The 115343-nt window shown below is 67.8% G+C and carries 101 protein-coding genes and 4 tRNA genes (2 of these 105 running past the window's edge); 72 read left to right on the top strand and 33 right to left on the bottom strand.

Annotated elements, in window-relative coordinates; all coding sequences use genetic code 11:
• A protein-coding gene (locus tag FHY09_RS04940) for an Hsp70 family protein (protein ID WP_166924778.1) crosses the window boundary here: on the bottom strand, positions 1-891 show its 5' portion. 471 nt of this gene lie to the left of the window's left edge; only the first 891 of its 1362 coding nucleotides appear in the window; its start codon is at positions 889-891; its stop codon lies beyond the left edge, outside the window.
• A 136-nt stretch (positions 892-1027) separates the two neighbouring features.
• On the opposite strand from FHY09_RS04940, the gene FHY09_RS04935 reads away from it, so the two are divergent.
• The 5 genes from FHY09_RS04935 to FHY09_RS04915 all read left to right on the top strand — a co-directional run bounded on the left by FHY09_RS04935 (position 1028) and on the right by FHY09_RS04915 (position 4429).
• Complete coding sequence (locus FHY09_RS04935; protein WP_166924777.1) at positions 1028-1363, top strand: zinc ribbon domain-containing protein YjdM; 336 nt, start codon at positions 1028-1030, stop codon at positions 1361-1363.
• A 146-nt stretch (positions 1364-1509) separates the two neighbouring features.
• A complete protein-coding gene (locus FHY09_RS04930; protein ID WP_166924775.1) occupies positions 1510-2112 on the top strand; it encodes an HD domain-containing protein in 603 nt (200 codons plus the stop codon).
• Between the two features lie 81 nt (positions 2113-2193).
• Positions 2194-2367: an oxidoreductase-like domain-containing protein gene (locus FHY09_RS04925; protein WP_166925501.1), complete on the top strand. Its 174-nt coding sequence runs from the start codon at positions 2194-2196 to the stop codon at positions 2365-2367.
• Positions 2368-2375: 8 nt separating this feature from the next.
• Complete coding sequence (locus tag FHY09_RS04920) at positions 2376-2981, top strand: DUF998 domain-containing protein (protein ID WP_456362711.1); 606 nt, start codon at positions 2376-2378, stop codon at positions 2979-2981.
• Between the two features lie 80 nt (positions 2982-3061).
• A complete protein-coding gene (locus FHY09_RS04915) occupies positions 3062-4429 on the top strand; it encodes an AcvB/VirJ family lysyl-phosphatidylglycerol hydrolase (protein ID WP_456362710.1) in 1368 nt (455 codons plus the stop codon).
• A gap of 20 nt (positions 4430-4449) precedes the next feature.
• Here FHY09_RS04915 and mprF read toward each other — a convergent pair whose 3' ends face one another.
• The gene (gene mprF / locus FHY09_RS04910) at positions 4450-7014 is read right to left on the bottom strand and encodes a bifunctional lysylphosphatidylglycerol flippase/synthetase MprF (protein ID WP_166924771.1); all 2565 of its coding nucleotides are present in this window, start codon (positions 7012-7014) and stop codon (positions 4450-4452) included.
• A gap of 166 nt (positions 7015-7180) precedes the next feature.
• Here mprF and FHY09_RS04905 point away from each other — a divergent pair, with 166 nt between their 5' ends.
• A complete protein-coding gene (locus tag FHY09_RS04905; RefSeq protein WP_166924769.1) occupies positions 7181-7528 on the top strand; it encodes a RidA family protein in 348 nt (115 codons plus the stop codon).
• 49 nt (positions 7529-7577) lie between these two features.
• Here the strand turns inward: FHY09_RS04905 and rnfB are convergent, their stop codons facing one another.
• From rnfB to gloA2, 5 genes are all read right to left on the bottom strand, one after another.
• On the bottom strand, positions 7578-8006 hold the full coding sequence (rnfB, locus tag FHY09_RS04900; RefSeq protein ID WP_166924767.1) for an Rnf electron transport complex subunit RnfB: 429 nt from the start codon (positions 8004-8006) through the stop codon (positions 7578-7580).
• Positions 8003-8632, bottom strand: a complete 630-nt coding sequence (locus tag FHY09_RS04895) for an HAD-IB family hydrolase (RefSeq protein ID WP_166924765.1) — start codon at positions 8630-8632, stop codon at positions 8003-8005. The genes rnfB and FHY09_RS04895 overlap by 4 nt, the downstream gene beginning before the upstream one ends.
• Before the next feature lie 59 nt (positions 8633-8691).
• Complete coding sequence (gene metG, locus FHY09_RS04890) at positions 8692-10788, bottom strand: methionine--tRNA ligase (protein ID WP_166924763.1); 2097 nt, start codon at positions 10786-10788, stop codon at positions 8692-8694.
• Positions 10789-10925: 137 nt separating this feature from the next.
• Positions 10926-11369, bottom strand: a complete 444-nt coding sequence (locus FHY09_RS04885) for a DUF2147 domain-containing protein (protein WP_166924761.1) — start codon at positions 11367-11369, stop codon at positions 10926-10928.
• 102 nt (positions 11370-11471) lie between these two features.
• Positions 11472-11867 carry an SMU1112c/YaeR family gloxylase I-like metalloprotein gene (gloA2, locus tag FHY09_RS04880; protein WP_166924759.1) on the bottom strand — a complete coding sequence of 132 codons (396 nt, stop codon included), beginning with the start codon at positions 11865-11867 and terminating at the stop codon, positions 11472-11474.
• A gap of 409 nt (positions 11868-12276) precedes the next feature.
• On the opposite strand from gloA2, the gene FHY09_RS04875 reads away from it, so the two are divergent.
• Entirely contained in the window at positions 12277-13674 is a 1398-nt protein-coding gene (locus FHY09_RS04875; protein ID WP_166924757.1) for a hypothetical protein, read from the top strand.
• A gap of 60 nt (positions 13675-13734) precedes the next feature.
• Here FHY09_RS04875 and FHY09_RS04870 read toward each other — a convergent pair whose 3' ends face one another.
• From FHY09_RS04870 to trxA, 5 genes are all read right to left on the bottom strand, one after another.
• Positions 13735-15633 (bottom strand): DUF885 family protein, encoded by a 1899-nt coding sequence (locus FHY09_RS04870; RefSeq protein ID WP_166924755.1) that lies wholly within the window; start codon positions 15631-15633, stop codon positions 13735-13737.
• 123 nt (positions 15634-15756) lie between these two features.
• Positions 15757-16440: a DUF502 domain-containing protein gene (locus tag FHY09_RS04865; protein ID WP_166924753.1), complete on the bottom strand. Its 684-nt coding sequence runs from the start codon at positions 16438-16440 to the stop codon at positions 15757-15759.
• A gap of 70 nt (positions 16441-16510) precedes the next feature.
• Positions 16511-17194, bottom strand: coding sequence for a protocatechuate 3,4-dioxygenase (locus tag FHY09_RS04860; protein WP_166924751.1), 684 nt, complete (start codon positions 17192-17194; stop codon positions 16511-16513).
• A gap of 122 nt (positions 17195-17316) precedes the next feature.
• The gene (locus tag FHY09_RS04855; RefSeq protein ID WP_166924749.1) at positions 17317-17802 is read right to left on the bottom strand and encodes a DUF4442 domain-containing protein; all 486 of its coding nucleotides are present in this window, start codon (positions 17800-17802) and stop codon (positions 17317-17319) included.
• A 103-nt stretch (positions 17803-17905) separates the two neighbouring features.
• Positions 17906-18763 carry a thioredoxin gene (trxA, locus tag FHY09_RS04850; protein ID WP_166924747.1) on the bottom strand — a complete coding sequence of 286 codons (858 nt, stop codon included), beginning with the start codon at positions 18761-18763 and terminating at the stop codon, positions 17906-17908.
• A 116-nt stretch (positions 18764-18879) separates the two neighbouring features.
• Between trxA and FHY09_RS04845 the strand changes: the two genes are divergently transcribed.
• The 9 genes from FHY09_RS04845 (at position 18880) to FHY09_RS04805 (ending at position 26218) form a co-directional block, all read left to right on the top strand.
• Entirely contained in the window at positions 18880-19512 is a 633-nt protein-coding gene (locus tag FHY09_RS04845) for a DUF998 domain-containing protein (RefSeq protein WP_166924745.1), read from the top strand.
• Between the two features lie 149 nt (positions 19513-19661).
• Positions 19662-22304 carry a leucine--tRNA ligase gene (gene leuS / locus FHY09_RS04840; protein ID WP_166924743.1) on the top strand — a complete coding sequence of 881 codons (2643 nt, stop codon included), beginning with the start codon at positions 19662-19664 and terminating at the stop codon, positions 22302-22304.
• 108 nt (positions 22305-22412) lie between these two features.
• Positions 22413-23006, top strand: coding sequence for an LPS assembly lipoprotein LptE (locus tag FHY09_RS04835; RefSeq protein WP_166924741.1), 594 nt, complete (start codon positions 22413-22415; stop codon positions 23004-23006).
• Positions 23007-23016: 10 nt separating this feature from the next.
• Positions 23017-24057 (top strand): DNA polymerase III subunit delta, encoded by a 1041-nt coding sequence (gene holA / locus FHY09_RS04830; protein ID WP_166924739.1) that lies wholly within the window; start codon positions 23017-23019, stop codon positions 24055-24057.
• A gap of 9 nt (positions 24058-24066) precedes the next feature.
• The gene (gene nadD / locus FHY09_RS04825) at positions 24067-24732 is read left to right on the top strand and encodes a nicotinate-nucleotide adenylyltransferase (RefSeq protein ID WP_166924737.1); all 666 of its coding nucleotides are present in this window, start codon (positions 24067-24069) and stop codon (positions 24730-24732) included.
• A 58-nt stretch (positions 24733-24790) separates the two neighbouring features.
• A complete protein-coding gene (gene rsfS / locus FHY09_RS04820; protein WP_166924735.1) occupies positions 24791-25210 on the top strand; it encodes a ribosome silencing factor in 420 nt (139 codons plus the stop codon).
• Positions 25211-25281: 71 nt separating this feature from the next.
• A complete protein-coding gene (rlmH, locus tag FHY09_RS04815; RefSeq protein ID WP_166924733.1) occupies positions 25282-25752 on the top strand; it encodes a 23S rRNA (pseudouridine(1915)-N(3))-methyltransferase RlmH in 471 nt (156 codons plus the stop codon).
• A 22-nt stretch (positions 25753-25774) separates the two neighbouring features.
• Positions 25775-25851: transfer RNA gene (locus tag FHY09_RS04810), tRNA-Asn, on the top strand.
• A gap of 109 nt (positions 25852-25960) precedes the next feature.
• Positions 25961-26218, top strand: coding sequence for a hypothetical protein (locus FHY09_RS04805; RefSeq protein WP_166924731.1), 258 nt, complete (start codon positions 25961-25963; stop codon positions 26216-26218).
• A gap of 77 nt (positions 26219-26295) precedes the next feature.
• Here the strand turns inward: FHY09_RS04805 and FHY09_RS04800 are convergent, their stop codons facing one another.
• The 3 genes from FHY09_RS04800 to FHY09_RS04790 all read right to left on the bottom strand — a co-directional run bounded on the left by FHY09_RS04800 (position 26296) and on the right by FHY09_RS04790 (position 30826).
• Positions 26296-28986 (bottom strand): TonB-dependent receptor, encoded by a 2691-nt coding sequence (locus tag FHY09_RS04800; RefSeq protein ID WP_456362709.1) that lies wholly within the window; start codon positions 28984-28986, stop codon positions 26296-26298.
• A gap of 278 nt (positions 28987-29264) precedes the next feature.
• A complete protein-coding gene (locus tag FHY09_RS04795) occupies positions 29265-29927 on the bottom strand; it encodes an energy transducer TonB (protein WP_166925497.1) in 663 nt (220 codons plus the stop codon).
• Positions 29928-30094: 167 nt separating this feature from the next.
• Complete coding sequence (locus tag FHY09_RS04790; RefSeq protein WP_166924727.1) at positions 30095-30826, bottom strand: SIMPL domain-containing protein; 732 nt, start codon at positions 30824-30826, stop codon at positions 30095-30097.
• Between the two features lie 129 nt (positions 30827-30955).
• Between FHY09_RS04790 and FHY09_RS04785 the strand changes: the two genes are divergently transcribed.
• The 4 genes from FHY09_RS04785 to tldD all read left to right on the top strand — a co-directional run bounded on the left by FHY09_RS04785 (position 30956) and on the right by tldD (position 38459).
• Positions 30956-31564 (top strand): Maf family nucleotide pyrophosphatase, encoded by a 609-nt coding sequence (locus FHY09_RS04785; protein WP_166924725.1) that lies wholly within the window; start codon positions 30956-30958, stop codon positions 31562-31564.
• A complete protein-coding gene (gene rng, locus FHY09_RS04780) occupies positions 31557-33044 on the top strand; it encodes a ribonuclease G (protein WP_166924723.1) in 1488 nt (495 codons plus the stop codon). Before FHY09_RS04785 ends, rng begins: the two co-directional genes overlap by 8 nt.
• A gap of 30 nt (positions 33045-33074) precedes the next feature.
• Complete coding sequence (locus tag FHY09_RS04775) at positions 33075-36941, top strand: YhdP family protein (protein WP_166924721.1); 3867 nt, start codon at positions 33075-33077, stop codon at positions 36939-36941.
• 72 nt (positions 36942-37013) lie between these two features.
• Positions 37014-38459, top strand: coding sequence for a metalloprotease TldD (tldD, locus tag FHY09_RS04770; protein ID WP_166924719.1), 1446 nt, complete (start codon positions 37014-37016; stop codon positions 38457-38459).
• 121 nt (positions 38460-38580) lie between these two features.
• Here the strand turns inward: tldD and yjgA are convergent, their stop codons facing one another.
• Positions 38581-39177, bottom strand: a complete 597-nt coding sequence (gene yjgA, locus FHY09_RS04765) for a ribosome biogenesis factor YjgA (protein ID WP_166924717.1) — start codon at positions 39175-39177, stop codon at positions 38581-38583.
• A 68-nt stretch (positions 39178-39245) separates the two neighbouring features.
• Here yjgA and pmbA point away from each other — a divergent pair, with 68 nt between their 5' ends.
• A complete protein-coding gene (pmbA, locus tag FHY09_RS04760; RefSeq protein WP_166924715.1) occupies positions 39246-40619 on the top strand; it encodes a metalloprotease PmbA in 1374 nt (457 codons plus the stop codon).
• 94 nt (positions 40620-40713) lie between these two features.
• Entirely contained in the window at positions 40714-41139 is a 426-nt protein-coding gene (locus tag FHY09_RS04755; protein ID WP_166924713.1) for a DUF4870 domain-containing protein, read from the top strand.
• A gap of 88 nt (positions 41140-41227) precedes the next feature.
• On the opposite strand, the gene FHY09_RS04750 is transcribed toward FHY09_RS04755, so the two are convergent.
• The 4 genes from FHY09_RS04750 to FHY09_RS04735 form a co-directional block, all read right to left on the bottom strand.
• Positions 41228-42106 (bottom strand): farnesyl diphosphate synthase, encoded by an 879-nt coding sequence (locus FHY09_RS04750; RefSeq protein WP_166924711.1) that lies wholly within the window; start codon positions 42104-42106, stop codon positions 41228-41230.
• Complete coding sequence (locus tag FHY09_RS04745) at positions 42096-42356, bottom strand: exodeoxyribonuclease VII small subunit (RefSeq protein ID WP_166924709.1); 261 nt, start codon at positions 42354-42356, stop codon at positions 42096-42098. Before FHY09_RS04745 ends, FHY09_RS04750 begins: the two co-directional genes overlap by 11 nt.
• Positions 42357-42392: 36 nt before the next feature.
• Positions 42393-43679, bottom strand: coding sequence for a tRNA lysidine(34) synthetase TilS (gene tilS, locus FHY09_RS04740; RefSeq protein WP_166924707.1), 1287 nt, complete (start codon positions 43677-43679; stop codon positions 42393-42395).
• A 67-nt stretch (positions 43680-43746) separates the two neighbouring features.
• On the bottom strand, positions 43747-45453 hold the full coding sequence (locus tag FHY09_RS04735; RefSeq protein ID WP_166924704.1) for an alkaline phosphatase: 1707 nt from the start codon (positions 45451-45453) through the stop codon (positions 43747-43749).
• A 151-nt stretch (positions 45454-45604) separates the two neighbouring features.
• On the opposite strand from FHY09_RS04735, the gene FHY09_RS04730 reads away from it, so the two are divergent.
• On the top strand, positions 45605-46933 hold the full coding sequence (locus FHY09_RS04730) for a dicarboxylate/amino acid:cation symporter (RefSeq protein WP_166924702.1): 1329 nt from the start codon (positions 45605-45607) through the stop codon (positions 46931-46933).
• A 178-nt stretch (positions 46934-47111) separates the two neighbouring features.
• Here the strand turns inward: FHY09_RS04730 and FHY09_RS04725 are convergent, their stop codons facing one another.
• On the bottom strand, positions 47112-47846 hold the full coding sequence (locus tag FHY09_RS04725) for a C40 family peptidase (protein ID WP_166924701.1): 735 nt from the start codon (positions 47844-47846) through the stop codon (positions 47112-47114).
• Positions 47847-48023: 177 nt separating this feature from the next.
• Entirely contained in the window at positions 48024-48587 is a 564-nt protein-coding gene (locus FHY09_RS04720; RefSeq protein ID WP_166924700.1) for a C40 family peptidase, read from the bottom strand.
• Between the two features lie 110 nt (positions 48588-48697).
• Between FHY09_RS04720 and FHY09_RS04715 the strand changes: the two genes are divergently transcribed.
• The 7 genes from FHY09_RS04715 to FHY09_RS04685 all read left to right on the top strand — a co-directional run bounded on the left by FHY09_RS04715 (position 48698) and on the right by FHY09_RS04685 (position 57404).
• On the top strand, positions 48698-49180 hold the full coding sequence (locus FHY09_RS04715) for an FKBP-type peptidyl-prolyl cis-trans isomerase (RefSeq protein ID WP_166924699.1): 483 nt from the start codon (positions 48698-48700) through the stop codon (positions 49178-49180).
• Positions 49181-49288: 108 nt separating this feature from the next.
• The gene (locus FHY09_RS04710) at positions 49289-50548 is read left to right on the top strand and encodes a DUF418 domain-containing protein (protein ID WP_166924698.1); all 1260 of its coding nucleotides are present in this window, start codon (positions 49289-49291) and stop codon (positions 50546-50548) included.
• 12 nt (positions 50549-50560) lie between these two features.
• The gene (gorA, locus tag FHY09_RS04705) at positions 50561-51928 is read left to right on the top strand and encodes a glutathione-disulfide reductase (RefSeq protein ID WP_166924697.1); all 1368 of its coding nucleotides are present in this window, start codon (positions 50561-50563) and stop codon (positions 51926-51928) included.
• Positions 51929-51972: 44 nt separating this feature from the next.
• Positions 51973-52893 (top strand): DMT family transporter, encoded by a 921-nt coding sequence (locus tag FHY09_RS04700; RefSeq protein WP_166924696.1) that lies wholly within the window; start codon positions 51973-51975, stop codon positions 52891-52893.
• Positions 52800-53228, top strand: a complete 429-nt coding sequence (locus FHY09_RS04695; protein WP_166924695.1) for an MGMT family protein — start codon at positions 52800-52802, stop codon at positions 53226-53228. Before FHY09_RS04700 ends, FHY09_RS04695 begins: the two co-directional genes overlap by 94 nt.
• 76 nt (positions 53229-53304) lie before the next feature.
• Positions 53305-53979, top strand: a complete 675-nt coding sequence (locus FHY09_RS04690; RefSeq protein ID WP_166924694.1) for a rhomboid family intramembrane serine protease — start codon at positions 53305-53307, stop codon at positions 53977-53979.
• A 383-nt stretch (positions 53980-54362) separates the two neighbouring features.
• The gene (locus FHY09_RS04685) at positions 54363-57404 is read left to right on the top strand and encodes a TonB-dependent receptor domain-containing protein (protein WP_166924693.1); all 3042 of its coding nucleotides are present in this window, start codon (positions 54363-54365) and stop codon (positions 57402-57404) included.
• A gap of 137 nt (positions 57405-57541) precedes the next feature.
• On the opposite strand, the gene FHY09_RS04680 is transcribed toward FHY09_RS04685, so the two are convergent.
• Positions 57542-59551: a M13 family metallopeptidase gene (locus FHY09_RS04680; RefSeq protein WP_166924692.1), complete on the bottom strand. Its 2010-nt coding sequence runs from the start codon at positions 59549-59551 to the stop codon at positions 57542-57544.
• Between the two features lie 127 nt (positions 59552-59678).
• Positions 59679-61787, bottom strand: a complete 2109-nt coding sequence (locus FHY09_RS04675; protein ID WP_166924690.1) for a M13-type metalloendopeptidase — start codon at positions 61785-61787, stop codon at positions 59679-59681.
• A gap of 314 nt (positions 61788-62101) precedes the next feature.
• On the opposite strand from FHY09_RS04675, the gene FHY09_RS04670 reads away from it, so the two are divergent.
• The 3 genes from FHY09_RS04670 to dcd all read left to right on the top strand — a co-directional run bounded on the left by FHY09_RS04670 (position 62102) and on the right by dcd (position 66825).
• Positions 62102-65209: a TonB-dependent receptor domain-containing protein gene (locus tag FHY09_RS04670; RefSeq protein ID WP_166924688.1), complete on the top strand. Its 3108-nt coding sequence runs from the start codon at positions 62102-62104 to the stop codon at positions 65207-65209.
• A gap of 105 nt (positions 65210-65314) precedes the next feature.
• Complete coding sequence (gene apbC, locus FHY09_RS04665) at positions 65315-66169, top strand: iron-sulfur cluster carrier protein ApbC (RefSeq protein WP_166924686.1); 855 nt, start codon at positions 65315-65317, stop codon at positions 66167-66169.
• A gap of 83 nt (positions 66170-66252) precedes the next feature.
• Positions 66253-66825, top strand: a complete 573-nt coding sequence (gene dcd, locus FHY09_RS04660; protein WP_166924684.1) for a dCTP deaminase — start codon at positions 66253-66255, stop codon at positions 66823-66825.
• 64 nt (positions 66826-66889) lie between these two features.
• On the opposite strand, the gene FHY09_RS04655 is transcribed toward dcd, so the two are convergent.
• The 3 genes from FHY09_RS04655 to FHY09_RS04645 are packed head-to-tail and all read right to left on the bottom strand — an operon-like array spanning position 66890 to position 68164.
• Complete coding sequence (locus FHY09_RS04655) at positions 66890-67057, bottom strand: LiaI-LiaF-like domain-containing protein (protein ID WP_166924683.1); 168 nt, start codon at positions 67055-67057, stop codon at positions 66890-66892.
• 16 nt (positions 67058-67073) lie between these two features.
• Positions 67074-67496 carry an HIT family protein gene (locus FHY09_RS04650; protein WP_166924682.1) on the bottom strand — a complete coding sequence of 141 codons (423 nt, stop codon included), beginning with the start codon at positions 67494-67496 and terminating at the stop codon, positions 67074-67076.
• Positions 67493-68164 (bottom strand): dienelactone hydrolase family protein, encoded by a 672-nt coding sequence (locus FHY09_RS04645; RefSeq protein WP_166924681.1) that lies wholly within the window; start codon positions 68162-68164, stop codon positions 67493-67495. Before FHY09_RS04645 ends, FHY09_RS04650 begins: the two co-directional genes overlap by 4 nt.
• Positions 68165-68376: 212 nt before the next feature.
• Between FHY09_RS04645 and rimO the strand changes: the two genes are divergently transcribed.
• Complete coding sequence (gene rimO / locus FHY09_RS04640; RefSeq protein WP_166924680.1) at positions 68377-69744, top strand: 30S ribosomal protein S12 methylthiotransferase RimO; 1368 nt, start codon at positions 68377-68379, stop codon at positions 69742-69744.
• The gene (locus tag FHY09_RS04635) at positions 69741-70550 is read left to right on the top strand and encodes a DUF3025 domain-containing protein (protein WP_166924679.1); all 810 of its coding nucleotides are present in this window, start codon (positions 69741-69743) and stop codon (positions 70548-70550) included. Before rimO ends, FHY09_RS04635 begins: the two co-directional genes overlap by 4 nt.
• Before the next feature lie 30 nt (positions 70551-70580).
• Here the strand turns inward: FHY09_RS04635 and greB are convergent, their stop codons facing one another.
• Together greB and FHY09_RS04625 are read right to left on the bottom strand one after the other, a co-directional pair.
• A complete protein-coding gene (gene greB / locus FHY09_RS04630) occupies positions 70581-71081 on the bottom strand; it encodes a transcription elongation factor GreB (RefSeq protein WP_166924678.1) in 501 nt (166 codons plus the stop codon).
• 69 nt (positions 71082-71150) lie between these two features.
• Positions 71151-72656, bottom strand: a complete 1506-nt coding sequence (locus FHY09_RS04625) for a helicase HerA-like domain-containing protein (protein WP_166924677.1) — start codon at positions 72654-72656, stop codon at positions 71151-71153.
• A gap of 123 nt (positions 72657-72779) precedes the next feature.
• Between FHY09_RS04625 and FHY09_RS04620 the strand changes: the two genes are divergently transcribed.
• Positions 72780-74393 (top strand): transglycosylase SLT domain-containing protein, encoded by a 1614-nt coding sequence (locus tag FHY09_RS04620; RefSeq protein WP_166924676.1) that lies wholly within the window; start codon positions 72780-72782, stop codon positions 74391-74393.
• A 45-nt stretch (positions 74394-74438) separates the two neighbouring features.
• Here FHY09_RS04620 and asd read toward each other — a convergent pair whose 3' ends face one another.
• Both asd and FHY09_RS04610 read right to left on the bottom strand, forming a co-directional pair.
• Positions 74439-75281, bottom strand: a complete 843-nt coding sequence (asd, locus tag FHY09_RS04615) for an archaetidylserine decarboxylase (RefSeq protein ID WP_166924674.1) — start codon at positions 75279-75281, stop codon at positions 74439-74441.
• Positions 75278-75928, bottom strand: coding sequence for an SCO family protein (locus tag FHY09_RS04610; RefSeq protein WP_166924672.1), 651 nt, complete (start codon positions 75926-75928; stop codon positions 75278-75280). Before FHY09_RS04610 ends, asd begins: the two co-directional genes overlap by 4 nt.
• Before the next feature lie 125 nt (positions 75929-76053).
• Here FHY09_RS04610 and prmB point away from each other — a divergent pair, with 125 nt between their 5' ends.
• The 8 genes from prmB to FHY09_RS04570 all read left to right on the top strand — a co-directional run bounded on the left by prmB (position 76054) and on the right by FHY09_RS04570 (position 84229).
• A complete protein-coding gene (gene prmB, locus FHY09_RS04605) occupies positions 76054-76983 on the top strand; it encodes a 50S ribosomal protein L3 N(5)-glutamine methyltransferase (RefSeq protein WP_166924670.1) in 930 nt (309 codons plus the stop codon).
• Positions 76980-78083, top strand: coding sequence for a chorismate synthase (gene aroC, locus FHY09_RS04600; RefSeq protein ID WP_166924668.1), 1104 nt, complete (start codon positions 76980-76982; stop codon positions 78081-78083). The genes prmB and aroC overlap by 4 nt, the downstream gene beginning before the upstream one ends.
• Entirely contained in the window at positions 78076-79116 is a 1041-nt protein-coding gene (locus tag FHY09_RS04595; RefSeq protein WP_166924666.1) for a 2-hydroxyacid dehydrogenase, read from the top strand. The genes aroC and FHY09_RS04595 overlap by 8 nt, the downstream gene beginning before the upstream one ends.
• Before the next feature lie 82 nt (positions 79117-79198).
• Positions 79199-80227, top strand: coding sequence for an aspartate-semialdehyde dehydrogenase (locus FHY09_RS04590; RefSeq protein WP_166924664.1), 1029 nt, complete (start codon positions 79199-79201; stop codon positions 80225-80227).
• An 82-nt stretch (positions 80228-80309) separates the two neighbouring features.
• Positions 80310-82373 carry a FimV/HubP family polar landmark protein gene (locus FHY09_RS04585; RefSeq protein WP_166924654.1) on the top strand — a complete coding sequence of 688 codons (2064 nt, stop codon included), beginning with the start codon at positions 80310-80312 and terminating at the stop codon, positions 82371-82373.
• A gap of 16 nt (positions 82374-82389) precedes the next feature.
• Positions 82390-82752 carry a VOC family protein gene (locus FHY09_RS04580; RefSeq protein WP_166924652.1) on the top strand — a complete coding sequence of 121 codons (363 nt, stop codon included), beginning with the start codon at positions 82390-82392 and terminating at the stop codon, positions 82750-82752.
• A 53-nt stretch (positions 82753-82805) separates the two neighbouring features.
• Complete coding sequence (gene truA / locus FHY09_RS04575; RefSeq protein WP_166924650.1) at positions 82806-83576, top strand: tRNA pseudouridine(38-40) synthase TruA; 771 nt, start codon at positions 82806-82808, stop codon at positions 83574-83576.
• A complete protein-coding gene (locus tag FHY09_RS04570) occupies positions 83573-84229 on the top strand; it encodes a phosphoribosylanthranilate isomerase (protein WP_166924648.1) in 657 nt (218 codons plus the stop codon). The genes truA and FHY09_RS04570 overlap by 4 nt, the downstream gene beginning before the upstream one ends.
• Here FHY09_RS04570 and FHY09_RS04565 read toward each other — a convergent pair.
• Positions 84169-85146 (bottom strand): LysR family transcriptional regulator, encoded by a 978-nt coding sequence (locus FHY09_RS04565; RefSeq protein WP_166924646.1) that lies wholly within the window; start codon positions 85144-85146, stop codon positions 84169-84171. The two genes, FHY09_RS04570 and FHY09_RS04565, sit on opposite strands and share 61 nt — an antisense overlap.
• Positions 85147-85241: 95 nt before the next feature.
• Here FHY09_RS04565 and trpB point away from each other — a divergent pair, with 95 nt between their 5' ends.
• The 5 genes from trpB (at position 85242) to glmM (ending at position 90334) form a co-directional block, all read left to right on the top strand.
• The gene (gene trpB / locus FHY09_RS04560; RefSeq protein ID WP_166924644.1) at positions 85242-86459 is read left to right on the top strand and encodes a tryptophan synthase subunit beta; all 1218 of its coding nucleotides are present in this window, start codon (positions 85242-85244) and stop codon (positions 86457-86459) included.
• Positions 86456-87109 carry a hypothetical protein gene (locus FHY09_RS04555; protein WP_166924642.1) on the top strand — a complete coding sequence of 218 codons (654 nt, stop codon included), beginning with the start codon at positions 86456-86458 and terminating at the stop codon, positions 87107-87109. The genes trpB and FHY09_RS04555 overlap by 4 nt, the downstream gene beginning before the upstream one ends.
• Before the next feature lie 2 nt (positions 87110-87111).
• Positions 87112-87915, top strand: coding sequence for a tryptophan synthase subunit alpha (gene trpA / locus FHY09_RS04550; protein WP_456362721.1), 804 nt, complete (start codon positions 87112-87114; stop codon positions 87913-87915).
• A 176-nt stretch (positions 87916-88091) separates the two neighbouring features.
• Positions 88092-88973 carry an acetyl-CoA carboxylase, carboxyltransferase subunit beta gene (gene accD / locus FHY09_RS04545; RefSeq protein ID WP_166924637.1) on the top strand — a complete coding sequence of 294 codons (882 nt, stop codon included), beginning with the start codon at positions 88092-88094 and terminating at the stop codon, positions 88971-88973.
• Positions 88973-90334: a phosphoglucosamine mutase gene (gene glmM / locus FHY09_RS04540; protein WP_166924636.1), complete on the top strand. Its 1362-nt coding sequence runs from the start codon at positions 88973-88975 to the stop codon at positions 90332-90334. The genes accD and glmM overlap by 1 nt, the downstream gene beginning before the upstream one ends.
• Positions 90335-90389: 55 nt before the next feature.
• On the opposite strand, the gene FHY09_RS04535 is transcribed toward glmM, so the two are convergent.
• Entirely contained in the window at positions 90390-92255 is a 1866-nt protein-coding gene (locus FHY09_RS04535) for a sulfatase-like hydrolase/transferase (protein WP_166924634.1), read from the bottom strand.
• 105 nt (positions 92256-92360) lie between these two features.
• Here FHY09_RS04535 and FHY09_RS04530 point away from each other — a divergent pair, with 105 nt between their 5' ends.
• The 23 genes from FHY09_RS04530 to infB all read left to right on the top strand — a co-directional run.
• Positions 92361-93353, top strand: a complete 993-nt coding sequence (locus FHY09_RS04530) for an isopenicillin N synthase family oxygenase (protein ID WP_166924632.1) — start codon at positions 92361-92363, stop codon at positions 93351-93353.
• Positions 93354-93508: 155 nt separating this feature from the next.
• Positions 93509-94264 carry a triose-phosphate isomerase gene (tpiA, locus tag FHY09_RS04525; RefSeq protein ID WP_166924629.1) on the top strand — a complete coding sequence of 252 codons (756 nt, stop codon included), beginning with the start codon at positions 93509-93511 and terminating at the stop codon, positions 94262-94264.
• A 33-nt stretch (positions 94265-94297) separates the two neighbouring features.
• Positions 94298-94738 carry a preprotein translocase subunit SecG gene (gene secG, locus FHY09_RS04520; protein WP_166924626.1) on the top strand — a complete coding sequence of 147 codons (441 nt, stop codon included), beginning with the start codon at positions 94298-94300 and terminating at the stop codon, positions 94736-94738.
• A 49-nt stretch (positions 94739-94787) separates the two neighbouring features.
• Positions 94788-94872 (top strand) — tRNA-Leu (locus tag FHY09_RS04515).
• Between the two features lie 114 nt (positions 94873-94986).
• Positions 94987-95343 (top strand): NADH-quinone oxidoreductase subunit A, encoded by a 357-nt coding sequence (locus tag FHY09_RS04510; protein ID WP_166925495.1) that lies wholly within the window; start codon positions 94987-94989, stop codon positions 95341-95343.
• The gene (locus FHY09_RS04505; protein ID WP_042614961.1) at positions 95334-95888 is read left to right on the top strand and encodes a NuoB/complex I 20 kDa subunit family protein; all 555 of its coding nucleotides are present in this window, start codon (positions 95334-95336) and stop codon (positions 95886-95888) included. The genes FHY09_RS04510 and FHY09_RS04505 overlap by 10 nt, the downstream gene beginning before the upstream one ends.
• A gap of 33 nt (positions 95889-95921) precedes the next feature.
• Positions 95922-96668, top strand: coding sequence for an NADH-quinone oxidoreductase subunit C (locus FHY09_RS04500; RefSeq protein ID WP_166924624.1), 747 nt, complete (start codon positions 95922-95924; stop codon positions 96666-96668).
• Entirely contained in the window at positions 96665-97972 is a 1308-nt protein-coding gene (locus tag FHY09_RS04495) for an NADH-quinone oxidoreductase subunit D (protein ID WP_166924621.1), read from the top strand. Before FHY09_RS04500 ends, FHY09_RS04495 begins: the two co-directional genes overlap by 4 nt.
• A gap of 97 nt (positions 97973-98069) precedes the next feature.
• On the top strand, positions 98070-98597 hold the full coding sequence (gene nuoE, locus FHY09_RS04490; protein WP_166924619.1) for an NADH-quinone oxidoreductase subunit NuoE: 528 nt from the start codon (positions 98070-98072) through the stop codon (positions 98595-98597).
• Positions 98598-98600: 3 nt separating this feature from the next.
• A complete protein-coding gene (nuoF, locus tag FHY09_RS04485; RefSeq protein ID WP_166924615.1) occupies positions 98601-99941 on the top strand; it encodes an NADH-quinone oxidoreductase subunit NuoF in 1341 nt (446 codons plus the stop codon).
• Positions 99938-102187: an NADH-quinone oxidoreductase subunit NuoG gene (gene nuoG, locus FHY09_RS04480; protein ID WP_166924594.1), complete on the top strand. Its 2250-nt coding sequence runs from the start codon at positions 99938-99940 to the stop codon at positions 102185-102187. Before nuoF ends, nuoG begins: the two co-directional genes overlap by 4 nt.
• On the top strand, positions 102184-103278 hold the full coding sequence (nuoH, locus tag FHY09_RS04475; protein ID WP_166924592.1) for an NADH-quinone oxidoreductase subunit NuoH: 1095 nt from the start codon (positions 102184-102186) through the stop codon (positions 103276-103278). The genes nuoG and nuoH overlap by 4 nt, the downstream gene beginning before the upstream one ends.
• 4 nt (positions 103279-103282) lie before the next feature.
• Positions 103283-103771: an NADH-quinone oxidoreductase subunit NuoI gene (gene nuoI / locus FHY09_RS04470; protein ID WP_166924590.1), complete on the top strand. Its 489-nt coding sequence runs from the start codon at positions 103283-103285 to the stop codon at positions 103769-103771.
• Between the two features lie 9 nt (positions 103772-103780).
• Positions 103781-104452 (top strand): NADH-quinone oxidoreductase subunit J, encoded by a 672-nt coding sequence (locus FHY09_RS04465; protein WP_166924588.1) that lies wholly within the window; start codon positions 103781-103783, stop codon positions 104450-104452.
• Positions 104449-104754 (top strand): NADH-quinone oxidoreductase subunit NuoK, encoded by a 306-nt coding sequence (gene nuoK, locus FHY09_RS04460; protein ID WP_042614969.1) that lies wholly within the window; start codon positions 104449-104451, stop codon positions 104752-104754. Before FHY09_RS04465 ends, nuoK begins: the two co-directional genes overlap by 4 nt.
• Before the next feature lie 7 nt (positions 104755-104761).
• A complete protein-coding gene (nuoL, locus tag FHY09_RS04455) occupies positions 104762-106975 on the top strand; it encodes an NADH-quinone oxidoreductase subunit L (RefSeq protein ID WP_166924586.1) in 2214 nt (737 codons plus the stop codon).
• Positions 106976-106996: 21 nt separating this feature from the next.
• Positions 106997-108505 (top strand): NADH-quinone oxidoreductase subunit M, encoded by a 1509-nt coding sequence (locus FHY09_RS04450; protein ID WP_166924584.1) that lies wholly within the window; start codon positions 106997-106999, stop codon positions 108503-108505.
• Between the two features lie 36 nt (positions 108506-108541).
• Positions 108542-110002 carry an NADH-quinone oxidoreductase subunit NuoN gene (gene nuoN / locus FHY09_RS04445; RefSeq protein ID WP_166924582.1) on the top strand — a complete coding sequence of 487 codons (1461 nt, stop codon included), beginning with the start codon at positions 108542-108544 and terminating at the stop codon, positions 110000-110002.
• A gap of 122 nt (positions 110003-110124) precedes the next feature.
• Positions 110125-110201: transfer RNA gene (locus FHY09_RS04440), tRNA-Met, on the top strand.
• A 330-nt stretch (positions 110202-110531) separates the two neighbouring features.
• Positions 110532-110608: transfer RNA gene (locus FHY09_RS04435), tRNA-Met, on the top strand.
• A gap of 358 nt (positions 110609-110966) precedes the next feature.
• A complete protein-coding gene (rimP, locus tag FHY09_RS04430) occupies positions 110967-111551 on the top strand; it encodes a ribosome maturation factor RimP (RefSeq protein WP_166924580.1) in 585 nt (194 codons plus the stop codon).
• Positions 111552-111555: 4 nt separating this feature from the next.
• Positions 111556-113067, top strand: a complete 1512-nt coding sequence (gene nusA, locus FHY09_RS04425) for a transcription termination factor NusA (RefSeq protein WP_166924578.1) — start codon at positions 111556-111558, stop codon at positions 113065-113067.
• A gap of 92 nt (positions 113068-113159) precedes the next feature.
• Positions 113160-115343, top strand: the 5' portion of a protein-coding gene (gene infB / locus FHY09_RS04420; protein ID WP_166924576.1) for a translation initiation factor IF-2. It continues 456 nt past the right edge of the window; the window shows 2184 of its 2640 coding nt (coding positions 1-2184); its start codon is at positions 113160-113162; its stop codon lies beyond the right edge, outside the window.

Here is a 115343-nt window from a genome sequence, read left to right as displayed (position 1 = left end):
ATGGTGCGTGGGCACGCGGGTGATGCCACGGCCGAGCAGCGGCATGAAGCTGGCCAGGCTCAGTGCCAGATCGATGTCGGTGCCACCGCGTGCGATGCCCCAGGCGCGGTGGATGCGCGGTGCGCTCGTGCCGCCCACGTGGGCGTGGGCCACGTCCGTGGTGCCGCCGCCGATGTCCACGATCACCGCATCGTGCATCTCGGCGCTGGTGGCGTGGTAGTGCATGGCCGCGGCCGCCGGCTCTTCCATGAACGCCACGGCATCGAAGCCGGCCGCGATCGCCGCTTCTCGCAGGATCGCCAGTGCCTGGTCATTGCCGGCCTCGCCGATCGAGCTGCGGAACTGCACCGGGCGCCCGAGCAGGGCGTCACGCACCGGCTCACCGAGCTGCGCGCTGGCGGTGAGGCGGATGTGTTCGAGGATGTGCGTGGCGATGCCGGTGATGGTCTGCCGCGCGCGGGGGTGCAGGTTGAAGCCCAGCATGGACTTGGGGCTCTGCACCAGGTTGCCCTCGTCTTCCTCGAAATAGGCTTCCAGCGCAGCATCGCCGTAGACGGCGTTCTGCAGCAGCTGCGAGGAACTGCGGGGTTCGCGCATGCGCGTTTCCATCCACTGCCGCCGCAGCACGCGCAGCGCGTCGCGGCGCAGGGCCTCGGGTGCGCGCTGCTGGCCGGCGGCCCGCGCCTGACGGGCCAGGCTGTCCTCCAGCTGCTGCAGTTCGTGCTCCTGGCCCGGGTCCGGCTGGAAATCGCCGGGATCCTGCATCACGCCGGGGAAATACACCGTCGTGCGGAACTGCTCGGCATCGCCGAAGCGGATCGGCTCCACGCGGCCCTCGCGGACCACCGCAGCGGCCGAGTTGCTGGTACCGAAATCGATGCCCAGGCGCATGGAGGCGTATCCGCTTGATTCGAGGGCCGCGCACTGTACCGCGCCAGCCGGCCGCGCGGTAGGCCTGCCGGTGGGCCGTGCCGCCGCGTGCCGGCGGTTAAACTAGGGCTTGTCTCCCACGTTTCCAGGTTTTCCCATGTCCGCTGCCCCCGCCTGCCCGCAATGCACGCTCGAAAACACCTATCCCGATGGCGCGCTGTGGATGTGCCCGGACTGCGGTTACGAGTGGACGGCCGAGGAGGGTGACGCCTCCGGCGTGGTGGTCCGGGACAGCAACGGCAACGTGCTGCAGGCCGGCGACACGGTGACGGTGATCAAGGACCTCAAGGTCAAGGGTTCATCCATTGCGTTGAAGCAGGGCACGGTGATCCGCAACATCCGGCTGGTCGAGGATGACGCCGAGCACATCGAAGGCAACTCGGAGAAGATCAAGGGTCTGGTGCTGAAGACCTGCTTCCTCAAGAAGGCCTGAGCCGGTCCATCCACACGCGGTGTGGACCATCGTCCGGCAAAGCTGTGCATAAGTGGCGGGCAGCCCCGCGTGATGGGCGCCCGCAGCCCGTGATCAAAAAATGACCAGGACTTGTCGCCGTGGTGCCCAGCGGCGATGCTGGGCCGATGGATTTCCAGCCGCTCACCCTGCCTCCGCCGCAATGGCTTGCCCTGCAGGCGGCGTACGCAACGCCACCGCGCAGCTACCACCACTTCGGCCACGTCCGCGCCCTGCTGCAGCACTGCCAGTGGGTGCAGCAGGTGTCGGGCTGGCGGCAGCCGGCTGAGATCCAGCTGGCGGTGCTGTACCACGATGCCGTGTATGAGAGCGGGCGCAAGGACAATGAGGTGCGCTCGGCCGAGCTTGCCGCCGACAGCATCGCGCGCTGGCTGCCCGATGCCGGCCTCGACGTGGCGCGCGTGCGTGAGCTGATCCTGCTCACGGCGCGCCACGGCACGCTGGAGCCCGCCGACGTGGATGCCGAAGCGGCGCTTTTCCTGGACTGCGACATGGCCATCCTCGGCGCACCGCCGGCGGTGTTCGATGCCTACGACCGCGGTGTGGCCGAGGAGTACGCCGGCACGGTACCGGCACTGCTGTACCGCATGGGCAGGCGACGGTTCCTGAAAGGGCTGCTGGCCCGCCCGCGGATCTATCTGAGCGAGCTGTTCCATGCGCGCCTGGACGCCCCGGCGCGGGCTAACCTCCGACGGGTGCTGGCAGGCTGAATCCGGGCCGCTACACTGCCACCGTCCCCGCTGCGGCCAGAGCCCGTGTCTGTTTACGAATCGAATCCTCCCGCATCCGGGCTGCCCGGCCACGCGGATGATCCACGCCCGCTGCCGCCGGAGGAACCCGGCCCCAACGAGTGCTGCGGCAGCGGCTGCCCGCTGTGCGTGCTGGATCTGTACAGCGAAGAGCTGCAGCGCTATCGCCAGGCGCTCGCCGCCTGGCGCCTGCGCCATCCGGAGCAGGCGCCCTGAACAGGCCGTTGCTGCGCGCGGCGTATGCCACGGTGATGGCGGGCGGGTTGTGTTTCCTGGCGGTGGCTGCGTTCACCCAGTTCGCCCGGAGTGACCTCGATATCAGCCGTGACACGCTCAGCCTTTACCTGCACGGACCCTGGGGCCTGACGCTGCGCTGCATGTATGGCCTGTTGGCCGGTTCGGTGATCGTGCTCGGCGCTGCGCTTTACCGCCACGCCAACGGGCCCCGGCGCAGTGCGGCCGCGCCACTGCTGTGGGGCGTGGCCGCGCTGGGCCTGCTGGGCGTGGCCGTGGGCGACAGCTGGCTGCCCGGTTACGCGCCGCTGGTGTGGCCGTTGGTGCACGGTGTGTCCGCGATGACGGCGTTCCTCTGTGCCGCGGTCGGCCTGTTGCTGCAGGCCTGGTACCTGCGCGTGGCCCCGGGGTGGGAACGCTGCGGTCGCGTGCTGTGGGGATGGGCGTGGCTGGCCTTCGTACTGCTGTGGGGCCATGTCCTGCTGCGCGAGGCGCCCCGCGGCGCGGGCCAGAAACTGGTGATCGTGGTGATCGTCGGTTGGCTGCTCTGGGCGGCGTGGACCGGTTGGCGCACGGCACGCCGCACGCCGGGCTGAGCACGCGTCGGCCTGTGCGCGCCGTCGCGGTGCGGCAGGCGTATCGTGTGCCCACTGCACCAGGAAAGAGCGTGATGGGGATGATCGGGAGAACGTGGACGACCGCTGTGGTGCTGATGCTGGCCGGCGTGCTGGCGTCGCCTGCGGTGTGCGCGGCGACTCCGGGCGAGGGCGCGCAGACGGTCTCGCACGGGCGATTCGTGGACGCACGCGTGCTGGCGCCTTCGCAGCCGCAGCGGGTGGTGATCTGGTTCCGCGGCAGCGACGGCGCGCGGCACGATGACACGCTGCTCCAGGGCCTGCGGCGCGAGGGCGCGCTGGTCGCCGTCGTGGACACCGGTGACGTGCGCGCGGCGCTGGCCCGCGAAGGGGCGGGGGGCTGTGCATTCGGAATCGGGGATGTCGAGAATTTCTCGCGCTGGCTGCAGGCGTGGCGGCATCTGCCGGACTACCGCCTGCCGCTGCTGGGCGGGGATGGCGAAGGCGCCGCGCTGGCCTACGCGCTGGCCGCGCAGGCCGACGCGGGCAGGATCGCCGGGCTGCTTACGCTGGGCTTCCGGCCCGGCCCGGCGCCGGCGCTGCCCGTCTGTGGCCCGGCCATCGCCGCCGGTGCGCTGCGTGCGGTACCGCTTGCGCGGCCGTGGCTTGCCGCCGCCAGGGGCCCGGGCGGCGCTGCAGACAACGACCCGGCACTGGGCGCCTTCCAGCAGGCGATTGCGCTGGCGCGCCCGATCCGGGCCACGCGCCGCGGCGATGCCGCCCCCGGCCTGCTCGCGGCAGCGCGTGTGCTGGGCGCCGCGCACGGCGTGGGCACGGCGCCGCCGCCGGCCGCACTGCAGGGACTTCCGGTGGTGGAAGTGCCGGCGCAGCAAGCGGGCGACACCCTGGCGGTTTTCCTGTCCGGTGACGGCGGCTGGGCCGGGCTGGACAAGGACGTGGCGGCGGCCCTGGCGGCGCAGGGCGTCTCCGTGGTCGGGCTGGATTCGCTGCGCTATTTCTGGACCGCGCGTACGCCGGCCGGCGTGGCCGCCGACCTCGAGCGCATCGCGCGCCACTACCGCGCGCAGTGGCGGCGCCCGCGCGTGCTGCTGATCGGCTTCTCGCAGGGCGCCGACGTCCTGCCGGCGAGCATCAACCGCATGGATCCCGCCCTGCGCGCGGACGTGGCGCGCATCGTGCTGCTGTCCGTCGGGCGCCGTGCGGCGTTCGAGTTCCATGTCAGCAACTGGCTCGGCGGCGGCGACGATGGCCTGCCCATCGCGCCGGAACTGCAACGGCTGCCGGCAGATCGCACCTGGTGCGTGTACGGCGCCGAAGATGCCGATGCGCTCTGCCCGGACCTGCCGGCCGACACGGTACAGCGGCTGCGCCTGCCCGGCGATCACCACTTCAACGGCGACCATGCGCGGCTGGCCGAGGTGATCCTGCAGGGCCTGCCGCCGCGCTGACGGTGGCGGCGCGGGTGGGTTCAGTCCGGCCGGCGTGGTTCCAGCGAAATCAGGCGGGTGGCATCGAGCAGCGCCGCCGGGAGGTGCACGCCCCCCGGAGCGGCCAGGTAGCGCGGCCGCCAATGGGGCGCGAATTTGGATTTGAAACGGCGCAACCCGGTGAACCCGTAGAAGCGCTCGCCGTGGCGTGCGAGCAGGCCGGCGAACCGGTTCCAGCGGCCCGCCAGCCGGTGCTCGGCAAGGCCGGACAGCGGCGCCATGCCCAGTGAGAAGCGCTCGTGGCCATGCGCCTGTCCCCACAGGAACAGCTCGATGAAAAGGAAATCCATCGTGCCCTTCGGGGCATCCGGCAGATGGCGCATCAGGTCCACCGACAGTTCGCGTCCGGCGGGCGCCTCCCACAGGTTGGCGAAGGCCACGATGCGTCCTTCGGCCTCCACCAGTGCCATCGGGAAACGCTGCAGGTAGCGCGCGTCGAAGCTGCCGAGCGAGAAGCCCTTTTCCTCGCCGGCCTTGTCTTCCAGCCAGGCCGCGGAGACCTCGGACAGGGCGGGCAGCAGCGTGGCAACGTCCGCCGCCGTCACCACGCGGAAGCTCAGTCCGGCGCGTTTGCCACGATTCCACGCCTGCCGCAGATCGGCGCGGTCGCGTCCTTCCAGGGTGAAGCCGGTCAGCGGCACGATGGCCTCCTCCCCCAGCTTGACCAGGCTCAGGCCCATATCAAGGTAGGTCTGCCAATAGGCTTCGCCGGCCTGGTAGAACACCGGCCGCAGTCCGAGCCGGTCGGCTTCCTCGCGGAAGCGCCAGATCAGCGCACGGGCCACCTCCGGTGGTCCCACCGGGTCGCCCATGGCGATCAGCGAGCCGCCATGCCGCTGCATCATCACGAAGCCGCGCCGGTCAGGGTCGTGCAGCACGGCCTTGTCCGCGGTGAGCACCAGCAGCGCCTGGGTGTCATGCGCAGCGGCGAGCACGGGCAGGAGCGACTGCAGCGTGGCCTCGTCCGCCGGCGGCAGTGGACTGCGCGCGCTGCGCAGCAGCCGTGCCATGCCGAACACGCTCACCGCAATGGCCACCAGCAGCAACGCGCGCAGTGCGCGCGGCGCATTGCCGGAGAGCGCGAACTGCCACCACAGCTCGTGCTGGTACTCCACATGGCTGTAGACGAAGAACAGCAGCCACACCACGGCCACCAGCACCACCGCGACATTGCGCAGCCACGTCCAGGTCCAGGCCTGGTCGAGCAGTTGCCCCTGCCGGTAGAACTCACGCCGCGCCGCCCACAAGGCAGCGGCCACCAGCAGCGCGGCCACTGCGAGCACCGGTGCGCCGCCGCGGATCCAGATTGGCAGCGGCGCGAGCACGCACACCGCCAGGGCAAGCAGCCAGGCGGCGTGGCTGCGACGGGCCAGTCCCTGGCCGATGAGCAGCAGCATGACCCCGCCGAGGCTGCCGAGCAGGTGCGAGGTTTCCAGCAAGGGCAGCGAGGCATCGATCAGCTGGCGGTGCGGCGTTGGCAGCGTGCCTTCGACCAGCAGTGCGGCGCCCATGCCGAACACCGCCAGCGCGGTGATCTGCGGCAGCCACGGCCGCAGCGCGTTCCAGCCCGCACGCGAGGCCTGCGCGCCACCGCGCAGCGGCGTACGCAGTCCGGCGGCCAGTGCAAGCACCGTGGCCGCCAGCAACGGCAGCACGTAGTAGGTCACCCGGTAGACCAGGGCGGCGGCGAGCACGGCGGCCGGCGCGGTCTGCGGCAGGAGTTTGAGCAGGCTCCATTCGAACACGCCGAGCCCGGCCGGGACGGTGGAGACAAGCCCGGCGACCACCGCCACCAGATACAGCCCGATGAATCCCGGCAGGCCGGCCGGCGTGGAGTCCGGCAGCAGCACGTAGAGCGCGGCACCGGCAAGGACCAGCTCCACCACGCTCAGCGCGGTGACGCCGAGCATCGTGCGCCGGCCCGGCAGCCACAGCGCATGGCCGCGCAGGGCGAAGGTACGCCCCGCGCGGCCGACCCGCAGCAGCGTGACCCCGAACGCCAGCAAGGCCAGGACGCCGATGCAGCGAATGGACAACGCACTCAGCGGCAGCGCGAGCGCGGCGGCGGTCGGCTCCATCACGAACGCGGCAGCAAGCAGCAGCCACGCACCGAACACGAAGCCGAGCGTGCTCATCAGCACCACCTGGCCGATCTGCGCCAGGTCCAGGCCGGCACTGCGGTAGCCACGCAGCCGCACCGCACCGCCGGTCAACGCGGCAAAGCCCACGGTCTGCCCGACAGCATGGGCAAGGAAGGCCGTGATGCCGATGCGCAGGGGCGCCACGCGCACGCCACTGCGGTGCAGGCCGATGGCATCGAAACCGATCAGGCAACCGTAGCTGGCCAGCCCAAGCAGCACGGCAAGCAACAGCTGCCCGTTGCCGAAGCCCTGCAGCGCCTGGCGCACGGCACGGTAACCATGGAGGTCGAACTGGCTGGCCAGGCCGTGCAGGGCAAGGGCAAGGATGGCCAGCGAGGCCAGGACGGGCGCGCTGCAGCGCAGGCGCAGTACGAAGGAGGAGGCCGGCGCGGTGGGAACGGTCATCGTGTGGTGCGGAGGAGCGAGGGAGTATCGCGGTGCAAAGGGTGCGCCTGTGCGCGGTGCTTGGCTAGGGGGCCGTGCATGGCTGTTGCCGCGGGTTCGGGAGGCGGTGGGCAGGCGCTTCGCGTTGGGAGAGAATGGGACGCCATCCATAGAGAGGAAGATGCCCATGCTGGAACGTATCGATGTGGGTCCGCGCATGTCCGAGATGACGGTGCACAACAAGGTGGCCTACCTGTCTGGCCAGATCCCGGAGGACACCAGCCAGGACATCACCGGCCAGACCCGGCAGGTGCTGGAAGAGATCGACAAGCTGCTGGTGCAGGCGGCCAGTGACAAGCAGCACGTGCTGCGCGCGGAGATCTTCCTGGCCGACATGGCCGATTTCGAAGGCATGAACAAGGCGTGGGACGAGTGGGTGGTACCGGGCATGACGCCGGCCCGCGCCACGGTCGAGGCGCGGCTTGCGCACGCCGAATGGAAGGTGGAGATCGTGGTGACCGCTGCGGTCCCCTGAGCCACCTCACCGACCGGCGCAGCCCGGCGACCACCGGGCAATGCCGGTGTTACGGGCGGCCGCCGGCCGCGCGCAGGTCGATGCAGTCCACCGGGCACGGTGGCAGGCACAGTCCGCAGCCGGTGCACAGATCGGCGATGACGGTATGCATGTACTTCGCGCCGCCGACGATGGCATCCACCGGGCACGCCTGGATGCACTTGGTGCACCCGATGCAGTCCGCTTCGATGATCACCGCCACCTGCGGCGGCACGTGCACGCCACGTTGGCGATCATAGGGAACGGCCGGCTGGCCCAGCACCTGCGCAAGCGCGCGGGCTCCCGCATCGCCGCCGGGCGGGCAGCGCTCCGTTCCGGCTTGGCGACGGGCCATCGCTTCGGCATACGGGCGGCAGCCGTCGAAACCACATTGGCCGCACTGCGTCTGCGGCAGCAACCGGTCCAGCCGTTCCACCAGCGGGGGCAGCAGGGCACTCATCGCTTCACCGGCTTGCCGCGATACCAGCGTTCGTGTGCCAGGGCCAGCATCGGACGATCTTCCGCGCTGTCCCCGTAAGCGTGGATGCACGCGTAGCCGGTGAGGTCGAAGTGCCTGCGGACGGCGTCGGCCTTGCGCGGCGCGATATCCCGGTCGAGATAACGCCCAGTGGACCGTCCGTCGACGATCTCCAGCTGGTTGCAGAGCACCTGCAGCCCCAGCGCCTGGCACCACGGCCGCAGGTACAGATCGAGCGAGCCGGAGACCACCGCCACGGTATGTCCCTGTGCACGGTGCCACTGGATCTGTTCGAGCATCTCCGGGCGTACCCTGCCAGGCAGCACATCGCGGGCGTAGGTGCCGGCCATCCGCGCGATGTCATCGGCGTGGCGGCCCGTGAACACCAGCCGCGTCGCGCGCGCGCGGACCCGTGCGGCGGAGATCAGCCGCAGGCGCAGGGCCAGCAGCCAGGGGCCCATCAGCCACCAGGCGCGGGCGCGTTGTTCCGGCGTGGCGACCAGGCGCAGGAAGCGCGCGTAGGTATCGCCACGGGTGATTGTGTGGTCGAAGTCGAACAGGGCCAGCTCCGTGCCCGTGCCCGTGGGTTCCCGTCCGGTTGTCCCCATCACGTTGCGGTCCGTCAAGCTGGCTGGCGACGGGCGCGGGCGTGCCGCGCCCTTGACGGTCAACGGACCGGCATGCCCGGCTGTGCGGTGCTGTCGGCGTCCAGCAGCGCAAGCGCGCCGCCATCAAAGCCAGCCGACAGGATCATGCCCTCGCTCAGGCCGAAGCGCATCTTGCGCGGTGCCAGGTTGGCGATGAACACCACGCTGCGGCCGACCAGCGCGTCCGGTTCGCCGTAGCTGGCACGGATGCCGGAGAAGATCTGGCGGGTGCCCAGCTCACCGGCATCAAGCTCGAAGCGCAGCAGCTTGTCCGAACCTTCGACGAAGCTGCAGGCGAGGACTTTGCCGATGCGCAGATCGAGCTTGGCGAAATCGTCGATGCCGATGTAGGCCGGCGCGGCCGTTTCCGTGGCCGCGGGGGGCGCGGCCGCAGGGATTGCCGGGACGGCGGGGGCCGTGGGCGCGGCAGCCTTCTGCGAGGCGGCGGGGGCCGCAGCGGTCGGCTGCAGGGTGTCCTTGGAGGCGTCGGTCATGGCGTCGATTTTCTTCGGGTCGATACGGGTGAAGAGCGGAACATACGCGTTGATGCGGTGGCCCCGCAGCGGCTGCGCCAGTGCGGTCCAGTCGGTCGCCGGCGCGGCGAGGAAGGCCTCGGCCTGGGCCGCGGTGGCCGGCAGCACCGGCTTGAGCGCGGTGACCAGCACGCGGAACAGGTTCAGGCCCTGGCTGCACACGGACTGCAGCTGCGCATCGGCGCCTTCCTGCTTGGCGATCACCCACGGTTTGACGTCGTCGATGTAGCGGTTGGCTTCGTCGGCCAGCGCCATCGTCAGGCGGATGGCCGCGGCGGCGTCATTGCGTTCATAGGCTTCGCGCACGGGGGCCAGCGCATCCACGAAACGGTCGTACTGGGCGGGATCGGGCAGCGCTGCGGACAGCTGGCCCTGGAAGCGCTTGCTGATGAAGCCGGCGCAGCGGCTGGCGAGGTTGACGAACTTGCCGACCAGGTCGGCGTTGACGCGCGCCACGAAGTCGCCGAGGTTGAGGTCCAGATCGTCCACGCCGCCGGAGGATTTCGCCGCGTAGTAATAGCGCAGCGCTTCCGGCTCCAGGCCGGCATCGAGGAACGTGCGCGCCTTGACGAAGGTACCGCGCGACTTGCTCATCTTGGCGCCGTCCACGGTCAGGTAACCGTTGACGTGCAGCCGCGTGGGCGCGCGATGGCCGGTGCCGTGCAGCACCGCCGGCCAGAACAGGCCGTGGAAGTTGACGATGTCCTTGCCGATGAAATGGTGCAGTTCGGTGCTGCTGCCTTCGCGCAGGTGCGCCTGGAAATCTTCGCCGGTCTTCGCGCACAGGGTCTGGAAGCTGGACAGGTAACCGATCGGGGCATCGAGCCAGACGTAGAAATACTTCCCCGGGTGGCCGGGAATCTGGAAGCCGAAATACGGCGCGTCGCGGGAGATGTCCCACGCGCGCAGGCCGCCCTCGGCATCGAGCCACTCCATCAGCTTGGCCTTGACCCCTGGCAGCGCGACATCGCCGTCCAGCCAGCCGCGCAGGAAGGCTTCGAAACGGCCCACATCGAAGAAGAAATGTTCTGAATCACGGATTTCCGGCGTGGCACCGGAGATCACCGACTTCGGCTCCTTCAGTTCGGTCGGGCTGTAGGTGGCGCCGCAGACTTCGCAGTTGTCGCCGTACTGGTCGGCGCTGCCGCAATTGGGGCAGATGCCCTTGATGTACCGGTCCGGCAGGAACATGCCCTTGGCCGGGTCATAGAACTGCGCCACAGAACGGCGGCTGATGTGGCCGGCCGCTTCGAGCTTCAGGTAGAACGCTTCGGTCAGCGCCTTGTTGGCCGCCGAATTGGTGGAATCGTAATGATCGAAATCCACGCCGAAGGCGGCGAAGTCGCGTTCGTGGCCCGCCTGGATCTCGGCGATGAAGGCTTCCGGGGTGATCCCGGCCTTTTCCGCAGCAAGCATGATCGGCGTGCCATGCGTATCGTCGGCACAGACGAACCAGGTGGTACCGCCGCTCATTCGACGCGCGCGCACCCAGATGTCAGCCTGGATGTAGCCCACCAGATGGCCGAGGTGCAGCGGGCCATTGGCGTAGGGCAGGGCGGTGGTGACAAGCGCGGTACGGGTCATGGTCACGGCGGTGCAGCGAGGGGATCGGGGATTATCGCATGGCCCCGTCGAATCGCCGCAGCCCGGAATGGAGAAGGGCCAGGGACCGCGCTGCGCAGAGCGGTCCCTGGCCCGTCAGGGCGCGCGCGGCGGCGCGGTTACTCGCGCACCCAGGTCTGCGTGCGGCAGATGAAGGAAATGCATCCGGCGACGTCGAGCTTGGCGCCGCCGGACTGCAGCGATGCCTTGGATTTGTAGGTCTTGCCGTTGGCCGGATCCAGGATCGTGCCGTCGGACCAGCTGCTGGCGCCGTCCGGCTTGAGGTTCCAGAGGATGGTCAGGCCCTTGATGGGCTTGTCCTTGTTCGCGCCGGTGCAGTCGCTGCAGACCGGATTGGGGCCCTTGTCGGACTGCAGGATGTCGACGACGCGGCCGGAGAGCGTGCCGTTGGCGGCCTGGCTGATCTCCACGACGGACTTCACCTTGCCGGTCTTGTCATCGATGGTCTTCCAGCGGCCCACGGCCGAGTCATTGGCCTGCACGGTCAGAGCGGTCAGGCACAGCGGCAGCGCCAGCAGCAGGGTCTTGAAGGTGTTGCGCATGGGTCCCCTCCCAGGGAATCAATGAGCGCCGACGCGGGTGTCGGCACAGGCCGACTGTATACCCATCCGGGGCGGTATGGTGCAAGTGCGGTGGCGCCGTGTTCAGTCGGTTTCGTACAGCTCGAGAGGCAGGTCGTCGGGATCGGCGAAGAAGGTGAAGCGCCGGCCGGTGTATTCGTCCACGCGGATCGGCTCACAGGCCACGCCGTCCGCCGCCAGGCGCGCCACCACCGGCTCCAGCGACGTCACCCGGAAGGCCAGGTGCCGCAGCCCCAGTGCCTCGGGGCGGCTGGGCCGGGGCGGCGGTGCCGGGAAGGAGAACAGCTCCAGCTGCGCGCCATCGGGCAGGGCCAGGTCCAGCTTCCAGGAGTCGCGAGCCGCACGGAAATGTTCGGCCAGCACCCGCAGACCCAGCACGCGCACGTAGAAATCGCGCGAGCGGGCGTAATCGCTGCAGATGATCGCGGCATGGTGGATGCCCAGCAGAGGCGTTGGCATGGGACAAGGGAGCGGGTGCGAGACCCGCATCATCGCAGAACAGGGGCAGGCGCCATAGACGGAAACTGAAAGCACGGCGACGGGCTGCGGCCTCAGGCTGGCGACTGGAATACATGAAGGAATAGTCGCCATGCCCACGCTACGGCCGATCGGCCATCACACCGTCGAGTCACTCAACGCCAGCAATGCCATCAGGCGCGCCATTCTTGCAGACGCCAGGAAACCCCACGGCGGCGCAACCGTGGACGTGGGCGCAGCGGTGCACAAGGTCACCGTCCGCAATGCATCACGGGACGAGCCGCCGCTGCCGCGCAGGCCCCCTGATGTCATTGATGCTGCACCGCGCGTTGCGGCCCCCGCCCCTCGCTCCGTCAGCATGATCCCATGCACCCGCCTGCCGCGCCCGCCCTTGAGCGACGACAGCTGGCAGCGTTTCGTTCACCACCTGCAGAACGAAGGCCGCACGCCGGGTGCGATGCACGATGATCCAGCCACCGGCGTGGTGTACTCGACGAATGTGCGTCCGCGCGCGGTGACGTCGTTCCTCCGGCAGTCCAAGGCGCAGGCGGACCTGTCACCCCAGCCGCAGGCCGACACGCTGGCCTCGCGCCGCTCGACGCGTGCCCTGACGCTGGCGATCACTTCCGCCGCGCGCCTGTCGTCTGCGTCGGAGGATGAAGGGATCGGCCTGGGGCCGTCGCCGGGTGAGCCGTCATCGCCTGCCGCAACGGCTACACCGCGGACGCCGGTGGCGCGCCCGAATGGCGTCTGCCTGGCGCTGGGTGACTGGGATGTGCAGGCCGCTTCGGAAGACGATGGCCATGGGCCCTCGCGCTCATCGTCACCGGCCTCGCCGGACGAGGAGGGGTCGGTCTGGCGCGGGCACTGGGCCGGGCTGGACAGCTGGCGCCTGCCGCCGAGTGCGCGCAACGTCGACGTCATCCGTTATGGCGTGTCGCTCACGGAGAAGACGGCTCTCCCCGCGCCCGTTCCGGGCGCCTTCGTCGCGCCGTCCGGATCGGACGACGGGGACCTTGATGACGATATCCCGGACTCGTGGCTTGACGACAACGAGATCATCGACCATGCGGCGCTGGAAAACAGCGACGACGATGATTGGGCGCCAGGCGTGATCGAGTTCGCTGACCCTGTCAACGATATCCGTGACAGGCCTTGGCTGGACTTCAGTGAAGGCGAGGAAATCGACTACATGGCCCCGCCGGACGAGTCGCTGATGCCGTACGTTGTCGAAGAATGTGAAGAAGAGGACGTGCCACGCCGGCGACCGCTCTCGGTGGACGAATACAGGGAGTACCGCACGCTGTTCGAGGCGCGGTTGACGAAGGCCAACGAGCGTCTTTCCGCTACCTCTTGCGAGGACCTGGCGCTGATCGATGGTGAGTACGCGAAGCAGCCTTCGAGGCTGACGTTCGTCGGCATGGATCTGGCCGTCCACACCGACAGCAACGAGAGTCTGGATGAGGCCGAGACTCGCCTGGCCTACATCCGTACCAAACCTGGTCCGGGCAGGCGAGCCGATCTCGGGCCGGAGTACACGGTGGAACTCGCCAGTACGTCCCCCTGGGTGCCGTCCGGGAGAAAGGGAATACTGCGCACGTCTTCGCCGCTTGTCTCCAGCATCTTGCCACCTCCCGCGCTGGCCGATACCCCAGCGATCGAGGGAGACCGTCATGATGGGTCGTTGCGCTTCAGCGACGATGCAATGTTGGCGAGCGGCGCGTCCCCGCTGCCGCCGCTCGCGAGCTGGGTTGACGATTCTTCGGATGAAGAAGTGATCTACGTCTGAGGGGCGGGCGGTGGGTGCCGGCAGGTCATGGCATGGGCCAGGACCTGCCGCTGGCCTTGGTCAGGGCGTTGCCGGCTGCTGCAGCCACCGTGTCATCTTGGCTTCGAGGATATCCAGCGGCATCGAACCATCCTTGAGCAGTTCGGCGTGGAAGCGGCGGGGGTCGAACGCCGGGCCCTGCACCTGGCGCGCGCGATCGCGCAACTGCACGATCCGGGCTTCGCCGAGCACGTTGGACAACGCCTGGCCCGGCTGCGCCATCATCCGTTCCACTTCGGCCACGGCATCGGCCGGGGTCATCCCGGCGGTGTCCTGCAGGTAGGTCACCGCGCGCTGTTTGCTCCAGTTGTCGGCGTGCAGGCCGGTGTCAGCCACTACGCGGGCGGCGCGCGCCAGTGCGGCATGGAGGTAGCCGATGCGATCATAGGGGTCGGTGTAAACCCCCAGTTCGTCACCGAGCGATTCGGCATACAGGCCCCAGCCTTCCACGAACGCGGCATCGCCGCCCTGGCGGCGGAACCGGGGCAGGCTTTCCAGTGCCTGCTGCAGGCCCAGCTGCACATGGTGGCCGGGCACGCCTTCGTGCAGGTACTGCATCGGCACGCTCCAGCGACGGCGCGAAGGCAGATCGTTGGTGTTGACCGCCAGTACCGCAGGGCGACCGGCAGCGGGAGCGGTCTGGTAGCTCACCGCCGGCGCGTTCAGTGCGCGCTCGGCGTCCACCGGCTGGATCGCCAGCGGTGCGGCAGGCAACGTGTCGAGCACGGCCGGCAGCCTGGCGGCCACCTGCTGCTGCACCTGGCGATAACGTGCCAGCAACGCGTTGGCATCGCTGAACTGGTGGCGGCGGTCCTCGCGCAGGCTGCGCAGCAGCTTGGCCTGGTTGCCGCGGATACGTTGTTCCTTCATCACCGTGGCGATCTGCGCATCAAGGCCTTGCACCCGCTGCGCCGCCCAGGCGTGCAGGCGCATCGGCGGCAGGTCGGTGGCGGTGGACTGCGCGAGCACCTGGGCGTACCACGCCTGGCCGTCAGGCAGGGCGCCCATGCCCGCCGTGGTGCGCGTGGCGGGCAGGTACTCGGTGGCGATGAAGCCGCGCAGTGCGCGGTAGGCCGGCATGATGCGCAGCTCGATCATGCGCTTGTATTCGGCGCTCAGCCGGGTGCGGTCGGCTTCGCCGATGGACGCCGGCAGGGTGCGGATCGGCGACCAGAAGATGCTCTCCTCGGCCGTCGGCTTGATCACCGCATCCAGCTGCGGCAGCACCTTCTCCATCAGGTCGCGCGGCTGGACCACGCCGGCCTTCATGCCTTCGCGCATGTTGGCGATGGCCTGCTCGAACAGCGGCGGGATGCCCAGCGAGCGACGCGACCAGTTGTCGTAGTCCTGCACGGTGTTGAACGGCTGCGCGCCCGCACCGGACCCGAGGATGGCCATGATGCTGCCGAGGTTGTAGTACTGGCTGATCGGCTGCATCCACGAAGGGTGTTTTTCCGCCGCCAGCGAGGCGCGGGCATCGCGCACGAACATTTCATAGCTCAGCAGGTCCTGGCCCTGCAGGCCCTCGCTGCCGATCTTTTCCACCTTGCCCAGCCATTCCACCGTGAACGCGTGCGACTGCGTGCGCCAGGCCGCGGAGAGAAAGTTGGGGAGCTGGTCGTTGTAGCGTGGATCGCCCTGGAACGTGGCCTGCAGCGGATTGAGCTGCATCGAGGCATTCCAGTAATCGGCGTACAGGCGCTCGAGCTGGGCCGCACGCGTGGCCGGTGCCGCCGGCGCACGCGCCTGGCGCGCGGCGGGACGGGCACGGGGCCGGCTCGCGGGGCGGCTGCCCTGGCGGGCCTGCGCGGCCTGCGCCGTGGCGGTCTTCTTCTTCGGTGCGGCATCCGCCGGCGGCGGGACGCTGAGGGCCATCAGGCTGGCGATGGCGAGCGCCAGGGCGCGTGCGGGCTGGGGCATCGTTTACTTCCGTGGAACACAGACCCGCGAGCTTGCACGATCCTGCCGCGAACGGCCAGTTGCGCCTGGGACAACGGCGGCGCCGGTTGCCGTTGAGTCAGCGTGGCCAACCGGGGCCTGGATCTACAGGCCGCGGTCGCCGGCCCGGGTGAACGGCACGCTGTCCGGGGCCACGGCACCGCCGGAGATGATGAAACTCATCGCTTGATCGACCGTCCAGTCGGTGGGGGTGAGCAGCTCCACCGGCACGATCTCCAGATAGCCGGACGTCGGGTTGGGCGTGGTCGGCACATACACGGCGGCCAGCTCGCGCCCGGTGCCCTGTTCCTTGATGACGCGGGTGACCAGGCCCACCGATTTCATGTCACGGTGCGGGAAGTCGATCAGGACCACGCGCTGGGTGGTGCCAGGCTCGGTCTGCAGCATGTCCAGCAGCTTCTTCGCACTGTCATAGATGATGCTCGCCAGCGGAATGCGCCTGATCACCGCACCCACCCAGCGCAGCAGGCGCTGGCCGACCACGCGCCGGCTCAGCACGCCCACCGCCAGGATCACCAGCACGGTGGCCAGCAGCGCGATGGTGTTCTGGATCCACTCGGCCTGTACCCAGCCCAGGTAGTGGGGGAAGGAGGTGGCGATGCGTTGCGACAGCGGCACCACCAGGGGACTGGAGATGCCCGACAGCAGCACGAAGACGAACTTCACCACGACCCATGACAGCCAGATCGGCAGCAGGGTGAGCAGGCCGGTGATGAACAGCCGCTGCAGGGAGGGGCGCGGTGCGAGTGTGGGGGATTGGAGAGACATCCGCGCATTGTAGCGGGCGCTGGACCTGGGCAGCAGCCGGTCCGGCGCCCTGTGCGCGGCGCGCGGATCGTCAGCCGCTGGCGAGCACCACCAGCCAGTCTGCCCGCTCGGCGCGACCGGTCTCCAGCGCCGTCGGGGTGAGCGTCAGCGTGACGGTTTCACGCTCCTTCGGTGACAGGGCCTGGTACAAGCGATCGGTCGCATTCAACGGCTGGTCGCTGAAATAGATCTGGGTGACCAGGCGGTCATGCACGCCCCGGATGTCGAAGTGGATATGCGGCGTGCGCGTCCACGCGTCCGTGCCATCGACGACCGGGTAGGGGCCCGGCACGATGGTCAGGAACCGGAAGGCGCCCTGGGCGTCGGTCAGCTGGCGTCCAAAGCCCTGGAACGCCGTATCGAGGGGCGCGGACGTGTTGGGGTCGCTCTTGTGCGCGTAACGACCATGCGTGTTGGCCTGCCACATCTCGATGATGGCGTTGCGGACCGGGTGTCCGTCCGTGCCGACCACGCGTCCATGCAGGTCGATCACCCGTCCCTGCGCGCGCTGCGTTGAACCGCGCAGGAGCGTGAGGTCATTGTCCTCATCGAGGGGGCGTTGGATGGGATAGAACGGGCCAGTGATCTCGGCAGCTGTTGGCGGCAGGCCCGCCGGACGGCGCGCCCCGTGGGCCAGCAGGGGTGCGGCCATCAGCGCGGCACCGCTGCAGGTGACGGTTCGAAGGAAGGTACGGCGACTGGATGCATCGGACATGTCGGGTTTGACTCGATCGGCGCCACGAAGGTGTGGCCCGGCCGATGGTTCGGCATGGCCCCCGCGTGCAGGAGCACCCCGGTCACAACGAGCGATGAAGACCCCGTTATTTACAGTTTTTCTCAGGCGGCATCCGGTGTGCTGGAGGAACCGGCGACCCGCGCTGTCGGCTTGAGCCGGATGTAGACCTGCTTGCGCACGCGCGCGACCACCTCGCCGCGGTCATCCACGACGTCATTGCTGAACCAGTGCAGCACTTTCTCTCCGCCCGCCGCTGCTTTGCGCAACGTCGCCAGCAGCGCGTCATCGATCTCGAACGTGGCGCGCACGGTGCCGCGACCGGGTTTGAGGAACGCGATCTCCGCCGCACGATCCCAGACGTAGTAGTCGCGGCCCAGCGTATGCATCAGGCCCAGCATCCAGAACGGATCGGTCATTGCAAACAGGCTGCCGCCGAAATGGGTGCCTACATAGTTGCGGTTCCACGGCCGCAGCCGGAGTTCGACCTCCGTGTGCCGGTAGTCAGCGCTCAGCCGGGTGACATGGATGCCGCTGAGCAGGAAGGGCGGCCACAGATTCATGCCGAAGCGGAAGAGTCGGGCGTTCATGGGCATCCTGCGCGGTGGGGACCGCCAGTCTATCCATGCGGCAGCGTATGGAAAAGGGCGCGCCGGTTCCGGGTGAGGCCCGGCGCACCCTGCCTGGCAACGGTCAGAACAGCAGGGCCGCCATGCGGCGGCGGTAGCCGCTCACCAGTACCGGATCGTTGATCACGTTGAATGCATCGATGAGTGCCTTGCGCGGCAGCCCCTCGCGCCAATTGCGGTCCACGCGCAGCATCTCCAGGAACTGGGCCAGCGCCGCCTCGTCCTCACCCGCCAGCAGCTGCTGCACGCCGCGCAGATGACGGGCCTCCAGATCGGCGCCGTCGGAGGCGATACGGGCCTCCAGCGCTTCGGCAGGGGGAGCGTCCTGGAGCGCTGCGGCGAAGGCCAGCCGGGCACTGGCGCGCACCGCCCGGTCATCGGTGGACAGGTTGGCGGGCAGCCCTTCGATCAGGCGCCGCGCCTCGTCCACACCGCCCACCTGCAGCAGCGCCAGCGCCAGATCCAGGCGCAGTTCGTCCTTGCCCGGTTCGGCGGCAATCTGCGCGCGCAGCACATCCACCTGCGCCTGGGGGTCCAGCGGTGCCGGCTCGGCCGCCTCGTCGGCCACCGCCTCGGCCGGCGTGATGCCGTGCTGGGTCAGGAACTCGCGCAGCTGGCCTTCGGTGACCGCGCCGGGGAAGCCGTCAACGGGTTGACCGTCCTTGAGCAGGATGACCGTGGGCACCGAGCGGATCTGGAAGGCCGCGGCGATCTGCTGTTCCTTGTCCACGTCCACCTTGCCGAGCACGAAGGCCCCGTTGTAGTCCCCGGCCAGCTTCTCCAGCAGCGGCCCCAGGGTCTGGCACGGCCCGCACCAGGTTGCCCAGAAATCCAGCAGTACGGGGACCTGCAGGGACTTCTGCAGGACGTCGGTTTCGAAGGAGGCGGTGGCAGCGTCGAAGACGTTCGGCAGTTCACTCATGGAAGTTGGTCGTCTCACAGCGGGAAACCTCTTCTATGGAGGCGTGCGGGCAGGGACTCAACCCATGCCTGCGTGCAGGCCGCACAATGGGCACTGCTCATTGCCAAGGCGCCGCCATGTCTCCGCTCAGCCCCTCTCCAACCGCCGCCGGCTGGCCGCGCCTGCGCCGTGCCGGGCCCCTCGCCGGACTGCTGTTCGTGCTTGCCACGCTGGGGTTCGGGGCCCTGCTCGAAGGCTACTCGCAGGGGGTGCACCCGGTTGCGCTGCTGGGCGCCAACGGCGTGCCGCGCGCCATGGGCTTCAACATACTGGGATGGATCGTCCCCGGGGTGCTGGCCGCGATGGCCGTGCTCGACCTCCAGCGCAGGCTGCCGCCGGATGCCGGGTGGCTGGCCCGTATCGGCGGGCAGCTGCTGCTGCTGGCCACGCTCGCCTTCGCGGCCATGGGCCTGCTGCCGTTGGATATCGAAGACCTGGACGGGGTGGCCAGTCAGCGCCACGCCAGCGCGTGGATGATCTGGGTGCTGGGGTTCGTCGCCGGGGCGCTGCTGCTGGGCCTGGGCAGCCTGCGCCGCGCCCGGCCCCTGGCGGGGCTCACGCTGGCCTGCGGCGGGCTGGCTGCGGTCATGGCCTTCGCCCTGCAGGGGGTACTGCCGGCGCCGGTGGCGCAGCGCGGTGCGTTCGCCGCCTGGGTGCTCTGGCTGGCCGCCGCGCCCTGGCTCACCGGGCGGCGCACCCGCCGCCGCTGAGATGCCGGCGGTGTGGGCCCGCGGCGTCCGGGGACATCCTCCGGGCCCTCGCCCCGCGGTGGCCCCCGTCCTGCGCGGCGGTCGGTCATTGGAGCCTTTTGCCGCACTGCGGTACCCTGTGCCGCTTTGCCGCCGCATACGCGTGTTCCATGACCAGCGCCGAACCCATCGCCTACGACCCGCAGCAGGTTGAGACCGCCGCCCAGCAGTACTGGGACGGCATCCGCGCCTTCGAGGTCAACGAAACCTCCGACAAGCCGAAGTACTACTGCCTGTCGATGCTGCCGTACCCGTCCGGTGCGCTGCACATGGGTCACGTGCGCAACTACACCATCGGCGATGTGATCAGCCGCTACAAGCGGATGACCGGCCACAACGTGTTGCAGCCGATGGGCTGGGATGCCTTCGGGCTGCCGGCCGAGAATGCGGCGATCAAGAACAGGACCGCGCCGGCGAAGTGGACCTACAAGAACATCGACCACATGCGTGCGCAGCTGAAATCGCTGGGCTACGCCATTGACTGGTCACGCGAGTTCGCCACCTGCACGCCCGAGTACTACGTGCATGAACAGCGCATGTTCACCCGCCTGATGCGCAAGGGCCTGGCGTACCGCCGCAACGCGGTGGTGAACTGGGATCCGATCGACCAGACCGTGCTGGCCAACGAGCAGGTCATCGACGGCCGCGGCTGGCGCTCCGGCGCGCTGGTGGAAAAGCGCGAGATCCCGCAATGGTTCCTGCGCATCACCGATTACGCCCAGGAACTGCTGGACGGCCTGGACGAGCTCGATGGCTGGCCGGAATCGGTCAAGACCATGCAGCGCAACTGGATCGGCCGCTCCGAAGGGCTGGAGATCCAGTTCGCCGTGCGCGACGTGGACGGTGCGCCGCTGGACCCGCTGCGCGTGTTCACCACCCGCCCGGACACCGTGATGGGCGTGACCTTCGTGTCGATCGCCGCCGAACATCCGCTGGCGTTGCACGCCGCCAGGAACAACCTCCAGTTGGCCGCGCTGCTGGCCGAGATGAAGCAGGGCGGGGTATCCGAAGCGGAGCTGGAAACCCAGGAAAAGCGGGGCATGGATACCGGCCTGCGCGCCATCCATCCGGTGACCGGCGATGAAGTGCCGGTGTGGGTCGCCAACTTCGTGCTGATGGGCTACGGCACCGGCGCGGTGATGGCCGTCCCGGGCCACGACCAGCGCGACAACGAGTTCGCCAACAAGTACGCGCTGCCGATCCGCCAGGTCATCGCCCTGAAGGAGCCGCGCAACGACGATGAACGCAGCTGGGACGCCGCGCGCTGGCAGGACTGGTACAGCGACAAGACCCGCGCGACCGAGCTGGTGAACTCCGCCGAGTTCGACGGCCTGGATTTCCAGGGCGCCTTCGAAGCGCTGGCCGAACGGTTCGAACGCAAGGCCCAGGGGCAGCGTCGCGTCAACTACCGCCTGCGCGACTGGGGCGTGAGCCGCCAGCGCTACTGGGGCTGCCCGATCCCGGTCATCTACTGCGGCAAGTGCGGCGCCGTGCCGGTGCCGGAAGACCAGCTGCCGGTCGTGCTGCCCGAGGACGTGGCGTTCTCCGGCACCGGCTCGCCGATCAAGACCGACCTGTCCTGGCGCCAGACAACCTGCCCGGACTGCGGTGGCGCGGCCGAACGCGAGACCGACACCTTCGATACCTTCATGGAATCGAGCTGGTACTACGCCCGCTACACCTCGCCGGGTGCACGCGATGCGGTGGACAAGCGGGGCAACTACTGGCTGCCCGTCGACCAGTACATCGGCGGCATCGAGCACGCCATCCTGCACCTGATGTATTTCCGTTTCTTCCACAAGCTGCTGCGCGATGCGCGGATGGTGGACAGCAACGAGCCGGCCCGCAACCTGCTGTGCCAGGGCATGGTCATCGCCGAAACCTACTACCGCGCCAACCCGGACGGCTCCAAGGACTGGATCAACCCGGCGGACGTGGACGTGCAGCGTGATGAGCGCGGGCGCATCACCGGCGCGACGCTGATCGCCGACGGCCAGCCGGTGGTGGTGGGTGGCACGGAGAAGATGTCCAAGTCGAAGAACAACGGCGTGGACCCGCAGGTGATGGTCGGCAAGTACGGCGCCGACACCGTGCGCCTGTTCTCCATGTTCGCCGCACCGCCGGAGCAGTCACTGGAATGGAACGAGGCGGGCGTGGACGGCATGGCGCGTTTCCTGCGCCGCCTGTGGACCCAGGTCCACCGGCACGCCGCCGAGGGCGCCGCGCCGGCGCTGGATATCGGTGCGCTTGACGCCGGACAGAAGGCCCTGCGGCGCAAGACCCACGAGACCATCGCCAAGGTCGGCGACGATTACGGTCGCCGCCACAGTTTCAACACGGCCATCGCGGCGGTGATGGAACTGATGAACGCGCTGGCCAAGTTCGACGATGCCAGCACGCAGGGACGTGCCGTCCGCCACGAAGCCCTGCAGGCCATCGTGCTGATGCTCAACCCGATCACGCCGCACGTCAGCCATGCCCTTTGGCAGGTGCTCGGCCACGGGCAGACGCTGCTGGAAGACCAGGCCTTCCCGCAGGCCGACAGCGCCGCGCTCGTGCGTGATGCGGTCACGCTGGCGGTGCAGGTCAACGGCAAGCTGCGCGGCACCCTCGAGGTGGCTGCCGACGCCCCGCGCGAGCAGGTCGAGGCGCTGGCGCTGGCCGAACCCAACGCGGCCAAGTTCCTGGAGGGCCTGGCGGTGCGCAAGATCATCATCGTCCCCGGCAAGATCGTGAACATCGTCGCTGCCTGATCCGCAGGGGACGGGATGCGCCGCCGGCGCCCCGTCCCCATCCTGTATTCACGTCCCCTCGGGCAGGCTATGTTTGCCGCAACCGCCCGGCTCCTACAGACTGTGTCCATGACCCGAATCCTGCTTGCTCTCCTCATCGCTGTCGGCCTGGCCGGTTGTGGTTTCCACCTGCGCAACAAGCTCATGCTGCCGGCCGATACGGCGGCGGTGAGCGTGGTCTCCACCGCCCCCTACAGTGAGCTGGTCAAGTCGCTGCGCCGCTCGCTGCAGGCGTCCGGCGCCACGCTGGCCGACGAGGACGACACCACCGGCAGTGCGCAGCTGCAGATCCAGTCCGAACGCTGGGGCGACCTGCCCATCGCCATCGACGGCCAGGGCCGCGCGCAGGAGTTCAGCCTGCGCTATGCGGTGGTATTCATCTTCCGCCGCGCCGATGGCAGCGAGCTGGTCCCGCAGCAGGTGATCGAGCTGTCGCGTGACTACGTTTCGCCGCCGACCGACGCCACCGGTACCACCACCGAGCGCGAGATCCTGTCCGATGAACTGCGCCGCGAAATGTCCGCCTCCATCATCCGGCGCATCGACAGCGTGGTGCGCAATGAAATCCGCGCCGGCCGCAACCCGTCGGCACCGGCCGTGACGCCGGCCGGCGCAGCGCCCGCGGGCGTGCCGGCCATCCAGCCGCCGCCGGTCAAGGACTGAGCCGGCCGCGATGGAAGTGCGCCCGGAGCAGTTGAGCACCAGCGCCGGCGGGCAGCCGCTGGCGCCGGTGTACCTCATCGCCGGGCCGGAAACCCTGCGCGTGCTCGAGGCCGCCGATGCGGTGCGGGCGCGGGCGCGCAGCGAGGGAATCAGCGAACGCGAGGTGTTCGAGGCGGACGGGCGTGACTTCGACTGGCGGCAGCTGCAGGGCGGTTTCAACGCGCCCAGCCTGTTCAGTGCACGCCGTCTGATCGAAGTGCGGATGCCCAACGGCAAACCCGGCAAGGAGGGCGCCGAGGTCATCAGCGACTTCTGCGCCGCACCGCCGCCGGACGTGGTCCTGCTGATCACCGCCAACGAATGGAGCAAATCCCACCAGGGCAAGTGGGCCGATGCAGTGAACCGCGCCGGCGTAATGTCCGTGGCGTGGGCGATCAAGCCGCATGAACTGTCGGACTGGATCGAGCGGCGCCTGCGCGCCAAGGGCGTGCGTGCCGCGCCTGCAGCCGTGCAGCGCCTGGCCGAGCGCGTGGAAGGCAATCTGCTGGCCGCCGCGCAGGAGATCGACAAACTCGCGCTGCTGGTGGAGCCGGGCGAAACGCTGGATGTGGAGCGCATGGAATCGCTGGTGGCCGACGCCGCCCGCTACGACGTGTTCCGCCTGGTTGAAAGCACGTTTTCCGGGCAACCGGTGGCCGTGCTGCGCATGCTCGCCGGCCTGCGCGCCGAAGGCGAAGCGGTTGCCGCGCTGACGCCGATCATCATCCGCGAGCTGCTGGCCGGCGCAGGACTGGCGCGCGTGCAGGCAAAGGGCGGCAACCTGGCGGCCGAGATGAAATCGCGCGGAATCTGGGAATCGCGCCAGGCCCCTTACAAGCGCGCGCTGACCCGGCACCCGGATACGCGGCGCTGGGAACGGTTCGTCGCCGAGGCCGGCCTGGTGGACCGCATTGCCAAGGGCCGCGCCGACGGTGACGCCTGGCTCGCGCTGGAGCGCCTGCTGGTGGCCATCGCCGAGGCGCGCGCGGTGCGCCTGCTGGCCCGTGCCTGAGCGCCGGCGGTGAGCCTGCGCATCTATTACGGCGGTACCTTCGACCCGGTCCATCTGGGCCATATCGCGATCGCGCGTGCGGCCCGCGATGAACTGCAGGTTGCGGTCCGCCTGCTGCCGGCGGCGGACCCGCCACACCGTGCCACGCCCGGCGCCGATGCCGAGCAGCGCTGCGAGATGCTGCGCCTGGCGCTGGGTGACGAGCCCGGGCTGCTGCTGGACCGGCGCGAGCTGGAGCGTGCCCGGCGCGACCCGGGTGTGCCGTCCTACACCGTCGACACCCTGGCCGAGCTGCGTGCCGAACTGGGGCCGACGCGCCCGCTGGCCTGGCTGGTCGGGGCCGACAGCCTGCTTTCGCTGACCTCCTGGCATCGCTGGGAACACCTGCTGGGGCTGGCCCATTTCATCGTGGCCGAGCGTCCGGGCGTCCCCCTGCGCGATGCGGTGGACGGGGCACTGGGCGAGGCCCTGCAGGGGCGCTGGACCGACGATGTGCAGCGGCTCTTCGCCTCGGCGGCTGGCGGCGTCCTGCGTCTCCAGCAGCCGCTGCGCAGCGAGTCGGCGAGCGAAGTGCGTGCCCGCATCGCCGCCGGCGGCGCGTGGCGTGCGCTGCTGCCCCCGCCCGTGGCCGACTACGTGGCGACCCACCAGCTGTATGCCCGGCCGCAGGCGTGAATGCCGAGCGGGCGGCGGCACCGTATAATCTCCTTCACGTTTATCGAGTCGACCCGCTTTGAGCAACCAGCCCGAACCCCAGACCATCAAGGTCCAACTGCCGAACCCGCCGCCCTCCGTCGAGCAGCTGCTGGCCTGCGTCATGGACGCCACCGCCGAACTGAAGGCGCACGATGTGGTCAGCATCGATGTGCGCGGCAAGTCCAGCGTCGCGGACTACTTCGTGATCGCCTCGGGCACGTCCTCGCGCCACGTCAAGTCGATCGCCGAAGAAGTCGTGCGCTTCGCCAAGAAGCTCGACATGATGCCGCTGGGCATGGAAGGCGAGCGCGAGGCGGAATGGGTCCTGGTGGACCTGGGCGATGTCGTGGTCCACGTCATGCTGCCGCGCATGCGCGAGCTCTATGCGCTTGAGCGCCTGTGGACGGTGGGCGACCAGCCGCCTTCGCGCGATGGTGACGACGAAGAAGCCGTCTGAGCCGTCGCTGCGCTGCACCGCTGCATCCCCGACGGCGCCGATGGCGCCGTCGGCCGTTATGAGGAGTCACGATGAAAGCCCGCCTGATCGCCACTGGCGAACGTGCACCCAGCTGGGTCGCACAGGGATTTGCCGAGTACCAGAAGCGACTCTCGCACTGGTTGCCGTTCGACCTGGTGGAGATCGAGCCGGGGCTGCGCGGGAAGGGCCGCGATGCGCGCCGCGCCACCGAGGACGAGGGCCGGCGGGTGATCGCCGCGCTGCCGAAGAATGCCCATGTGGTGGCGCTCGACGTGCCCGGGCGGCCGCTCAGTTCGGAGCAGCTCGCGCAGCGGCTCGAGCATTGGCGCGGGCAGGGCAGGGACCTTGCGTTCCTGATCGGTGGACCGGAAGGTCATTCGGCCGAGGTGTCCGCGCTGGCTGATGAGACGTGGTCCATCGGACCGCTGACGCTGCCCCACATGCTGGTGCGCCTGGTGGTGGCCGAGCAGCTCTACCGCGCGGCGGCGATGCTCGCCAACCACCCCTACCATCGTGCGTGAAGAGTCGTTATACTGAGCGTCTGCCCGAATAGCTCAGCCGGTTAGAGCACTTGACTGTTAATCAGGGGGTCGTTGGTTCGAGTCCAACTTCGGGCGCCATTTTCAAACCCGCATCGCGAGATGCGGGTTTTTTTATGGCTCGGCCGCCTGCCGCGATTATGATGAACAACTAGTCCACGGACGGAGAAGCCGCATCGACGCGAAATCCATGGAGGCCGTCATAGCAGCGGCGCTTCACCGCGATCCCGCACACCGCCTTGCGATTGAACAGCGCAACGCACGCTTGGCTGCGCAGCACGCGCGCAAGCGCCTCATCGCCATCGCCACCCTCACCGGGCTCGTCATCGGTACCTGTGTCGCGGCTGCTGCAGGGCAGCGCTGGCTCGACGGTGCACTGGCCGGGAGCTTCAGCGCCATGGGCATCGGCGTGGCCGTAGGCGCGCTGAAGCGACGCACGCAGTGCTAGCGCCGGAGTATCGGCCTACATGACTCCTTGGCGCCGACGCTGGGTCGACGCCAAGGGATGCAGGTCCTTCCGGGGGATCAGTTGAAGGTGTACTTCGCTCCCACCGTGAAATACCGGCCGATCGCACCGCTGAAGTGCAGCGGGTTGTAGTTCACCGCACCGTAGGTCGAAGGATCCAGCGGCGCCACGCGGTCGAACACGTTCTGGGCCGAAGCACTCAGCTCGAACGCGTCGGTCACGCTCCAGCGTGCGGACAGATCGAAGGTGGTGAACGAAGCGATCTTCTCCACCGGCGAACCGTCGGCGTAGAAGGCCAGGTAATCGCCACCGCGGCGATCCTTGTTCTCCATGCTGTCGATGTAGTTCACCACCCCGCTCACGCTCCACGGCCCCTGGTTCCAGGTGGTGCCGAAGTTGATGCGGTCCTGCGGCGTGCCGATGCAGTTGGTGACATCGCAGTTGCCGTGCGTGCCCACGTAATCCACGGTGGCATCGCCTTCGGTCCGCTCGAACTTCAGCAGGTGGCTCCACTGCAGGTCCATTTCCAGCTGGCCAGGGCCGATCTCGAAGGTCTGCCGGATGTCCGTGTCGATGCCGCGCACCCGCGAGGACGCGGCGTTGACGTAGGACGTGTTCACCGCAAGGATCGAGCCGCTGTTGGCCACGCCGCCGATGTTGTTGCTGTCGCGCAGCACGTTCCCGGCAGCGATGGCATCGGCCGTGCTGCCCTGGGCGATCTCGTCGCTGCGCTTGATTTCCCAGCCATCGATGGTGAGCGAGGTGGTGGCGGTCGGCTGCAGCACCAGGCCGATGGAGTAGCTCTTGGATTCTTCGGGCTTCAGATCGGCATTGGGCCGGGTGATGATCGCCACCGAGCGAGCGGTGCACTCGCTGTCGGGGGCGATCGCGCAGCGCACCGGATCGCGCGCGTTGGAGAACGCCGCCAGTCCACCATCCCCGTTCTCGGCGGGGTTGGGCGCGCGGAACCCTTCGGCGTAGCTGGCACGCAGGGCCAGCCATTCCGACGGGGTCCACTTCAGGCCCACCTTGGGCTTGGTCGCACTGTCGCCGCTTTCATACTTGTCATAGCGCACGGCCGCCGACAGTTCGAGCTGCTCCAGCACCGGTGCCGAAAGTTCGGCGTACCCGGCGTAGACGTTCTGCGTGCCATCGTAGGCCGAGTAACCCAGTCCGATGATGTCGCCGGTATCGGTGAACGTCTGCGGCGTCAGGCTGTTGCTGGTGCGCCGCCACTCGGTGCCGAAGGCCAGTCCCAGCGGACCGCCGGGCAGGTCGGCGAGGCTGCGCGAGACGCGTGCATCGAACATGTCCAGGCTGGACTTGGCCCGTGCGCTGATCGTCGGCGAGATCGCATCGTAGACCGACTGCGGTGTGAGGCCTGCATCGTCACCGATGCGCCAGGTGCCGAAGGCGCAGTCGGGGTTGCCCAGCACGCACTGCACGGCGCTGTAGCGCAGGAAGCCGGTCCGCGTATTGACCAGATCGGTCCCTGAGTGCAGGTAGGCGGTGTCATAGCTCCAGTCACCCCAGTTGCCCTTCACGCCAACCAGGAAGCGATTGAACTCGTTGGTGTTCTCGGTCACGCGCGGGCCCACGTCCCAGGCGCTGTAGCGCAGGCGCGAGGCCTGGCCTGGAATGGGATTGTCCGGGTGGGTAGGGCCGAGCACGGTGGCCCCGGCGCCACTGTTGGCGTTGACCGGGCCTCCCGGGTAACCCCATCCGCCGGAAACGCCGGAAGGCGTGTTGCTGAAGGTTGTGTCCTTCTTGGAGTACCCGATTTCCGTATAGATCTCGCCGCCCTCGCCAAAGGCGAAGCTGGCGCGGCCGAACACATTCACGTATTTCTCTTCGGGGCTCAGGTCGCGATAGAGCTGGGCCGGATCCCACAGGCATCCCTGCGCCTGCGCGGTGGCATCGCTCTGTCCTGGAATGGTGGTCAGCCCGGCACAGCCGGGCAGTGCGACCAGCTGCGAGGGCGCGGTACGGTCATCGAACACCGACCCATTCGGGCCCACGCCACCGGCGGTGCCGCCGGAAAGAAACGCACCGCCCAGGAACTGGGCATCGGCCGCATCATAGCCATAGCGGCGGATGTCGCCGGTTCCGATCCATTTGCGGTCGCGGCGGTCACTGATCTTGATGGCGTCGGTCTTGCCGACGTCGAGGCTGAAGAAGGCATTCCAGCCGTCGGTGGACAGATCGCCGGTACCGGCGGTCAGAGTGGCCTTTTTCGCATCGCCGTCGCTGTCGCCGGACAGACCATACGAGCCGCGCAGGATCACACCGTCGAAGTCGCTGCGCAGGATGATGTTGACCACGCCGGCAATCGCATCCGATCCATAGATCGCCGAGGCGCCATCCTTGAGCACTTCGATGCGCTGCACGGCGTCGAGCGGGATGGTGCTGAGGTCGGTGAAGACCTTCTGGCCATCATCGGCCAGGCCATAGGTGGCCATGCGGCGGCCGTTGAGCAGCACCAGCGTCGAGCCGGCGCCCAGGCCGCGCAGCGAGATGCCTGCACCGCCGCCGGCAAAGCCATTGCCAAAGGTCTTGGGAATGGAACCGGAACCGTCGGAGGTGAGGGTCTGCAGATATTCGGCGACCGTGGTCTTGCCGGTACGGTCGATCTCCTGCCGGGTCACCACCTGCACGGGTGAGGGCGTTTCGGTGTCGGTGCGGGGAATGTTCGAGCCGGTGACCGTGATGCGGTCCATGGTGGTCGCATTCTGCGCAGACGCGGTGGTCATTCCGGCGCCCGCGAGCAGCAGGGCGCCGCCAGTGAGTATGGAGGCAATGGAGCGGGACAACGGGCGACGACGGGCGGGGCAGTGGATCCGGTGATTCACGGTGCTCTCCTGACTGGAATGCCGATGGTGGTGGCGTCACGTTCCCCCGACGTAACGGCGCCAACATAGGTTTCAATCAAGTGACGCCGTAGTGAAAAATTGCTTAATCGGCGACAGAGCGTGTCGCTTTTGGCAATTACCGGGCGGCGCCGGGCCATCGTCGCCCGGAGGGTGACCTGTCAATCCGGCAGCGAGAAACTCACCGGCACCAGGCCGATGGCCGGCACGGCCTGGCCGCCGTCCTGTGCCGGAACGAACTGCCAGCGTCGCAGCACCTGCTGGCGCGCGGCCTGGTCCAGGGTGCGCGAGCCGCTGCTGCGTTCCACGCTGGCTGCCGTCGGTCGGCCTTCGGCATTCACCTCTACCCGCAGCAGGACCGTGCCCTGCTCGCCGTTGCGCAGGGCGGCGATCGGGTAGGCGGGCGGCGGCGCGCTGCGGTACTGCAGGTGCGCGCCGCTCGCTGCCGGTGGCGATTCGACGCCAGGTCCTTCCATCGTCGCGGCGGGCGCGGCCGCCGGCTCCACACGTGCGGTGCTTTCGGCAACCTCAGCGGTGGCCGTTGGCAGGGTTGGCGTCGATGGCATGACAGGCACAGCGCGCGGCACGATGGGCGCCGGCACAGGCGACGGTGCGGAAACCGCCGGCGGAACGGGCGGCACAGGATCCGGCAGTGCGGGGATCAACCGCACCTGGACCTTGTCGCGCGGCAGCGGCACGGCCTGGTAAGCCGCCGGAATGAGCAGCAGCATCAACGCGAGCAGGTGCAGCGCCAGGGCGGTGCTCCATGCGAGCACGCGGGCAGGCTGGAGGGAGGGCGCAGCGACCGGATACGTACGAACAATGGTCCATCTCCTTGGGCAGGGGAACGCTGTCGTACCGGCGCCTTTTCAACGCAGGCGGGGCCGGCGCTGCAGGCATAACGCGGAACGCCGCGGCTGCACAGGGTGCAGGCTCGCGGCGTTCGGGTTGCAGTCAGGAACCGGGGCAGCCCCGAGGGCCACCCGCGCACTCAGCGGCCGAGTTCGAACACCACGTCGAGGCTGATCGACACGGTGGTCTCACCGGCGGCGACCGGCGTGTCCATTTCCATGGAGGCTGCGCGGGCGGACATCATCATCGGACGCATGCCACCGCCGCCCCCGTTCTCGGAGATGCTCACGATGCGGCGCACCTGCATGCCCAGCGACTTCGCATATGTCTGCGCGCGCTCCTGCGCCTGCTTCAGCGCCGCCATGCGGGCCTCGTCACGTACCGGTTCGGGCTGGTCGATCTCGAAGCTGGGGCCATTGATCTGGTTGGCGCCCTGGGCCGCCAGCGCGTCGAGCACCTTGCCCAGCCGGGTGACGTCCCGGACCTTCAAACTGACCGTGTTGCTGGCCTGGTAGCCGGTGATTTTCGGCGGCTGGTTCTCGGTGTACTGGTAGCGAGGGCCCAGGTTGATGCCGCTGGTCTGCACGTCGCGCTCGGCGATGCCGGCCGCACGGATCGCGGCCAGTACCTTGTCCATCTGCTGGGCGTTCTGACGCATCGCGCTGTTGCCATCGGCCGCTTCAGTGACGACCCCGGCCGACAGCGTGGCCACGTCCGGCACGCGCCGCGCTTCGGCCGTGGCCGAAATGTTGAGCAGGGTGCCTGCGGCAGGTGCGACGGCCGGCGGCGGCGGGGCGGCATGTGCGGTCATGGAAGCTCCCAGAGCAAGCGACAGGGCAATCAGCAGCGGGGAAAGGACGGGGCGGCGCATGGAGGTCTCCTGGTGGGCCATCGAGGGTGCTGGCAGGGGAATGAACGCGTTGTGAGCCGTAACGGGGTTACAGCGGCCAAGGCGGTGCAGGCGGCGGTTCAGGCCATGCGCGCGAGGTATGCTGTGTGCATGCTCTATCTTGCCTCCCGCTCCCCCCGCCGCAGTGAACTGTTGTCGCGTCTCGGCCGCCCGTTCGGCACCGTGGCCCTGGAGGTCCCCGAGCGCCGCAGCGCCACCGAATCCCCGCGCGACTACGTGCTGCGCGTGGCCACGGACAAGGCACGCGCCGGCCTGGACCAGGTGGTGGGGCAGGACCCCGGTGCCTGGGTGCTGGGATCGGATACCGAAGTGGTGCTCGGCGACCGTGTGTTCGGCAAGCCTGCCGATGCCAGCGATGCGCGCGCGATGCTGCGCGCGTTGTCCGGTGCCACGCATGAGGTGATCACCGCTGTGGTGCTGGTCAGTGCCACCGCCGTGGACAGCGTGCTGGTGGTGTCGCAGGTCAGCTTCGCGGCGCTGGACGAGGCCCGTATCGCCGCCTACGTCGCCAGCGGCGAGCCGCTCGACAAGGCCGGCGCATACGCCATCCAGGGCGGCGCCGAACAATTCGTCACCCACCTCGCCGGCAGCTACTCGGGCGTGATGGGTCTTCCGCTGTACCAGACCGACCTGCTGCTCACGCGGTGCGGGCTGCTTTGTCCCCCTGCTGCCGCCATGGAGGCTGCCGTCGATGTCTGAGGAAATCCTGGTCAACGTGACCCCGCGCGAGACGCGGGTCGCGGTCATAGAAAACGGCATGCTGCAGGAGCTGCACATCGAGCGGGGCTGGCGGCGGGGCGTGGTCGGCAACATCTACCGCGGCAAGGTGCAGCGGGTGATGCCCGGCATGCAGGCGGCCTTCGTGGAAGTCGGCCTGGACCGGGCTGCCTTCCTGCACGCCAACGATGTCGTGCGGCCTGCTCCGGTGGCGAGCCTGGATACCGAGAACACCACCCTGCCACCGCCGTCCTCGGTGCCGATCGTCGAGCTGCTGCGCGACGGCCAGGACATCGTGGTGCAGGTGGTGAAGGACCCCATCGGCACCAAGGGCGCGCGCCTGACCACGCAGATCAGCATCCCGTCGCGCTACATGGTGCTGCTGCCGCAGTCCAAGGTGGTGGGCGTGTCGGCGCGCATCGAGGACGAGGCCGAGCGTGCACGGCTGAAGGCGCTGGTCACCGAGCTTTCCGCCCAGCACGGCGGCTACGGCTACATTGTGCGTACCAACGCCGAAGGACAGCCTGCCGAGGCCATCGCCGAGGACGTGGCCTACCTCTCGCGCGTGTGGAACGTGGTGGAGCGGCGTGGCCGCGAAGCGCCGCCGTGCAGTGTGATCTACGAAGACCTGAGCCTGCCGCTGCGCTCGGTGCGCGACCTCATCCGCAAGGATGTGGACAAGGTCAAGGTGGACTCGAAGGAAACGTTCGCGCAGCTGCAGGCGTTCGTGGCCAAGTACATGCCGGTGCTGGCCGAGAAACTGGAGCTGTACAACGGCGACCGTCCCATCTTCGACATGTTCGGGGTGGAGGACGAGATCGGCCGTGCGCTGGACAAGCAGGTGCCGCTGAAATCCGGCGGCTACCTGGTGATCGACCAGACCGAAGCGATGACCACCATCGACGTGAACACCGGCTCGTTCGTCGGCCAGCGCAACCTCGAGGAAACGGTGTTCCGCACCAACCTTGAAGCCGCCCAGTCGGTGGCGCGGCAGCTGCGGCTGCGCAACCTGGGCGGCATCATCATCATCGATTTCATCGACATGGATGACCCCGAGCATCGCCGCCAGGTGCTGCGCACGTTGGAAAAGGCCCTGGCGCGCGACCATGCGAAGACCACGGTCTATGAGTTCTCGCCGCTGGGGCTGGTGGAGATGACCCGCAAGCGCACGGTGGAAAGCCTGGAGCGCCAGCTGTCCGAGACGTGTCCGCAGTGCAGTGGCCGGGGCTCGATCAAGACCGCTGAAACAGTCACCTACGAGATCTTCCGCGAGATCACCCGCGCGGTGCGCCAGTTCGATGCCGCACGCCTGCTGGTGATCGCCTCGAGCAAGGTGGTCGCGCGCATCACCGACGAGGAATCCACCGCCGTGGCCGAACTGGAAGAGTTCCTCGGCAAGAGCATCCGCTTCCAGGCGGACGAGCAGTACCTGCAGGAACAATACGATGTGGTCCTGCTCTGAGTCCTGCCGGCGCATGACCGGCTGGAGCCGATGACCGCGCCGCTGCGGCTGCGACTGCGAAGGATCCGCCGTCTGGCCCTGTATGGCGCTGCGGTCGCTCTGGTCGCGCTGGCCCTGCTGGTGGGCTCGCTCAGCCAGCTGTTGCCGCTGGTGGAACGCCATCCGGACCGGGTGGCGGCGTGGCTCAGTGCGCGTGCGGGACAGCCGGTGCGCTTCGAACAGCTGCAGGCCGAGTGGACCCGCCGCGGTCCGCTGCTGCGCCTTGAGGGCCTGCAGCTGGGCGCGGGACAGGGGCTGCATATCGGCCAGGCGCAGGTGCAGGTGGCAATGTATTCGGGGCTGCTGCCCGGGCATTCGCTGACCGAGCTGCGGCTCAGCGGACTGGCGCTGACCCTGCAGCGCGGCGATGACGGTCGCTGGTATGTGCAGGGCATGCCCTCCGCGCCGGCGGGTGATCCACTCGATGCCTTGCGCCGGCTGGGTGAGCTGCAGGTTGACGGCGGGCGGTTGACCATCGACGCGCCGGCGCTTGGCGTGCAGACCACGCTGCCACGGGTGGACCTGCGGCTGCAGGTGCACGGCGACCGTCTCCGCGTGGGCGCGCGTGCATGGGCCGCGGCCGGCGGCACGCCGCTTGCCGCGGTGCTCGATATCGACCGCCGCCACGGCGATGGCGAGGCCTGGCTGGGAGGGGATCGGATCGACCTGCGGCCGTGGTCGCACCTGCTCGCTGCCGCCGGCATGCGGGCCCTGCAAGGGCAGGGCGAACTGGATGCCTGGGTGGCCGTACGCGGGTTCCGTCCGGTGATGGTCACCGCCGACGCCGATCTCGCGCGCCTGCAGCTCGCCGGTGCCCCGACCACGCAGGTGGCCGCGCCGCAGGTGCTGTTCGAACGGGTCCAGCTGCGCGCGCGTTGGCGTTACAGCGCCGGTGGCTGGCGCCTGGCCGCGCCGCGCCTGCGGGTCACGCTGGACCGGCGCGAGCAGGTGCTGGATGGCCTGCTGATCGGCGGCGGACAGCACGTAGCGCTGGTCGGAGACGCGGTGGATGGCAGTGCGCTGCTGCGCGTGCTCGCCCTGACCGATCAACTCGATGCGGGCACGCGCGACTGGCTCTACCGCGCCCGTCCGCAGGTGCGCCTGCACCAGCTGCAGCTGCGCAGCGAACGTGGCGGCGCGTTGTGGGCGCAGGCTGAGCTTGAAGAACTTGGCTTCGGCAGCGTGGACGGTTCGCCCGGGCTGCGTGGTGTGGCCGGCCATGTGGAAGCGGATGCGGACGGGTTCCAGCTGCGCCTGCAGCCGACGCAGCAGCTGCGGTTTGACTGGCCCAAGGGCTTCGGGGTGCGCCACGACGTACGGCTGGCCGGCGATCTGGTCGGCTGGCGCGACGAGGCCGGTGGCTGGCGCGTGGGCACCTCCGCGCTGCGGGTGCAGGGCACCGATTACGCCGCCGACGTGCGCGGCGGCCTGTGGTTCCAGAGCAGCGGACGCCCCTGGCTGCAGCTGGCCGCGAAGATCGATGACGTGCCGATGGTCGCCGCCAAGCGCTTCTGGATCCACTCGAAGATGAGTCCCGCGGCCGTGGACTGGCTGGACACCGCGCTGGTGTCCGGTCAGGTGCGCGATGGCATCGGCCTGGTCACCGGTGACCTGGACGACTGGCCGTTCGACAACAACGATGGGCGTTTCGAGGCACGTGGACGGATCGATGACGGCACCATCCGCTTCCAGAAAACCTGGCCGGAGATGACCGCCGTTGACGGCGACATCGCCTTCATCGGACCTGGTTTCTCGCTGAAGGGGCGGGGGGCGCTGGGCGGCGTCCAGGTGGAGCAGATCGAGGCCGGCATCGACAGCTTCGCGCGCTCGCCGCTGTACGTGCGTGCGCGCACCCGCAGCACCACCGAGGCGCTGCTGGCCATGCTCAAGCACAGCCCGTTGCAGCAGGACTATGGCGATACGCTGGATGCCTTGACGGTGAGCGGACCGGCCAGCGTGGATTTCGATCTGCTGCAGCCGCTGCATGCCGGGCAGCCGGGCCATCTGCAGGGCAGCGTGGCATTGGAGGGGGTGAAGCTGGCTGACCGGCGCTATGACCTGGCGTTCGACAACGTGCACGGTACCGCGCGTTACGGCAGTGCCGGCTTCGCGGCCGACGCCCTTTCGGTGCGCCATCTGGGCAGCGATGGCACGCTGGGCCTGCGCGCAGGCGGCTTCGTGCGGGATCCGCAGCATGCGTTCGAATCACAGCTGCAGGCGCGCCTGGCCGCCGGTACGCTGCTCGACCGCGCGCCGGAACTGGCGTGGCTCAAACCCTATATCGACGGCACCTCGCAATGGAACATCGGCGTGGACCTGCCGAAGGTGGCCGCAGGCAGCTCCGCCGCACCGGCGCGCCTGCGCCTGACCTCCGATCTGGTCGGCACCCGGCTGGACCTGCCCGCCCCGCTGCAGAAGCCCGCCGGTGAAGCGCTCGCCACCACCGTCGGTGCCACCCTGCCGATGGGCGATGGGCGGATCGAAGTGGCCTTCGGTGAGCGCGTGGCCCTGGCGGCGCGCACGCAGCAGGGGCGCACGGGCGTCCAGGTCACGCTGGGGCGCTCCCAGGTGGATCGCGAGCCGCCGTCCAGTGGCCTGGCGGTCAATGGCCACAGCGGCTCGCTCGATGCGCTGGAATGGATCTCGCTGGCGCGGGGCTCGGCGGGCGAGGGCGGTGACAGCCTGCCGCTGCGCTCGGTGGACGTGCAGGTCGCGCAGCTGCTGTTGATCGGCGGCGTGTTCGAACAGACGCGGCTGCAGCTCAGGCCGTCGGCGGACGCCTTGCAGGTGCAGCTGGACGGCCCTTCGCTGGCGGGCCGTCTGCAGGTGTCCACCGCCGCGGGTGGCGCAGTTGCGGGCAGCCTGCAGCGCGTGTACTGGAAATCGCTGCCGCCGAAGGTGCAGGCGCCACGGGATGGCGCGCAGATCATCCTGCCCGATGGCGAGGTGATGACCGCACGCGTGCAGGCCAGCGCCAACGATGCCGATCCGACCGCCGTGCCGCCGCTGTCGCTGGACATCGCCGATCTGCAGTTCGGCAAGGTCAAGCTCGGCCAGGCCACGCTGCGCACGCGTCCGCTGGCGCAGGGGCTGAGCGTGGAGCGGCTGGAGTTCCGGTCACCGCGGCAGGCGATCGATGTACGCGGCCAGTGGGTGGGCAAGGGCGCCGACGCCCGCACCCGGGTCACCGCACAGGTACGCAGCGAAGACCTCGGCGGGCTGACCCAGAACTTCGACCTCGCCGGCCAGGTCCGCAGCGGCCAGGGCCGGATCGACCTGCAGGCGGCGTGGCCGGGCGGGCCGTCCGATTTCGCGCTTGGCAACCTACAGGGCAGCATGGTGGTGGATGCGCGCAACGGACAGTTGCTCGAGCTGGAGCCCGGCGCCGGCCGCGTGCTCGGGCTGCTGAGCGTGACCCAGCTGCCACGCCGCCTGATGTTCGATTTCCGCGACTTCTTCTCCAAGGGCCTGGCCTTCAACCAGATCGAGGGCACCGTGCGGTTCGGCGATGGCCTGGCCACCACCGAGCGGGTGACCATCGAGAGCCCTGCGGCGGACATCCGCATCCGCGGCCGTACCGATCTGCGTGCCCAGCAGTTCGATCAGACCATCGACGTGAATCCGCGGGCCGGCAACCTGCTGGCCGTGGTCGGCGCCGTGGCCGGCGGACCGGTCGGCGCGGCACTGGGGGCGGCGACAAGCGCGGTGCTGTCCAAGCCTCTCGGGGAGATCGGTGCGAAGACCTATCACGTGACCGGGCCCTGGAGAGAACCGAAAGTGGACGTGGTGGAGCGCAACGCCACCCCGTCCGCTGCGCCGCCGGAGCCGCCCGCATCCGTCCCCGCGCCGACGCGCTGACCCCCGCCCGCCCATTGCCCACCGGTGGATCGCCTGCCTTGCAAGCCTCCGCCGTGCCCCCAGATCAGGACCATGACCGACAACGCACTCACCCTTGCCCATGACCGCCTGCTGCAGCCCGCCGGGCTCGACGCGGATAGCCTTGAACGTACCTTCGGACAGCTGCTCGGTCCGGGAATCGACTTCGGCGACTTGTACTTCCAGCACGCCCGCCGCGAAAGCTGGAGCGTGGAGGACGGCATCGTCAAGGACGGCGCCCACTCCATCGAGCAGGGCGTCGGCGTGCGCGCGATCGCCGGCGAAAAGACCGGATTCGCCTACTCCGATGACATCCACCGCGACGCGCTTGCCAACGCCGCGCAGTCGGCGCGCGCGATCTCGCGCGAAGGCGGTGCGCAGACCGGCCGCTCGCTGCTGCGGGGCGATGCGCGCGCGCTGTACCCCGCGCTGGACCCGGTCGACAGCCTTGGCAACGAGGCCAAGGTGCAGGTGCTCAAGCACGTGGACGCCTACCTGCGGGCCGCCGATCCACGCGTCAGGCAGGTGATGGTCAGCCTCTCCGGCGGCGTGGACACCGTGCTCATCGCGCGCAGCGACGGCGTGCTGGGTGCGGACATCCGGCCGCTGGTGCGCCTGAACGTGCAGGTGATCGTCGAGCAGAATGGTCGCCGCGAGTCCGGCTATGCCGGCGGCGGCGGTCGCTACGATTACGCCGAACTGTTCGCCAATGGCCGCCCTGAAGCGTTCGCGCGCGAAGCCCTGCGCCAGGCGCTGGTGAACCTCGAGGCGGTGCCCGCGCCGGCCGGCGTGATGCCGGTGGTGCTGGGCCCGGGCTGGCCCGGCGTGCTGCTGCACGAGGCGGTGGGGCATGGGCTGGAAGGTGACTTCAACCGCAAGGGCACCAGCGTCTATGCCGGCCGCATCGGTGAGCGGGTCGCCTCGCCGGGCGTGACCATCGTCGATGACGGCACGCTGGAAGGGCGCCGGGGCTCGTTGAACATCGACGATGAAGGGCAGCGCACCCAGTGCACGACACTCATCGAGGACGGCATCCTGGTCGGCTACATGCAGGATGCCCTCAATGCCCGCCTGATGGGCGTGGCACCGACCGGCAACGGGCGCCGTGAATCGTTCGCGCACCTCACCATGCCGCGCATGACCAATACCTACATGCGCGCCGGCCAGCACGATCCAGCGGAGATGATCCGCTCGGTGAAGAAGGGCCTGTACGCGGTCAACTTCGGCGGCGGCCAGGTCGATATCACCAGTGGCAAGTACGTGTTCTCGGCCACCGAGGCCTACCTGATCGAAGACGGCCGCATCACCGCGCCGGTGAAGGGGGCCACGATCATCGGCAATGGTCCGGAGACGATGCAGAAGGTGCGGATGATCGGCAATGATCTCGCGCTGGATGAAGGCGTCGGTATCTGCGGCAAGGATGGCCAGAGCGTGCCGGTCGGAGTCGGCCAGCCCTCGCTGCTGATCGACGGGCTCACCATCGGTGGCACACAGGCGTGATTCTGGGTACGCACGTTACTGCGTGCGTGCGCGCGTGGCCGGAACGGCGTGGCGTCCGGCCTGCGGCGCGGCGGCAGGGCGCCGGCCACCGGCGCCGTCCGTCAGGCCCGGTGCTGCGGCCTCAGTCCTGGGTGTCGTCGTCCACGTCTTCCTGGCCGGCATCGTCTTCGTCCGGGCTGCTGGCCACCAGGCCCAGGGCGGCGGGCAGCATGAGCGCACGCAGCACCTGGAAGATCTCGCGGTACGCGCGCGGCGGCTTGTTCTTCGCCCGCTCGGCCTGCGCATTGCGCACCAGCGTGCGCAGCTGCTGGCGGTCGGCCTGCGGATACTCGTCCAGCAGCTTGCCCAGCGCGGCATCGCCCTCGCTCATCAGCTTCTCGCGCCAGTCCTCGGCGCGGTGCATCATGGCGACCTCGCGGCGGCCGGTATCACTGTTGGCATCAAGGGCTTCGCGGATCGCGTCCAGCGTCGCCTCGTCTTCCCGCCGCATGTGCTTGGCCAGGAACGCCAGCTGCCGCTTGTGCGCGATGTGGGCGGTGATCCGCTTGCACTCGGCGATGTGCGGCAGCAGGTCTTCGGGCACGGGCAGGCGCGCGAGCTGCGCCGGGGTCAGCGAAGCCAGTTTTTCACCCAGCGCGAGCACGTCCAGCGCCTCGTTGCGCTTCTGCTTGCGGCTTTTATCGTGGAATTCGCCGGTTTCTTCGTCGCGTCCGCGCATCGTCCTTCCTACTTTCGTCAATACGTCGCCCAGCGCAGTGCCGGGCCCAACCTGTACAGGATAAAGCATTGAACGTCATCGCCCCTGAAGCGGCTTCCGCCGCTGGCCCCGAGGCCCGGCTCGAGCAGCTGGCCGACATCTCCCGGCAGCTGCTGGACCAGGCCCGTCGTCTGGGTGCCACCCAGGCCGAGGTGTCATGCAGCGAAGACCGCGGCCTGGATGTCAACGTCCGCCTGGGCGAAGTGGAAACGGTGGAATCCACCGCCGACCGCGGGATCGCGGTGACGGTGTACTTCGGCCAGCGCAAAGGCAGCGCAAGCACCGCCGATCTGCAGCCGGCAAGCCTGCTGGCCACGGTGGAGCAGGCCTGCGCGATCGCCCGCCATACCGAGGACGACGCGGCGGCCGGACTGGCCGAGGCGGCGCTGATGGCACGCGAGTTCCCTGACCTGGACAGCTGGCACCCGTGGGCGTTGCAGGCCGAGCAGGCCATCGACCTGGCACTGGCGTGCGAGGCCGCCGGCCGTGACAGCGATGCGCGCATCAGCAATTCCGATGGTGCCTCGGTGTCCACCGCGCAGAGCCTGTCGGTCTACGCGAACTCGCATGGCTTCATCGGGCGCGAACGTGGCACGCACCATTCAATGGGCCTGGCACTGATCGCCGGACAGGGCGATGGCATGCAGCGCGACGGCTGGTATACCAGTGCGCTGGCGCGCGAGGACCTGGAGGACGGCGCCACGGTCGGGCGCCGCGCGGCCGAACGAACGCTCGCGCGGTTGCAGCCGCGCTCGATGCGCACGGCCAGCATGCCCGTTCTGTTCGCACCGGACGTGGCGCGTGGCCTCATCGGTCACCTGCTGTCCGCGGTTTCCGGCGGTGCGCTGTACCGGCAGGCCAGCTTCCTGCTCGACAGCGTGGGCCAGCCGCTGTTCCCGGCGTGGATGCAGATCGACGAGCGTCCCCACCTGCGCCGCGGCCTGCGCTCGGCGGCGTTCGACGGTGACGGGGTGGCGACACGGGATTCGGCACTGGTGCGCGATGGCGTACTGCAGCGTTACGTGCTGGGCAGTTATTCGGCGCGCAAGCTGGGCCTGCAGACCACCGGCAATGCCGGCGGCGTGCACAACCTGCAGGTGGCCGCGAGTGCGCCGGGCCTGGACCTGGCAGCCCTCGCGCGGCAGATGGGCGAGGGCCTGCTGGTGACCGAACTGATGGGGCAGGGGGTCAACGGCGTGACCGGCGATTATTCGCGCGGCGCCGGTGGATTCCGGATCGAGAACGGCGAGATCCAATACCCGGTGGATGGGATCACCATCGCCGGCAACCTGCGCGACATGTTCCAGGCCATCGAGGCCGTGGGCGATGACGTGGATACCCGTTCGCACGTCCGGATCGGTTCGTTGCTGGTCGGCCGGATGACGGTGGCAGGTGATGAATGATGGCGTAATTGGCGTACCCTAGCCGGGCTGTGAGGGACCGCGGGGAGCGGGCCCCACCTTCCGTCATCCACGCCGTCATCAAAGGGAGTTTCTCGTGAGCGAATTCGACAACGTCACCGCACCACCGCCGCCGCCGGTTTCGGTGGGCCCAGGCGCGGAGGAAAAGCAATGGGCGATGTTCGCGCACTTCTCCATCCTGCTCGGCGGCCTGCTGTCGTCGGCCATCGGCGGCTGGGGCTTCTTCATCGGACCGCTGGTGATCTGGCTGATGAAGAAAGACACGATGCCCTTCGTGGCCGACCAGGCCAAGGAAGCGCTGAACTTCGCCATCACCATCTCCGGCATCTTCGTGCTGCTGTGGATCCTCACCGTGATCACGCTGGGCTTCGGTGGCCTGGTGACCGTGCCGCTCATGCTGCTGGTCGGCATCGCGACGCTGGTGCTGGCGATCATTGCCGGCATCAAGGCCAACGAGGGCGTCGCCTACCGTTACCCGTTCGCGATCCGCCTGGTGAAATGACCCGGCGGCGTCCGCGCCATGAAGAACGCCCGGCATTGCCGGGCGTTTTTTTATCCGCGAGAGGCCGGTGCGAGGCCAGCAGCACGAATCAGTGATCGCGCTCCACCGCCAGGCGGGCGAGCGCGCGCAGCGGCTCGGCTTCCTCGCCGTAGTGATCCAGCGCCTCGCCCATCACCTGCACCAGCGTCTGCAGGTGGGCCTTCGCACCGTCCATGCCGAGCAGCGCCGGGAAGGTGGATTTGTCCTGCGCCACGTCCTTCCCCGCGGTCTTGCCGAGCTGTTCGGAGCTGGCTTCCACGTCCAGGATGTCATCGCGCACCTGGAAGGCCAGCCCGAGGGCATCGGCGAAGCGGTCCAGCCGCTGCAGGTCGTCGGCCGGCGCATCCCCGCACAACGCCCCCATGCGCACCGCCGCGCGGATCAGCGCGCCGGTCTTCAGCGCATGCATGCGGGTGAGCGCTTCGAGCGTCTGCAGCTGCCCCGTCGCATCGATATCCAGGGCCTGGCCGCCGCACATGCCGGCCGCTCCGGCGGCCTGGGCCAGCGTCTGCAGGCATGCCACGCGCAGTTCGGCCGGCAGGGACGCCTCGGCCAGCAGGCTGAAGGCGCGGGCCTGCAGCGCGTCGCCGGCAAGGATGGCCGTGGCTTCGTCGAAGGCGATGTGCGTGGTGGGCTTGCCGCGGCGCAGGGCGTCGTCGTCCATTGCCGGCAGATCGTCATGCACCAGCGAATAGGCGTGGATCAGTTCGACCGCCATGGCCGGTGCATCCAGCCGCTGCGGATCAGCAGCGAAGACAGCTGCGGCGGCGTGCACGAGCAGCGGGCGCATGCGCTTGCCGCCGCCGAGCACGGCGTAACGCATGGCAGCGTGCAGGGCGTGCGGTCCTTCCGCAGGTGCCGGCAGTGCGGCGTCCAACTGGCTCTCGAGGCGCTCGCGCAGGGCCGCCACCCGCGCCTCAGCCGTCATGGCCGGGCGGGTCGAAAGGCTCTGCGGTTTCCGGGCGTGCCGGGTCGGTCAGCAGGCGCACGCGCAGTTCGGCCTGCTCCAGGGCCTGCTGGCACTGGCGGTACAGTCCGACACCGCGTTCGTAGGCGCTCAACGATGCTTCCAGGCTGAGTTCACCGGTTTCCATCTGCTCGACAAGCTGTTCCAGCGACTCGAGCGATTGCTCGAACTGCGCGACCGGGGAGGTGTTTTCAGGGGTTTTCTTGGCCATGCAGCAAGTGTGGACGGCCAGCGCACGGGGGTCAATTCACCAGCCGCCGGGCCGCCAGCGCAGGCGGGCACCCTGGGCGTGCAGCCACGCCTGCAGTGGCGCGGCGATGACCACGTCGGCGGCGGCAAGCAGCTCGTCGCCCGCGAACAGCAGGGGCAGCTGCGCGCGCCGCCAGGGCGCCAGGTGCTCGCGCTGCAGGCAGTCCTTCAGCGCATGCTGATGCCCGCGGCCCTGGAGCTGGATACGCTCGCCACCGCGGCGCGGCCGAACCTGCAGCGGCGTCTGGAAAGCCGGCGCACCGCACAGCTGGAGTTCGCCGCCATCCGGCAGGGCCAGTGGCGCGCGCCCATCCCAGTCCGTGTGCCAGGCCGCAGGCAGCGTGGGCAGGGTGGCCGGCAGCAGGTACCAGTGCCCGCGCCAGTGCCGGATGACGTGGGATTGCCAGCGTACCTGTGCATCGGAACCGTGCGTGGCCGGCAGCAGCGTGTGTTCAAGCTGCGCCACCACGGTCGCCGGCAGCGGCGCGGCACCCTGCAGGCGCACCCAGCGGCGCAGCACGCGGGCACGGCGCGCGGCCGACAGCGACTGCAGGCGCGCCACGTCGAGCACGCGCGGTGCGGCCTGCACATGCTGCAGCAGCGCGTCGTCTTCCTCGTCCAGCATGATCCGCACCTCGCCGCACCGTGCGGCGCTGCCTGCGAGTGCGGCGTCGGCATGCGGCCAGCGTTGCCGCAGCAGGGGCAGCACGTGCAGCCGCAGGAAATTGCGGTCCGGGCCGTCGTCGCCGTTGCTGGGGTCCTCGATCCAGCGCAGGCCGTGTGCCTGCGCATAGGCGAGCACCTCGGCGCGCGGCACCTGCAGCAGGGGCCGCCACACGCGGTGCGCCTGCAGGGTGGTGTCCGCTGCCATCGCCGCCAGCCCGTCCACGCCGGAGCCGCGCAGGGCACGTAACAGGAAGGTTTCCGCCTGGTCGTCACGGTGGTGTGCCAGGGCCAGCATTTCATCGTCGCGCAGCTCGTCGCGGAAGGCGGCGCGCCGGGCCTCGCGCGCCGCACCTTCCACCCCCAGGCCCTGCTGACGCGTGACCTGCACGTGCCGGACCGCCAGCGGCACGCCCAGCACCGCGCACTGCTGCCGGCAATGCTGCGCCCAGTCATCGGCCGCGGCCTGCAGGCCATGGTGCACGTGCACCGCGCGCACGCCGATGCCCGGTCCGACGGCCGACTGCCGCAGCCAGTGCAGCAGCACGGTCGAGTCGAGGCCGCCGCTGTAACCCACCAGCAGCGGCGTCTGGACAGCGGCGGGGGCGGGGAAGGGCGGCATGGGCGGCACGAAAAAAGGCGGCGACCAGTATGGTCGCCGCCTGCTGATTGCTCCAGTCCCCGGGCGCTTACTGCGCCTGGGCGTCGCGCTCGAAGCGGGTGGCTACCGGCAGTTCCACCGGCACGCCGTTGGCATCGCAGGTGCCGGCCTGGCACAGGCGCTCGCGCAGGCGCGGAGTCGCCTGCACGATCATGTGGTAGATCGCGTTCTGTTCCAGCGTGCCGCGGATCGCCCGGCTGCCCGGCCCCCGCGCCCAGATGCCCACATCCTCGCCACCATGCGATTCGCTCTTGCCCGGCACCAGCGCCTCCTGCATGTAATCGGGGTGCTCGGTGTCTACCTGTGCCAGGTCCGGACGCCCGTCGGCCGCCTCGAAACTGCTCGGGTTGTGCGGATACCGTTTCGGGCCCGCCGGCTGCTGGTTGGTGGCACCGGTGTAGCCGGGGCCATTGGCATAGGTCAGGGTGGTGTACGGCTGGCCCATGCCGTCGCGGGCGAGGTCCAGCTTGCCCAGGCCGTCTTCGCCGCCCTTGTCCTGCACCTTGCCGAGAATCGGATTGCCGCGCGCCGGGTAACCGACGAAGTTCAGCGTATGCGAGTGATCGGCGGTGACGATGATCAGCGTGTCATCGTCGCGGGTCATCTCGGTGGCCACGCGGACCGCATCGGACATCGCCACGGTATCGGTCAGCGCCCGGTAGGCGTTGCCACTGTGGTTGGCGTGGTCGATGCGCGCGCCCTCGATCATCAACACGTAGCCTTCCTTGTGCCGGGCGAGATTGGCGATGGCGGTGCGGGTCAGCTCGGCCAGGCTGGGCTCGCCGGCGGCATCGCGCGTGCGCTCGTGTTCGTACTGCATGTGGTCAGGTTCGAACAGGCCCAGGATGGCCGGCGCGCTGGCCGCCGCCTTCAGCTGCTCGGCGTTCCACACGTAAGCGCCCTGCGGGTGCGCCTGTTGCCACTCGCTGACCAGGCTGCGGCCATCCAGGCGCTGGCCGACCTTGTCGTCGTACTCGGGATCGCGTTCTTCCACCGTGGTGAACTCCCCGCGTCCGCCGCCGAGGGCCACCAGGGGGCCACGGCCGAAGCGGGCGGTGGACAGCAGCTGCTGGGCGATGTCCTTGCAGCCGGCGGCCTTGGCGTCCTCGCTGAGATCGGTGTCATTTTCCCAGTTGCGCTCCGGGGAGTGCGCGTAGGTGGCTGCTGGCGTGGCGTGGGTCAGCCGCGCGGTGGAGACGATGCCGGTGGCCATGCCGGCGCTGTCGGCCAGCTGCAGCCAGCTGAGCAGGCCCTTGTCGAGGCTGTCGGTGCAGTCCCAGCGCTTGCCCGCGCTCACCCCGATGGCGCCCATGTGGGTCTTCACGCCGGTGGTGATGGCGGTCATGGTGCCGGCCGAATCCGGCGTCTGCGAGTCCACGTTGTAGGTCTTGCTGAAGGCCGTCGCCGGGAAGCGCTCCCACGCCAGCAGGTTCTCTTCGCCTGCGCTGCCCTTGCGCTGGCCTTCGAAGATGCGCGCGGCGGCCACGGTGGTCAGGCTCATGCCGTCGCCGAGGAACAGGATCACGTTCCTGGCCTTCCCATTCATGGCGCCATTGCCTGCCGCCTGCGCGGCACCGCTGCGGTACCACCACTGCGGCGTTTCACCCGCGGGGTGGTCCACGCTCGGTACGGTGACCGTCAGGCCGGCGGGTGACGTGCCCGGCGGAGTGCTGGCGCAGGCGCCAAGCAGCAGCGTTGCCGCCACCGTGGCGAGCAGGGGGGTGGTACGGATCATGGACAGCAGTCCCTCACGAACTGAAACGGGGGGTCATTATGACGGTCCGGACAAGGCATGCCGATGACACGCTGATTTGCCCGCAGGCCGGTCGTACCCCGACCGCGCATGGGCTAAGGTGCGAACATCGATCTCTCCCCCTGGAATTCTCATGAAGCTGGTCTCTGCCTGGCTGCGCATCCCGTTCTGGCAACGCGTGGTGGGCGGCTTCGTCCTCGGCGCGCTGGCCGGCTGGCTGCTGGGCCCCGCCGCCGAAACGTGGTTCGGCCCGCTGGGCGATCTGTACGTCACGCTCATCAAGATGATCGCGGTACCGCTGGTGTTCTTCGCGGTCATCAATGCGATCTCCTCGCTGCACGGCCAGAAATCCATCGCCGCGCTGAGCGGACGGACCTTTATCTGGTTCGTGATCACCGCCGCGCTGGCCGTCGGCATCGGCCTGCTGGTGGGTACCGTGATGCAGCCAGGCAGCGGCGGCATGCAGCTTTCCATGGCGCACAACTACGTCCCCCGGGAAGTGCCCAGCGTGGTGCAGGTGCTGCTTGATGTGGTGCCTTCGAACGTGTTCTACGCGCTTTCGGGTATCGGCACGCGCGTGAACGAGGCGGGCGAGACGGTGCTGGCCGCGGGGCGGGGCTCGATCCTGCCGGTGATCTTCTTCGCCGGGCTGGTGGGGTTCGCCATCGTCAGGCTGGGCGAGAAGGTCGCCCAGGCACGCCAGCTGGTCGGGCAGATGAGCGAGATCATGATCCAGGTGACCCGCTTCGTCCTGGAGGTCACCCCGATCGGTACGTTCGGGCTGATCGCCGGGCTGGTGGGCAGCTACGGCTTCGAGAAGCTGCTGCCGCTGGGAAACTTCGTGCTGGCGCTGTACATCGCCTGCGCGCTGCACATCGTGGTGGTGTACGGCTCGCTGCTGCTGGCCCATGGCCTGAATCCGCTGAAGTTCTTCCGTGGCGCGGCGCCGGGCATGCAGGTGGCGTTCGTCAGCTCGTCAAGCTTTGCGGCGATGCCCGTGGCGCTGCGCTCGATCACCCACAACCTGGGTGTCAACAAGGATTACGGCGCGTTCGCGGTGCCGCTCGGGGCCAGCATCAAGATGGACGGGTGCGGGGCGATCTATCCGGCCCTGTGTGCGGTGTTCATTTCGCAGTACAGCGGGGTACCGATGTCGCCCGAGCAGTATGTGATCGTGCTGATCGCCTCGGTGCTGGGCAGCTTCGGGACGGCCGGTGTGCCGGGCACGGCGGTGGTGATGGCCACGGTGGTGCTCAGTGCGGCGGGATTGCCGCTGGAGACCATCGGCTATCTGTATGCCATTGATCGCGTGCTGGACATGATGCGTACGATGACCAACGTGACCGGGCAGATGCTGGTGCCGGTGCTGGTGGCCAAGGAGACGGGCCTTCTGGATCGGTCGATCTATGACAACCCGGATACCAACGTGGGCGTCGATGATCCGGACCCTGCGCTGAAGTGAGGGGGCGAGCCGGGGCCTGCAGGATGCAGCTCCTGCCGTCCCGCCGCCCGACCAGTCGTCACGTTCGACTGACGCCCGCATCTGCCCACGCGGGGCCCAGCCGCTTGCTTCCTCCAACAAGCGGCCAAAAAAAAACCGCTGCAGGGGCAGCGGTTCTTTTGGCAGGGCACACCAGAACTCACATGTCGACGCGGCGCGCCTGCAGGAACTTGTTGCCCCAGTAACCGGTCAGCAGCGTGTCCACCCGTACATCCTTGCCTGCGCTGGGCGCGTGCAGGAAGCGGCCTTCGCCGACATAGATGCCCACATGGTCCACGCGCCCCTTGCGACCGAAGAACACCAGGTCGCCCTCGGCCAGCGCATTGCGGTCGGCGATCAGCTGATTGCTGCGATCGCTCGCCATCTCGCGCGAAACGCGCGGAAGTTCAATGCCCAGCGCGGTGCGGAAGACGTAACCCACCAGGCCGCTGCAGTCGAATCCGCTGTCCGGCGTGTTGCCGCCCCAGCGGTACGGGGTGCCCAGCAGGGTCATCGCACGGCCCAGGACCGTCTGCACGCGGCTGGCGCTCTCCGTGCCACCGGGCAGCATGGACGCGGCGGCGCTGGCATCGTAATTCGCGAGGAGGCGGCTGAGGTCACCGGCGACCATCGCCGAACGATCCATCAGGGGAATGGTGTCGTTGGCCGCGAGGTGGGGGAGCAGGGCCGCCAGGGTCGCCGAGGCAGCGGCATCGGCACGGCTGCGGGCGGCGGGGGTCTCGGCCTTCGCGGCCGGACGGGGCGCGGTGGCCGCAGCGACAGCGTCGGGTGAAACGGTTGCGGTGGCCGGCGCGGACTGCGCCCAGGCGGGGCTGGCGAAGCAGGCCAGCAGAAGAAGCGGGGAGAGCACGGAGCGCGTGAAGCGCGGCGTCATGCGTGCGTCAAAACGGGTTGCCTGTTTTTCACACTTCGGGTCGTCGGTCGTCACGCGGCGGTCACAAGTCAAAAAGCGATGGGGCATCATGCCCTGCCTGCGCGTCGGAAACGTACAAATTCCGTTAATGTTTCGTTAGCCACGTTGTGACCTGAGTCTCACTTCTCGAGTGAGGGGCTATTCACGTCGGTGAAGAACGCGCTTCGCGCCGGAATAATGATCTTTCCAGTAATGCCCGGCAAGCGAATCCAGCCGCACCGTACCGCCTGAGCTGGGCGCATGGACGAACCGCCCCTCACCGACATAGATCCCGACATGCGTCACCGACCCGGCGCTGCCGAAAAACACCAGGTCGCCCGTGGCCAGACGCTGGGGATCGATCTTCGGCCCCTGTACGCCCGCCAGTTCGCGCGACGTGCGCGGCAGCCGCAGGTCCAGCATTTCCCGATAGACGTAGGCGACCAGTCCGCTGCAGTCGAAACCCGACTCGGGGGTGTTGCCACCGTAGCGGTACGGGGTGCCGACGAGCCCGATCGCCCGCATCAGCACGGCGTTGGCGGCCTGCGGATCGGCCGGTGTGACGCTGGGCCAGCTCTGCGCCGGAACCGGGCGCGGCGGTGGTGGCGCAGCGGAGCGGGTGGCCTTGCCGCCACCACAGGCGGACAGCAGCACCGCCGCTGCGGCAAGGAGAATGGCCGTAGACAGGCGGCGCGCGGGGTGGGGAACTGGCGTGAGCTGCATGTTGTCCGGATAATGCGCCGTCTTGAATGGCCGTCATGATGGCCGCGTCCCCGCCGGGCGACAACCCGGTCAACCCCGCTGCCGCGTGCAGATACCAGACAGAGTTGCGCATGAAGATCGAAAAAGACCGCGTTGTCCGTTTCCACTACACCGTTTCCGAAGCCGGCCAGGCGCCGATCGAGTCCTCCAAGGACCGTGGTGAGCCGCTGGCGATCCTGATCGGCCACGGCAACATCATCCCGGGCCTGGAAAAGGCGATGATGGACAAGGAAGCCGGCGAGAACTTCAGCGTCGACGTGGCCTCCACCGAAGCGTATGGCGAACGTCGCGACGGCCTGACCCAGCGCGTGCCGAAGAAGCATTTCGGCAAGGAGAAGCTGGTCCCGGGCGCGCAGGTCGTGCTGCAGACCAACTTCGGCCCGCGTGCGGTCACCGTGCAGAAGGTGGGCATGAGCGTGGTCGACGTCGACCTCAACCACCCGATGGCCGGCAAGGACCTGCACTTCGATGTCGAGATCGTCGATGTGCGCGAAGCCGGCAAGGAGGAGCTCGAGCACGGCCACGTGCACGGCGACGGTGGTCACCACCACTGAGTCGACGCCAGCACTGACATGAGACAGCCCGCGCAAGCGGGCTGTTTCGTTTCCGCGGGCAGGGGCGTGCGCATACTCGGATGCCCGTCGCGCACGCGGGGTCGCATAATGGCGGTCCCTGTCGCAGGATCGTCCGTGAATACCACTGCCCCGAGGCTGCAGCCACTGCATGCCACCGACCGCATCGTCGTGATGGACATCCTGCGCGGCGTGGCTTTGCTCGGCATCCTGCTGATGAACATCGAGGCCTTCGCCGGCCCGCTGGACCTGTCCTTCACCGGCATCGATCCACGCTGGCACGGCCTTGATTACGCCGCCGATGCACTGGTCTACGTGCTGGTGCAGGGCAAGTTCTTCCTGCTTTTCTCGCTGCTGTTCGGGGCGGGCTTCGCGGTCATGGCCGAACGCGCGGACCAGGCCGGGCGCCCCTTCACCGCGCTGTACGTGCGCCGCAGCATCGGCCTGCTGATCATCGGCGTCTGCCACGCCGTACTGGTGTGGTCGGGCGACATCCTCATGCTGTACGCGGTGCTGTCGTTGCTGCTGCTGGCCTGTCGGGGGCTGCCGGTGGCCTGGCTGCCGGTCATGGGGCTGCTCTGCTTCGCCGCGTCGGTGCTGTTGAGCCTGGTGTTCGCCCTGCTGGTCTGGGTTGCCGCGACGTCCGGCAGCAGTGCGCTGGACAGCGCCACGCCGATGCAGATGGCGCAGCAGGCCGTGGAGGCACAACGCGCGGCCTACGGCAGCGGCAGCTGGCACGAGGCGACAGGGCAGCGGCTGGAGGACATCGGCCGCATGCTGGGCGGCGTGCTCATCACCGGTCCGGAAGTGTTCGGGATGTTCCTGATCGGGGCGTGGTTCGCACGCAGCGGGGCGCTGGCGCGTCCGGAAACGTTCCACAGGATGTATGCGCGGCTGCGCTGGATCGCGCTGCCCTCCGGACTGGTCCTGATGGGCATCAGTGCCCTGTGGCTGCCGTACATGGCACCTGGCCGTTTCACCACCACCACGGGCCTGGCGTATGCGCTTGCGGCCGTGGCGAGCCTGCTGATGTGCCTGGGCTACCTGGCCTGGATCGTGCACCTCAGGCGCAGGCTGACGGCACTGGCCGCCCCCGGGCGCATGGCGCTGACCAATTACCTGCTGCAGTCGGTGGTGTGCACCGGCATCTTCTACGGGTATGGGCTGGGCTTCTTCGAGGCGCTGCCACGGGTGTGGCAGCTGCCGTTCGCACTGGGCCTGTTCGCGCTGCAGGCCGTGCTGAGCCAGCGATGGCTGGCGCACTTCCACTTCGGTCCGGTGGAGTGGGTCTGGCGTGCGCTGACCTACCTGCGGTGGCCGCCGCTCCGTCGCGCTCACAGGTGCGGCTGATACAGTGGCGGCATGACGACCTCCCATGACTACGATCTGATTGTCCTCGGCGGCGGCTCCGGTGGACTGGCCGCTGCGTTCCGTGCCACCCAGCACGGTCGCCGCGTGCTGCTGATGGAGCCGGACGAGCTCGGCGGTACCTGCGTGAACGTCGGCTGCGTTCCGAAGAAGGCGATGTGGCTGGCGGCCGACCTGGCAGGCCGCATCGGCCTGGCCCGCGCGATGGGCTTCGACGTACCACTGGTGCCGGCACTGTCGTGGAAGGAACTGATCGTCCACCGCCAGGCCTACATCGCCAACATCCACGCCAGTTACCGGCGGCGCCTGGACGAGACCGGGGTGGTACGCGTGCCGCGCCGCGGCCGCCTGGTGGATGCGCATACCGTGGAGTGCAGTGACGGCGTGCGCTACAGCGCCGCGCACATCCTGCTGGCCACCGGCGCGCATCCCTCCCGGCCAGAGATTCCCGGGCAGGAACTGGGGGGTGTGTCGGACGATTTCTTCAACCTGTGCGAGGCCCCTGCGCAGGTGGCCATCGTCGGCGGCGGGTACATCGCCGTCGAACTGGCGGGACTGCTGCAGGCGCTCGGCAGCCGGGTCACGCTGCTGGTGCGCGGCAAACGCCTGCTGGACCGCTTCGATGGCGAACTGGCCGCGCAGCTGGCCGAGAACCTGGTCCACCAGGGGGTGCACCTGCACTTCGATTATCGCCTGCGCGCGTTGCAGCGCGACGGCGAGGGCGAAGCGGCCTGCGTGCGGGTGCTTGGGCACGATGGCCCGCTGGAAAGCGTGTTCGACACCGTGTTCTTCGCGATCGGACGGCGTGGCAACACCCATGATCTCGGACTGGAAGAGGTCGGCGTGGAGATCGGCGACCGCGGCGAAGTGGTGGTCGATGAACGCCAGACCACGGCAGTGCCCAGCATCCACGCGGTGGGTGATGTGGCCGGCAAGGTCGGCCTGACGCCGGTGGCGATCGCCGCAGCGCGGTTGCTGATGGACCGTCTCTTCGGTGGCCAACCGGACGCCCGGATGGACTATGACACCGTGCCGAGCGTGGTGTTCTCGCACCCGCCGCTGGGGATGGTCGGGCTGGGCGAGGAGGAGGCCCGCCGCCAATTCGGCGAGGTGAAGATCTACCACAGCAATTTCCGCCCGATGCTGCAGGCCCTGGCCGACGGCACCCAGCGCAGCCTGTTCAAGCTGGTCTGTGCCGGCTCCGAGGAGCGCGTGGTCGGTGTGCACCTGTTGGGTGAGTCGGCGGACGAGATCCTGCAGGGGTTCGCCGTTGCGGTGAAGATGGGCGCCACCAAGGCGCAGTTCGACGCTACCGTCGCCATCCATCCGACCTCCGCCGAGGAAGTGGTGCTGATGCGCTGACGCCGGGTGCGGCGGCGGGGTACGTGCGAAACTAGGCGGCTGTCATGGCCTCTCCCGCATCCCGCCTCGCCACCGCCTCGCCCCGCATCGCGCTGGGTGGCATCGCGCTGGCCGCCCTCGGCGCAGTCGCCGCCTCGGGCAAGGCGATCATCGTCAAGCTGGGCCTGCGCCACGGCGTGGACCCGACCACGCTGCTGGCGCTGCGCATGGCCATGGCGTTTCCGTTGTTCGTGCTGGTGGCAGGGTGGTCCTCGCGCGGCAAGGCGCCGCTGGCCTGGGCTGACCGCGCGCGCATCGCCTGGCTGGGCTTCACCGGCTACTACCTGTCCAGCTGGCTGGATTTCCAGGGCCTGCAGTACATCAGTGTCACGCTCGAACGGCTGATCCTCTACCTCAATCCCACGCTGGTGCTGCTGATCAACGTGGTGCTCGCGCGTCAGCGCCCGGGCCGCTGGCAGGTGCTGGCGCTGGGGATCAGTTACCTCGGCGTGCTGGTGGCCTTCGGCCACGACCTGCAGCGCGAAGGTGGTCGGATCGTGCTGGGCAGCGTGCTGGTGCTGGGCAGCGCGCTCAGCTACGCCCTGTACCTGTTCGGCAGCGGGCAGGTGGTGGCGCGCATCGGTGCAATCCGGTTGACCGCGCAGGCCAGCTGCGTGGCCTGTGTACTGGTCCTGCTGCATTTCGGATCGACCCACCCGTGGGCCTCCCTGCTGCAGGCCCCGGCGCCCGTGCAGGGTCTGTCGCTGGTCAACGCAACGGTGTGCACGCTGCTGCCGGTCTTCGCGATCATGCTGGCGGTCAAGCGCATCGGATCGTCGCTGGCCGCGCAGGTGGGTATGCTCGGGCCTGTCTCCACGATCGTGATGAGCCTATGGCTGCTCGACGAACCGATGGGCCCGGCGCAGGTCAGCGGCACCGTACTGGTGCTGGTGGGCGTGCTGCTGGTGACCCGCCTGAAGCGCTGAGCGCCGCCGAGGCGCGCGCGCGGATCCTTGCGGTGATCCATGCGATCCCGGCCGGCCAGGTCATGGGGTATGGCGAGGTGGCCGCCCACGCAGGACTGCCTGGGCGCGCGCGGCTGACTGCCCGCGTGCTCGGCAGCCACGATGACCCGGCACTGCCGTGGCACCGGGTGCTGCGGGCCGACGGGCGCATCGCCATGCCCGAGGGTTCGCGCGGCTGGCTCGAGCAGAGCCGGCGCCTGCGCATCGAGGGCGTGGCGGTGGAGAATGGGCGCGTGCGACGTGCGCCAGTGGACCCTGCCACGGCACTGGACGCGGCACTGTGGGGGCCGCGCTGAACGCACCGGTGCCTGGTCGATCCTCGAGCGCGGTCGCCGGTACGGCTATGATGGAGGCCTTCAAAAGGGTGCCCCCATGTTCCCGCGACTGCCCACTGTCACCAAGGCGCTGTTGATCGCCAATGCGCTGCTGTTCCTGCTGCAGCAACCCTTCCTGCTCGGCGATGCCACCTTCGCCCCCTTCATGCTGCAGCCGTTGCAGCCCGGCTTCGATGCGTATTCGCCCGGCGGCAATTTCCAGCCGTGGCAGCTGCTCACCTACGGTTTCCTGCATGGAAGCTTCGGCCATCTGTTCTTCAACATGTTGGCCGTTTTCATGTTCGGCGCACCGCTGGAGCAGACCTGGGGCGAGAAGCGCTTCCTGATCTATTACCTGGTCTGCGTGGCCGGCGCCGGCCTGTGCCAGCTGCTGGTGGGGACGATGCTGGACGACCCGGCGACGGTGCTGGGCGCTTCCGGCGGCGTGTTCGGCCTGCTGCTCGCCTTCGGCATGCTGTTCCCGAACCAGCGCGTGATGCTGCTGTTCCCGCCGATCCCGATGAAGGCGCGTACCTTCGTGATCCTGTTCGGTATCGGCGAGCTGGTGTTGGGCGCCACCGGCTGGCAGCCCGGCGTCGCGCATTTCGCGCACCTGGGCGGCATGCTGTTTGGTTGGCTGCTGATCCGCTACTGGCGCGGGCAGCCGCCGTTCGGCACGCGCCGTCCGCCGGGGCCCCCCAAGCGTCCCAATCATCTGCGCAGCGTCAAGTAGCCGCGCGTCCTGCGAACCGCGCAGGCCAGTGCGCCGTGGGCCCGGACCCGGGTTGCCGTGCACGACGGCCCGGTTCGTTCATCTTTGGTCGTGAGCGGCTCGCCCCCCTCGCAGCGGATGAACTGAAAACGTGGATGCCGTCACATAAATGGATAAACAAGTGATACGTATTATCTCTGTTTGCCTCAGATGGTGGTCGCAAATGGCTTGTTAATGGGGCGTTGCTTAATAAGAATGCAGTTTAATCAATGAGTTGGGTTGGTATTTAGCTGGAGTTGCGATTTTCGAAAAGTTGAAATTAAGATCGGGTTCAGTTGCGAATGTGTCACGCCCTCGCAATGCTGCTGACATTTCGGTATGCACCCCCGACTCAAGGACTTACGATGATTCGACGCCTCCCGGCAACCCGACTGAAGCGCACGGCCCTGGCCGTCATCCTTACCGCCGTCGTGGGCGCCGCTGCCGCGCAGAGCACCACCGGCTCCGTCTACGGCAACGTCCCATCCGCGGCGGGCGCCACCGTCGTGGTGCAGAGCGATACCGGGCTGCGCCGCAGCGCCACGGTCGATGCCAATGGCCGCTACGCCCTGGGCTCGCTGCCGGTCGGTCGGTATACCGTGACCCTGCAGCGCGATGGACAGGTCGTGGAGAAGCGCGACAACGTGCAGTTGATTGTCGGTGCCGGCACCGAGGTTTCGTTCGGAAGCAGCGCCGTCGCCGGCGGCGGTGATGCGACCAACCTCGGCACGGTCAATGTGACCGCAGCGAATGTGCCGCAGATCGACGTCTCGAACACCATCTCGCGTTCGGTGATCACCTCCGAGCAGTTGGACGTGCTGCCGTTGGGTCGCAGTGCCGAAGCGATCGCGCTGCTGGCCCCGGGCGTGGTGAGTGGCAGTGGCGCCTTCAGCAACGGGTCGCGCTCGGCCCTGTCCTTCGGCGGGTCCAGCGTCAGCGAGAACTCGTATTACATCAACGGTTACAACGCCACCAATCCGCTCAACAACCTGGGTGGCGTCAGCCTGCCATATGGTTCCATCGACCAGCAGGAAACCTTCACCGGCGGTTACGGTGCCAGCTATGGCCGCTCCACGGGCGGTGTGATCAACCAGCTCGGCAAGCGCGGCACCAACGAATGGCATTTCGGCGTCCAGACCACCTGGGCGCCGGATTCGCTGGCCGAATCCCCGCGCGACATCAAGTACCCGGACCACGCGCTGCCGGAAGGGTACGAGCTCAGCGATCCCACGCTGCCGGGCACCCTGTACCGCTCGCGTCGTGGTGACAAGGCCACGCGCACCACCTACAGCGCCTATGTCAGCGGACCGCTGATCGAAGACCGGCTGTTCATCCACCTCGCGGGTGAGCAGGACAAGAGCGACGGTGTGTCCACCGCCAGCATCGAGTCGGCGCAGCAGTCGCGCAGCCACTACACCATTGATACGCCGAAGTTCTACGGCAAGGTCGACTGGAACATCAACGACAGCAACACGCTGGAATACACGCGCATCCAGAACACGGACCGCTACGACGCCTATTACCGCGATTTCGATTACGAAACGCGCACCGAGGGTGAACGCACCGGAACCTTCGCCAACACGACCAAGCTGAAGGACACCTACGATGTCTTCAAGTTCACCAGCTACCTGACGGATGATCTGACCCTCAGTGCCCTGTGGGGCCGCAGCAAGCAGGACAACCTGGACTCCAATCCGCTGAGCTCGGGCAACCCGTACATCAGTGGCGCCAACAGCCAGGACCCGTCGATCACCGGCGGCACGCCGATCCGCAACGATCAGCCGGCCATCAATGACAAGGCCGCCAACGCGGGCAGCACCACGCGCGGCCTGCGCGTGGACCTGCAGTACCGCATCGGCGATCACGAGATCACCGGCGGCATCGACAACATGACCTTCCAGGGCAACAACGAAGGCGAGGCGATGACCGGTCCCGGTTATGCCTGGATCTACTCGCGCATCGCGCCGGACTCCTCGCCGTCGCCCGGGTTCAACATCGCGCCGCCGGGAGGGGAGGGCTACTTCGTGCAGAAGTACATCTACTCCACCACCACCAGCATGTCGCTGAAGCAGAAGGCGTACTACCTGGAGGACCGCTGGCAGGTCACGCCCAACTGGTTGCTGACCCTGGGCGTGCGCAACGACAAGTTCACCAACTACAACAGCGCCGCCGTGGCGTATGTGGAGAGCGGTGACCAGTGGGCGCCACGACTGGGCGCGGCGTGGGATGTCTTCGGCGACTCCTCGCTGAAGGTGTTCGCCAACCTGGGCCGCTATTACCTGGCACTGCCCAACAGCGTGGCGGTGCGTGGGGCGTCGGCCTCGACCTATACCCGCGAGTACTTCACCTATACCGGCATCGACGCCAACGGCAACCCGACCGGCCTGACCGAGCTGGGGCCGGGCCCGGTATCGTCCAACAACGAATATGGCCAGACCCCGGACCCGCGCGGCGTGGCGCCGAGCGATCTGAAATCGCAGTACCAGGACGAGCTGATCCTCGGCTTCGAGAAGACACTCGGCGCGTCGTGGAACAGCGGCGCGAAGGTCACCTACCGCCGCCTGCAGACCGCGATCGACGATACCTGCGATTCGGACCGCATCTACGACAAGCTCGACGCCATGGGCGTGGACTCCAGCACGCTGGAAGTGCCCGGCTGCGTGATCTTCAACCCGGGCAAGACCAACACCTTCCTGGTCAAGAACAACGACGGCTCCGGCTACGTGCCGGTCAGCATGAGTGCGGCCGACTGGGGCCTGGGCAGCAACAAGGCCAAGCGTGACTACGTGGCCGTGGATCTGTTCATCGAGCACCCGATGACCAACAACTGGTACGGCCGCGTGGATTACACCTGGTCGCGCAACTTCGGCAACACCGAAGGCCAGGTCAAGTCGGACATCGGCCAGGACGACATCTCCAAGACCCAGGACTGGGATTCGTCCTACCTGATGGAGTACGCCGGCGGTTACCTGGCCAACGATCGCCGTCACCAGCTCAAGGGCTACGGTGCCTATCAGTTCAATCCGGAGTGGACCGCCTCGGCCACGCTGCGGGTGATGTCCGGCGCGCCGAAGAGCTGCCTGGGCTATTACGGCGCCGACCAGAGCGATCCGATCACCTATGGCTCGGCGTACCACTACTGCAACGGCAGCCCCTCGCGTCCGGGTGACGCCGGCCGCCAGCCGTGGACCACGCGGGTGGACCTGGGCGTGGTGTATCGCCCGGCCTTTGCCGAGCACCGCCTGGGCTTCGGGCTGGACGTGTTCAACGTCTTCAACCAGCGCCGCCAGCTGCAGTCGGATGCGACCTACCAGGAAGGGCCGAACACCATCGCCAATCTGTATGGCATCGGCACCTACTTCACCGCCCCGCGCTCGGTACGGCTGACGGCGTCGTACGACTTCTAACGTCTTTGCGTCACTCTCCACGGATTGGTCCTTGACCCCGGCGCCTGCCGGGGTCTTTTTTTGCGCAGAAGAAAGGCGCCCCGGAGGGCGCCTTTCATCGTTGCAGCGGACTGCTCAGGCTGAGGCGGGCAGCGGACTCAGCGCCACACCTTGATCTGCTCGGCATCGGTGCGCTGCATCGGCTGGCCCGGCTTGCAGCTGAAGCTGGCGCCGAAGGCCGGCAGGTTGGCCAGCGGACCGTTGGTGCGCCACTTGCCCGGCGCGCGGATGTCCGACGCCACGCGCGCGGCGGCCTCGTTCGGCGACAGCTGCTGCGGCCACAGCGCGGCCCAGGCGCGGAAGAACCCCTGCTGATCGGCCGGCTGGGCCTGCGGCTCCTGCGAGCGGTAGGCCGCCCACGCCAGCTCGACGCCGGCCAGATCGGCCAGATTCTCTTCCTGGGTCAGCGTGCCGTTGACCTTTGCGTCCTTGACGCCGGGGAAGGCGTAACCGTTGTACTGCGCCGCCACGCGGCTGCCCAGCAGGGTCCAGGCGGTCTTGTCGGCCGGCGTCCACCAGCTGCGCAGCTCGCCCTTGGCATCCACCAGCGAGCCCTTGGCGTCGATGGCGCGGGTCAGTTCGTGGCCGACCAGCGCGCCGTAGCTGCCGAACTTCTCCGCGGCGGTGCCCTGGCCGTTGAAGATCGGCGGCTGCAGGGCGGCAGCGGTGACGATCAGGCGGTTCTGCGCCAGGTCATAGCCTACCGACGGCTGCTGCGGCAGCACGTCCCAGCGACGGTCGGCGTTGCCCTTGCCGATGCGCTTCATTTCCTCGCGGTGACGCCAGGTGGAAGCGATCAGCATGTTGCCGCCGAAGCTGCCGCGGCCCATCGGCTGCACGCTGTAGTCCAGGTCACGCAGCGGCGCGCCGATCTCGATCTTCAGCGCGGCCAGCTTGGCCTGCGCTTCGGCCTTGGCCGGCTCGCTCAGCCAGGTGCTCTGCTTGACCGATTCGATCTGCGCTTCACGCAGCTTGTCGATGATCCACGCCGCCTGGCGCCGGTTCTCGGCGGAGAGGTGGCGGGCGGTGTATTCACGACCGAGCATTGGACCGGCGGCCACGTTGATGGCATCCAGCGTCTGCTCCCAGCGCGCCGGTGCCAGCGTCTGACCCCGCAGCAGGCGGCCGCGGAAGTCGAACTCGGCGTCGCGGTAGGCCTTGGACAGGTAAGGTGCCATGGCATCGCCCACGCGCCAGCGCAGGTAGGCCTTCCACTGCTCCGGCCGGACGCGGGTCACCATGCCGTCGAGAGCGGTGAACAGGGCCTGGTCGGACAGCGAGACCAGGTCGTCATTGACGCCCTGGGCCTTGAGGAAGGCATCCAGCTGCAGATTGCGGAAGCGCTTGCTGAGGTCGCGGGTGGGCACCGGTGCGTAGTTGCGGAACGGGTTGTTGAGATCGGTCAGCGACAGCGCGTTGCGAGCCAGCTCGGTCTCCAGCGCGATCACCGCCTGCGCTTCGGCATCGAGCTGGGCCGGCGCCGTCCCGGTCAGGGCAAGGATCTGTTTGACGTAGGCGCGGTAGCGCGTCATCAGCGCGGTGGTGTCCGGGTCGGTACGGGTATAGAACGCCGGATCCGGCAGGCCCATGCCACCCTGCATGAAGTAACCGATGTGGCGGTCCAGCGCCTTCAGGTCCACATCCGGACTGAAGTTGAACGCCACCGGGATGCCCACCTGGTGCAGCGCGGCGATGGAGGCCGGCACGTCCTTGGCGCGCTTGATCGCGTTGATGCGCGTCAGCAGCGGGGCGATCGGATTGGAACCATCCGCCTCCACGGCGGCTTCGTCCATGCCGCTGGCCCAGAAGTCGCCGAGCAGCTTCTGCACGTTGCCCTGCGGGCTGGCCATCGCCGCTTCGAGCAGCTCGCGCTGCTGCAGTCGGCTGCGCTCGACCAGCGCACCCAGCGCGGTGGTCGCGCCGGTCTGCGGCACCGGATTGGCCTTCAGCCAGTCTGCGTTGCTGGCGTCATAGAAATCGGTGCACTGCGCGGACACCGCCGGCGCACGTGCGGCGGCGCGCTTCTTGGCGGCCTGGGCATCGTGCAGGGGGACCAGCATGGCCAGGCTGACACCCAGCGAGAGGGCAAGCGGACGAAGATTGGACATGGAAGAGACGAATCCGTCGAGGATTGAGGGCGCGCAGACTATAGCAAGCCGCGCATCGACGCGGGATGCATGAAAAAAAGGCCCGGGTTTCCCCGGGCCTTCGTCAGACACGACAGTCAGCGCTGGCTTACCAGATCACCACCTGGGCATCGCCGGTGCGCGCCATCGGCGCACCCGGCTTGCACTGGAACGCTGCGGCGAAGCTCGGCAGGTTCGACGGCGCGCCGATGGCGCGGAACTGCGCCGGGGCGTGCGGGTCGGTGGCCAGGCGCACCTTGGCGTTTTCCGGGGTGTACTTGGTGCGCCACACGGTGGCCCAGTTGAAGAAGAAGCGCTGGTCGCGGGTGAAGCCGTCGATCTTCGCGTCTTCCTTGCCGGCCGACGCCTTCTGCAGCGCGTCGTAGGCGGTGGCCAGGCCACCCAGGTCGGCGATGTTCTCGCCGAGGGTCAGCTTGCCGTTGACCGGCTGGCCGTCGACCGAGTAGCCGTCGAACTGCTTGATGAGCTTGCCGGTCAGGCCGGCGAAGTTCTTCGAGTCCGCCTCGGTCCACCAGTTCTCGAAGTTGCCCGTCGGTCCGAAGCGGCTGCCCTGGTCATCGTAGCCGTGGGTCATCTCATGGCCGATCACCGCACCGATGCCGCCGTAGTTCAGCGCGTCATCGGCGTTGGCGTCGAAGAACGGCGGCTGCAGGATGGCGGCCGGGAACACGATCTCGTTCTGCAGCGGGTTGTAGTAGGCGTTGACCGTCTGCGGGGTCATGCCCCACTCGCTCTTGTCCACCGGCTGGCCGATCTTGGCCAGGTTGAACTTGTAGTTGAACTCGGAAGCGGCGCGCACATTGCCGATGAAGCTGTCGCGGCTGGTCTGCAGGCCCGACCAGTCACGCCACTTGTCTGGATAGCCGATCTTCGGGGTGAAGGTCTCCCACTTGGCGATCGCCTTGGCCTTGGTCTCCGGGCTCATCCAGGTCAGGCCTTCGATGCGCGTCTTGAGGGCGTCGGCGAGGTTCTTGACCAGCGTTTCCATCTTCGCCTTGGATTCCGGCGAGAACGCGACCTTGACGTACAGCTGGCCGAACGCTTCACCGGCGCCGTTCTCGATCGAGCCCAGCACGCGCTTCCAGCGGGCCTTCTGTTCCTTCTGGCCGTTGAGCGTCTTGCCATAGAAGGCGAAGTTCTCATCAGCGAAGGCATCGCTCAGGTAGGGCGCGGCGCTGTCCACGTTGTGGAAGCGCAGGTACGCGCGCCATACCGACGGATCGGTATCGCCCAGGGCCTTGCTCACTTCCTGGTGAAAGGTCGGGATGGCCAGCGAGAACTTCTCCGGGGCGGCGACGTTCTGGGCCTTGAAGAACTCGGTCCAGCTGAAGTTCGGGGTGAGCGCGTCGGCCTCGGCCAGCGTCACCGGGTGGTAGAACAGCGACACATCGCGCGACAGGTCCACGCTCGACTTGGAGGCCTTGGCCAGGCGCGTTTCGAACTTCACCACGTCCTCGGCCTGCTTGGCGGCATCGGCCGCGGCTACCCCGGACATCTCCAGCACCTTGGCCACGTGGGCCTGGTAGGCCTTGAGCTTGTCGGCGTTCTTGGCGTCGGTGTAGTAGGTGGTGTCCGGCAGGCCCAGGCCGCCCTGGCTGGCGTAGGCCATGTTCACGGCCGAGTTCTTGAAGTCGGCCTCGGCACCGAAACCGAACAGCACGTTCTCGCCCTTGGCCGCGCTGGTGCGCAGGTAGGCGGCGATGGCGTCCTTGTCGTTGAGGGCGTCGATGGCGGCAAGATCGGCCTTCAGCGGTTCGATGCCCTGGGCATTGATCTTGGCCTCGTCCATGCCGGTGGCCCACAGGTCACCGACGACCTTCTCGATATGCGTCGGGTTCTTCACCTGCGCGACCTGCTCGGCCAACTGGTGCTGGGCGGCGACGGAGCGCTCATCCAGGATGGTGAAGGCGCCCCAGCTGGTGCGGTCGGAGGGAATCTCGTTGGCGGCCAGCCACTTGCTGTTGACGTAGTCACCGAACGCATTGCAGGCATCCATGCTGGTGTCCAGGTCGCCGGCATGGAAGGCGTTGTAGGCGGGCAGCTTGGCCTCGTCCAGCGTGTAGGTGGTCTCCGCCGGGGCGGTGGTGGCCGGCGCGGAGGCGGCGCTGTCGGCCGCCGGCGTTTCGGTCTTGCTGCAGCCGGCCAGCACGGCCGAAACGGCCAGGGTCAGCAGGACGATCTTGGGAGTACGGATCACTTGGGTGGCCTCCAGGCCGGGTATTGGTGCGATGAGGGCGCAGCGCCCATGGAGCGGACGATACGCCTCCGCCCCGGGGTTCAAGGGTGTCGAAGGTCATGGGCGGGCGCAAGGGCAGGGCGCTTGCGTGGCGTCGCCGCGTGTCACCGGGCGCCGGTGGGAACGGACGCATCGACGTTTGCAGGGAGATACCGGTTGGACCGGCGGGTTGCCGCGATTTGTTAAGGTACGCGGCTGCCCCGTGTTCCCAGCGCGTGAGAATCCGTCTGGCACGCCCGTTTGGATCTCTGATCACATCGACAAGGACTACGATGATGTCTGTTCGCCCCGCCCCCCGGACGCCGCTGGCCGCCGCGCTGGCCTCCTCTCTGTTTCTGCTCGCCGACGGCGCCGCCTGGGCGCAGGCGGCAACGGAAGCGGGCGAGGCTCGGCCGGCCGAGCGCGATGCATCAACAACCCTCACCGAGCTGGACCGCATGACCGTGACCGGGTCGCGGATCCACAGGGCAGGCTTGGGCACCCTCGAGCCTGCGGCCGTGGTGTCGCGCCAGTCCATTGAGGCCTATGGCGACACCAATCTCATCGACGCCGTGACGAAAATCCCGGGTGTTGCGGCCGGGATCAGTTCGCGTGGCGACCAGGCCGATTTTGGCGCAGGGGTCAACTTCGCCAGCAGATTCGGACTAAGCAGCAATCGTCTGCTGACGCTGGTCAATGGGCGTCGCTTCGTCACCTCCACCCCCCCGACCGTCTTCGGTGCCGGCGGAGGCGCCGGCATCCAGGTGGACCTCAACGCCATCCCGGCGGTGATGGTCGAGCGGATCGACAGTCTCAGCGTGGGGGGTGCGCCGACCTATGGTTCGGACGCCATCGCCGGGGTGAACAACATCATTCTCAGGGAGAACTTCGAGGGGGCCGAAGTCACCCTGGGCTATGGCAGTACCACCAAGGGGGACAACGCGCGGTACAACGGATCGGCCCTCTTCGGCAGTGGCTTCGCCGATGGGCGGGGCCATGTGGTGATCGCTGCGGAGCTGGACGACAGCGAGGGTGTCAACGCGCTGCAGCGGGATTTCTACCGCAATGGCTACAGCCTGCAGACCAATCCGACGGCTGCGAACATCGCACGGTTCCAGCCGGGTCGGGTGCCGGGCAGCGACGGGCGGGTGGACGGTTCCATTCCCTTCAATACGGGTCCGGCAGATGGCATTCCGGATCAGGTGTTCATCCGTGACCAACGCGTGTCCACCATGACCTTCGGCGGCTTGATCCTGCCGGCCGACATTGGCGTGACACGTCCTTTCCAACGCAATGGATCCGGCCAGCTCAACGGTTTCGGACCCGACAACCGCCTGTGGCATTTCAACGCCGCCGGCGATCTGACAGCGTTCGATCAGGGCATCAGTTACCCCGGCGGCAATGCGTCCGGGGGCGATGGGCTCGATCTCTACGAGGCCTTGCCGTTGATCGCGGATCTGCGGCGCCGGTCGGTCTACGCGACGGGCCGCTTCGAGTTCACCGATGCGGTACGCGGCTTCTTTGAACTGTCACGCTATGAGGCCAGGGCGCACGAGACCCTCGATCAGAATGTCTACAATGCGGCCGCGTTCGGGGCAGCCCAGGCCGACGGCTCCGGCGCGACCAGCGGCACCCTGCTGTTCCGCGCAGACAACCCGTTCCTGAGCGCCGGGTCACGGCGCGTTCTTGCGGAAAACGGCATCACCTCGTTCCAGCTGTCGCGCTCCTCGCGCGATCTCAGCATGAACAACGCGAGCACCGATACCGGGCTGACCCGGCTGGTGGCAGGCGTTGCTGGCCATCTTGAAGCAGGTGGCCGGGGGTTCAGCTGGGAGGCCAGTGTCACGCACGGCCGGGGTGATTTTGATTATCTCGGTACGGGTCTGATCCAGCAGAACTTCATCAACGCGCTCAATGTCACTACGGATGCAGGCGGGACCATCATCTGTGATCCGAACGCCCCGGGAACGCTGGCCGACCCTCACTGCCGGCCGCTCAACCTGTTCGGAGAGAACCAGGCCTCGGCCGAGGCACTCGCCTATGTTTCCACCCCCACGCAGGCCAGAGCCAAGACCCGCCAGACAGTGTTCAACGCCTCGGTGTCCGGTGGGCTCTTCGACCTGCCTGGCGGACCGTTTTCCTTCGCCGCGGGTCTGGAGCACCGGCGCGAAGAAGGGGCCTTCACGCCTGACGAGTACCAGCGGCTCGGCCAGGGCCGGTCGGTTCCTGTCCAAGGGGCGAGCGGCGAGTACCACACCAACGAGGTGTTCGCGGAAGTGCTGGCGCCGCTCTTCGATCCCGATCGGGCGCTTGCCGGACTGCACCGCCTGGACCTGACGGCGAAGGTGCGCCGGGTGGAAAATTCCGTGGCCGGTGGCTTCACCGCGTTCACCTATGGCCTGCAGTACGAACCCTTCGCGGGCCTGCAGCTGCGTGGCAACAAGACCCGGTCCCTTCGCGCGCCGTCCATCGCCGAGCTGTACACAAGCCAGCAGCCGGCGTTCTACAGCATCCCTGAAGTCTGCTCCGCCGCACGCATCGATAGCGGTACCCGGCCCGCCACGCGTCGACGCAACTGCGAAGCCTTCTTCGCCGCCTATCCCGGCGCCGATCCCGCCACGTTCCAGGCTGTACCCACCACGACGCTGGGCTCGATGAACGGATCGACCGCGCTGAAGAACGAGAAAGCCCGCTCGTGGACCGCCGGCATCGTGCTTGCGCCGGACCGGGTCAAGGGACTGCGTGCGGCGGCGGACTGGTACGACATCCAGATCACCGATGTCATCACCCCGCTGAGCCCGACCGACATCATCACCGGGTGTTTCGACAGCCCTGACTTCAACGCGGCGGACGTGCCCAACGCCAACCGGTTCTGCAGCCTGGTCACGCGCAATCCGCTGAGCGGCGCAGCGACCGACATCCGCACGCAGTACGGCAACGGGCCAGTGCTGGTCTTCCGCGGCTGGACGGCGGAACTCGGGTACCGGCTGCAGGCCGGCCGCTGGGGCATGCTCGATCTGGGTGTCTATGGCTACATGCCGAAGAACCGGGGCCTGGCCGCCAGTGCCGGGGTGCCGTTCGTCGAGCGCGTCGGCAGCTTTGATGAGCCCGAGCGCGCACTGCGCTGGAGTGCCCAGCACACGCTGGGCCGCTGGTCCGGTGGCGTGGCGGCCAACTACACCAGCAGCGCGGTGTTCAGCCTTACCGGTTCGCCCGAGAGCCGCGAGCACTTCCGCCGCGACAGCTGGACCACCTGGGACGCCAACGTGAGCGTCGCGCTGACCGAGAATGCACGCCTGAACCTGTCGGTGATCAACGTCACCGACGATATCGGTCCGTTCCCCTACGTGCTCGATGCGTTGGGGCGTCGTTACATGGCCACGTTGCGCTACCGGTTCCAGTAACGCGCCGCACCCGCCGACGGGCGCCAGGCGGCACGCGGGCGTGGGAGGGGCCCATTGTATAATCGCCACTTGCGTCCCCCGCACCCGCCTTCCCGGAGCTCCGCAGTGAACCAGCCGCAACGCCGTCCCCATCCCAGCCTGGTGCAGAAGGGACTGACGCCCCACGCGCGCATCCGCAACGTGGTGGCGGTCGGCTCGGGCAAGGGCGGCGTGGGCAAGAGCACGACGTCGGTCAACCTGGCCGTGGCCCTGCAGCAGCTGGGCTACCGCGTAGGCGTGCTGGATGCGGATATCTACGGCCCGTCGGTGCCGGCGATGCTGGGCCTGTCCGGCCGTCCCGAAAGCCCGGACAACAAGAGCATCGAGCCGCCGCGTGCCTTCGGCGTGGACACCATGTCCATCGGCTACCTGATCGAGGACGAGACGCCGATGATCTGGCGCGGTCCGATGGCGACCTCGGCGATGACCCAGCTGTTCAACGACACGCTGTGGGACGACCTGGACGTGTTGCTGATCGACCTGCCACCGGGCACGGGCGACATCCAGCTCACGCTCACGCAGAAGATTCCGCTGGCCGGGGCGGTCATCGTCACCACGCCGCAAGACATCGCCACGCTGGATGCGCGCAAGGCACTGAAGATGTTCGAGAAGGTCGAAGTGCCGGTGCTGGGCATCGTGGAGAACATGGCCGTGCATACCTGCAGCCACTGCGGCCAGGTCGAGCATCTGTTCGGTGCCGGCGGTGGCGAGCGCATGGCCGCGCAGTACGGGGTACCGCTGTTGGGCTCGCTGCCCCTGCAGATCGAGATCCGCGAACAGGGCGACGCCGGCACGCCGATCACCGCCGCCCAGCCGGATTCTGCCGCTGCGCAGGCCTACCGGCATGCGGCCGAAGGTCTCATCGATGCGCTGCGCGCGCGCCCGCGTGCATCGATTCCGATCCTCTCTTCGCTGCTCTAAACGCTGCGGCGGGCCCGGCCTGCGGGCGTGCCTGTAGAATCGTTGCCCGGGCGCCGACCCGCCCCTCCCAGCCAGGACTTAGCATGAGCATCAAGAGTGACCGTTGGATCCGCCGCATGTCCGAGCAGCACGGCATGATCGAGCCGTTCGAAGCCGGGCAGGTCAAGCAGTCGCAGGGCGAGCGCATCGTCAGCTACGGTACGTCCAGCTATGGCTACGACGTGCGCTGCTCGCGCGAGTTCAAGGTCTTCACCAACATCAATTCCACCATCGTCGATCCCAAGCACTTCGATCCGAAGAGCTTCGTGGACGTGGTCGCCGATGAGTGCATCATCCCGCCGAACAGTTTCGCGCTGGCGCGTACCGTGGAGTTCTTCCGCATTCCGCGCGACACGCTGGTGGTCTGCCTGGGCAAGAGCACCTACGCACGCTGCGGCATCATCGTCAACGTGACCCCGCTGGAGCCGGAGTGGGAAGGGCACGTGACCCTGGAGTTCAGCAACACCACGCCACTGCCGGCACGCATCTACGCCAACGAAGGCGTGGCGCAGATGCTGTTCTTCCAGGCCGACCAGGACGATGTCTGCGAGACCTCGTACAAGGATCGCGGGGGCAAGTACCAGGGCCAGACCGGCGTCACGCTGCCCAAGACCTGACCCCTGCAGACCGGGCGCGGGCGCCGGCGATCCTCCGGCGCCACGCGCGGACGCCGGCGCGGTCCTACTTGCCGCGCCCGAACAGCATGCCCACGCCGACGGCGACCAGGCCGACGGGCCACCACGTGGCAAGCAGGCGGGTGAAGCTCAGGTTGGTCCAACCCAGGTTGGTGGCGAGCATGAACAGCCCGACCAGGATCAGCAGGATGGCGGCGACTAGGTTGAAACGCATCGGAGTCTGCGAACGCTCAGGGGTGGGGCGGATATCCTAGCTTGTCCTTCCAGTACTGCACACGCTCCTGCAGTACCTCGGGCGCATACCGGTGCGCCTCGCCGTGTCCCCACACCGGCGCCGGCCAGGCCGGATCCCCCTCGTGGCGGCCGATCACGTGGAAATGCAGCTGCGGCACGATGTTGCCGAGCGCGCCGATGTTGAGTTTCTGTACCTCCGGCTCGCTCTTGAGCGCCTTGCTGGCCCGGTTGAGTTCGGTGCGCAGCTGGTTCTGCTGTTCGCCGTCCAGGTCGATCCATTCGGTGGCCCCGGCCAGCCGGGGGACCAGCAGCAGCCACGGGTAGCGTTCGTCGTTCATCAGGCGGAACTGGGACAACGGTCCGTCAGCAACGAAGACGCTGTCTGCCGCCAGGCGTGAATGCAGTTCGAAATCGCTCATCCAAGATGCTCCTTGAAGAAATCCAGGGTGCGGTCCAGCGCCAGTGCGGCGCTGTCTGGATCATACGCATGTCCCACGTCGCGGTTGAAGCCGTGGTCGGCCGGGTAGACGAAGGTCGCCATCGCCGGCAGCTTTTCCCGGTGGGCGGCGACGGCTTCCGGCGGAATGCTCTTGTCCTGCGCGCCGAAGTGGAACATCACCGGCGCCTTTGGCGTTTCGTCGAGGAACTGCACGTTGCGGGCGCCGTAGTAGCTCACCGACGGCAGTCCCAGGCGGAGGGCCGACAGCAGGGCGATGCTGCCACCCCAGCAATAGCCCACGGTGCCGACCTTGCCAAAGGCCGCGAGACGGCTCGCGGCCGAGCGGACCACATCCAGCGCTTTTTCCACGCCCAGCGCGTCCACGGCCTCCAGGCCGGCCTTCACGCCTTCGCTGTCGTAGCGCAGGGCGTCGGGATCGGGGTCCGCGCTGGACACGAGATCGAAGAACGAAGGCGCCAGCACGGCGTAACCTTCGGCGGCGAAGTGTTCGGCGACACGGCGGATGTGGTCGTTGGTGCCGAAGATCTCCTGGATCACCACCAAGGCCGCGCGCGGCCGGCCCTCGGGGAGTGCCTGCCAGGCCCGGACGGGGCCGTAATGGGTGTCGAGCGTGATCCAGTCAGCCATTGCCAGGTGCCTTGATGCGAGGGAGGAGACAGCCATTATCGGCGCGTTGCCGGTTACCGTGGCGTCTTTGCGGCATGGCCGACGCAGGCGGCGTTTCCGGCAATTCAGGGCGCGGCCCCGGCTGCCGGTATACTGGCGGCCTTTCAGGCCCCGGCCCCCGGCCCACCTGCCGCTGGCGGCGGTGGCCCAGGCCCCCAGAGTCCCCGCGATCCATGTCCCAGCTGAACCCCAAAGTCGGCTTCGTCAGCCTTGGCTGCCCGAAGGCGCTCGTCGATTCCGAACGCATCCTCACCCAGCTGCGCGTGGAGGGGTACGACATCGTGCCGACCTACGACGCCGCCGACGTGGTGGTGGTCAACACCTGTGGCTTCATCGATTCGGCGGTGACCGAATCGCTCGATGCCATCGGCGAGGCGATGAACGCCAATGGCAAGGTGATCGTCACCGGCTGCCTGGGCAAGCGCCCCGAGCAGATCCGGGAGGCCTATCCGAACGTGCTGGCGGTGTCCGGGCCGCAGGACTATTTGAGCGTCATGGAGGCCGTGCATGCGGCCATTCCGCCGCGGCACGATCCGTTCGTGGATCTGGTGCCGGATTACGGGGTGAAGCTCACCCCGCGGCATTACGCGTACCTGAAGATCTCCGAAGGCTGCAATCACCACTGCAGCTTCTGCATCATTCCTTCCATGCGCGGCAAGCTGGTTTCGCGCCCCGTGGACGAGGTGCTGCGCGAGGCCGAGCGGCTGGTGCGCGGCGGGGTGAAGGAACTGCTCGTGGTGTCACAGGACACCTCGGCCTACGGCGTGGATGTCCGGTATGCCGAGCGGATGTGGCGCGACAAGGCCTACCAGACGCGCCTGAAATCGCTGTGCGAAGGGCTGTCCGAACTCGATGCCTGGGTGCGCATGCATTACGTGTATCCGTATCCGCACGTGGACGAGATGGTGCCGCTGATGGCGGAGAACCGGATCCTTCCCTATCTCGACATCCCGTTCCAGCACGCCAGCCCGCGCATCCTGCGGTTGATGAAACGTCCCGGTGCCGTGGAGAAAACGCTCGAGCGCGTGCAGAACTGGCGCCGCATCGCGCCGGACATCACGGTGCGCTCCACCTTCATCGTCGGTTTCCCGGGCGAGACCGAAGCCGAGTTCGAAGAGCTGCTGTCGTTCCTGGACGAAGCCCAGCTGGACCGCGTCGGTGCGTTTGCCTATTCGCCGGTGGAAGGGGCAACGGCCAACCTGCTGCCGGACCCGGTGCCGGAAGAGGTCAAGCAGGAGCGGCTGGCGCGCTTCATGGACAAGCAGGCGCAGATTTCCGCCGCGCGCCTGGAAGCGCGCATCGGCACGGTCCAGCAATGCCTGGTGGACGCCATCGAGGGCGATATCGCGGTGGCCCGCTCCAAGGCCGACGCACCGGAAATCGATGGGCTGGTGCACATCCAGAATGCTGACGTGGTGCCGCTGCGCGTGGGTGAGTTCGTGGACGTGGCGATCACCGAGAGCGACGAGCATGATCTGTACGGCGACGCCATCGCGGCGACGGCGCCTTCGCGCGCGCCGCTCGACCTCAAGGTGCTGTGACCGCAGCCGGGGCCGGACGTCGACGGTTCCTCGCGCCGCCGCGCGCGGCCGTGGCGGCCAGCGTGTTCGAGCATCCGCTGTACCGTGCGCTGGGTGGATGGACGGATCTGCTGACCCAGCCTGACTGGCCCGGCGTCGCGGCGTTGAACGACAGGCTGGCGGTGTGGCCGAAGACCTTCGTCGAGCAGGACGACCGGCTGCTGGCGGACGGCCTGCATTACGAGGCGCGGATCGGCCTGCACGGCCAGATCGCCACGCGCTCCCGCAGCTGGCACGACCTGTTCAATGCGCTGGTGTGGGCGCGCTATCCGTTGATCAAACAGTCCCTCAACGCGCGCCAGTGCCAGGACCTGGTGGTGCTGGGTCCTGCGGTACGCAGCCGTGCGCAGGCCGCGCTGACCCAGTTCGACGAAAGCGGCGTGATCGTGCGTGTGCGTGATCCGGCGCTGCTCGCCGCGTGGGATGCCCATGCGTGGCCGCAGTGGTTTGCGCCGGCGGCATGGGCGGACGGGGCCATCGCGGTGGCGGCGGTGGTGGGCCACGCGCTGATGGAGCAGGGCCTGATGCCGGGACGCCTGCTGGTGGGCAAGTGCCTGGTGGTGGTGGGCAGCGACGATGACGCGGCTGTCGAGGCGATTGCGCGGAGCATCGGCGAGGGCAGGGTGCTGTGCGATCCGCTGGAACTGCGGCCACTGCCGTTGGCTGGCATTCCCGGATGGCAGCACCGGAGCGTGGATCTTGCCGCGCAGCCCGACTACTTCCGGCCACTGCGCGCAGGGCGCAGCTACCCGCCACCGCTGCGGTGAGCTGCCGCGCCCGAGCCTACGGATCCGCCGTCAGGCGTAGTGCACCGACAGGATCGCGAACTGCTGCAGCCCCGCCGGCAGCTCGACCGCGAACTCATCGTCGACGCGCTTTTTCAGCAGCGCCCGTGCCAGTGGTGAATCGATGCTGATCCAGCCGGTGGCGGCATCGGTTTCGTCCGGGCCGACGATGCGGTAAGTCACCACCTCGCCGGAGTCCACGTTCTCAAGTTCCACCACCGCACCGAAGAACACGGCCTGCGGATCGCTGGGCGCGGTGTCCACCACGCGCAGTGCCTCCAGCCGCTTGCTGAGGTAGCGCACACGGCGGTCGATGTCGCCCAGCTGCTTCTTGCGGTAGGTGTATTCGGCATTCTCGGAGCGGTCGCCCTCGGCGGCCGCCGCAGCCAGGGCCCGCACCACCTCCGGCCGGCGCACGCGCCACAGCTGTTCAAGCTCGGCCTTCAGGCGTGCATGGCCTGCCGCGGTGATCAGGGCGGTGCTCTTTTCTGCGGGGGGACGCCAGCGGGACATCGACTGCTCTCTGCAAGTTCATGGGCACCGCGCACGCAGGGTGCGCGGTGCCCACCATACCGGCAAACGTCAGCGTTTACCGCCGAAGATGCTGCCCAGCAGACCGCGCACGATCTGGTTGCCGAGGCGCGTGCCGACCGTGCGCGAGGTCTGCTTGGCCACGGTTTCGATCATGCCCTGCCGGCGCCGGGTGCCGAAGATCGCGTCCTTCAGGGTCTGGCCGAGCCCACCGTCCTTGGTGTCATCCTGCGCCCGCGTGCGGGCCTGCGGTGCATCGGCGGCGTCCAGCGTTTTCTGCGTGCGCTGGGCCAGCCGCTCGGCGGCCGATTCGCGGTTTATCGCCGTATCGTAGCGGATGCCCACCGGGCTGCCGGCGCGCAGCTGCGTGCGTTCGGTCGCGGTGAGCGGTCCCATGCGGCAACGCGGCGGGGCGATCATCGTCTGCTGCACCGGCATCGGAACGCCCTTGGCCTGCAGCGTGGAGACCAGGGCCTCGCCGGTGGCCAGCTGGCCCAGCACCGCGGCGACGTCCAGGCGGGGATTGGGCACGAAGGTCTGTGCGGCGGTCCTGACCGCCTTCTGGTCACGCGGCGTGAACGCACGCAGGGCGTGCTGCACGCGGTTGCCGAGCTGGCCAAGAATGTTGTCGGGGATGTCGTCGGGAAACTGCGAGCAGAAATACACGCCGACGCCCTTGGAACGGATCAACCGGACCACCTGCTCGATCCGCTGCACCAGCGCGGCCGGTGCATCGTCGAACAGCAGGTGGGCTTCGTCGAAGATGAAGACCAGCTTCGGCTTCTCCAGATCGCCCACCTCCGGCAACGTCTCGAACAGTTCGGAGAGCAGCCACAGCAGGAAGGTGGAATAGAGCTTCGGCTTGAGCACCAGCTGATCGGCGGCGAGCAGGCCGATGACACCGCGACCGTCATGGTTCACGCGCATCAGATCGGACAGTTCCAGGGCCGGTTCACCGAAGAATGCTTCGCCTCCGTCCTGGGACAGGCGCAGCAGCGCACGCTGGATCGCCGCCACCGACTCCGCGCTGACCAGCCCGTACTCGGTGGAAATGTCCTTGCGCTCCTCGGCGACCAGGCCGAGCAGCGCGCGCAGGTCGTCCAGGTCGAGCAGCAGCAGCCCACGGTCGTCGGCGACCTTGAACACGATGTCCAGGATCCCGGCCTGCGTGCCACTGAGCTCCAGGATGCGCGAGAGCAGGGTAGGGCCCATTTCGCTGACCGTGGTGCGTACCGGATGGCCGAGGCGACCATACAGGTCCCAGAAAATCACCGGATTGGCGGTCGGCGCATAATCATCCACACCCACCTCCGCCGCGCGCGCGCGCACCCGTTCACTGCCGTCGCCGGCTACTGCCAGGCCGGCCACATCGCCCTTGATGTCGGCCAGGAACACGGGCACACCGCGCCGCGAGAAACCCTCGGCCAGGGTCATCAGCGTGACCGTCTTGCCGGTCCCGGTCGCGCCGGCCACCAGGCCATGGCGGTTGCCGAGTCCGGGCAGCAACGTCACCGCGACGTCATCGGTAAGGCCCTTGCCGAGGAGGATCGGATCCATGGTCGCGTTTCCTTTGAGGATGCGCGCAATGTTAACCGCGCCGGGGCCCGCTGGAGCGTGCGGGTTGCCCGGATGTCCACGGCCCCGCTACTCTGCCTGCCTGTTTCGCACCCAGTGCCGATAATGCCCGCTTCCGTCCTGCTTGCCCGCGGTCTGCCCGTCCTTTTCCTCGCCGGACTGATCGCGTCGGCTCCCGATGCGCAGGCCCAGCGTGTTTCCGCGCGTGACCAGGCGAAGGTGGAGGCGCTGCAGCAGCGCATGGCCGCGGCCGAAAAGCGCTACACCGACGCCCAGGTGCTGGTGGCCAATGCCGACCCGAAGGGCACGGCCGAATCGGATGCCGCGCTGGAGGACATGGAAGACGTCCTGACCGCCTGCGTGCGCCAGAAGGGCTGCCAGATGGGCAACCTGCTGGCCACCTACAAACGCCTGCTCAAGCGTGAGACCGATGCCGGCAGCGACGATGCGGTGACCGATGAAGCCGGCGCCCCGCTTGAAGCCGACCCGGACCACGTCGGGCCGCTGACTGCCGATGTCCCCGAGGCGGGGCGTGCGGCCGCGCTGCTCAACGACAAGCGCCACGCGTTCGACGCCATGATGGAATACAACCCGGCCGTGCAGGCGGGTATCCGCCGCTGGCTCACCGACATGCGCCCGGCGCTGCTGACCAGCTATGAAAACTACCAGAACCTGCGCGCGGTGATGTGGCCGGAGTGGGAGAAACGTGGCCTGCCCGAAGCGCTGCTGTTCGGCATCATGGCCAAGGAATCCAATGGCCGCGTGCACGCGTCATCGCGTGCCGGGGCGGCCGGCCTGATGCAGTTCATGCCCGCCACCGGCCGCCGCTTCGGCCTGGGCCCGGATGGCACCGGCTTCGATACGCGCTTTGATGCGCGCAGCGCCGCTGAAGCCAGCGCCAGTTACCTCAACGAGCGCCTGCGGCAGTTGAACAACAACGTGGAGCTTTCGCTGGCCGGCTACAACGGCGGCGAAGGACGCGCGCTGCGGGTCTTCCGCGAAAACCCCGGCCAGGGCTTCTGGGTGGACGGTGTCTACAACCAGTTCCCGGCCGAAACCAAGGATTACGTGCCGATGGTGATCGCCGCGGCCTGGATCTTCCTGCACCCGCAGCAGTACGGGGTGGAGCTGCCCAAGGTCAGTGCGCAGCCGGCCACGGTGCGCCTGGCGAAGTCGACCACGATCTATGAGCTGACCATCTGCCTGGGCAGCCAGGGCACGCGCGATGGTTACCTGCGCACGCTGCGCAACCTCAACCCGCGTTACGAGGCCGACGGCTGGATTCCCGCGGGCACGCTGATCAATGCCACCACGCGCATTGCCGGGCTCTACACCCGCAACTGCGTGAGCGGGCCACGCGCGGACCTCGCGCGCGCGCTGATCACCGCCGACCTCAACGCCGCCATCGTGCGGCCCAATGCCGTGTCCTATACCGGCAACGTGGCGGTGGGCGGTGTGGTGCCGGTGGTGGCGGCCACCGCGGGCGCCGTCGATGCGCCGACGCCGGTGGCGCCGGTAGTGACGGCGCCGCGTGCTGCCGCGGCAACGCGTGCGCAGCCTGCGCGCAGCCACCGGGTGGCCCGGGGCGAGACCCTTGGCAGCATCGCGGCGAAGTTCAACTGCGCGGTGCCCGAGCTGGCCCGGGCCAATGGCCTGAAGGCCCCGGCCTACGCCCTGCGCCAGGGGCAGACCCTGAAGCTGCAGGGCTGCGCGCGCTGAGGGCGCCGGGCTGCCGGGCGCACGTGCGTCCGGCAGCGGTGGTGCTCAGCGCAGCGTGGCCAGCGCCTGGCCCAGGCGCACGGCATGCTCGGCATCCAGGTGCGGCGCGAAATCAGCCACGCCCGGTGGCAGCAGCACGATCACGGTGGAGCCGTAATTGAAGCGTGCCATCTCCGCGAAACGCTCGAGCACGATGCCCTTGCCGCGATAATCCTTGCGCGTGACGCGGTCGCCGTAATGCGGAATCTCTTCGCCGCTCCAGACGGTCTCCACGCCGGACACCAGCAGCGCCCCGACCATCACGCTGACCATCGGGCCGAAGCTGGTATCGAAGTGGCACACCAGCCGCTCGTTGCGCGCGAACAGGCCCGGGACGCGGTTGACCGCGGCGGGGCCTACGCTGAACAGTCGTCCGGGCACGTGCACGGTTTCCCGCAGCGTGCCGGTCCAGGGCATGTGCACGCGGTGGTAATCCTTCGGCGAAAGGTAGACGGTGGCAAACAGGCCATCGTTGAAGGGCTTGGCATCCTCCACGCCCCCCAGCAGCTGTGCCGCGGTGAACGACTGTCCCTTGGCCTGGAAGATCCGGCCGTCCTCGATGCGCCCGAGCTGGCTGATGCGCCCGTCGGCGGGCATCACCAGGCGGCGTGGATCGGCGTCGGCCACGCGGGCGCCGGGCTTCAGGGCACGGGTGAAGAACTGGTTGAACGTGGGATAGCTGCGCGGGTCCGGGTTGGCGGCCTCGTCCAGATCCACGCCGAACTTCGCGGTCACCGTATCGATCAGCCACTGCGACACCCGTGGATTGTCCGAGTACGCCAGCGACCTGGCCATGGAGGACAGCAGGCGGTGGGGCAGGGCGTAGCTCAGGGTGGTGATCAGGCTCATGGGGCGGATGTCTCGGTCAGCGTATGCAGGTCGCGGGCGATGGCCTGCGCATCGAAGGGAGGGCGGATGAGGCCGGCCAGGCGGCCTTCCGGGTCCAGCACGGCCAGCGCGGCGGAGTGTTCGAGCGTGTAATCCTCGGGGTTGGAGGCGAAATCCGCGCCCTCCACCTTCTGGAACACGAAGCCCAGCGAGGTCGCGAATTTCTCCAGCGATGGCACATCGCCGGTGGCCGCCAGCGTGTCCTTGTGGAAGGCGTGGGCATACTCGCCCAGCCGCACCGGGGTGTCGCGTCCGGGGTCCACCGAAACGAACAGCACGCGCGGGCGCAGCGTCTCAGGCAGGCGCTCCCATTGCTTCTGCGCGCCGGCCAGCTCGGCCAACGTGGTCGGGCATACGTCCGGGCAATAGGTGAACCCCAGGAACACCAGCGTCCAGTGGCCCTTCAGCTCACCGGGGATGAGCCGTGTGCCATCGGCCTGGGCCAGATTGAAATCGGCGATCGGGCGCGCGGCGGGGTAGAACGTGATGGATTCGGCGGCGGGCGTGCCGGCCGCCGACCTGGGCGTGAACACTTTCTGTGCGGCGAACAGGCCGAGGCCCGCGGCAAGGGCGATGAGCAGGATGATGCCGACGTTGCGGTTGAACATGAGGGCCTGCTGTGCCGGTGGGTCGGCCCCCATCATAACGGCAGGCGGGGGCGGTTTCCGCTGCAACGGATGCCGCCCCCGGCGCCAGCCCCTATAATCGAGGGCCATTTTCCCGTCGTACCGCCATGACCGCCGAAACGGCCGCCGAACTCCACACGATCATCGACCTGATCCGCTACGGCACCAGCCGTTTCAATGCGGCGGGCCTGACCTTCGGGCACAGCTACGACAACGCGCTGGATGAAGCCACCCAGCTGGTGCTGCACAGCCTGCACCTGCCGCACGACCTGGGCCCGGCCTATGGCCAGGCGCGCCTGCTGCAGGCGGAGAAGGAAACCGTGCTGGCGCTGTTCGAGCGCCGCATCAGCGAGCGCGTGCCGGCGGCGTACCTGACCGGTGAGGCCTGGTTCGCCGGGCTGAGTTTCAAGAGCGATGCCCGTGCGCTGGTACCGCGCTCGCCGATCGCCGAGCTCATCGAGACCGGCTTCGAGCCGTGGCTGGCGGGCCGCGAAGTGCAGCGTGCGCTGGACCTGTGCACCGGCTCGGGCTGCATCGCCATCGCCATGGGCCATTACTACCCGAACTGGGAGGTCGATGGCGTGGACCTGAGCGATGACGCGCTGTCGCTGGCGCACGAGAACAAGGAGCGGCTGCAGGCGCACAACGTGACCCTGCTGAAGTCGGATCTGTTCACCGGGCTGCAGGGGCGGCACTACGATCTCATCGTCACCAATCCGCCGTACGTGACCAACGATGAGACCGATGCGCTGCCGCAGGAGTATTCGTACGAGCCGGAAATGGGCCTGCGCGCCGGGGATGATGGCCTGGATCTGGTGCTGAAGATCCTGCGCGACGCCCCGTCCCACCTCAGCGAGGACGGCCTGCTGATCTGCGAAGTGGGCGAATCCGAACAGCACCTGGTCAAGCTGCTGCCGGAGATGGATTTCGCCTGGGTGGAGTTCAAGGTCGGGCAGATGGGCATCTTCGCGGTGGAATGCCGCGAGCTGATCGCCCACCGCGCACGCATCACCGAGCTGGCGGCGCTGCGCCCGTGAGCTCCAATTCGTTCGGCAAGCTGTTCACCGTCACCACGTTCGGCGAATCGCACGGGCCGGCCATCGGCTGCGTGATCGATGGCTGTCCGCCGGGGCTGGCGCTGGATGCGGCCGAGTTCCAGGTTGACCTGCAGCGCCGTGCCACCGGACGCAGCCGGCACACCTCGGCGCGCCGCGAGGCTGATGAGATCGAGATCCTGTCCGGTGTGTACGAGGGCCTCACCACCGGAACGCCGATCGCCCTGCTGATCCGCAACACCGATCAGCGCAGCAGAGATTACGCGGCCATCGGCCAGCAGTTCCGGCCGGGGCATGCGGATTACAGCTACTGGCACAAGTACGGCATCCGCGATCCGCGCGGTGGCGGGCGCTCGTCCGCGCGCGAGACCACCATGCGCGTGGCCGCTGGCGTGGTTGCCAAGAAGTGGCTCAAGGAGCGCTTCGGGGTCACGGTGCGCGGCTACCTCTCGCAGCTGGGGACGATCGTGCCGGCGGGTTTCGACTGGGCGGCGGTGGAGGAAAATCCCTTCTTCTGGCCCGACGCCACGCAGGTGCCGGCGCTGGAAAGCTACATGGATGCGCTGCGCAAGTCGGGTGATTCGGTCGGTGCGCGCGTGGACGTGGTGGCCGCCAACGTGCCGCCGGGCTGGGGCGAGCCGATCTACGGCAAGCTGGATGGCGAGCTGGCCTCGGCCCTGATGAGCATCAACGCGGTCAAGGGCGTGGAGATCGGCGACGGCTTCGCCAGCGCCAGCCAGAAAGGCACCGAACACCGTGACCTGCTGACGCCGCAGGGCTTTGCCAGCAACCACGCCGGTGGCATCCTCGGTGGCATTTCCACCGGCCAGCCGGTGACCGCCTCCATCGTGCTCAAGCCCACGTCCAGCCTGCGCCTGCCCGGTGCCTCGCTGGATGCGCAGGGCAATGTCATCGAAGTGGTCACCACCGGTCGCCACGACCCGTGCGTAGGCATCCGTGCCACGCCGATCGCCGAGGCCATGATGGCCCTGGTGCTGATGGACCAGGCGCTGCGTCATCGGGCGCAGTGCGGCGACGTGGGTACCGTCACCCCGCGTATTCCGGGGCATCTCGATGGCTGATGCACGCCCTGTCGTCTGGGTGAGCCAGCCGCTGGTGGACGCGGCGCTCGCGCCGCTGCGCGCGCACGTGGAGCTGATCACCACCAAAGAGGTCACGGCGTGGACCCCCGCCCAGCTGGCCGAGCGGCTTGCCGCGGTCGACGGGGCCATCGTCACGCTCAACGAGCGCATCGGCGCTGCCGAAGTGGCGGGCGCGACACGATTGCGGGTGATCGCCAACGTCGGCGTGGGCTACAACAACCTGGACATCGACGCGTTGACTTCGGCCGGCATCGTGGCCAGCAACACCCCGGATGTGCTCACCGAGACCACCGCCGACCTGGGTTTCGCGCTGCTGATGGCCACGGCGCGGCGGATCACCGAATCCGAGCGCTGGCTCCGCGACGGCCAGTGGGACCAGTGGTCGTTCCAGACCATGCTCGGTGCGGACATCCATGGCAGCACGCTGGGCATCCTCGGCATGGGGCGCATCGGGCAGGGCATCGCCCGCCGCGCGGCCCATGGCTTCAACATGCGCGTGCTCTACCACAACCGCTCGCAGCTGCCGGCCGACACCGAGCACGCGGTCGGCGCGTCGTATGTCGATTTCACCACGCTGCTGACCCGCAGCGACCACCTGCTGCTGGTGCTGCCCTACAGCGCATCGTCACACCACATCATCGATGCCGCCGCGCTGGCCCGGATGAAGCCCACGGCCACGCTGGTCAACATCGCCCGTGGCGGAATCGTGGATGAGCTGGCCCTGGCCGATGCACTGTCCACCGGCCGGCTCGCGGCGGCCGGGCTGGATGTGTACGAGGGCGAGCCGAAGGTGCGGGCCGAACTGCTGGCACTGCGCAACGTGGTACTGACTCCGCACATCGGCAGCGCCACCCTGGGCACCCGCACCGCCATGGTGGCCATGGCCGTGGACAACCTGCTCGCCGGGCTGGAGTGCGCCGGGCGCACGGCGGCGGCGATGCCGAGCGCGATCAATGCCGGGGAAGCGTCCGCGGCGCGCGCAGCGTCGGCTGGGAAAGGCAAAAAACGATAGGGAGCCTCCGCGCCCGTGCGCAGAGGAGGTTCCCCGAACCCGGCCGCATCGCCCGAACTTCCTTTCTTCTTCGAGAATCCCCATGAGTACTGCTCCCCGTTCCTTCCACGTCGCCATCGTGGGTGCCACCGGCGCCGTCGGCGAAGCCATGCTGTCCATTCTGGCCGAGCGCGATTTCCCCATCGCCACCCTCAGCCTGCTCGCGTCCGAGCGTTCGGCGGGCGGCGAGGTCGAGTACGCCGGCCAGAAGATCGTGGTGCAGGACCTGGCCACGTTTGATCCGAGCGGCGTGGACATCGCGCTGTTCTCCGCCGGTGGCAGCGTGTCGAAAGACTACGCGCCGAAGTTCGCCGCCGCCGGCGCGGTGGTGATCGACAACTCCTCGGCCTTCCGCTACGACGACGACGTGCCGCTGGTGGTGTCGGAAGTCAACCCGGAGCAGATCGCCAACCGCCCGCGCGGGATCATCGCCAACCCGAACTGCTCCACGATGCAGATGCTGGTCGCGCTGGCGCCGCTTCACCGTCGCTACGGGATCGAGCGCATCAACGTGTGCACCTACCAGTCGGTATCCGGCGGTGGGCGCTCGGCGCTGGAGGAACTGGGCAAGCAGACCGGCCAGTTGCTGAGCTTCCAGGACATCGATCCGCAGCGCTTCCCGGTGCAGATCGCGTTCAACCTCATCCCGCACATCGATGATTTCCTCGACAACGGATTCACCAAGGAAGAAATGAAGCTGGTCTGGGAGACCCGCAAGATCCTCGGTGACGACAGCATCCAGGTGAACCCGACCGCCGTACGTGTGCCGGTGTTCTACGGCCATTCCGAAGCGGTGGCGATCGAGACCCGGGAAAAGGTGACCGCCGAAGCCGCGCGGGCACTGCTCACGCAGTCGCCGGGCGTGGAGGTGGTGGACCGCCGCGAAGCCGGTGGCTATCCGACGCCGGTGACGCATGCCTCGGGCAACGATGCCGTGTTCGTGGGCCGCATCCGCGAGGACATCTCGCACCCGCGCGGCCTGAACCTGTGGATCGTGTCGGACAACATCCGCAAGGGTGCGGCGCTCAATGCCGTGCAGCTGGCCGAGCGGGTCGCCGCCGAATCACCGTAAGGCGTCGGCCTGGGGCCCAGCCGAGCGTATGCGGACCGGCCGCCGTCCCACTTTGCGGCGGCCACCCGTTATATTGGCCGCCATGAATACACGGGTACGGGGCGCCAGACGCCCGCTCACCTTTTTCACCACCGCGCTGCTAGCACTGGCCAGCAGCTCGGCGATGGCGTTGGGTCTTGGTGATATCCGCGTGCTGTCCCGCCCCGGGCAGCCCCTGGTGGCCGAGATTCCGGTCATCTCCGCCGATCCGGCCGAGCTGCAGAACCTGCGCGTGGGGCTGGCCTCGCCGGTGACCTTCGAGCGCGTCGGCCTGCAGCGCCCGGCGGGGCTGGTGAGCGAGCTGCAGTTCGAGCTCACCCGCAATGCGCAGGGCAGGGCCATCATCCGGGTCACCTCGCAGACGCCCGTGGAGACGCCGTCGGTGGCTTTCCTCGTGGAGGCCGACTGGGGCCAGGGGCGTCTGGTGCGTGAGTACTCCGCACTGGTCGATGCACCGTCCACGGCCCAGGCAGTCAGTGAACCGGAGATCGTGGCGCCGGCGGGCGCACTGTCCAACAGCATCGAACGCGGCGCCGTTGCCGGGCCCGCGACCGATGCCCCCGCGCGTGCGGCCGCCGCACCGCCGCGGACCGCACCGGCCACCCCCGCCCCGGCGCGTGCGGTCGCAGCCGATGGCACGGTCACGGTGCGTGCCGGACAGACCCTTTCGGCCATCGCGCAGGAGGTGGCGCGCGGAGCCGCCGTTGACCGCGATCGGGCGATGATCGCGCTGCTGCGCGCCAACCCGGACGCCTTCATCCGCGGCAACGTCAATCTTCTGCGTCAGGGGGCCGTGCTGAGGGTGCCGGATGCAGGGCAGCTGCAGGCCGTCGACGCGGCCGAAGCGGCCGCCATGGTGCGCGAGCACACCGCGCAGTGGCGGCAGGCACGCAGCGTACCGCAACCGGCCACCGCCGCCGCCCCGGCAACGCCGGCGGTGGCGTCGGCAGCGGCCCCTGCCAGCGCGCCGGGTGCGCGCCTTGAGATCGCTCCGGCCGTGGCGGCAGATGCTGCCGACGCCGGTACAACCACCGGCACCGGTGAAGGCAACGAGGGCGACATGCTCGGAAATGACCAACTGCGCCAGGCGCGGGAAGACCTCGCCACGCGCGATGCGGAGATCAGCGAACTGCGCCAGCGCGTGGCCGAGCTGGAACAGCTGCAGCAGAAGCAGCAGGCGCTGGTCAGCATGCGCGACACCGATCTGGCCGCAGCCCAGGCGCGCTTGGCGCAGGCCGAACGGTCGCCTGCGGCCGGTGAGGGGGGCACGCCCTGGGTCTGGCTCGGCGTGCCGCTGCTGCTCGTGGCGCTGCTGGTGGGGTGGCTGTCGCGCCGGCGCAAGCCGTCGCCGCTGCCCCCGCTGGAGCGCGCCGACCGCGATGACAGCGCGCTGAGTGCAGCGGTGCCGGCTGGTGCCGGCCTGGACGTGCTGGCCGAGCGCGAGCCGTGGCAGGACGAGCCGTCCAGCGCTTCCCGCAACGAGGCCCCGCAGCTGGCGGAGCGGGATCTGGATGCCGTGCCGCTGGAAACCGCCGCCCCGCACAGCGCCGCAGACGTGCCGGCGCGCGCTGAAGAGGCGCCCTCGCAGGTGGACCCGCACGCATTGCCCGCCTGGGTCTACGCCCCCACGGGTGCAGCCGCGGGCGCCGAGGAGGAGGCATCGGCCGGCGCGTCGCGTGAGGCGGAGTGGTTCGCGCCGCCCGCGCCGGAGCCGGTTGCACTGCACCTGCCGCTGCTCGATGAAGTGCCTGCCTACGCGCGGGAAGCAGAGCAGCAGCCGGAGTTCCGCGGTGTGTTCGAGTACCCGGTGCACACGGACGTGGCCCCCGCCGACGACCACGGCGAGGCCGTGCCCGTAGCGCACGATGTACCCACCGACCCGTCTGCCGGTGTCCCGGCCGATGAGCCGGAGCCGGCGGCCGCAGCGAGTGTGCCGCACGAAGACTCGCCGGGCTGGCGCGCCGCGCATGACCGCCTCGAGCTGGCCATCGCCTACCTTGACCTGGGCGAAGAGGGCACGGCACGCGGACTGCTGCTCGAAGTCATCGAACAGGGTGATGCGCAGCTGCGCGAGCAGGCCCGCGAACTGCTCTCCCGCATCGACTGAGGTCCAGGAGCCCGCCATGCACCGTGAAAACAGAATCGACTACGTGGAGTTCGCCTCCACCGATCCCGCGGCCAGCCGGCGCTTCTTCGAACAGGTCTTCGGCTGGACGTTCGTGGATTATGGTCCGGACTACACCGCCTTCGATGATGGGCGTCTGCAGGGCGGATTTTTCCGTGGCGCCCCGCGCGCCGCCGACGAAGGCGCAGCGCTGCTGGTGCTCTACGCCGATCAGTTGCTGCCGGTACTGCAGGCCATCGAGGCGGCCGGGGGCGTGGTGGTCAAGCCTGTGTTCCCGTTCCCGGGCGGCAGCCGCTTCCACTTCCGCGAGCCCGGCGGCAACGAGCTGGCGGTGTGGTCCGAGCGCGACGCAGCGCCCTGATCGCCCAAGTGCGCGGCAACGCGCGCGTTTCTCCAAGAGTTTCGAGGTACAGCATGCGTTATGCGCTCGGCGTCGAGTACGACGGCACCGATTTCAAAGGTTGGCAGAACCTGGGCGATGACACCCCGAGCGTGCAGGCGTCGCTGGAACGCGCGCTGGCCTCGGTGGCCGATGCGCCGGTGCACGTGGTGTGCGCCGGACGCACCGATGCCGGCGTGCACGGGCAGTGCCAGGTCGTGCATTTCGACAGCCAGGCGCAGCGCGATCCCCGCGGCTGGACACTGGGTGTCACCGCACGGCTGCCACGGTCCATCGCAGTGCGCTGGTGCGTGCCGGTCGCTGATGATTTCCATGCGCGCTTTTCCGCGCAGGCGCGGCGCTACGTGTACCGGCTGATCAATCGCCCGATCCGTCCCGCACTGTATCGCCAGAGCCTGAGCTGGGAACGCCGTCCGCTCGATGCCGCGCTGATGCACGCCGCCGGCCAGGCGCTGATCGGCGAACATGATTTCAATGCGTTCCGCAGCGTCCACTGCCAGGCGCGCCATGCACGCCGCAATCTGCAGTCACTGCAGGTCACCCGGCACGGTGAAGTGATTGAAGTCGCGGTGCGCGGCAATGCATTCCTTCATCACATGATCCGCAATATCGTGGGATCGCTGATCCCGGTCGGCAGTGGCGAGCGTCCAGTGGAATGGATCGGCGAACTGCTTGCCGGACGGGACCGCACCGTCGCCGGTCCCACGGCCCCCCCGCAGGGACTGGTCTTCCTCGGTCCCCTGTACCCTGACAACTGGCACCTGCCCGCCGAGGTCACGCTATGAGCCGCTCGTACTACCGCACCCGCATCAAGTTCTGTGGCATGACCCGCGCTGGCGACGTCCGCCTCGCCGGCGAGCTTGGCGTGGATGCGGTGGGCTTCATCTTCGCGCGCGACAGCAAGCGCCGCGTGGCCCCGGTGGAAGCGCGCGCGATGCGCCAGGCCATCGCGCCCATGGTGGATGTGGTGGCCCTGTTCCGTGACAACACCCGCGAGGAAGTGCGCGAGGTCCTGCGCACCGTCCGCCCGACATTGCTGCAGTTCCATGGCGAGGAGGACGAGGGCTTCTGCCGCAGCTTCAACATGCCGTACCTCAAGGCGATCGCCATGGGCGGGCGCGAAGAAACCAATGCGCGCGCGCTGCAGCTGCGCTACCCCAGCGCCGCCGGTTTCCTGTTCGACAGCCACGCGCCCGGGGCAGGCGGCGGCACCGGTATCGCCTTCGACTGGTCGCGCATTCCCAGCGGTCTGCATCGCCCGTTCCTGCTGGCCGGCGGCCTGACGCCGGACAATGTCTTCGACGCGGCCATCGCCACCTTGCCCTGGGGCGTGGATGTGTCCAGTGGCATCGAATCCGAACCCGGCATCAAGGACGGTTACCTGATGCGGTGCTTCGTCGAAGAAGTGCGCCGCGCGGATTGCGCTTCGCTGGATTGACCGTCCGCGCCGGCATGGGCAGGCAGGGGCAGCGAGAGCTGCGCCTGCAGCCACTGTGCAAGCGCGGCCACGCGCGGATCCGCGCCGCCCTCGGCATGGGCCAGCACCCAGCGGCCACCGGTGGCCACAAAGCCCCACGGCGCCAGCAGGCGTCCGGCCTCGATATCAGCCGCCACCAGATGCGCCGGCGCGATCGCAGGGCCAAGGCCGGCGACGGCTGCTTCAAGCAGGTAGTACAGATGCTCGAAGCCTGCGCCGAGGCGCAGCGCACCGGCCTCCAGTCCCATCGCGTGCGCCCATGCCGGCCACGCCTGGGGACGTGAGACGGTGTGCAGCAGGGTCTGCTCGAGCAGCGCCGCGGCCGGTGCGCCCATCATCCGCGCGGCCGCGGGATGGGCAGGCGAGATCACCACACCCACCTGCTCGGCGGCCAGGTCGTGTACCGCCCATCCGGCAGGCCACGGCGCATCGGCCAGCAGCAAGACCGCATCCAGCACCGCCTGCGCCTCGGTGAAACTGCCATCCAGCGCCGACCACTGCAGCGGCACCCCCGGCAGCGCCTGCTGCAGGGCCGGCAGGCGCGGGATCATCCACCGCGCCAGCACGCTGCCACTGCACCCGAGCACCAGGGCCGTGTGCTGCGCGGGCTGCGTCAGCTCCCGCACGCACGCCTGCAAGGTCCCGAACGCTTCGTCGCAGGCCGCATGCAGGCGTTCACCGGCGGAGGTGAGGCGCAGGCCACGGCCGGCGCGTACGAACAACGCCAGGCCGAGGTGCGCTTCAAGCAGCTTCAGCTGACGGCTGACCGCGCCATGGGTGACGTGGAGCGCCTGCGCGGCGCGGCCCACGCCGCCCAGCCGCGCCGTGGCCTCGAAGGCGCGCAGGGCATTGAGCGGCGGCAGCTGTGAGGTGGGCATGTGAGTTTTCCTGACGTGTATGGCCAGATAATATCGATTTTCCAGGCGGAATACGTGCGCTACAGTATCGGTCACCTGATCCACCGGTTGCCCTCATGTCTGCCTCTCCCATCGCTGATTTCCACGCGTTCCCGGACGCCACCGGCCACTTCGGCCGTTACGGCGGCAGCTTCGTCGCCGAGACCTTGGTCGGCCCCCTGCAGGAACTGGCCCTGGCCTATGACCAGGCCCGCCAGGACCCGGCGTTCCAGCTCGCCTACGACCGCGACCTGGCGCACTACGTCGGTCGCCCAAGCCCGATCTACCATGCCGAGCGCCTGAGCGACCACGTCGGCGGGGCGCGCATCCTGCTCAAGCGCGAGGACCTCAACCACACCGGCGCGCACAAGATCAACAACACGGTGGGCCAGGCGCTGCTGGCCGCGCGCATGGGCAAGAAGCGCATCATCGCCGAGACCGGCGCCGGCCAGCACGGCGTGGCCAGCGCCACGGTCGCCGCGCGGCTGGGCCTGGAGTGCGTGGTCTACATGGGAGCCACGGACATCGAGCGGCAGAAGATCAACGTCTACCGCATGAAGCTGCTCGGCGCCACCGTGGTGCCGGTGACGTCCGGCTCGGCGACGCTGAAGGATGCGCTCAACGAAGCCATGCGCGACTGGGTGTCCAACGTGCAGGACACGTTCTACATCATCGGCACCGTGGCCGGCCCCGATCCGTATCCGCGCATGGTGCGGGACTTCAACGCCATCGTCGGCCGCGAAGCGCGCGAGCAGATGCTTGCCGAATACGGCCGCCTGCCGGATGCGATCACCGCCTGCGTGGGCGGTGGCAGCAATGCGATCGGTCTGTTCCACGCCTTCCTCAATGACCCCGGTGTCGAGATCTTCGGCGCCGAAGCCGCTGGCGACGGCATCGAGACCGGTCGCCACGCCGCATCGATCGCAGCCGGTCGCCCGGGCGTGCTGCATGGCAACCGTACCTACGTCCTGTGCGACGACGACGGGCAGATCATCGAAACCCATTCGGTCTCGGCCGGCCTGGATTATCCCGGCGTCGGGCCCGAGCACGCGTTCCTTGCCGACAGCGGCCGGGCCACGTATCTGGGCATCACCGATGAAGAGGCGCTGCAGGCCTTCCATCTGCTGGCGCATACCGAAGGCATCCTGCCCGCGCTGGAGTCCAGCCACGCGCTGGCGCAGGCGATCAAGCTGGCGCGTGGGCGCCCGCGTGATCAGATCGTGCTCTGCAACCTGTCCGGTCGCGGTGACAAGGATGTGCACACCATCGCCGCGCGTGAGGGCATGGTGCTGTGAACCGACTGCAGCGCCACGGTGGCGCGGTGCTGCTGGTGATCGGCGTAAGCGCCTGCCAGCCGCCCGAGCCCCCCGTGCTGGCGCCGTCGGCGGCGGCCACCCGCCAGCCCGCGCGGCAGGCGGCCGCCAACGATGATGGCCCGGCCGTGTCCGGAACGGTGGGCACGGACGATGAAGCGCCGGCGTCGGTCGCGCTCGATCACGCCGGTGACGTACTGGTCGGCCAGCGCCTGGCGGATCTGGAGGAACTGGGTCCATGGCAGTCGCGCGGCAGCATTGAAGCGGGTCCGCGCACCTGTAGTTTCCTCGCCGGTACGGCGCTGCCCGAGGGCGTGCTGATGCGGGTGGACGATGACCATGTGGTCCGTTTCGATCTCGGCCAGGGCCCGGAGCCGGACGCGCTGCTGGGCCAGCCGGGACCGTTCGGGATCCGGCTCGGCATGCCGCGCGAAGCGGCGGTCGGCCGGCTGCCGGGGGATGCGCCGGCCCTGATGCTGTCGCCGCCGTCCGAGGCGGCGGACGAGTACCTGCTGTGGCAGGACCCGGACACCGACCTGGCGCTGGGCATCGAAGTGTATGAAGAGAGGGTGGTCCGCCTGTACTGGGGGATCAGCGAAGCCGTTGAACTGATTGAAGGATGTTCCGAATGACCGTGTCACGCCTCGATGCCTGTTTCCAGCAGTTGCGCGCCGACGGCCGCAAGGCCCTCATTCCTTTCGTCACCGCCGGTGATCCCGGGCTCGAGGCGACCGTGCCGGTGATGCGGGCGCTGGTGGAGGCCGGCGCGGATGTGATCGAGCTGGGCGTTCCGTTCTCCGATCCGATGGCTGACGGCCCGACCATCCAGCGCAGCTCCGAGCGGGCGTTGGCGCGCGGCGCAGGACTGCGTTACGTGCTGGACACCGTGGCCAGCTTCCGCCGCACGGATGCGCGCACCCCGGTGGTGCTGATGGGCTATCTGAACCCGGTGGAGATCCATGGTTACGCGCGCTTCGCAGACGCTGCCATCGCCGCCGGGGTGGACGGCGTACTGCTGGTGGACCTGCCGCCGGAAGAGGCAGCCGAGGCCAAGGCAGCCTTCGCCGCCGCCGGGCTGGCACTGATCCTGCTGGCCTCGCCGACCACCAGCGATGCGCGCGCCGCAACGCTGCTCGAGCTGGCCCAGGGGTATCTGTACTACGTGAGTTTCGCCGGTGTCACCGGTGCATCCGAACGCCTGGACAGCACCGTGGCCGGCCATCGCCTGCAGGCCCTGCGCGCGCAGGCCCGGGTGCCGGTGGTGGCCGGTTTCGGCATCAAGGATGCCGCCAGTGCGGCCGCCATGGCGCGTGATGCCGACGGCGTAGTGGTGGGCAGTGCCCTGGTGGCGGCCCTTGCCGAAGCCGGCTCGGCGCAGGACGCGGCGACCCGTGCCGGTGCCTTCCTGGCGCCGCTGCGGCAGGCGATCGACGCCTGATCCGGCACGCTGCAGCCGCTGTGCCGCGGCGCCGCCCGGGCCCGCGCATGGCCGGCGCCGGGCACCGCAACGTACGTGGCAGCATGGTTTTCAGGGGTGCACGGGCGGGGAGGGGCTGAGCTAGACTGTCCGCCTTTGCGGCCTCCGGGCCGCCCTGCACGGAAACTGCAACCCGCATGAGTTGGCTCAGCAAGTTGATGCCGTCGGGCATCCGCACCGACAACGTCCCCAGCAAGAAGCGCAGCGTCCCTGAGGGGCTGTGGGAGAAGTGCCCCAGCTGCGGTAATGCCTTGTACGGGCCGGAACTGGAAGCGAACCTGGAGGTGTGCCCCAAGTGCGGCCACCACATGCCGATCCGCGCGCGTGCGCGCCTGGCCAGCCTGTTCGACCCCGGCAGCACCACCGAGATCGCCGAACGCCTGGGCCCGAACGATCTGCTGAAGTTCAAGGACCAGAAGAAATACGCCGAGCGGATCCGGACCGCCCAGAAGAACACCGGCGAGTACGATGCGCTGATCGCCCTGCGTGGCCTGCTCAAGGGCCGTCCGCTGGTGGCCGCCTCCTTCGATTTCGCCTTCATGGGCGGGTCGATGGGCTCGGTCGTGGGCGAGCGTTTCGCGCTCGCGGCGGAGACCGCCCTGGAGATCGGCGCGCCGTACGTGTGCTTCTCCGCCAGTGGTGGCGCGCGCATGCAGGAAGGCCTGTTCTCGCTGATGCAGATGGCCAAGACCTCGGCGGCGCTGGGCAGGCTGCGCGAAGCCGGGCTGCCTTACATCTCGGTGTTGACGCACCCGACCACCGGTGGTGTGTCGGCCTCCTTCGCGATGCTCGGCGACATCAACATCGCCGAGCCGCGTGCGCTCATCGGCTTTGCCGGCCCGCGGGTTATCGAGCAGACCGTGCGCGAGAAACTGCCGGAAGGGTTCCAGCGCTCCGAGTTCCTGCTCGAGCACGGTGCGATCGACCAGATCTGCGACCGTCGTGAACTGCGTGACCGTCTGTCCGAGCTGCTGGCGATGATGCGCCGCGAACCGGCGCCGGCCGCCGGAGAAGCCTGATGGCGGCACGGCGTTATTTCGGCACCGACGGCATCCGCGGCCGGGTGGGCGAGGGCGTGATTTCCGCCGATTTCGTGCTGCGCCTGGGCAACGCGTTCGGTCGCGTGCTGGTCGCGCAGTCGGGCCCGTCCGCGCGGCGTCCGGTGGTGGTGATCGGCAAGGACACGCGCATCTCCGGCTACATGTTCGAAGCTGCGCTGGAGGCCGGGCTGGTCGCCGCCGGCGTGGACGTGCAGCTGCTCGGTCCCATGCCCACGCCTGCGGTGGCGTTCCTCAGCCGGACGCTCGGGGCCGACGCGGGCATCGTCATCAGTGCGTCGCACAACCCGCACCACGACAACGGCATCAAGTTCTTCTCGGCCATCGGTGAGAAGCTCGACGATGCCACCGAGAGCGCGATCGAAGATGCGATCGATTCACCGTTCACCACCGTGGAGTCCGGCCGGCTCGGCAAGGCCGCCCGGGGCCGCGAGGCGATCGGCCGCTACATCGAATTCTGCAAGGCCAGCGTGCCGCGCAGCTTCGACCTGCGCGGCATGCGCCTGGTGCTGGACTGCGCGCACGGCGCCACCTATCACATCGCGCCGCTGCTGTTCCGCGAGCTGGGTGCGGAGGTCATCACCATCGGTGTGTCGCCGGACGGTCTGAACATCAATGCCGGGGTCGGTTCGATGCACATCGACAGCCTGGCCGCCAAGGTGCGTGAGACACGCGCGGACCTGGGCATCGCCTTCGATGGCGATGGCGACCGCGTGCTGATGGCCGACGACCAGGGCCATCCGGTGGACGGCGATGACCTGCTCTACGTGCTCGCCCGGGCCTGGCAGGCCGAGGGCCGCCTGCACGGACCGGTGGTGGGCACGCTGATGACCAATTTCGGCCTGGAAAAGGCGCTGGCGGAACTGCAGATCCCGTTCCAGCGCAGCAATGTCGGTGACCGTTACGTGCACCAGGCGCTGGTGGAGGGCGGTGGCGTGCTGGGCGGGGAAGCCTCCGGCCATCTGCTCTGCCTGGACCGCGCCACCACCGGCGATGCCATCGTCAGCGCGCTGCAGGTGCTGGTCGCGCTGCGCCAGCAGGGCAGCAGCCTGCGCCAGGCCCTGGGGCCGCTGTCCAAGGTGCCGCAGAAGACCGTCAATGTGCGGCTTGGCGACGTTTCGGCCAAAGCCACCGTGCAGGCAGGAAGCGTGCAGCAGGCACTGGCCGAAGCGCAGCAGGCGGTCGCCGGGCGCGGGCGCGCGTTCCTGCGTCCCTCGGGCACCGAGCCGGTGGTGCGCGTTACCGTAGAAGCCGATGACGGCGCCCTGATGCAGGCCACGCTCGACCGCCTGGCGACGGCAGTCAGGGCGGCTGCGGCCTGAGGTCCAGCGGGCGGCCCTGTCCCGAGGGCCGCCCGTCCATCGTGTCGTGCAGGCATCAGCGCCTGCGGAACTGCGTCAGTTCGTTCCATGCCTTGCGCACACTCGCCGCATCCGGTGCCTGGTCAGGCAACGGCAGGTAGTGGCGATCCAGTGCGGTCGCGCTACCGAATTTGTCGAACACATAGGTGGCCTCGCCGTGGCGGATCCCGCGCTGCGACCAGCTCTCCACCATCAACGCACGCGGCCCGGCCGGTGCAGGCGCGAGCAGATCCTGTCCAGTGCTGAAGGCCTGCAGCGCGTTTTCGCAGCCGAACGCGTGGCGCATCAGCGTGGGCACCCAGTCCTCGTGTGAGCTCATGCGCGATTGCGGGCCCGGCGCCTCGCCCGGCCACCGCAGCACGAACGGCACCTGCAGCTGGTAATCCGAAAAGTTGCCGTTGTGGCCCCAATAGTTCAGCCCGAGGTCGTTGAACTCTTCGCCGTGATCGCCGGTGACAAGCACGATGGTGTTGTCCTCCAGTCCCTGCCTGCGCAGCGTCTGAAGGAGGGCGCCCACCAGGGCGTCGGCGCGGTGCACGGCCGTGCGGTAGCGGTTGCGTTCGGGTGTCGCGTCGTGGTCCGCATCCAGCGCGAGGAAATCGATGTCGGCGGCCATCGGCGTGGCCAGGGGCGGGTAATCCGGCGGCAGGTGGTAGGGCGCATGCGTGCCGTCGAGGAACGCAAAGCCAAACCACGGCGTGGTGCGGTCGCTACCGGCGATCTGCTCGTCCAGGGCATCGATGACCCACTGGTCGCGCGCGGCGACCCCCAGCCGGGAAGGTGCCGTCCGGATGCGGTCGCGGATGCCCGCGAAGGCCGTGCGGTCGAACTCGGGGCTGTAGAGCGGTGCGCTGCCATACACATGGATCGCATAGCCCTGCTGCTGCATGACATCGAAGAGCAACGAGCCGCGCTGCTCGGCCAGCATGGGCTGCCAGTAGCCGCCGGGCAGGCCGTACAGCAGCCCGAACAGGCCGAAGCGGGTCGCATTGCCGGTGCTGTAATGATGCGTGTACACGCGGGAGTCCCGCGCCAGGGCCCAGGTGTTGGGCATCACCGTGGCATCAAGGGCATCGGCGCGCAGGGATTCCAGCACCACCATCAGGATGTTGGGACGCTGGGGGCTCTGGCAGCGCAGCGGCTCCAGCGGCCACGCCAGCGCACTCATGCGCGGATCGGGCAGGGCAGGCTGCTCATGCACCGCAACGCCCAGTGCGCGCATCTGCCGCTTGGCAGTGATCGGCTGCGCCCAGGGCAGGTAGGCCCACTGGCTGATCACCGCGCGCTCGCCGCGCGCGTCGTAGTACGCACTGCCCAGCTGGCCGGCGATCATCAGCAGCGCGGCGGGCAGCCAGGCCGCAAGCACCGCACGGCGCGCCCATGTGGCGGGCAGCAGGCGCCAGCAGGCCCAGGCCAGCAGCGCCTGCGCCGCGAACACCGCCAGCACCACCGCCACCACCTGCAGCCAGCTGCCCGGGGACAGGCTCACCTGGTCCTGCAGGGCGCCGCCGAACACCATGTTCAGCACCATGGCATTGAGGTGGAAGCGGTACAGCGCGAAGACCTTGGCGTCCACCAGCAGCAGGCACAGCCAGAGGCCCTGGCCGATCACCGCCGCCAGCGTGAGCGCGCGTCGGTTGCACCGGAACAGCGCCAATGCTGCCGCCACGGCACTGGCCAGGCTGCCGAAGGCGAGGAAATGGCCCGGCAGCGCCAGCGCCAGGTAGATCTGGCCGAGCGGGCCGCCCGGATTGTCGCGCCATGGGATGTTGCCCATCGCGATGGCGATGGCCACGGCGGCGTTGAGGGCGGTGAACAGGGTGAGCCACGCGAAGGCATGCCAGCGGTCGGCTGCGGGCAGGGGGGTGGAGGGTGCGGCCATGACGGTCCAGGGCAGGGAGGGCGCCGACAGGGGCGTGGCGCGAAGGCGCGCATTGTAGCCGTCCGTGTCGACGTGTCGCTGGCGGCGCACGGTCGATCTGTCACAATGCGCGTTGGACTGCAGGCCGGTCCACGCTTTTCAACCGATCACCCAGGAACCGTTGTGAGCCAGATCCCCACCCTCGACATCACCCGTTTCGACAGCGACCGCGAGGCCTTCGTGGCCGAGCTGGGCGCGGCCTACCGCCAGTGGGGCTTTGCCGGCATCCGCAACCACGGCATCCCGCAGTCGGACATCGACGCCGCTTACGACGTGTTCAAGGCGTTCTTCGCCCTGCCTGACGAGGTCAAGCGCCAGTACCACGTGGCCGGCGGCGGCGGCGCGCGCGGCTACACGCCGTTCGGCGTGGAAACGGCCAAAGGGTCCAAGCATTTCGATCTGAAGGAGTTCTGGCATATCGGCCGTGAGATTCCGGACGATTCGAAGTACCGCGAAGTGATGCCGCCGAACCTGTGGCCGTCGGAGGTCGACGGCTTCCGCGAGCGCGGGTACGCCCTGTACCAGGCGTTGGACAACCTGGGCTCGCGGGTGCTCTCGGCGCTGGCGCTGCACATCGGGCTGCCGCAGGATTTCTTCGCCGACAAGACCAACTTCGGCAATTCCATCCTGCGTCCGATCCATTACCCGCCGATCACCACCGATGCCATCCCGAACGTGCGCGCCGGCGCGCACGGCGACATCAACTTCATCACCCTGCTGGTCGGCGCGAGCGCGGCGGGCCTGGAAGTGCAGTCGCGCGAGGGTGAGTGGGTGCCGTTCACCTCGGATGCGGACACCATCGTGGTCAACATCGGTGACATGCTGCAGCGGCTGACCAACCACGTGTATCCGTCGACGATCCACCGCGTGGTCAATCCGCCGGGTGAGCTGGCGCGCCAGCCGCGGTACTCGGTGCCGTTCTTCCTGCACCCGAACCCGGATTTCCTGATCGATGTGCTGCCTTCGTGCGTCTCGGAAGAAAACCCGAGCCGGTACCCGGAGGCGATCACCGCCCACGGCTTCCTCGAAGAGCGCCTGCGCGAGATCAAGCTCAAGTAAGGCCGGCTGCGCCGCACGCCAGCGGCCGCCTGGCCGGACCGCATCGACAGCGCAGCGCTCCGACGCTGCGCTGTTTCTGTCTGTAACCGGTTACGGTCCAACGACCGATGATTTCATTCGTTATCATGTCCGGCTGATACGAAACGGAGCCACCCATGCGCCGCAAGATCGTTGCCGGAAACTGGAAACTGCACGGCACCCGCGAATTCGCGGTCTCCCTGGTCACCGATATCGCCAACGGCGCCCCCGGCGCCGGCGTGGAGCTGGTCATCCTGCCCCCCCTGCCGTACCTGGGTGAACTGGTCGACGACTTCGCCGACACGGCCGTGACCTTCGGCGCGCAGGACGTCAGCAGCAACGAGAAGGGTGCCTACACCGGCGAAGTCTCCGCGGCCATGCTGCATGAAGTCGGCGCCCGGTACGGGCTGGTGGGCCACTCCGAGCGTCGCCAGTACCACCATGAGAGCAGTGCGCTGGTGGCACGCAAGTTCGCCGCCGCGCTGCATGCCGGCCTGATCCCCATCCTCTGCGTCGGCGAGACCCTGGAGCAGCGCGAGAACGGCCAGACCGAGGCGGTGATCGCCAGCCAGCTGGCCCCGGTGCTGGCGCAGGTGGGCGGGCAGGGCTTCGCCAACGCCGTGGTGGCCTACGAGCCGGTCTGGGCCATCGGCACCGGCCGCACGGCCAGCAAGGAGCAGGCACAGGACGTCCATGCTTTCATCCGTGGCGAAGTGGCCAAGGTGGATGCTAGAATTGCGGATTCACTGCCCATCCTTTACGGCGGCAGCGTGAAGCCCGACAACGCCGCCGAACTGTTCGCGCAGCCGGACGTCGACGGCGGGCTGGTGGGAGGCGCCTCGTTGGTCGCCACCGATTTTCTGGCCATCGCCCAGGCGGCGGCTGCAACCTGATTCAAGCACTACTGTCCGAGGACGGATTCCCAGATGCTGATGTTGATCCTCAATGTCGTTTACGTGCTGGTGGCCATTGCCATGATCGCGCTGGTCCTGATGCAGCGTGGTTCCGGCGCAGCCGCCGGCTCGGGCTTTGGTGCCGGTGCCTCGGGCTCGGTTTTCGGCGCGCGCGGCGCGTCCAACTTCCTGTCCAAGTCGACGAAGTGGCTGGCCGTGGTGTTTTTCGGCATCAGCCTGTTCATGGCCTGGTACGCCGGCCATGGCACCCGGCCGGCCTCGCAGCAGGATCTGGGCCTGATGTCCGTGCCGGCGGCAACGGCCCCGGCAGTGCCCGCGGCCGACGCCGCAACCGTCCCGCCGGCCACCCAGGCCCCGGTGCAGCAGCCGGTTCCGGCCGCGACTGTGCCGGCTCAGGCGGAAAGTAAAAATTCTGGTCAAGAAAAGCAGTCCGAAGGCTCCCAGAAAGACTGAAGACGGTTACAATACGCAGCGCGCCGGGTTACCTCCGGCGCTGACGCAAGCCCAGGTGGCGGAATTGGTAGACGCACTACCTTGAGGTGGTAGCGACTTAGGTCGTAGGGGTTCGAGTCCCCTCTTGGGCACCATTTAGTAAGTAAAGCGGGTATGTCTGGCGCGCTCGGCGCCAGAGACCGTTACCCGTCCACTCCCCCATGCCAAAGCGCCTGCAGGCGCGGCGGCAGAGGCAAGAGAGAATCGCTGTGCTGGCCGAATATTTGCCGTCTCTGCTGTTTCTGATCGTCGCCACGGGCATCGGCATCTCGCTGATGCTGATCGGCCGATTCCTCGGTCCGCGCCGGCCCGATCTAGAGAAGCTGTCGCCGTACGAGTGCGGCTTCGAAGCGTTCGAAGACGCACGCATGAAGTTCGACGTGCGCTACTACCTGATCGCCATCCAGTTCATCGTCTTCGACCTGGAAATCATCTTCATCGTGCCCTGGACGCAGGTTTTCATGGAGCTCGGCGCCCGTTCGCTGGTCACCATGGGTCTGTTCGTCGGCATGCTGTTCCTCGGCTTCATTTACGTCTGGAAGAAGGGAGCGCTGGAATGGGAGTGATCCAAACTCTCGACGGCCTGATGAACAACCCCACCCCCGAAGGGCGGGTTGACGACATCCTGCGGCCAGCCGGTGATAATCCGCTGCTGGAAAAGGGCTATGTCACCACCAGTGTCGACGCGCTGCTCAACTGGGCCCGCACCGGCTCCATGTGGCCGATGACCTTCGGCCTGGCCTGTTGCGCCGTGGAAATGATGCACGCCGGTGCCGCGCGCCTGGACCTGGACCGTTACGGCGTGGTGTTCCGTCCTTCGCCGCGCCAGTCCGACGTGATGATCGTGGCCGGTACCCTGGTGAACAAGATGGCCCCGGCGCTGCGCAAGGTCTACGACCAGATGCCGGACCCGAAGTGGGTCATCTCCATGGGCAGCTGCGCCAACGGCGGCGGTTATTACCATTATTCGTATTCGGTGGTCCGCGGCTGCGACCGCGTGGTGCCGGTGGACATCTACGTCCCGGGCTGCCCGCCGACCGCCGAGGCGCTGGTGTACGGGATCCTGCAGCTGCAGAAGAAGATCTGGCGTACGCAGACCATCGCCCGCTGACCCTTACTCCTTTCGAGAGCGCGCCAAGCCCCCATGGCAGAGCAAGCATCCTTCATCGACCGACTTTCCGCACGTTTCGCTGGCGCGAAAGTCATCGTGGTCGAACCCCGCGGCGAAGTGACGCTGGAAGTGCCTGCCGCCGAGTGGCACGCCACCGCGCGCGCGTTGCGTGACGAATTCCAGTTCGAGCAGGCGGTCGACCTGTGCGGCGTGGACTACCTGGGCTACGGCTCGGACGAATGGGACACCTCCGATGTCTCCTCGCAGGGCTTCAGCCGTGGCGTGGAAGGCAAGGCCGTGGGCCGTTTCTCCTGGGGCGAATTCCCGAGCGAGGAAGCTGCTTCCGGTGCGCGCCCGCAGGGGGTGCCGCGTGAGCGCTTCGCCGTGGTGGCCCAGCTGCGTTCGCTGCAGCACAACCTGATGCTCCACCTGCGCTGCTTCGCGCCGGGCGAGGGGCTGCCGATGGTTGCCTCGCTCACCGACATCTGGCCGGGCCTGAACTGGTTCGAGCGCGAAGCGTTCGATCTGTTCGGCGTGATCTTCGAAGGGCACCCGGACCTGCGCCGGATCCTGACCGACTATGGTTTCGTGGGCCATCCGTTCCGCAAGGATTTCCCGCTGATCGGCAACGTCGAAGTGCGCTACGACGAAGAGAAGAAGCGTGTTGTGTATGAACCGGTCACCTCGGTGGAGCCGCGTGTCGGCGTGCCCCGCGTGATCCGTGACGACGCCCATCTGCAGACCGCTGCAGGCGAGCGGACGCAGGAGGCAGTGAAGTGAGCCAGTTCCATCAAGCGCACGAAGGTTTCGCCAGCAACGTGGCGGAGAGCCGGCAGGAAATCCGCAACTACACGATGAATTTCGGCCCGCAGCATCCGGCCGCGCACGGTGTGCTGCGCCTGATCCTGGAAATGGACGGCGAAACCATCATGCGTGCCGACCCGCACGTGGGCCTGCTGCACCGGGGCACCGAAAAGCTCGCTGAATCGAAGCCGTTCAACCAGTCCATCGGTTACATGGACCGCCTTGATTACGTGTCGATGATGTGCAACGAGCACGCCTACGTGCGTGCGATCGAGACCCTGATGGGTATCGAGGCGCCGGAGCGTGCGCAGTACATCCGCACGATGTTCGATGAAATCACCCGCATCCTGAACCATCTGATGTGGCTGGGCTCCAACGCACTCGATCTGGGTGCGATGGCGGTGATGCTGTATGCCTTCCGCGAGCGCGAAGAGCTGATGGACTGCTATGAAGCGGTCTCCGGCGCGCGCATGCATGCGGCCTACTACCGTCCCGGCGGCGTGTACCGCGACCTGCCCGATCACATGCCCAAGTACAAGGAATCGCGCTGGCACAAGGGCAAGGCGCTCAAGCAGCTGAATGCTTCGCGCGAAGGTTCGCTGCTGGATTTCATCGAGAACTTCACCAACGAATTCCCGGGCCGTGTCGACGAATACGAGACCCTGCTGACCGACAACCGCATCTGGAAACAGCGGACCGTGGGCATCGGCGTGGTGACGCCGGAGCTGGCCAACGCCTGGGGCATGACCGGCGTGATGCTGCGCGGTTCCGGCGTTGCGTGGGACCTGCGCAAGAAGCGCCCGTACGCCAAGTACGATGCCGTGGACTTCGACATTCCGCTGGGCAAGGAAGGCGACTGCTACGACCGTTACCTGTGCCGCGTGGCGGAGATGCGCGAATCGAACCGCATCATCAAGCAGTGCGTGGCCTGGCTGCGTGCCAATCCCGGTCCGGTGATCGTCGACAACTTCAAGGTCGCTCCGCCGAGCCGCGAGGCGATGAAGGACGACATGGAAGCGCTGATCCATCACTTCAAGCTGTTCAGTGAAGGCTACTGCGTGCCGGCCGGCGAGACCTACGCCGCCGTCGAGGCGCCCAAGGGCGAGTTCGGCTGCTACCTGATGTCCGACGGTGCCAACAAGCCGTTCCGCGTGCACCTGCGTGCGCCGGGCTTCGCCCACCTTTCCTCCATCGATACCGTGGTGCGTGGCCATATGCTGGCCGACGTCGTCGCGATGATCGGTACTTACGACCTGGTGTTCGGAGAGGTGGACCGGTAATGCCGGGCGTCCTTCCAACACTGACCGCAGGCAGCCGGCGCAAGCCGGCGCCGCGTCATCTGGAGTCTCAACTCATGTATTTCGCTGAGGTCGGCCGATGAAGGCGACAGGTAATTTCGAGGCGGCGCGCGACGTCGACCCGATGGTGGTGCTGAGCGACAAGACCCGTGCTCACATCGATCACTGGCTGTCCAAGTTCCCGCCGGACCGCAAGCGCTCGGCGGTGCTGCAGGGGCTGCATGCCGCGCAGGAACAGAATGGCGGCTGGCTGACCGACGAACTGATCGCAGGGGTCGCCAGGTACCTGGACCTGCCGCCGGTGTGGGCCTATGAGGTCGCCAGCTTCTACTCGATGTTCGAGCTGGAAAAGGTCGGCCGCCACAACGTGGCGTTCTGCACCAACATCAGCTGCTGGTTGAACGGCGCCGAGGACCTGGTCGCGCATGCCGAGAAGAAACTCGGTTGCAGGACCGGCCAGTCCACCGCCGACGGCCGCATTTACCTCAAGCGCGAAGAAGAATGCCTGGCCGGTTGTGCCGGTGCCCCGATGATGGTCATCAACGGCCATTACCACGAGCGCCTGACCGTCGAGAAAGTCGACGAGCTGCTGGACGGGTTGGAGTAAGCCATGGCACATCATCACGCACCCACCGGTCCGGTCGGTCCTGCACCGCTGCCGCACCAGGTCGTCTACACCACGCTGCACTACGACACGCCGTGGTCGTACGAGAACTACCTGAAGACCGGTGGTTACGCCGCGCTGCGCAAGATCCTCGAAGAGAAGATCTCGCCGGAGCAGGTCATCGAGATGGTCAAGCAGTCCAACCTGCGTGGCCGCGGCGGCGCAGGCTTCCCGACCGGCCTGAAGTGGTCGTTCATGCCCAAGGGCCCCATGCAGAAGTACATCCTGTGCAACTCGGATGAATCCGAGCCGGGAACCTGCAAGGACCGCGACATCCTGCGCTACAACCCGCATTCGGTGGTGGAGGGCATGGCGATCGCCTGCTACGCCACCGGATCGACCGTGGGTTACAACTACCTGCGCGGCGAGTTCCACCACGAGCCGTTCGAGAACTTCGAGCAGGCCCTGGCCGACGCGTACGCCAACGGCTGGCTGGGCAAGAACATCCTCGGCAGCGGCGTGGACATCGACATCTACGGTGCGCTGGGCGCCGGTGCCTACATCTGCGGCGAAGAAACCGCGCTGATGGAATCGCTGGAAGGCAAGAAGGGCCAGCCGCGCTACAAGCCGCCGTTCCCCGCGAACTTCGGCCTGTATGGCAAGCCCAGCACCATCAACAACACCGAAACCTATGCGTCGGTGCCGGCGATCATCCGCAATGGTCCGGAGTGGTTCGCCGGCCTGTCGCTGACCAAGAACGGCGGCCCGAAGATCTTCTCGGTCTCCGGTTGCGTGCAGAAGGGGGGCAATTTCGAGGTGCCGCTGGGCACCACCTTCGACGAACTGCTGGAGATGGCCGGTGGCCTGAAGCCGGGCCGTACGCTGAAGGGCGCGGTCCCCGGCGGCGTGTCGATGCCGGTGCTGAAGGCCGAAGAGCTCAAGGGCCTGCAGATGGACTACGACACCCTGCGTGCCCTGGGCACCGGTCTGGGTTCGGGCGCCATCGTGGTGCTCGATGACAGCGTGTGCTGCGTGAAGTTCGCCTGCCGCATCAGCCAGTTCTTCCACAAGGAATCCTGCGGGCAGTGCACGCCGTGCCGCGAAGGCACCGGCTGGATGCACCGCGTGCTGGAGCGCATCGTCGCCGGCAAGGCCACGATGGAAGACCTGCACCAGCTGAAGACGGTAGCCGGCCAGATCGAAGGCCACACCATCTGCGCGTTCGGTGAAGCGGCGGCATGGCCCATCCAGGGGTTCCTGCGCCAGTTCTGGGACGAATTCGAGTACTACATCGTCAACGGTCATTCGATGGTTGACGGCAAGAAGGTGGAGGCTGCTGCCGCATGAGCGCGCAACCCAACAACCCGGGCATGACGCCGGCCGTGGTGCCCGAAGGGCACGTGTCCATCGAGATCGATGGCAAGGCGCTGGTGGTCCCCAAGGGGTCGATGATCATCCAGGCGGCCGACAAGGCCGGCATCCCGATTCCGCGCTTCTGCTACCACGAGAAGCTGCCGATCGCCGCCAACTGCCGCATGTGCCTGGTGGACGTGGAGAAGTCGCCGAAGCCGGCGCCCGCGTGCGCCACCCCGGTGATGGATGGCATGAAGGTCGCCACCCGCAGCGAGAAGGCGCTGAAGTTCCAGCGTTCGGTGATGGAGTTCCTGCTCATCAACCATCCGCTGGACTGCCCGGTCTGCGATCAGGGCGGTGAGTGCGAACTGCAGGACGTCTCGCTGGGCTACGGCCGTTCGGTCAGCCGCTTCAACGAGCGCAAGCGCGTGGTCGTGGACGAGGACATGGGGCCGCTGGTCGCCACCGAGATGACCCGCTGCATCCAGTGCACGCGCTGCGTGCGCTTCACCGCGGACGTGGCCGGCACCTACGAGCTGGGCGGCATGTACCGCGGCGAGAACCTGCAGATCGGCACGTACGACGGCAAGCCGCTGACCACCGAGCTGTCGGGCAACGTGGTGGACGTGTGCCCGGTCGGCGCGCTGACCAACAAGGTGTTCCAGTTCCGTGCCCGTCCGTGGGAGCTGCAGGCGCGCGAGTCGCTGGGCTACCACGATGCGATGGGTTCGAACCTGTTCCTGCACGTGCGTCGTGGCGAAGTGCTGCGCACCGTGCCGCGCGACAACGAGCGCGTCAACGAGTGCTGGCTGTCCGACCGTGACCGTTATTCGCACCAGGGACTCTACAGCGAAGACCGTGCGGTCAAGCCGATGCGCAAGGTCAACGGCGAGTGGAAGGAAGTGACCTGGGCCGAAGCACTGGCCGCCGCCTCGGACATCCTCAAGGCGAACCGCGGCGATGCCCTTGGCGTGCTTGTGCACCCGTCGACCTCGAACGAGGAGGGCGCGCTGCTGGCACGCCTGGCCGCCGGCCTGGGTTCGACGCACATCGACCACCGGATCGGCAACCGCGATTTCTCCGATGCCGCCACGGCTGAAGTGTTCGGCCTGCCGCTGGCCGATATCGAAGGCGCGGACCACGTGGTCGTGCTCGGCAGCAACCTGCGCCATGAGCTGCCGCTGCTGCATGCCCGCCTGCGCAAGGCGCAGACCGGCAAGGGAACGAAGATCCACGTCGTCAACCCGGTGGACTTCGACTTCGCCTTCAGCATCGCCGGCAAGCAGATCGTCGCACCGTCGAAATTCGCCGATGCACTGGCCAACGCCGAGCTGCGCTCAGCGGTGCAGGGCGGTGGCAACACCGTGCTGATCGTGGGCGGGATCGCCGAGAACCATCCGCAGGCAGCCGCCATCCGTGCGGCAGCACGTGATTTCGCGGCCGCCACCGGTGCGAAGCTGTGCCGTATCCCGCAGGGTGCCAATGCCATCGGCCTGTCCCGCGCCGGCGTGCTGCCGGCCGGCAAGGACGTGGCGGCCATGCTCGCGCAGCCGCGCCAGGCGTATGTGATCTATGGCATCGAACCGGGTCTGGACTTCGCCGATGCACCTGCCGCGCGCAGGGCCCTCGCCGGTGCCCAGGTCGTGGCCTTCAGCCAGTTCGCCTGCACCTCCACCCGCGATGTGGCCGATGTGATCCTGCCGATCGGCGCCCTGCCGGAAGTGGACGCCACGCTGACCAATCTCGATGGCCGCGAGCAGTCGGCGCGCGCCGGCGGCAAGCTGCCGGGCGAGGCCCGCGAGGGCTGGCGCGTGCTGCGTGCACTCGGTGGTGACCTGGCCGTGGCCGGTTTCGAATTCACCGATCTGGCCGGCCTGCGTGCCAGCCTGGCCCCGGTAAGCGTTTCCGTGTCTTCGTCGCCGGCTGCGGCCGTGGCACAGGACGGTCTGGAAGTCGCCTCCACGGCGGCGATCTACCGCACCGATGCGGTCGTCCGTCGCGCCCCGGCGCTGCAGGCCCATCCGCTGAACACCGCGCCGCGCATCGTGCTCAACGCCGAGGACGCCGCCCGCCTGCAGCTGCAGGAAGGGCAGATGGCCAAGGTCGGTACCGATGCCGGGCGCGCCACGCTGCCGGTGGTTGTCGATGCCCGTGTCGCCGCGGGTTCGGTCTGGATTGAGTCGGGCCACGGTGCAACCGCACCGCTGGGTGCGGCTCGTGTAACGGTGGTGGCTGCATGAACGAATTGCTGATCAATGCGGTGGATCCGCTGCACCAGTGGCTGCTTGGCCTGGGTGAAATCGGTGCGCTGCTCTGGATCATCCTGAAGATCCTGGTGATCACCCTGCCGGTGATCATCTCGGTGGCGTTCTACGTGGTCTGGGAGCGCAAGCTGATCGGCTGGATGCACGTCCGCCATGGCCCGATGTACGTGGGCATGGGCATCTTCCAGGCCTTCGCCGACGTCTTCAAACTGCTGTTCAAGGAAGTGCTGCAGCCGGCCAACGCGCACAAGGTGATGTTCGTGCTGGCACCCCTGATCACCCTCGCACCCGCGTTCGCGGCGTGGTCGGTGGTGCCCTTCGACGCGCAGCTGGTGCTGTCCAACGCCAATGCCGGCCTGCTGTACCTGCTGGCGATGACCTCGCTCGGCATCTACGGCATCATCCTCGCCGGCTGGGCATCCAACTCGAAGTACGCGTTCCTCGGCGCCATGCGCGCCTCGGCGCAGATGATCAGCTACGAAATCGCGATGGGCTTCGCCCTGGTCGGCGTGATGATCGCGTCGGGCAGCCTGAACCTGAGCAACATCGTGCTGGCGCAGGCCGGCAATTCGGGCTTCTTCGACTGGTTCCTGATCCCGCTGTTCCCGCTGTTCATCGTGTACTGGGTGTCCGGCGTGGCCGAAACCAACCGCGCGCCGTTCGACGTCGTGGAAGGTGAATCGGAAATCGTCGCCGGCCACATGGTCGAGTATTCCGGTGGTGCCTTCGCCCTGTTCTTCCTGGCCGAATACGCGAACATGATCCTGATCAGCTTCCTGATCTCGATCTTCTTCCTCGGTGGCTGGCTGAGCCCGATCCAGGGCTGGGTCAATCCGGGCGAGATCTCCCCGTTCGTGGACTGGATCTGGCTGGGCGGCTGGCCGTGGCTGTTCGTCAAGGTGTTCTTCTTCGCCAGCGCGTACATCTGGTTCCGCGCCAGCTTCCCGCGCTTCCGGTATGACCAGATCATGCGGCTGGGCTGGAAAGTCTTCATCCCGCTGACCATTTTCTGGATCGCGGTCACCGCCGTCATGGTGTTCTTCGGCGTGATTCAAAAGGGCGTCTAACGTAATGAACAGAATTACCCATTACTTCAAGAGCCTGCTGTTGCTCGAGCTGCTGGCCGGCCTCTGGCTCACGCTCAAGTACAGCTTCAAGCCGAAGTACACCTTGATGTACCCGATGGAGAAGTTCCCGCAGTCCCCGCGCTTCCGCGGCCTGCACGCCCTGCGCCGTTATCCCAACGGTGAAGAGCGCTGCATCGCCTGCAAGCTCTGCGAGGCGGTCTGCCCGGCGCTGGCCATCACCATCGATTCGGCCAAGCGCGAGGACGGCACCCGCCGCACCACGCGTTACGACATCGATCTGTTCAAGTGCATCTTCTGCGGCTTCTGCGAAGAAAGCTGCCCGGTGGACTCCATCGTCGAGACCCACATCCTCGAGTACCACTTCGAGAATCGTGGCGAGAACATCGTTACCAAGCCGCAGCTGCTGGCCCTGGGAGATCGGCTTGAGTCCGAGATCGCCGAGCGCCGCGCCGCTGATGCCGCTTACCGCTGAGGTCGAGACATGGATTGGGTAAATATCGCTTTCTGGGTGTTCGCTACGGTGGCCTGTATCTCGGCTGCGGCGGTGATCACGGTGCGCAACCCGGTCAATGCCGTGCTGTGCCTGGTGCTGACCTTCTTCTCCATCGCCTGCGTCTGGCTGCTGGTGGGTGCCGAGTTCCTCGGCGTCGCGCTGGTGCTGGTCTACGTCGGCGCAGTGATGGTGCTGTTCCTGTTCGTGGTGATGATGCTGGACATCGATGCCAGCAACCTGCGCCAGGGGTGGGTGCGCTACCTTCCGCTCGGGCTGGTCGTGGCGGTGGTCATGCTGGTGCAGATGGTCACGCTGATCGGGGTGAAGGGCAGGGCAGTCACGCCCTTCCCGGCGGACAACGCCGCGGCGGTGGCCGCTGACAGCTCCAACATCACCTGGCTGGCGCGCAGCCTGTTCACCGAATACCTGCTGCCGTTCGAGTTCGCCGCCGTGATCCTGACCGTTGCGGTCATCGCCGCGGTCATGCTGACCCTGCGCCACCGTACCGGCCTGAAGACGCAGAACCCGGGCGAGCAGACCATGGTCAAGGCCACCGACCGCCTGCGCGTGGTCAAGATGAGCGTGGACCAGCCGTTCGTGCACAGCAACAGCAAGGCATCGGTCGATGCACCGGCCGCAGGCGAGGAGGCCAAGCCATGATCACGTTGGGCCACATTCTGGCGCTGGGGGCGGTGCTGTTCTGCATCAGCCTGGCCGGCATCTTCCTCAACCGGAAGAACGTCATCGTGCTGCTGATGTCCATCGAACTGATGCTGCTTTCGGTGAACATCAATTTCGTCGGGTTCTCGCGTGAGCTGGGTGACACGGCCGGACAGCTGTTCGTCTTCTTCATCCTCACCGTGGCCGCGGCCGAGGCCGCGATCGGCCTGGCCATCCTGGTAACCCTGTTCCGTACACGTCGCACGATCAATGTCGGCGAAGTCGACTCGTTGAAGGGCTGATTGACCGATGGAAATCACACTCGCCAAGAGCCTGTTGATCGCAGTGGTGCTCGCACCGCTGTTCGGCAGCATCATTGCCGGCCTGTTCGGTCGTCAGGTCGGGCGCCTCGGTGCCCAGACCATCACTATCCTGGGCGTGGCCGTCAGCTGCGCACTGTCGATGTTCACGCTGTACCAGCTGCTGTGGGGCGGCGCGCAGCCGTTCAACCAGAACCTGTACACCTTCTTCGAGGTGGGCCAGTACGCGGCGCACGTCGGCTTCATGGTCGACAAGCTCACCGCGATGATGATGGTGGTGGTGACCTTCGTGTCGCTGCTGGTGCACATCTACACCATCGGCTACATGGAAGAAGACCCGGGCTACCAGCGCTTCTTCAGCTACATCTCGCTGTTCACCTTCTCCATGCTCACGCTGGTGATGAGCAACAACTTCCTGCAGCTGTTCTTCGGCTGGGAAGCGGTGGGCCTGGTGTCGTACCTGCTGATCGGCTTCTGGTTCAAGCGCCCGACGGCGATCTTCGCCAACATGAAGGCCTTCCTGGTCAACCGCGTGGGTGACTTCGGCTTCCTGCTCGGCATCGGCGGCGTGCTGTGGGTGTTCGGCACCCTCGACTACGCCACCGTGTTCGCCAAGATCATGGATTCGCAGCTGGCCAATGGCGCCATCCAGGTCTGGTCCGGCTCCTTCAGCCTGTTCGGCACCACCGTGCAGGTGCTCGACGCACCGGTGGTGTGGGCCAGCGCCACGGTGATCTGCATCTGCCTGTTCATCGGCGCCATGGGCAAGTCCGCGCAGGTGCCGCTGCACGTGTGGCTGCCTGACTCGATGGAGGGCCCGACCCCCATCTCCGCGCTGATCCATGCCGCGACGATGGTCACGGCCGGCATCTTCATGGTCACGCGCATGTCGCCGCTGTTCGAGCTCTCGCAGACGGCGCTGAACTTCGTGCTGTTCATCGGCGCGACCACGGCGTTCTTCACCGGCCTGATCGGCATCGTGCAGAACGACATCAAGCGCGTGGTCGCCTATTCCACGCTGTCGCAGCTGGGTTACATGACCGTCGCGCTCGGTGTGTCGGCGTACTCGGCCGCCGTGTTCCACCTGATGACCCATGCCTTCTTCAAGGCACTGCTGTTCCTGGGTGCCGGCTCGGTGATCATCGCGATGCACCACGAGCAGGACATGCGCAAGATGGGCGGCCTGCGCAAGTACATGCCGATCACCTTCATCACCATGTGGATCGGCACCCTGGCCCTGGTCGGCACGCCGTTCTTCTCCGGCTTCTACTCGAAGGATGCGATCATCGAGGCCGCCGAGATCCATGCGCACATGTCCAGCAGCTGGGTGGCAACCTATGCCTACTGGGCGGTGCTGGGCGGCGTGCTGGTGACCAGCTTCTACAGCTTCCGCCTGCTGTTCATGACCTTCCACGGCAAGGAGCGCTTCCGTGACGTGGTGCATGACGAGCACGGCCACGGCCATGAGGCGCACGCGGCGGACGCGGCGGACGCCCACGCGCACGATGCGCACGCGGTGACCACCGACGGCCATGCAGCCCATGGTGACCATGGCCACCACGGCCACGGTGCGCACGAACCGCATGAGACGCCGTGGGTGGTGACCCTGCCGCTGATCCTGCTGGCCATCCCGTCGATCGCCATCGGTTTCTTCGCCATCGGCCCGATGCTGCACGGTACCGACTGGGCCGGACATCACACGGTCGCCGCGATCAAGGGCCAGGCCACGAACTTCTTCACCGGCATCGTCGACTTCTACGACCCGGCCAAGGACACCGTGGGCTTCCTGACCGAACACTTCCATGGTCCGGTCGCGTTCGCGCTGCACGGCATGACAGCAGCGCCGTTCTACCTGACCGTTGCTGGGTTCCTGCTTGCCGCGCTGTTCTACCTGTGGAAGCCGGACCTCTCGGGCCGGGCGCGCCGCACCTTCGCGCCGGTGGTCTCGGTGCTGGAGAACAAGTACGGCATGGACAAGCTCTGGATCGACGGTTTCGCCGGTGGCGGCGTCAAGCTGGGCCGGGTCTCGCGCTGGATCGACACGAACATCGTCGACGGCACGGTCAACCTGGTGGCACGTGGTGCGGATGTTGCAGCGAATGTGCTGCGTCGTACCCAGTCCGGTTTCCTCTATCACTACGCCTTCGCGATGATCATCGGCCTGATTGCCCTCCTGGGCGCGCTGATGCTCTACCTGCGTTGATGACCTGTACGGAATAAGAACGTGTCGAACTGGCCACTACTCAGCATTCTCATCTGGCTGCCGATCATCGGCGGTGCCCTGGTCCTTGCTCTCCGTGATGCGCAGACCGCCCGTTGGGCGTCGCTGGGCGTCGCGCTGCTGACCTTCGTCCTGAGCCTTCCGCTGCTCACCGGCTACGACCCGGGGATCGACGCGCTGCAGTTCGTTGAAACCCTGCCGTGGATCCCCGCCTACGACATCGGCTACAACCTCGGCGTGGATGGCATCGCCATCGCGCTGATCTGCCTGACCACGCTGGTCAGCGTTTTGGCGCTGATCGGCGCCTGGAGTGCGATCGACAAGCGCGTGAACCAGTACGTGGCCGCCTTCCTGATCCTGGAAGGCGTCACGGTGGGCATCTTCGCCGCCACCGACGCGATGCTGTTCTACGTGTTCTTCGAAGCGATGCTGATCCCGATGTTCCTGATCATCGGTGTCTGGGGCGGCCCGCGCCGCATCTACGCCGCGCTGAAGTTCTTCCTGTACACCTTCCTCGGCTCGGTGCTGATGCTGGTGGCGCTGGTGTACCTGTACATCAAGGGCGGCAGCTTCCAGCTGGCCGATCTGTACGCACTGCAGCTGACGGCCACCGAACAGACCTGGATCTTCTTCGCGTTCCTGATCGCATTCGCGGTCAAGGTCCCGATGTTCCCGGTGCATACCTGGCTGCCGGACGCCCACGTGGAGGCCCCGACCGCCGGTTCGGTGATCCTGGCCGCCATCGCGCTGAAGATCGGTGGCTACGGCTTCCTCCGCTTCAACCTGCCGATCGTGCCGGACGCCTCGCAGGAATGGGCCTGGCTGGTGATCGCGCTGTCCTTGATCGCCGTGATCTACGTGGGCCTGGTCGCACTGGTGCAGGACGACATGAAGAAGCTGATCGCCTATTCGTCGATCGCGCACATGGGCTTTGTCACCCTCGGTACCTTCATCGCGCTGTGGCTGGTGCGTGAGGCCGGCAACGTCGACGCCGCCCGTCTGGGCCTGCAGGGCGCGATGGTGCAGATGATCTCGCACGGTTTCGTTTCCGGTGCGATGTTCTCCTGCGTCGGCGTTCTGTACGACCGCATGCACAGCCGCCGGATTGCCGATTACGGCGGCGTGGTCAACGTCATGCCGTGGTTCGCCACCTTTGCCATGCTGTTCTTCATGGCCAATGCCGGCCTGCCGGGTACCTCCGGGTTCGTGGGTGAGTTCATGGTCATCATGGCCTCGTTCCAGCGCAATCCGTGGATCGCCCTGGGAGCGACGACCACGCTGATCATTGGTGCGGCCTACACGCTGTGGCTGTACAAGCGCATCTTCTTCGGCGAGGTGGCCAATGCCCACGTCGCCGAACTCAAGGACATCAACGGGCGCGAATGGCTGGTCTTGGGTGTGTTTGCCGTGGGCGTGCTCGCCCTGGGCATCTACCCGAAGCCGCTGACCGACCTGATGGAGCCCTCCATCGCGAAGCTGGCCATGCAGATCGCATCCAGCAAGCTGCTCTGAGCGGGCCCACGAGCGCACTGATTCCAGGATTTGACAATGACCACCTCGCCGCTGCTGCCCCTGACCGCCGCTGACCTGCCGCCGCTCGCTCCCGAGCTGGTGCTGGTCGGCTGTGCCTTCGCCCTGATGATCCTCGACCTGTTCGTCAGCAACCGGAACAAGCTCGTCACCCATCTGTTCTCGCTCGCCGCGCTGACCGTCGTGCTGGTCATGCTGGCCACCGGAACGGGCGGGCAGGGGGAGGTGTTCCATGGCATGTTCGTCCGCGATACCGCGGCCGATGTCATGAAGATCGCCATCGTGCTCTGCAGTGGGCTCACGCTGGTCTACGGCTGGAGCTACCTGCGCGAGCGCAACCTGTTCCAGGGGGAAATCCCGGTACTGGTGCTGTTCGCCACCGCCGGCATGATGATCCTGGTGTCCGCCGGCAGCCTGCTGATGGTCTACCTCGGCCTGGAACTGCTGGCGCTGTGCTCCTACGCGCTGGTGGCCAGCAACCGTGACAACGGGCTGGCGTCGGAAGCCGCCATGAAGTACATCGTGCTCGGGTCGCTGGCCTCCGGCCTGCTGCTGTACGGCATGTCGCTGATCTACGGCGCGACCGGTTCGCTGCACCTGGACGTCATCCACGGGGCCATCGAGCATTCCGACGAGCGCATGCTGCTGCTCACCGGCACCGTGTTCATGATCGCCGGCGTGGCGTTCAAGCTGGGCGCTGCACCGTTCCACATGTGGCTGCCGGACGTGTACCAGGGTGCGCCTGCGCCGGTGGCACTGTTCGTGAGCTCGGCCCCGAAGCTGGCGGCATTCGGCATGGCCTACCGCCTGCTGGAAGTGGGCGTGGGCCCGCTGTCGGACGAGTGGAAGCTGCTGATCGGTGCGTTGGCCGCGCTGTCGCTGGTCATCGGCAACCTGATGGCCATCGCCCAGCACAACCTCAAGCGCATGCTGGCCTACTCCACGGTTTCCCACATCGGCTTCCTGCTGATGGGCGTGGCCGGCGGTGGTCCGGAGGGCTACGCGGCGGCGCTGTTCTATGCCCTGGCGTATTCGATCATGTCCACGGCGTCCTTCGCAGCGATCATCGCGCTGTCGCGCGGTGGTTTCGAGGCGGAGAACATCGACGACTACAAGGGTCTCAATGCCCGTAATCCGTGGATGGCATTCCTGATCCTGTGCATCATGGCCTCGCTGGCCGGTATCCCGCCGTTCCTGGGCTTCTGGACCAAGCTGGCGGTGCTGCGCTCGGCGATCAACGGCGACATGCTGTGGCTGGCCATCCTGGGTGTGCTGGCGGCGGTGGTGGGCTGCTTCTACTACCTGCGTGTCATCAAGGTGATGTATTTCGACGAGCCGGTCGGCGAGCCGCTGCCGCGCAACAACGACCGTGTGCTTGGCGTGGTGCTGGGCGTGAATGCGATCGGGCTGCTGGCGCTGGGTCTGGCCTGGAATCCGATCATGGTGTGGTGCCAGCAGGCCTTTGCACATATTTCCTGAAAATCGACACAAACCTGTGCGTTTGGTGTAATATTCGTTTCCTGAGTTGTGACTGCAACGGTTCTGCCAGAACATCGTTGCAAGACGCCTCCCTCGTGAGGCAGCAATTCGACCACTTCTGATGCGGGGTGGAGCAGTCTGGCAGCTCGTCGGGCTCATAACCCGAAGGTCGCAGGTTCAAATCCTGCCCCCGCTACCAAGACGAACAAGCGATCCCGGAAACGGGGTCGCTTTTTTCGTTGTGGGGGTTGGGGCGCGGGTCGCGCGGACAGAGCCGGTGCCGGGGCGGTGCGCTGCGGGTGGGCGGGGGACGGTAAAACTGCGTCATGGGTGTCTCGCGTCGCGCCATCCATGGCGCTCCTTGCCCCCGCCAACGCGGCCCACCTTCCGACACCTTCCGGTCGCTGTTTTGGCAGTCGCGGAGCAGGGGGAGGAGAGGCGGCGAGGCACCTATCGTGGGGCGTTCAGTCGTCCGGCCCACCGCAGGGGTTGCGCAGTGCAGCAGAAGCGTGCATAATCTGGCTTCTGGTGCGGGGTGGAGCAGTCTGGCAGCTCGTCGGGCTCATAACCCGAAGGTCGCAGGTTCAAATCCTGCCCCCGCTACCAATCAGGCATCAGACAAGAAAGCGATTCCGGAAACGGGGTCGCTTTTTTCGTTGGGTTTCCCGGCAGCCTGACGCGCAGCTTGCACCATGCCGGTGCAAGGTCTATCATCACCGGGCTGGCGGTATATCTGATGGTTGGCTCTGCAACGAGCGCAGCCATCCCGCCACCGGCTTCGACCAGAAGCTGGGCTTCGCAGGGGACCGCGTCAGCGCGCCCTGCGGCCGGAATCCAATGACCGGATTTCACCGGACACGGGGCCCAGCGGGCCCTTTTTCATTTCCGGAACAGGGTCAGGACACTGGCTCCCTCTTCACCCCGGCCGAGCATGGCTCGGCTCCCTGGATAACTAAGGCAGGCTGTGAGCGACAAGGCAACCGAAATCGCGAATCTGCTCGGTCCCACCGTTGATGCGCTGGGCCTGGAGCTGCTGGGCGTGGAATATCTGCCCGCACCCGGCGGCGCCACGCTGCGTCTGTACATCGACGTGCTGATCGCCGAGCAGGACGAGCGCACCATCAATGTCGAGGACTGCGAGCGCGTCAGTCGCGAAGTGTCCGCGCAGCTGGACGTCGAAGACCCGATCAGTGGCAACTACACGCTGGAAGTCTCCTCCCCCGGCGTGGACCGTCCGCTGTTCACCCTGCAGCAGTTCGGCCAGCACCTCGGCCAGAACGTGAAAGTGCAGCTGAAGCTGCCGCAGGAAAACCGCCGTCGCCTGCAGGGCCGGATCGACTCGGTCGATGCGGAGCAGGGCACGATCAGCATCATCGTCGACAAGGCCACGCTGGTGGTGTCGGCCGACAACATCGACAAGGCACGCATCATGCCCGACTGGGTGGCGCTGGGGCTGGCCCCGAGCAAGCCGACCGGTCCGGCCAAGCGTCCGAAGCCGAACATGAATCCATCCAACGAGCCTGCGGCCAAGAAGCCGCGCGCGGAGTGAGCCAATGAGCAAGGAACTTCTGCTGGTAGTGGACGCGGTCGCCAACGAGAAAGGCGTGCCGCGTGAAGTGATCTTCGATGCCATCGAGGCGGCGCTGGCGTCGGCCGCGAAGAAGCGGTATGCCGAAGAGGAAGTGCTGGCCCGCGTGGTCATCGATCACAAGGACGGCACCTACGAGACCTTCCGCCGCTGGGAAGTGGTGGCCGATGACGTGGTCATGGAGTCGCCGGACCGCCAGGTGCGCCTGATGGATGCCATCGAGGAGGCCGAAGGCGTCGAGGTCGGCGATTTCATCGAGGAGCAGATCGAGAATCCGGATTTCGGCCGCATTGCCGCACAGGCGGCCAAGCAGGTCATCGTCCAGCGCGTGCGCGAGGCCGAACGCCAGCAGGTCGTCGACGCCTGGAAGGACCGCGTGGGCGAGCTGATCACCGGCGTGGTCAAGCGTGCCGAGCGCGGCAACATCTATGTGGACCTGGGCGGCAACGCCGAGGGCTTCATCCCGAAGGACAAGGGCATCCCGCGCGACGTGCTGCGCGCCGGTGACCGCGTGCGCGGCTACCTGGCCGAAGTGCGTTCGGAGCCGCGTGGCCCGCAGCTGTTCATCAGCCGCGCGGCGCCGGAATTCATGATCGAGCTGTTCAAGCTCGAAGTGCCTGAAGTCGGCCAGGGCCTGGTCGAGATCAAGGCCTGTGCACGTGATCCCGGCGACCGTGCCAAGATCGCCGTGCTGGCCCACGACAGCCGGACCGATCCGATCGGTGCCTGCATCGGCATGCGCGGTTCGCGCGTGCAGGCCGTGTCCAACGAGCTCAATGGCGAGCGCGTGGACATCGTGCTGTGGAATGACAACCCCGCCAATTTCGTCATCAATGCGATGGCGCCGGCGGAAGTGCAGTCGATCATCGTCGATGAGGACAAGCACTCGATGGACCTGGCTGTGGCCGAAGAGCGCCTGGCGCAGGCCATCGGCAAGGGGGGGCAGAATGTCCGCCTGGCCAGCCGCCTGACCGGCTGGCAGCTCAATGTGATGACCCAGGACCAGGTGACCGCCAAGTCCGAAGCCGAACAGGCCTCGGGACGTCAGCTGTTCATGGACAAGCTGGAAGTCGACGAGGAAATCGCCGGCATCCTGGTCAGCGAGGGCTTCGGCACTGTCGAGGAAATCGCGTACGTGCCGGTGGGTGAACTGCTGGCCGTGGAAGGTTTCGACGAGGATATCGTCGAAGAACTGCGCGCCCGTGCCCGTGACGCGCTGCTCAATGATGCGCTGGCCGTTGAAGAAGGCCTGGAAGACGGCGTTCCTGCCGATGACCTGCTGGCCCTGGAAGGCATGGACGAGGTCACCGCCTACGCCCTGGCCAGCCATGGCGTGCGTACCGGTGAGGACCTGTCGGACCTCGCCGCCGATGAGGTGGTCGAATTCGGTATCGAGGGCCTGGACCAGGAGCGCGCCGCGGCGCTGATCCTGGCCGCCCGCGCCGAAGAGATCGCACGACTGGAACGCGGCGAATGAGCCGGCAATGAACAGGGCCCTGAGCCGCTCAGGGCGTAGAATCCGCGCTACCTCCACGAACGGGGGGGCGCCCTCAAGATCATAGGATCCGAATGTCGCAGCAAACCACCATCCGCAAGCTTGCCGAACTGGTCAACACACCGGTTGAAAAACTGCTGGAACAGCTGGCGGGTGCCGGCATGAAATTCAGTGGCCCCGAACAGGTCGTGACCAGCACCGAGAAGGTGAAGCTCCTGGGCTTCCTTCGTCGTGCCCATGGCAAGCCCGAGCAGGCCGCTGAAGAGGCCGACACGGCTTCGAAGAAAATCACTTTGAACCGCCGCAAGCACCAGGAAGTGACGGTGAACGCGGGTCGCAGCCGGACCACCGTGAATGTCGAGGTGCGCCAGAAGCGTACGTACGACAAGTCGGCGGCCCGCATGACCCCGGATGAGGAGCGCGCCGACATCCTGCGCAAGCTGGAGGAATCCCGCCAGCGCAACCTTGACGAGCAGGCTGCCCTGGCCGAGAAGGATCGCCTGCGCGACGAGGCCATCGTGCGCAAGCGTGAAGAGGAAATCGCCGCCAAGGAACGTGCGGAAGCCGACAAGAAGGCTGCCGAGGAAGCCGCTGCGGCCGCGAAGGCCGCTGAAGCGGCGGCCGCCAGCCGTCCGGCCGCCGCACGCGCCGATGCCGCGCCGGCCGCACCGCGCAGTGCACGTCCGCCGGCAGGTGGCCCGTCGGCCCCGCCGCGTGGCGCTGCGCCGCCGCGCTCGGACGACCGCAACAGCCGTGGTCCGGCACGTACCGACCGCCCGGGTGGTGACCGCTTCGCGGGCCAGATGCACCTGTCGGCCGCCGACCGTGCGCGTCGTGGCAACAGCAACAGCAACAACCGTGGCCGTCCGGGCAGCCGTCCGCAGCCGGGTCGTCGCGACATGCGCGGCAGCAACAACAGTGGTCCGCACGCGTTCGAGCGGCCGACCGCGCCGGTCGTGCGTGAAGTCGCCATCGGCGACAGCATCACCGTGGCCGATCTGGCCGCCAAGCTGGCCCTGAAGGGCGGCGAGGTGGTGAAGGCGCTGTTCAAGATGGGCGTGATGGCCACCATCACCCAGTCGATCGATCACGACACTGCCGTGCTGGTGACCGAAGAGCTCGGCCACGTGGCGACGCGTGCCAACGACAACGACGCCGAAGACGCGCTGCTGGCGTCCGCCGGCCAGAACCAGGGCGACCTCGCCCCGCGTCCGCCGGTGGTCACCATCATGGGCCATGTCGATCACGGCAAGACCTCGCTGCTCGATTACATCCGTCGTACCAAGGTCGCTACCGGTGAAGCGGGTGGCATCACCCAGCACATCGGCGCGTACCATGTTGAAACGCCGAAGGGCGTGATCAGCTTCCTGGATACCCCCGGCCATGCCGCCTTCACCTCGATGCGTGCGCGCGGCGCCAAGCTGACCGACATCGTGGTGCTGGTGGTTGCCGCCGATGACGGCGTGATGCCGCAGACCAAGGAAGCGATCCAGCACGCCCGTTCGGCCGGTGTCCCGCTGATCGTGGCGATCAACAAGATCGACAAGTCCGGCGCCGATCCGATGCGCGTCAAGAACGAACTGCTGACCGAGCAGGTCGTCTCTGAAGAGTTCGGTGGCGACGTGCAGATGGTCGAGATCTCGGCCAAGGCCGGCCTGGGCATCGATGATCTGCTGGAAGCCATTTCCGTGCAGGCCGAACTGCTCGAGCTGAAGGCGGTCGCCGAAGGCCGGGCCAGCGGTGTGGTCATCGAATCCTCGCTCGACAAGGGCCGCGGCCCGGTGGCGACGGTGCTGGTGCAGCAGGGCGCGCTGAAGAAGGGCGATTACCTGGTCTGCGGTGTCCAGTACGGACGCGTGCGTGCGCTGTTCGACGAAACCGGCAAGCAGCCGGAGCAGGCCGGCCCGTCGATTCCGGTGCAGGTGCTGGGTCTGTCCGGCGTGCCGGAAGCGGGCGACGACTTCGTGGTGGTCGAAGACGAGCGTCTGGCCAAGGAAGTCGCGCAGCAGCGCGAAACCAAGCGCCGTGAATCGCGCCTGGTGCAGTCCGCCGGCAGCCGCATGGAAGACATCATGTCGCAGCTGGGCAAGGGCGAGGGCCAGCAGGTGCTCAACCTGGTCATCAAGGCCGACGTGCAGGGTTCGGTGCAGGCCCTGAGCCAGGCGCTGGTGGGTCTGTCCAACGACGATATCCGCATCAACGTGATCCACTCCGGCGTGGGCGGCATCACCGAATCGGACGCCAACTCGGCGGTTGCG

The organism is Xanthomonas sp. 60 (genome assembly GCF_011761925.1).
Note: the sequence above shows the minus strand (reverse complement) of the source record. Positions and strands in the feature narration are given on the sequence as shown.

Bases quoted from the DNA above. Each gene is read 5' to 3' on its own strand.
- glmM (WP_166924636.1), top strand. From the start codon at position 88,973: ATGGCGGCACGGCGTTATTTCGGCACCGACGGCATCCGCGGCCGGGTG.
- FHY09_RS04895 (WP_166924765.1), bottom strand. From the start codon at position 8,632: ATGGGGACAACCGGACGGGAACCCACGGGCACGGGCACGGAGCTGGCC.
- FHY09_RS04885 (WP_166924761.1), bottom strand. From the start codon at position 11,369: ATGCGCAACACCTTCAAGACCCTGCTGCTGGCGCTGCCGCTGTGCCTG.
- tpiA (WP_166924629.1), top strand. From the start codon at position 93,509: ATGCGCCGCAAGATCGTTGCCGGAAACTGGAAACTGCACGGCACCCGC.
- FHY09_RS04930 (WP_166924775.1), top strand. From the start codon at position 1,510: ATGGATTTCCAGCCGCTCACCCTGCCTCCGCCGCAATGGCTTGCCCTG.
- nuoI (WP_166924590.1), top strand. From the start codon at position 103,283: ATGAACAGAATTACCCATTACTTCAAGAGCCTGCTGTTGCTCGAGCTG.
- metG (WP_166924763.1), bottom strand. From the start codon at position 10,788: ATGACCCGTACCGCGCTTGTCACCACCGCCCTGCCCTACGCCAATGGC.
- FHY09_RS04610 (WP_166924672.1), bottom strand. From the start codon at position 75,928: ATGTTCAACCGCAACGTCGGCATCATCCTGCTCATCGCCCTTGCCGCG.
- FHY09_RS04655 (WP_166924683.1), bottom strand. From the start codon at position 67,057: ATGCGTTTCAACCTAGTCGCCGCCATCCTGCTGATCCTGGTCGGGCTG.
- FHY09_RS04790 (WP_166924727.1), bottom strand. From the start codon at position 30,826: ATGCGCCGCCCCGTCCTTTCCCCGCTGCTGATTGCCCTGTCGCTTGCT.
- FHY09_RS04835 (WP_166924741.1), top strand. From the start codon at position 22,413: ATGACCCGAATCCTGCTTGCTCTCCTCATCGCTGTCGGCCTGGCCGGT.
- trxA (WP_166924747.1), bottom strand. From the start codon at position 18,763: ATGAGTGAACTGCCGAACGTCTTCGACGCTGCCACCGCCTCCTTCGAA.
- tldD (WP_166924719.1), top strand. From the start codon at position 37,014: ATGACCGACAACGCACTCACCCTTGCCCATGACCGCCTGCTGCAGCCC.
- FHY09_RS04685 (WP_166924693.1), top strand. From the start codon at position 54,363: ATGATTCGACGCCTCCCGGCAACCCGACTGAAGCGCACGGCCCTGGCC.
- nusA (WP_166924578.1), top strand. From the start codon at position 111,556: ATGAGCAAGGAACTTCTGCTGGTAGTGGACGCGGTCGCCAACGAGAAA.
- FHY09_RS04785 (WP_166924725.1), top strand. From the start codon at position 30,956: ATGCTCTATCTTGCCTCCCGCTCCCCCCGCCGCAGTGAACTGTTGTCG.
- FHY09_RS04465 (WP_166924588.1), top strand. From the start codon at position 103,781: ATGGATTGGGTAAATATCGCTTTCTGGGTGTTCGCTACGGTGGCCTGT.
- FHY09_RS04805 (WP_166924731.1), top strand. From the start codon at position 25,961: ATGGAGGCCGTCATAGCAGCGGCGCTTCACCGCGATCCCGCACACCGC.
- FHY09_RS04725 (WP_166924701.1), bottom strand. From the start codon at position 47,846: ATGACGCCGCGCTTCACGCGCTCCGTGCTCTCCCCGCTTCTTCTGCTG.
- FHY09_RS04695 (WP_166924695.1), top strand. From the start codon at position 52,800: ATGGCTGCTCGACGAACCGATGGGCCCGGCGCAGGTCAGCGGCACCGT.
- greB (WP_166924678.1), bottom strand. From the start codon at position 71,081: ATGTCCCGCTGGCGTCCCCCCGCAGAAAAGAGCACCGCCCTGATCACC.
- FHY09_RS04530 (WP_166924632.1), top strand. From the start codon at position 92,361: ATGCGCGTTGGACTGCAGGCCGGTCCACGCTTTTCAACCGATCACCCA.
- FHY09_RS04935 (WP_166924777.1), top strand. From the start codon at position 1,028: ATGTCCGCTGCCCCCGCCTGCCCGCAATGCACGCTCGAAAACACCTAT.
- FHY09_RS04585 (WP_166924654.1), top strand. From the start codon at position 80,310: ATGAATACACGGGTACGGGGCGCCAGACGCCCGCTCACCTTTTTCACC.
- FHY09_RS04865 (WP_166924753.1), bottom strand. From the start codon at position 16,440: ATGTCTCTCCAATCCCCCACACTCGCACCGCGCCCCTCCCTGCAGCGG.
- nuoH (WP_166924592.1), top strand. From the start codon at position 102,184: ATGAACGAATTGCTGATCAATGCGGTGGATCCGCTGCACCAGTGGCTG.
- FHY09_RS04845 (WP_166924745.1), top strand. From the start codon at position 18,880: ATGTCTCCGCTCAGCCCCTCTCCAACCGCCGCCGGCTGGCCGCGCCTG.
- mprF (WP_166924771.1), bottom strand. From the start codon at position 7,014: ATGACCGTTCCCACCGCGCCGGCCTCCTCCTTCGTACTGCGCCTGCGC.
- accD (WP_166924637.1), top strand. From the start codon at position 88,092: ATGAGTTGGCTCAGCAAGTTGATGCCGTCGGGCATCCGCACCGACAAC.
- secG (WP_166924626.1), top strand. From the start codon at position 94,298: ATGCTGATGTTGATCCTCAATGTCGTTTACGTGCTGGTGGCCATTGCC.
- FHY09_RS04500 (WP_166924624.1), top strand. From the start codon at position 95,922: ATGGCAGAGCAAGCATCCTTCATCGACCGACTTTCCGCACGTTTCGCT.
- rnfB (WP_166924767.1), bottom strand. From the start codon at position 8,006: ATGAGTGCCCTGCTGCCCCCGCTGGTGGAACGGCTGGACCGGTTGCTG.
- FHY09_RS04570 (WP_166924648.1), top strand. From the start codon at position 83,573: ATGAGCCGCTCGTACTACCGCACCCGCATCAAGTTCTGTGGCATGACC.
- FHY09_RS04595 (WP_166924666.1), top strand. From the start codon at position 78,076: ATGGCTGATGCACGCCCTGTCGTCTGGGTGAGCCAGCCGCTGGTGGAC.
- nuoK (WP_042614969.1), top strand. From the start codon at position 104,449: ATGATCACGTTGGGCCACATTCTGGCGCTGGGGGCGGTGCTGTTCTGC.
- FHY09_RS04870 (WP_166924755.1), bottom strand. From the start codon at position 15,633: ATGCCCCAGCCCGCACGCGCCCTGGCGCTCGCCATCGCCAGCCTGATG.
- FHY09_RS04915 (WP_456362710.1), top strand. From the start codon at position 3,062: ATGATCGGGAGAACGTGGACGACCGCTGTGGTGCTGATGCTGGCCGGC.
- FHY09_RS04620 (WP_166924676.1), top strand. From the start codon at position 72,780: ATGCCCGCTTCCGTCCTGCTTGCCCGCGGTCTGCCCGTCCTTTTCCTC.
- gorA (WP_166924697.1), top strand. From the start codon at position 50,561: ATGACGACCTCCCATGACTACGATCTGATTGTCCTCGGCGGCGGCTCC.
- nuoG (WP_166924594.1), top strand. From the start codon at position 99,938: ATGAGCGCGCAACCCAACAACCCGGGCATGACGCCGGCCGTGGTGCCC.
- FHY09_RS04735 (WP_166924704.1), bottom strand. From the start codon at position 45,453: ATGATCCGTACCACCCCCCTGCTCGCCACGGTGGCGGCAACGCTGCTG.
- prmB (WP_166924670.1), top strand. From the start codon at position 76,054: ATGACCGCCGAAACGGCCGCCGAACTCCACACGATCATCGACCTGATC.
- FHY09_RS04590 (WP_166924664.1), top strand. From the start codon at position 79,199: ATGAGTACTGCTCCCCGTTCCTTCCACGTCGCCATCGTGGGTGCCACC.
- leuS (WP_166924743.1), top strand. From the start codon at position 19,662: ATGACCAGCGCCGAACCCATCGCCTACGACCCGCAGCAGGTTGAGACC.
- yjgA (WP_166924717.1), bottom strand. From the start codon at position 39,177: ATGCGCGGACGCGACGAAGAAACCGGCGAATTCCACGATAAAAGCCGC.
- nuoE (WP_166924619.1), top strand. From the start codon at position 98,070: ATGAAGGCGACAGGTAATTTCGAGGCGGCGCGCGACGTCGACCCGATG.
- FHY09_RS04580 (WP_166924652.1), top strand. From the start codon at position 82,390: ATGCACCGTGAAAACAGAATCGACTACGTGGAGTTCGCCTCCACCGAT.
- truA (WP_166924650.1), top strand. From the start codon at position 82,806: ATGCGTTATGCGCTCGGCGTCGAGTACGACGGCACCGATTTCAAAGGT.
- FHY09_RS04565 (WP_166924646.1), bottom strand. From the start codon at position 85,146: ATGCCCACCTCACAGCTGCCGCCGCTCAATGCCCTGCGCGCCTTCGAG.
- FHY09_RS04670 (WP_166924688.1), top strand. From the start codon at position 62,102: ATGTCTGTTCGCCCCGCCCCCCGGACGCCGCTGGCCGCCGCGCTGGCC.
- FHY09_RS04690 (WP_166924694.1), top strand. From the start codon at position 53,305: ATGTTCCCGCGACTGCCCACTGTCACCAAGGCGCTGTTGATCGCCAAT.
- nuoL (WP_166924586.1), top strand. From the start codon at position 104,762: ATGGAAATCACACTCGCCAAGAGCCTGTTGATCGCAGTGGTGCTCGCA.
- FHY09_RS04905 (WP_166924769.1), top strand. From the start codon at position 7,181: ATGCTGGAACGTATCGATGTGGGTCCGCGCATGTCCGAGATGACGGTG.
- FHY09_RS04710 (WP_166924698.1), top strand. From the start codon at position 49,289: ATGGCGGTCCCTGTCGCAGGATCGTCCGTGAATACCACTGCCCCGAGG.
- FHY09_RS04505 (WP_042614961.1), top strand. From the start codon at position 95,334: ATGGGAGTGATCCAAACTCTCGACGGCCTGATGAACAACCCCACCCCC.
- holA (WP_166924739.1), top strand. From the start codon at position 23,017: ATGGAAGTGCGCCCGGAGCAGTTGAGCACCAGCGCCGGCGGGCAGCCG.
- FHY09_RS04730 (WP_166924702.1), top strand. From the start codon at position 45,605: ATGAAGCTGGTCTCTGCCTGGCTGCGCATCCCGTTCTGGCAACGCGTG.
- tilS (WP_166924707.1), bottom strand. From the start codon at position 43,679: ATGCCGCCCTTCCCCGCCCCCGCCGCTGTCCAGACGCCGCTGCTGGTG.
- FHY09_RS04700 (WP_166924696.1), top strand. From the start codon at position 51,973: ATGGCCTCTCCCGCATCCCGCCTCGCCACCGCCTCGCCCCGCATCGCG.
- FHY09_RS04535 (WP_166924634.1), bottom strand. From the start codon at position 92,255: ATGGCCGCACCCTCCACCCCCCTGCCCGCAGCCGACCGCTGGCATGCC.
- FHY09_RS04860 (WP_166924751.1), bottom strand. From the start codon at position 17,194: ATGTCCGATGCATCCAGTCGCCGTACCTTCCTTCGAACCGTCACCTGC.
- FHY09_RS04800 (WP_456362709.1), bottom strand. From the start codon at position 28,986: ATGACCACCGCGTCTGCGCAGAATGCGACCACCATGGACCGCATCACG.
- rng (WP_166924723.1), top strand. From the start codon at position 31,557: ATGTCTGAGGAAATCCTGGTCAACGTGACCCCGCGCGAGACGCGGGTC.
- nuoF (WP_166924615.1), top strand. From the start codon at position 98,601: ATGGCACATCATCACGCACCCACCGGTCCGGTCGGTCCTGCACCGCTG.
- FHY09_RS04720 (WP_166924700.1), bottom strand. From the start codon at position 48,587: ATGCAGCTCACGCCAGTTCCCCACCCCGCGCGCCGCCTGTCTACGGCC.
- FHY09_RS04645 (WP_166924681.1), bottom strand. From the start codon at position 68,164: ATGGCTGACTGGATCACGCTCGACACCCATTACGGCCCCGTCCGGGCC.
- FHY09_RS04625 (WP_166924677.1), bottom strand. From the start codon at position 72,656: ATGGATCCGATCCTCCTCGGCAAGGGCCTTACCGATGACGTCGCGGTG.
- FHY09_RS04745 (WP_166924709.1), bottom strand. From the start codon at position 42,356: ATGGCCAAGAAAACCCCTGAAAACACCTCCCCGGTCGCGCAGTTCGAG.
- FHY09_RS04775 (WP_166924721.1), top strand. From the start codon at position 33,075: ATGACCGCGCCGCTGCGGCTGCGACTGCGAAGGATCCGCCGTCTGGCC.
- FHY09_RS04715 (WP_166924699.1), top strand. From the start codon at position 48,698: ATGAAGATCGAAAAAGACCGCGTTGTCCGTTTCCACTACACCGTTTCC.
- trpB (WP_166924644.1), top strand. From the start codon at position 85,242: ATGTCTGCCTCTCCCATCGCTGATTTCCACGCGTTCCCGGACGCCACC.
- rlmH (WP_166924733.1), top strand. From the start codon at position 25,282: ATGAAAGCCCGCCTGATCGCCACTGGCGAACGTGCACCCAGCTGGGTC.
- nuoN (WP_166924582.1), top strand. From the start codon at position 108,542: ATGACCACCTCGCCGCTGCTGCCCCTGACCGCCGCTGACCTGCCGCCG.
- dcd (WP_166924684.1), top strand. From the start codon at position 66,253: ATGAGCATCAAGAGTGACCGTTGGATCCGCCGCATGTCCGAGCAGCAC.
- FHY09_RS04750 (WP_166924711.1), bottom strand. From the start codon at position 42,106: ATGACGGCTGAGGCGCGGGTGGCGGCCCTGCGCGAGCGCCTCGAGAGC.
- FHY09_RS04855 (WP_166924749.1), bottom strand. From the start codon at position 17,802: ATGAACGCCCGACTCTTCCGCTTCGGCATGAATCTGTGGCCGCCCTTC.
- rimO (WP_166924680.1), top strand. From the start codon at position 68,377: ATGTCCCAGCTGAACCCCAAAGTCGGCTTCGTCAGCCTTGGCTGCCCG.
- FHY09_RS04650 (WP_166924682.1), bottom strand. From the start codon at position 67,496: ATGAGCGATTTCGAACTGCATTCACGCCTGGCGGCAGACAGCGTCTTC.
- asd (WP_166924674.1), bottom strand. From the start codon at position 75,281: ATGAGCCTGATCACCACCCTGAGCTACGCCCTGCCCCACCGCCTGCTG.
- gloA2 (WP_166924759.1), bottom strand. From the start codon at position 11,867: ATGCCAACGCCTCTGCTGGGCATCCACCATGCCGCGATCATCTGCAGC.
- FHY09_RS04680 (WP_166924692.1), bottom strand. From the start codon at position 59,551: ATGTCCAATCTTCGTCCGCTTGCCCTCTCGCTGGGTGTCAGCCTGGCC.